The 109,423-nt window shown below is 66.9% G+C and carries 109 protein-coding genes and 1 tRNA gene (2 of these 110 cut by a window edge); 49 read left to right on the top strand and 61 right to left on the bottom strand.

All coding sequences use genetic code 11. The features are described from left to right. The 4 genes in view from AC07O3_RS31390 to AC07O3_RS31375 are tightly spaced (at most 26 nt apart) and all read right to left on the bottom strand, a layout consistent with a single transcriptional unit that may run on beyond the window. On the bottom strand, positions 1–1,006 hold the 5' portion of the coding sequence (locus tag AC07O3_RS31390; protein ID WP_093076463.1) for a biosynthetic peptidoglycan transglycosylase. It extends 260 nt beyond the left edge of the window; 1,006 of the gene's 1,266 nt are visible here — the first part of the coding sequence; the start codon lies at positions 1,004–1,006; the stop codon falls past the left edge of the window. A 17-nt stretch (positions 1,007–1,023) separates the two neighbouring features. Next, entirely contained in the window at positions 1,024–1,593 is a 570-nt protein-coding gene (locus AC07O3_RS31385; protein WP_093057134.1) for a hypothetical protein, read from the bottom strand. Continuing rightward, complete coding sequence (gene xrtQ / locus AC07O3_RS31380) at positions 1,574–2,503, bottom strand: exosortase Q (protein ID WP_495341196.1); 930 nt, start codon at positions 2,501–2,503, stop codon at positions 1,574–1,576. The genes AC07O3_RS31385 and xrtQ overlap by 20 nt, the downstream gene beginning before the upstream one ends. Before the next feature lie 26 nt (positions 2,504–2,529). After that, positions 2,530–4,593: a VIT and vWA domain-containing protein gene (locus AC07O3_RS31375; RefSeq protein WP_495341195.1), complete on the bottom strand. Its 2,064-nt coding sequence runs from the start codon at positions 4,591–4,593 to the stop codon at positions 2,530–2,532. A gap of 203 nt (positions 4,594–4,796) precedes the next feature. Between AC07O3_RS31375 and creD the strand changes: the two genes are divergently transcribed. The 4 genes from creD to AC07O3_RS31355 all read left to right on the top strand — a co-directional run bounded on the left by creD (position 4,797) and on the right by AC07O3_RS31355 (position 10,648). Continuing rightward, positions 4,797–6,239 (top strand): cell envelope integrity protein CreD, encoded by a 1,443-nt coding sequence (gene creD / locus AC07O3_RS31370; RefSeq protein WP_093174666.1) that lies wholly within the window; start codon positions 4,797–4,799, stop codon positions 6,237–6,239. Between the two features lie 95 nt (positions 6,240–6,334). Beyond that, positions 6,335–7,528, top strand: coding sequence for a glycoside hydrolase family 3 N-terminal domain-containing protein (locus tag AC07O3_RS31365; RefSeq protein ID WP_495341194.1), 1,194 nt, complete (start codon positions 6,335–6,337; stop codon positions 7,526–7,528). Between the two features lie 20 nt (positions 7,529–7,548). Beyond that, complete coding sequence (locus AC07O3_RS31360; RefSeq protein WP_495341193.1) at positions 7,549–9,951, top strand: penicillin-binding protein 1A; 2,403 nt, start codon at positions 7,549–7,551, stop codon at positions 9,949–9,951. Positions 9,952–10,036: 85 nt separating this feature from the next. After that, the gene (locus AC07O3_RS31355; RefSeq protein WP_093057128.1) at positions 10,037–10,648 is read left to right on the top strand and encodes a hypothetical protein; all 612 of its coding nucleotides are present in this window, start codon (positions 10,037–10,039) and stop codon (positions 10,646–10,648) included. On the opposite strand, the gene creC is transcribed toward AC07O3_RS31355, so the two are convergent. Beyond that, the gene (gene creC, locus AC07O3_RS31350) at positions 10,642–12,081 is read right to left on the bottom strand and encodes a two-component system sensor histidine kinase CreC (protein WP_097197539.1); all 1,440 of its coding nucleotides are present in this window, start codon (positions 12,079–12,081) and stop codon (positions 10,642–10,644) included. The genes AC07O3_RS31355 and creC overlap by 7 nt on opposite strands. Continuing rightward, positions 12,078–12,872, bottom strand: coding sequence for a two-component system response regulator CreB (creB, locus tag AC07O3_RS31345; protein ID WP_495341192.1), 795 nt, complete (start codon positions 12,870–12,872; stop codon positions 12,078–12,080). The genes creC and creB overlap by 4 nt, the downstream gene beginning before the upstream one ends. 564 nt (positions 12,873–13,436) lie before the next feature. On the opposite strand from creB, the gene AC07O3_RS31340 reads away from it, so the two are divergent. Beyond that, positions 13,437–14,381 carry a YcjF family protein gene (locus AC07O3_RS31340; RefSeq protein ID WP_489016189.1) on the top strand — a complete coding sequence of 315 codons (945 nt, stop codon included), beginning with the start codon at positions 13,437–13,439 and terminating at the stop codon, positions 14,379–14,381. Position 14,382: 1 nt separating this feature from the next. Here the strand turns inward: AC07O3_RS31340 and cueR are convergent, their stop codons facing one another. Both cueR and AC07O3_RS31330 read right to left on the bottom strand, forming a co-directional pair. Continuing rightward, positions 14,383–14,787, bottom strand: coding sequence for a Cu(I)-responsive transcriptional regulator (gene cueR / locus AC07O3_RS31335; RefSeq protein ID WP_093057125.1), 405 nt, complete (start codon positions 14,785–14,787; stop codon positions 14,383–14,385). Then, complete coding sequence (locus AC07O3_RS31330) at positions 14,784–14,978, bottom strand: heavy-metal-associated domain-containing protein (RefSeq protein ID WP_007833622.1); 195 nt, start codon at positions 14,976–14,978, stop codon at positions 14,784–14,786. Before AC07O3_RS31330 ends, cueR begins: the two co-directional genes overlap by 4 nt. A gap of 130 nt (positions 14,979–15,108) precedes the next feature. Between AC07O3_RS31330 and AC07O3_RS31325 the strand changes: the two genes are divergently transcribed. Further along, the gene (locus tag AC07O3_RS31325; RefSeq protein WP_495341191.1) at positions 15,109–17,352 is read left to right on the top strand and encodes a heavy metal translocating P-type ATPase; all 2,244 of its coding nucleotides are present in this window, start codon (positions 15,109–15,111) and stop codon (positions 17,350–17,352) included. Positions 17,353–17,362: 10 nt separating this feature from the next. On the opposite strand, the gene AC07O3_RS31320 is transcribed toward AC07O3_RS31325, so the two are convergent. The 5 genes from AC07O3_RS31320 to AC07O3_RS31300 are packed head-to-tail and all read right to left on the bottom strand — an operon-like array spanning position 17,363 to position 21,546. Continuing rightward, positions 17,363–17,845 carry a GNAT family N-acetyltransferase gene (locus AC07O3_RS31320; protein WP_495341190.1) on the bottom strand — a complete coding sequence of 161 codons (483 nt, stop codon included), beginning with the start codon at positions 17,843–17,845 and terminating at the stop codon, positions 17,363–17,365. Positions 17,846–17,899: 54 nt separating this feature from the next. After that, positions 17,900–19,027 (bottom strand): sterol desaturase family protein, encoded by a 1,128-nt coding sequence (locus tag AC07O3_RS31315; RefSeq protein ID WP_495341189.1) that lies wholly within the window; start codon positions 19,025–19,027, stop codon positions 17,900–17,902. 40 nt (positions 19,028–19,067) lie between these two features. After that, the gene (locus AC07O3_RS31310; RefSeq protein ID WP_495341188.1) at positions 19,068–20,345 is read right to left on the bottom strand and encodes a beta-ketoacyl-[acyl-carrier-protein] synthase family protein; all 1,278 of its coding nucleotides are present in this window, start codon (positions 20,343–20,345) and stop codon (positions 19,068–19,070) included. Continuing rightward, entirely contained in the window at positions 20,342–20,641 is a 300-nt protein-coding gene (locus AC07O3_RS31305) for an acyl carrier protein (RefSeq protein WP_093057120.1), read from the bottom strand. Before AC07O3_RS31305 ends, AC07O3_RS31310 begins: the two co-directional genes overlap by 4 nt. A gap of 44 nt (positions 20,642–20,685) precedes the next feature. Continuing rightward, on the bottom strand, positions 20,686–21,546 hold the full coding sequence (locus tag AC07O3_RS31300) for an alpha/beta hydrolase (protein WP_093057119.1): 861 nt from the start codon (positions 21,544–21,546) through the stop codon (positions 20,686–20,688). Between the two features lie 137 nt (positions 21,547–21,683). On the opposite strand from AC07O3_RS31300, the gene AC07O3_RS31295 reads away from it, so the two are divergent. After that, complete coding sequence (locus tag AC07O3_RS31295; RefSeq protein WP_093057118.1) at positions 21,684–22,373, top strand: response regulator transcription factor; 690 nt, start codon at positions 21,684–21,686, stop codon at positions 22,371–22,373. A 7-nt stretch (positions 22,374–22,380) separates the two neighbouring features. Continuing rightward, positions 22,381–23,787: a sensor histidine kinase gene (locus AC07O3_RS31290; protein ID WP_176928844.1), complete on the top strand. Its 1,407-nt coding sequence runs from the start codon at positions 22,381–22,383 to the stop codon at positions 23,785–23,787. Here AC07O3_RS31290 and gloA2 read toward each other — a convergent pair. The 7 genes from gloA2 to gstA all read right to left on the bottom strand — a co-directional run bounded on the left by gloA2 (position 23,784) and on the right by gstA (position 30,094). After that, the gene (gene gloA2 / locus AC07O3_RS31285) at positions 23,784–24,542 is read right to left on the bottom strand and encodes an SMU1112c/YaeR family gloxylase I-like metalloprotein (RefSeq protein WP_495341209.1); all 759 of its coding nucleotides are present in this window, start codon (positions 24,540–24,542) and stop codon (positions 23,784–23,786) included. The genes AC07O3_RS31290 and gloA2 overlap by 4 nt on opposite strands. A gap of 5 nt (positions 24,543–24,547) precedes the next feature. Further along, on the bottom strand, positions 24,548–25,003 hold the full coding sequence (locus tag AC07O3_RS31280) for a GNAT family N-acetyltransferase (RefSeq protein ID WP_495341187.1): 456 nt from the start codon (positions 25,001–25,003) through the stop codon (positions 24,548–24,550). After that, positions 25,000–25,485, bottom strand: coding sequence for a RidA family protein (locus AC07O3_RS31275; protein ID WP_495341186.1), 486 nt, complete (start codon positions 25,483–25,485; stop codon positions 25,000–25,002). Before AC07O3_RS31275 ends, AC07O3_RS31280 begins: the two co-directional genes overlap by 4 nt. 62 nt (positions 25,486–25,547) lie before the next feature. After that, complete coding sequence (locus tag AC07O3_RS31270; protein ID WP_093057115.1) at positions 25,548–26,651, bottom strand: alkene reductase; 1,104 nt, start codon at positions 26,649–26,651, stop codon at positions 25,548–25,550. An 85-nt stretch (positions 26,652–26,736) separates the two neighbouring features. Further along, positions 26,737–28,551 carry an acyclic terpene utilization AtuA family protein gene (locus AC07O3_RS31265; protein WP_495341185.1) on the bottom strand — a complete coding sequence of 605 codons (1,815 nt, stop codon included), beginning with the start codon at positions 28,549–28,551 and terminating at the stop codon, positions 26,737–26,739. Next, positions 28,548–29,330: an enoyl-CoA hydratase/isomerase family protein gene (locus tag AC07O3_RS31260; RefSeq protein WP_495341184.1), complete on the bottom strand. Its 783-nt coding sequence runs from the start codon at positions 29,328–29,330 to the stop codon at positions 28,548–28,550. The genes AC07O3_RS31265 and AC07O3_RS31260 overlap by 4 nt, the downstream gene beginning before the upstream one ends. A 155-nt stretch (positions 29,331–29,485) precedes the next feature. Further along, complete coding sequence (gstA, locus tag AC07O3_RS31255) at positions 29,486–30,094, bottom strand: glutathione transferase GstA (RefSeq protein ID WP_093076490.1); 609 nt, start codon at positions 30,092–30,094, stop codon at positions 29,486–29,488. 185 nt (positions 30,095–30,279) lie between these two features. Between gstA and AC07O3_RS31250 the strand changes: the two genes are divergently transcribed. From AC07O3_RS31250 to AC07O3_RS31210, 9 genes are all read left to right on the top strand, one after another. Beyond that, a complete protein-coding gene (locus tag AC07O3_RS31250) occupies positions 30,280–30,465 on the top strand; it encodes a DUF1328 family protein (RefSeq protein ID WP_013538518.1) in 186 nt (61 codons plus the stop codon). Next, entirely contained in the window at positions 30,465–31,352 is an 888-nt protein-coding gene (locus AC07O3_RS31245; protein ID WP_495341183.1) for a transglutaminase-like domain-containing protein, read from the top strand. Before AC07O3_RS31250 ends, AC07O3_RS31245 begins: the two co-directional genes overlap by 1 nt. A gap of 175 nt (positions 31,353–31,527) precedes the next feature. Continuing rightward, positions 31,528–33,489, top strand: a complete 1,962-nt coding sequence (mnmG, locus tag AC07O3_RS31240) for a tRNA uridine-5-carboxymethylaminomethyl(34) synthesis enzyme MnmG (RefSeq protein WP_097197529.1) — start codon at positions 31,528–31,530, stop codon at positions 33,487–33,489. After that, entirely contained in the window at positions 33,486–34,139 is a 654-nt protein-coding gene (gene rsmG, locus AC07O3_RS31235; protein ID WP_495341182.1) for a 16S rRNA (guanine(527)-N(7))-methyltransferase RsmG, read from the top strand. Before mnmG ends, rsmG begins: the two co-directional genes overlap by 4 nt. 126 nt (positions 34,140–34,265) lie before the next feature. Then, positions 34,266–34,880 carry a LysE family transporter gene (locus AC07O3_RS31230; protein ID WP_093057109.1) on the top strand — a complete coding sequence of 205 codons (615 nt, stop codon included), beginning with the start codon at positions 34,266–34,268 and terminating at the stop codon, positions 34,878–34,880. Positions 34,881–34,899: 19 nt separating this feature from the next. Next, complete coding sequence (locus tag AC07O3_RS31225; RefSeq protein ID WP_093057108.1) at positions 34,900–35,814, top strand: ParA family protein; 915 nt, start codon at positions 34,900–34,902, stop codon at positions 35,812–35,814. 42 nt (positions 35,815–35,856) lie between these two features. Further along, on the top strand, positions 35,857–36,402 hold the full coding sequence (locus AC07O3_RS31220; RefSeq protein WP_495341181.1) for an RBBP9/YdeN family alpha/beta hydrolase: 546 nt from the start codon (positions 35,857–35,859) through the stop codon (positions 36,400–36,402). Then, positions 36,402–37,364 (top strand): ParB/RepB/Spo0J family partition protein, encoded by a 963-nt coding sequence (locus AC07O3_RS31215; protein ID WP_093057106.1) that lies wholly within the window; start codon positions 36,402–36,404, stop codon positions 37,362–37,364. Before AC07O3_RS31220 ends, AC07O3_RS31215 begins: the two co-directional genes overlap by 1 nt. A gap of 115 nt (positions 37,365–37,479) precedes the next feature. Next, positions 37,480–38,385 (top strand): CsgG/HfaB family protein, encoded by a 906-nt coding sequence (locus AC07O3_RS31210; RefSeq protein ID WP_093057105.1) that lies wholly within the window; start codon positions 37,480–37,482, stop codon positions 38,383–38,385. 88 nt (positions 38,386–38,473) lie between these two features. Here the strand turns inward: AC07O3_RS31210 and AC07O3_RS31205 are convergent, their stop codons facing one another. After that, positions 38,474–39,898: an FAD-binding oxidoreductase gene (locus AC07O3_RS31205; RefSeq protein WP_093057104.1), complete on the bottom strand. Its 1,425-nt coding sequence runs from the start codon at positions 39,896–39,898 to the stop codon at positions 38,474–38,476. A 73-nt stretch (positions 39,899–39,971) separates the two neighbouring features. On the opposite strand from AC07O3_RS31205, the gene AC07O3_RS31200 reads away from it, so the two are divergent. The 4 genes from AC07O3_RS31200 (at position 39,972) to AC07O3_RS31185 (ending at position 42,073) form a co-directional block, all read left to right on the top strand. Beyond that, entirely contained in the window at positions 39,972–40,472 is a 501-nt protein-coding gene (locus AC07O3_RS31200; protein ID WP_093057172.1) for a DinB family protein, read from the top strand. A 14-nt stretch (positions 40,473–40,486) separates the two neighbouring features. Next, the gene (locus AC07O3_RS31195) at positions 40,487–41,092 is read left to right on the top strand and encodes a cob(I)yrinic acid a,c-diamide adenosyltransferase (protein WP_495341180.1); all 606 of its coding nucleotides are present in this window, start codon (positions 40,487–40,489) and stop codon (positions 41,090–41,092) included. Then, positions 41,089–41,451, top strand: a complete 363-nt coding sequence (locus tag AC07O3_RS31190; protein WP_097197525.1) for a hypothetical protein — start codon at positions 41,089–41,091, stop codon at positions 41,449–41,451. The genes AC07O3_RS31195 and AC07O3_RS31190 overlap by 4 nt, the downstream gene beginning before the upstream one ends. Positions 41,452–41,557: 106 nt before the next feature. Beyond that, on the top strand, positions 41,558–42,073 hold the full coding sequence (locus AC07O3_RS31185; protein WP_495341179.1) for a class IV adenylate cyclase: 516 nt from the start codon (positions 41,558–41,560) through the stop codon (positions 42,071–42,073). Here AC07O3_RS31185 and AC07O3_RS31180 read toward each other — a convergent pair whose 3' ends face one another. Beyond that, positions 42,074–42,712, bottom strand: coding sequence for a GDSL-type esterase/lipase family protein (locus AC07O3_RS31180; protein WP_495341178.1), 639 nt, complete (start codon positions 42,710–42,712; stop codon positions 42,074–42,076). A gap of 156 nt (positions 42,713–42,868) precedes the next feature. On the opposite strand from AC07O3_RS31180, the gene AC07O3_RS31175 reads away from it, so the two are divergent. From AC07O3_RS31175 to AC07O3_RS31140, 8 genes are all read left to right on the top strand, one after another. Then, the gene (locus AC07O3_RS31175; RefSeq protein WP_440533106.1) at positions 42,869–44,050 is read left to right on the top strand and encodes an ABC transporter substrate-binding protein; all 1,182 of its coding nucleotides are present in this window, start codon (positions 42,869–42,871) and stop codon (positions 44,048–44,050) included. Between the two features lie 3 nt (positions 44,051–44,053). Further along, entirely contained in the window at positions 44,054–45,883 is a 1,830-nt protein-coding gene (locus AC07O3_RS31170) for an ABC transporter permease (RefSeq protein ID WP_495341177.1), read from the top strand. A 14-nt stretch (positions 45,884–45,897) separates the two neighbouring features. Further along, positions 45,898–46,467, top strand: coding sequence for an OsmC family protein (locus AC07O3_RS31165; RefSeq protein ID WP_426390976.1), 570 nt, complete (start codon positions 45,898–45,900; stop codon positions 46,465–46,467). After that, positions 46,451–47,287 (top strand): ABC transporter ATP-binding protein, encoded by an 837-nt coding sequence (locus tag AC07O3_RS31160; RefSeq protein WP_495341176.1) that lies wholly within the window; start codon positions 46,451–46,453, stop codon positions 47,285–47,287. Before AC07O3_RS31165 ends, AC07O3_RS31160 begins: the two co-directional genes overlap by 17 nt. Further along, positions 47,284–48,129 (top strand): ABC transporter ATP-binding protein, encoded by an 846-nt coding sequence (locus tag AC07O3_RS31155; protein WP_495341175.1) that lies wholly within the window; start codon positions 47,284–47,286, stop codon positions 48,127–48,129. The genes AC07O3_RS31160 and AC07O3_RS31155 overlap by 4 nt, the downstream gene beginning before the upstream one ends. A gap of 25 nt (positions 48,130–48,154) precedes the next feature. Further along, positions 48,155–49,057 carry a VOC family protein gene (locus tag AC07O3_RS31150; protein ID WP_495341174.1) on the top strand — a complete coding sequence of 301 codons (903 nt, stop codon included), beginning with the start codon at positions 48,155–48,157 and terminating at the stop codon, positions 49,055–49,057. 151 nt (positions 49,058–49,208) lie between these two features. Then, the gene (locus AC07O3_RS31145; RefSeq protein WP_495341173.1) at positions 49,209–49,799 is read left to right on the top strand and encodes a dihydrofolate reductase family protein; all 591 of its coding nucleotides are present in this window, start codon (positions 49,209–49,211) and stop codon (positions 49,797–49,799) included. A 133-nt stretch (positions 49,800–49,932) separates the two neighbouring features. Further along, on the top strand, positions 49,933–50,370 hold the full coding sequence (locus tag AC07O3_RS31140; RefSeq protein WP_093076666.1) for an RcnB family protein: 438 nt from the start codon (positions 49,933–49,935) through the stop codon (positions 50,368–50,370). Between the two features lie 86 nt (positions 50,371–50,456). Here AC07O3_RS31140 and AC07O3_RS31135 read toward each other — a convergent pair whose 3' ends face one another. Beyond that, positions 50,457–50,720, bottom strand: a complete 264-nt coding sequence (locus AC07O3_RS31135; RefSeq protein WP_093057093.1) for a hypothetical protein — start codon at positions 50,718–50,720, stop codon at positions 50,457–50,459. Between the two features lie 127 nt (positions 50,721–50,847). Beyond that, entirely contained in the window at positions 50,848–51,792 is a 945-nt protein-coding gene (locus AC07O3_RS31130; protein WP_093057169.1) for a CysB family HTH-type transcriptional regulator, read from the bottom strand. Between the two features lie 169 nt (positions 51,793–51,961). Here AC07O3_RS31130 and AC07O3_RS31125 point away from each other — a divergent pair, with 169 nt between their 5' ends. Continuing rightward, positions 51,962–52,564: a TetR/AcrR family transcriptional regulator gene (locus AC07O3_RS31125; RefSeq protein WP_093076513.1), complete on the top strand. Its 603-nt coding sequence runs from the start codon at positions 51,962–51,964 to the stop codon at positions 52,562–52,564. A 218-nt stretch (positions 52,565–52,782) separates the two neighbouring features. Beyond that, on the top strand, positions 52,783–53,700 hold the full coding sequence (locus AC07O3_RS31120; RefSeq protein ID WP_495341172.1) for an alpha/beta fold hydrolase: 918 nt from the start codon (positions 52,783–52,785) through the stop codon (positions 53,698–53,700). Between the two features lie 7 nt (positions 53,701–53,707). Here the strand turns inward: AC07O3_RS31120 and AC07O3_RS31115 are convergent, their stop codons facing one another. Beyond that, the gene (locus AC07O3_RS31115) at positions 53,708–54,643 is read right to left on the bottom strand and encodes a fatty acid desaturase (protein WP_495341171.1); all 936 of its coding nucleotides are present in this window, start codon (positions 54,641–54,643) and stop codon (positions 53,708–53,710) included. 211 nt (positions 54,644–54,854) lie between these two features. Here AC07O3_RS31115 and AC07O3_RS31110 point away from each other — a divergent pair, with 211 nt between their 5' ends. After that, entirely contained in the window at positions 54,855–56,516 is a 1,662-nt protein-coding gene (locus tag AC07O3_RS31110; RefSeq protein WP_495341170.1) for a rhodanese-like domain-containing protein, read from the top strand. On the opposite strand, the gene minE is transcribed toward AC07O3_RS31110, so the two are convergent. The 5 genes from minE to AC07O3_RS31085 all read right to left on the bottom strand — a co-directional run bounded on the left by minE (position 56,473) and on the right by AC07O3_RS31085 (position 60,363). Continuing rightward, entirely contained in the window at positions 56,473–56,751 is a 279-nt protein-coding gene (gene minE, locus AC07O3_RS31105; RefSeq protein WP_093057088.1) for a cell division topological specificity factor MinE, read from the bottom strand. The genes AC07O3_RS31110 and minE overlap by 44 nt on opposite strands. 3 nt (positions 56,752–56,754) lie before the next feature. Continuing rightward, positions 56,755–57,570, bottom strand: coding sequence for a septum site-determining protein MinD (gene minD, locus AC07O3_RS31100; RefSeq protein ID WP_093057168.1), 816 nt, complete (start codon positions 57,568–57,570; stop codon positions 56,755–56,757). A gap of 72 nt (positions 57,571–57,642) precedes the next feature. Then, positions 57,643–58,416 (bottom strand): septum site-determining protein MinC, encoded by a 774-nt coding sequence (gene minC / locus AC07O3_RS31095; protein ID WP_097197515.1) that lies wholly within the window; start codon positions 58,414–58,416, stop codon positions 57,643–57,645. Between the two features lie 128 nt (positions 58,417–58,544). Next, positions 58,545–59,828: a solute carrier family 23 protein gene (locus AC07O3_RS31090; protein ID WP_093057086.1), complete on the bottom strand. Its 1,284-nt coding sequence runs from the start codon at positions 59,826–59,828 to the stop codon at positions 58,545–58,547. Between the two features lie 112 nt (positions 59,829–59,940). Then, positions 59,941–60,363, bottom strand: a complete 423-nt coding sequence (locus AC07O3_RS31085) for a hotdog fold thioesterase (protein ID WP_093057085.1) — start codon at positions 60,361–60,363, stop codon at positions 59,941–59,943. Between the two features lie 93 nt (positions 60,364–60,456). On the opposite strand from AC07O3_RS31085, the gene AC07O3_RS31080 reads away from it, so the two are divergent. Next, the gene (locus tag AC07O3_RS31080) at positions 60,457–61,809 is read left to right on the top strand and encodes an AsmA family protein (RefSeq protein ID WP_426390983.1); all 1,353 of its coding nucleotides are present in this window, start codon (positions 60,457–60,459) and stop codon (positions 61,807–61,809) included. On the opposite strand, the gene AC07O3_RS31075 is transcribed toward AC07O3_RS31080, so the two are convergent. The 3 genes from AC07O3_RS31075 to AC07O3_RS31065 all read right to left on the bottom strand — a co-directional run bounded on the left by AC07O3_RS31075 (position 61,793) and on the right by AC07O3_RS31065 (position 64,983). Further along, positions 61,793–63,181 (bottom strand): tripartite tricarboxylate transporter permease, encoded by a 1,389-nt coding sequence (locus AC07O3_RS31075; RefSeq protein ID WP_093057083.1) that lies wholly within the window; start codon positions 63,179–63,181, stop codon positions 61,793–61,795. The two genes, AC07O3_RS31080 and AC07O3_RS31075, sit on opposite strands and share 17 nt — an antisense overlap. Continuing rightward, on the bottom strand, positions 63,178–63,630 hold the full coding sequence (locus tag AC07O3_RS31070; RefSeq protein WP_093057082.1) for a hypothetical protein: 453 nt from the start codon (positions 63,628–63,630) through the stop codon (positions 63,178–63,180). The genes AC07O3_RS31075 and AC07O3_RS31070 overlap by 4 nt, the downstream gene beginning before the upstream one ends. 66 nt (positions 63,631–63,696) lie before the next feature. Then, positions 63,697–64,983, bottom strand: coding sequence for a hydroxymethylglutaryl-CoA reductase, degradative (locus AC07O3_RS31065; protein ID WP_495341169.1), 1,287 nt, complete (start codon positions 64,981–64,983; stop codon positions 63,697–63,699). Between the two features lie 137 nt (positions 64,984–65,120). Here AC07O3_RS31065 and AC07O3_RS31060 point away from each other — a divergent pair, with 137 nt between their 5' ends. Continuing rightward, positions 65,121–66,506, top strand: coding sequence for an aminotransferase-like domain-containing protein (locus AC07O3_RS31060; RefSeq protein WP_495341168.1), 1,386 nt, complete (start codon positions 65,121–65,123; stop codon positions 66,504–66,506). Here the strand turns inward: AC07O3_RS31060 and AC07O3_RS31055 are convergent. After that, the gene (locus AC07O3_RS31055) at positions 66,496–67,278 is read right to left on the bottom strand and encodes a crotonase/enoyl-CoA hydratase family protein (protein ID WP_495341167.1); all 783 of its coding nucleotides are present in this window, start codon (positions 67,276–67,278) and stop codon (positions 66,496–66,498) included. The two genes, AC07O3_RS31060 and AC07O3_RS31055, sit on opposite strands and share 11 nt — an antisense overlap. 77 nt (positions 67,279–67,355) lie before the next feature. On the opposite strand from AC07O3_RS31055, the gene AC07O3_RS31050 reads away from it, so the two are divergent. Continuing rightward, the gene (locus AC07O3_RS31050; protein ID WP_495341166.1) at positions 67,356–68,162 is read left to right on the top strand and encodes a PaaX family transcriptional regulator; all 807 of its coding nucleotides are present in this window, start codon (positions 67,356–67,358) and stop codon (positions 68,160–68,162) included. Positions 68,163–68,166: 4 nt separating this feature from the next. Here the strand turns inward: AC07O3_RS31050 and AC07O3_RS31045 are convergent, their stop codons facing one another. From AC07O3_RS31045 to AC07O3_RS31035, 3 genes are read right to left on the bottom strand one after another with little or no spacing between them, the layout of a single operon-like run. After that, the gene (locus tag AC07O3_RS31045) at positions 68,167–69,426 is read right to left on the bottom strand and encodes a metal-dependent hydrolase family protein (protein ID WP_495341165.1); all 1,260 of its coding nucleotides are present in this window, start codon (positions 69,424–69,426) and stop codon (positions 68,167–68,169) included. Beyond that, complete coding sequence (locus AC07O3_RS31040) at positions 69,423–69,932, bottom strand: GAF domain-containing protein (protein ID WP_495341164.1); 510 nt, start codon at positions 69,930–69,932, stop codon at positions 69,423–69,425. Before AC07O3_RS31040 ends, AC07O3_RS31045 begins: the two co-directional genes overlap by 4 nt. A 12-nt stretch (positions 69,933–69,944) precedes the next feature. Next, positions 69,945–71,312: an MFS transporter gene (locus AC07O3_RS31035; protein WP_093174735.1), complete on the bottom strand. Its 1,368-nt coding sequence runs from the start codon at positions 71,310–71,312 to the stop codon at positions 69,945–69,947. A gap of 118 nt (positions 71,313–71,430) precedes the next feature. Here AC07O3_RS31035 and AC07O3_RS31030 point away from each other — a divergent pair, with 118 nt between their 5' ends. Next, the gene (locus tag AC07O3_RS31030) at positions 71,431–72,348 is read left to right on the top strand and encodes a LysR family transcriptional regulator (protein WP_093057074.1); all 918 of its coding nucleotides are present in this window, start codon (positions 71,431–71,433) and stop codon (positions 72,346–72,348) included. Positions 72,349–72,357: 9 nt separating this feature from the next. On the opposite strand, the gene AC07O3_RS31025 is transcribed toward AC07O3_RS31030, so the two are convergent. The 4 genes from AC07O3_RS31025 to AC07O3_RS31010 all read right to left on the bottom strand — a co-directional run bounded on the left by AC07O3_RS31025 (position 72,358) and on the right by AC07O3_RS31010 (position 77,605). Continuing rightward, the gene (locus AC07O3_RS31025) at positions 72,358–74,169 is read right to left on the bottom strand and encodes a feruloyl-CoA synthase (protein WP_495341163.1); all 1,812 of its coding nucleotides are present in this window, start codon (positions 74,167–74,169) and stop codon (positions 72,358–72,360) included. 310 nt (positions 74,170–74,479) lie between these two features. Then, the gene (locus AC07O3_RS31020) at positions 74,480–75,430 is read right to left on the bottom strand and encodes a 3-hydroxyacyl-CoA dehydrogenase NAD-binding domain-containing protein (protein ID WP_495341208.1); all 951 of its coding nucleotides are present in this window, start codon (positions 75,428–75,430) and stop codon (positions 74,480–74,482) included. Between the two features lie 2 nt (positions 75,431–75,432). Beyond that, positions 75,433–76,641 (bottom strand): ABC transporter substrate-binding protein, encoded by a 1,209-nt coding sequence (locus AC07O3_RS31015; protein WP_495341162.1) that lies wholly within the window; start codon positions 76,639–76,641, stop codon positions 75,433–75,435. 43 nt (positions 76,642–76,684) lie between these two features. Further along, positions 76,685–77,605 carry a beta-keto acid cleavage family enzyme gene (locus AC07O3_RS31010; RefSeq protein ID WP_495341161.1) on the bottom strand — a complete coding sequence of 307 codons (921 nt, stop codon included), beginning with the start codon at positions 77,603–77,605 and terminating at the stop codon, positions 76,685–76,687. Between the two features lie 153 nt (positions 77,606–77,758). On the opposite strand from AC07O3_RS31010, the gene AC07O3_RS31005 reads away from it, so the two are divergent. From AC07O3_RS31005 to AC07O3_RS30995, 3 genes are read left to right on the top strand one after another with little or no spacing between them, the layout of a single operon-like run. After that, on the top strand, positions 77,759–78,139 hold the full coding sequence (locus tag AC07O3_RS31005; RefSeq protein WP_495341160.1) for a DUF1090 domain-containing protein: 381 nt from the start codon (positions 77,759–77,761) through the stop codon (positions 78,137–78,139). Between the two features lie 7 nt (positions 78,140–78,146). Next, a complete protein-coding gene (locus tag AC07O3_RS31000) occupies positions 78,147–78,854 on the top strand; it encodes a Crp/Fnr family transcriptional regulator (RefSeq protein WP_495341159.1) in 708 nt (235 codons plus the stop codon). Between the two features lie 25 nt (positions 78,855–78,879). Continuing rightward, positions 78,880–79,338, top strand: coding sequence for a hypothetical protein (locus AC07O3_RS30995; RefSeq protein ID WP_495341158.1), 459 nt, complete (start codon positions 78,880–78,882; stop codon positions 79,336–79,338). Positions 79,339–79,381: 43 nt separating this feature from the next. Here the strand turns inward: AC07O3_RS30995 and AC07O3_RS30990 are convergent, their stop codons facing one another. From AC07O3_RS30990 to AC07O3_RS30950, 9 genes are all read right to left on the bottom strand, one after another. Further along, complete coding sequence (locus AC07O3_RS30990; protein ID WP_093076543.1) at positions 79,382–80,083, bottom strand: ABC transporter ATP-binding protein; 702 nt, start codon at positions 80,081–80,083, stop codon at positions 79,382–79,384. 1 nt (position 80,084) lies between these two features. Further along, on the bottom strand, positions 80,085–80,834 hold the full coding sequence (locus AC07O3_RS30985; RefSeq protein ID WP_093057066.1) for an ABC transporter ATP-binding protein: 750 nt from the start codon (positions 80,832–80,834) through the stop codon (positions 80,085–80,087). Continuing rightward, on the bottom strand, positions 80,831–81,790 hold the full coding sequence (locus AC07O3_RS30980; protein ID WP_093076544.1) for a branched-chain amino acid ABC transporter permease: 960 nt from the start codon (positions 81,788–81,790) through the stop codon (positions 80,831–80,833). Before AC07O3_RS30980 ends, AC07O3_RS30985 begins: the two co-directional genes overlap by 4 nt. Continuing rightward, positions 81,787–82,659, bottom strand: a complete 873-nt coding sequence (locus AC07O3_RS30975) for a branched-chain amino acid ABC transporter permease (protein WP_093057064.1) — start codon at positions 82,657–82,659, stop codon at positions 81,787–81,789. The genes AC07O3_RS30980 and AC07O3_RS30975 overlap by 4 nt, the downstream gene beginning before the upstream one ends. Positions 82,660–82,766: 107 nt before the next feature. After that, a complete protein-coding gene (locus AC07O3_RS30970) occupies positions 82,767–83,951 on the bottom strand; it encodes an ABC transporter substrate-binding protein (protein WP_093057063.1) in 1,185 nt (394 codons plus the stop codon). After that, a complete protein-coding gene (locus AC07O3_RS30965; protein ID WP_495341157.1) occupies positions 83,948–84,754 on the bottom strand; it encodes an alpha/beta fold hydrolase in 807 nt (268 codons plus the stop codon). Before AC07O3_RS30965 ends, AC07O3_RS30970 begins: the two co-directional genes overlap by 4 nt. Next, positions 84,751–86,298 carry a benzoate-CoA ligase family protein gene (locus AC07O3_RS30960; RefSeq protein ID WP_495341156.1) on the bottom strand — a complete coding sequence of 516 codons (1,548 nt, stop codon included), beginning with the start codon at positions 86,296–86,298 and terminating at the stop codon, positions 84,751–84,753. Before AC07O3_RS30960 ends, AC07O3_RS30965 begins: the two co-directional genes overlap by 4 nt. Positions 86,299–86,328: 30 nt before the next feature. Further along, the gene (locus AC07O3_RS30955) at positions 86,329–87,879 is read right to left on the bottom strand and encodes a 3,4-dehydroadipyl-CoA semialdehyde dehydrogenase (protein WP_495341155.1); all 1,551 of its coding nucleotides are present in this window, start codon (positions 87,877–87,879) and stop codon (positions 86,329–86,331) included. Positions 87,880–88,002: 123 nt separating this feature from the next. After that, complete coding sequence (locus AC07O3_RS30950) at positions 88,003–88,494, bottom strand: DUF4863 family protein (protein ID WP_093057059.1); 492 nt, start codon at positions 88,492–88,494, stop codon at positions 88,003–88,005. A 163-nt stretch (positions 88,495–88,657) separates the two neighbouring features. Between AC07O3_RS30950 and AC07O3_RS30945 the strand changes: the two genes are divergently transcribed. From AC07O3_RS30945 to AC07O3_RS30925, 5 genes are all read left to right on the top strand, one after another. After that, complete coding sequence (locus AC07O3_RS30945; protein WP_495341154.1) at positions 88,658–89,605, top strand: helix-turn-helix transcriptional regulator; 948 nt, start codon at positions 88,658–88,660, stop codon at positions 89,603–89,605. A gap of 412 nt (positions 89,606–90,017) precedes the next feature. Next, entirely contained in the window at positions 90,018–91,694 is a 1,677-nt protein-coding gene (boxC, locus tag AC07O3_RS30940) for a 2,3-epoxybenzoyl-CoA dihydrolase (protein ID WP_495341153.1), read from the top strand. A gap of 31 nt (positions 91,695–91,725) precedes the next feature. After that, on the top strand, positions 91,726–93,153 hold the full coding sequence (gene boxB / locus AC07O3_RS30935) for a benzoyl-CoA 2,3-epoxidase subunit BoxB (RefSeq protein WP_093057056.1): 1,428 nt from the start codon (positions 91,726–91,728) through the stop codon (positions 93,151–93,153). 50 nt (positions 93,154–93,203) lie between these two features. Next, entirely contained in the window at positions 93,204–94,490 is a 1,287-nt protein-coding gene (gene boxA / locus AC07O3_RS30930; protein ID WP_495341152.1) for a benzoyl-CoA 2,3-epoxidase subunit BoxA, read from the top strand. A 10-nt stretch (positions 94,491–94,500) separates the two neighbouring features. After that, complete coding sequence (locus AC07O3_RS30925) at positions 94,501–94,944, top strand: MaoC family dehydratase (RefSeq protein WP_093174767.1); 444 nt, start codon at positions 94,501–94,503, stop codon at positions 94,942–94,944. Positions 94,945–95,009: 65 nt separating this feature from the next. Here AC07O3_RS30925 and AC07O3_RS30920 read toward each other — a convergent pair whose 3' ends face one another. The 3 genes from AC07O3_RS30920 to AC07O3_RS30910 form a co-directional block, all read right to left on the bottom strand. Beyond that, positions 95,010–95,489 carry an adhesin gene (locus AC07O3_RS30920; RefSeq protein ID WP_093057054.1) on the bottom strand — a complete coding sequence of 160 codons (480 nt, stop codon included), beginning with the start codon at positions 95,487–95,489 and terminating at the stop codon, positions 95,010–95,012. 177 nt (positions 95,490–95,666) lie between these two features. Beyond that, positions 95,667–96,695, bottom strand: a complete 1,029-nt coding sequence (locus AC07O3_RS30915; RefSeq protein WP_495341151.1) for an alpha/beta hydrolase family protein — start codon at positions 96,693–96,695, stop codon at positions 95,667–95,669. Between the two features lie 107 nt (positions 96,696–96,802). Next, positions 96,803–97,897, bottom strand: a complete 1,095-nt coding sequence (locus AC07O3_RS30910) for an AraC family transcriptional regulator (RefSeq protein ID WP_495341150.1) — start codon at positions 97,895–97,897, stop codon at positions 96,803–96,805. 105 nt (positions 97,898–98,002) lie between these two features. Between AC07O3_RS30910 and AC07O3_RS30905 the strand changes: the two genes are divergently transcribed. The 3 genes from AC07O3_RS30905 to AC07O3_RS30895 all read left to right on the top strand — a co-directional run bounded on the left by AC07O3_RS30905 (position 98,003) and on the right by AC07O3_RS30895 (position 99,495). Further along, positions 98,003–98,464 carry an RrF2 family transcriptional regulator gene (locus tag AC07O3_RS30905; RefSeq protein WP_093057051.1) on the top strand — a complete coding sequence of 154 codons (462 nt, stop codon included), beginning with the start codon at positions 98,003–98,005 and terminating at the stop codon, positions 98,462–98,464. Then, the gene (locus AC07O3_RS30900; RefSeq protein WP_495341149.1) at positions 98,454–99,356 is read left to right on the top strand and encodes an NAD(P)/FAD-dependent oxidoreductase; all 903 of its coding nucleotides are present in this window, start codon (positions 98,454–98,456) and stop codon (positions 99,354–99,356) included. The genes AC07O3_RS30905 and AC07O3_RS30900 overlap by 11 nt, the downstream gene beginning before the upstream one ends. 63 nt (positions 99,357–99,419) lie before the next feature. Next, positions 99,420–99,495: transfer RNA gene (locus AC07O3_RS30895), tRNA-Gly, on the top strand. A gap of 54 nt (positions 99,496–99,549) precedes the next feature. On the opposite strand, the gene fahA is transcribed toward AC07O3_RS30895, so the two are convergent. The 7 genes from fahA to AC07O3_RS30860 form a co-directional block, all read right to left on the bottom strand. Further along, on the bottom strand, positions 99,550–100,872 hold the full coding sequence (gene fahA, locus AC07O3_RS30890) for a fumarylacetoacetase (RefSeq protein ID WP_495341148.1): 1,323 nt from the start codon (positions 100,870–100,872) through the stop codon (positions 99,550–99,552). A gap of 13 nt (positions 100,873–100,885) precedes the next feature. Beyond that, the gene (locus tag AC07O3_RS30885) at positions 100,886–101,692 is read right to left on the bottom strand and encodes a cyclase family protein (RefSeq protein ID WP_093076564.1); all 807 of its coding nucleotides are present in this window, start codon (positions 101,690–101,692) and stop codon (positions 100,886–100,888) included. 68 nt (positions 101,693–101,760) lie between these two features. Next, positions 101,761–102,552, bottom strand: a complete 792-nt coding sequence (locus tag AC07O3_RS30880; RefSeq protein ID WP_495341147.1) for an ABC transporter permease — start codon at positions 102,550–102,552, stop codon at positions 101,761–101,763. Next, complete coding sequence (locus tag AC07O3_RS30875; protein ID WP_093076568.1) at positions 102,549–103,319, bottom strand: ABC transporter permease; 771 nt, start codon at positions 103,317–103,319, stop codon at positions 102,549–102,551. The genes AC07O3_RS30880 and AC07O3_RS30875 overlap by 4 nt, the downstream gene beginning before the upstream one ends. Next, positions 103,312–104,169: an ABC transporter ATP-binding protein gene (locus tag AC07O3_RS30870; protein WP_495341146.1), complete on the bottom strand. Its 858-nt coding sequence runs from the start codon at positions 104,167–104,169 to the stop codon at positions 103,312–103,314. Before AC07O3_RS30870 ends, AC07O3_RS30875 begins: the two co-directional genes overlap by 8 nt. Continuing rightward, positions 104,166–105,110 carry an ABC transporter substrate-binding protein gene (locus AC07O3_RS30865; protein WP_495341145.1) on the bottom strand — a complete coding sequence of 315 codons (945 nt, stop codon included), beginning with the start codon at positions 105,108–105,110 and terminating at the stop codon, positions 104,166–104,168. The genes AC07O3_RS30870 and AC07O3_RS30865 overlap by 4 nt, the downstream gene beginning before the upstream one ends. Further along, positions 105,107–105,853 (bottom strand): TetR/AcrR family transcriptional regulator, encoded by a 747-nt coding sequence (locus AC07O3_RS30860; RefSeq protein ID WP_495341144.1) that lies wholly within the window; start codon positions 105,851–105,853, stop codon positions 105,107–105,109. The genes AC07O3_RS30865 and AC07O3_RS30860 overlap by 4 nt, the downstream gene beginning before the upstream one ends. Before the next feature lie 100 nt (positions 105,854–105,953). Here AC07O3_RS30860 and AC07O3_RS30855 point away from each other — a divergent pair, with 100 nt between their 5' ends. Together AC07O3_RS30855 and AC07O3_RS30850 are read left to right on the top strand one after the other, a co-directional pair. After that, positions 105,954–107,960, top strand: a complete 2,007-nt coding sequence (locus AC07O3_RS30855) for an acetoacetate--CoA ligase (RefSeq protein WP_495341143.1) — start codon at positions 105,954–105,956, stop codon at positions 107,958–107,960. A gap of 7 nt (positions 107,961–107,967) precedes the next feature. Continuing rightward, on the top strand, positions 107,968–108,411 hold the full coding sequence (locus AC07O3_RS30850) for a YbaY family lipoprotein (protein WP_495341142.1): 444 nt from the start codon (positions 107,968–107,970) through the stop codon (positions 108,409–108,411). On the opposite strand, the gene AC07O3_RS30845 is transcribed toward AC07O3_RS30850, so the two are convergent. Next, on the bottom strand, positions 108,408–109,423 hold the 3' portion of the coding sequence (locus AC07O3_RS30845) for an adenylate/guanylate cyclase domain-containing protein (protein ID WP_495341141.1). Its footprint extends 922 nt past the window's final position; the window shows 1,016 of its 1,938 coding nt (coding positions 923–1,938); the start codon falls outside the window, past its right edge; it ends in the stop codon at positions 108,408–108,410. The two genes, AC07O3_RS30850 and AC07O3_RS30845, sit on opposite strands and share 4 nt — an antisense overlap.

Genomic DNA, 109,423 nt, shown 5'->3' with positions numbered 1-109,423 from the left:
TGTTGCCGCCCCAGGGCGCGTTGTCCAGGTACAGCTGCAGGATGCGGGCCTTGCCCAGCGTCTGCTCCATCTCGACCGCGTAGAGCAGCTCGCGCAGCTTGCGCTCGGCCGTGCGGTCGCTGCCCGTCACCAGCAGCTTGGCCAGCTGCTGCGTGAGCGTGCTGCCGCCGCGCCGGATCTGGCCGGGCTTCTGGTTGTTGTCGATCGACGCGAGGATCTCGGTCAGGTCGTAGCCGCTGTGGGTGAAGAAGCGCTGGTCTTCTGCGGCGATGACGGCGCGCGCCAGCCAGCTGTCGTTGGCGAGCTTGGCCGAGGGGCCGCAACTGGTGCGCGCGTTGAGCATGGCCTCGGTGCCCAGCCCCTCGACGGTGAACTGGCTGATGACGGGTTGCACGGCGAAGGTGGCCTCGGGCAGCACGAGCTGGCCGCGCAGCGCCAGCGTGCCGCCGATGCGTGCGCGCTGCAGTTCGGGCAGGGTAGGCACCAGCACCGCGTACCAGCGTGCGATAGGTGCGTCCTGCACGCTTGCGTTCAGGTGAATGTTCTTCGGCGCGAGCCTGCCGTCCCAGTTGCCTTGCAGCCGGGTGGTGTCTGTGCCTTGGGGCGTGGCCTCGAAGGTGCCGTTGAGCGTGTTGCCGTCGCGCTTCACGGTGGCGACCAGGCGCTCGACCCGGATCGGCTGGGTGCCGAGCGCCGGCACCTCTGCACTGCAAGGCGCGCACTGCATCTCGAGCAGCTCGCCGGCCGGCTTCCAGGCGAAGCGCACGGTGCCGAAGCTGGTGTCGAGCGAGCGCCCGTCGAGGTAGGGCGCGAACCACGAGGAGGTGGCCACGCGCACTGCGGTCGGAATGCCGATCTCGAAATTCAGCGGGCCCGTCTTCACCGTGGTGCTCCACTCACCCGCAGCCGGCGCGAGCGCCAGCTTGACTATCAAAAAGATAGCTACACACGCTGTAATGACCAAGGCCAGCAGGCCATAGAGCACGAATCGCAGGATCTTCTTCAAGGCACGTTCTCGGATCGTCAGATCGGTTTTGCCACCGTGACAGCTTGCCACGGCCCATGGGATTGGCCGCTGGCCGCTGCCCAGTACCAGCTTGAAGTGTCTGTGAAAGCAGTGCCCCGGGCATCGACGATGCGCTCGCAAACGCGGATTTTTTGCGCGCCGTGCCGTTGCGCAACAAAACAGCGCCACATGCGCTCCTGCGCATCGCGTTCCAGGCGCGCCTGTTCGATGCGGTAGCCCAGCGCGCGGTAGCAGTCCGTCGCCGGGTGCAGCATGCGCGTGGGCTGCGCCACCTCGCGCATCACCAGGGTCTGCGTGCCGTCGGTCATGCGGCCGATGGCGCCGGGGAAGCGATCGGCAAAGCGCTGCTCCACGTCGCTCAGGGCCAGCGGGCGCAACGGAACGCCATCCCACTCGCTAGGCCATTCGTGCGACATCACGGCAGCAACCGGTTCGGCTGGTGCGCGCATGGCCGCGGTTGCCGACCACAGCACGCACAGCACCATCGCCAGCGCAAAGGCTGTCTTGTGGCCGATGCGGTTGATGAAATGGTTTGCAAACCAACGTTCAAAGAACGGTGTCGACATGGCGGCTTCCTTGGGTGGTGATCAGGCCTGGAATGGGGTGTTCGGCAGCTTGGGGTTCGGACTGCGCCGGCACCATGAGGCGGGCGATGGCGCCGCACACCACGGCCAGCACCAGCAGGCCCAGCGCGTTGTGTGCCCACGGCGCAAGCGGATGGCCAGCGCCTTCGAAGGCGATCAGCACGCTGTTGCGCACGATGTTCCCGGCCAGCACGAAGAGGCCGACCATCGGCAGGCGTCGCATGAAGGCGCGGTCGCTGCGGCGTGCCCACAGCGCGACGGCGCAGGCCGTGAAGTAGCCGAGCCACACCATCTGCACGCCCGAGCAGGGCGCATCGACGATCACAAGGCGGCCATCGATCATCAGGCTCGTGCCCTCGCGCGCCACGTCGAAGCCCGGCGCCAGCAGCCAGCGGCTGACTTCGGCCGTCAGCACCCGCAGCGGATAGCCGGCGTAGAACTGCAGCGACGACAGCAGCGGCAGCGCGAGCACCGCAAGGCCGGCCACCGGAAACGCCGCCACGCGGCGCGGCAGAAAAGCCAGCAGCCCGCAAGCCAGCGCCAGCACGGCCACCAGCCCGGCCGCGAGCGGCGGCAGCGCGGGCATGAAGCCGAGCCCCGTGCGCAGCAGCGTCGCGAGCACGGTGCCAGCGCCGGCCAGCGCGAGCCAGCCCAGCCGCGGCGAGGCGCGCAGTTCATGCCGGCGGCTCCAGGTCAGCGCCGCGAGGGCAACCAGCGCCAGAAGGCCCATCGGATCGTCGGAGCCGTCGCGCATGCGCTGCACCATCCAGACCCAGGTCGGCATCAGCGCGAGAAACTGCAGCCCGAGCCAGCCGGCAGCCGGCGTGCGGTCGATGTGGATGCCCCAGTCCACGATGCGCGGGTGGCGGTGGGCGAGCGTTGCCAAAGACATTTTTCTTCTCTCTCTTTTGCTTTTGTTCAGGCAGTGAAACGACGCGCGTCGCTGCGGCGCGCACGGCGGCGCAGCATCGCGAGCATCGACAGCACCACGGCGATGGCGCCCAGCGATTCGGGTTCGGGCGTGCTCGGCACTTCGGCGCCCAGCGCGAGATTGCTCACGCCCTGCGGCATCGGCAGCGGCTGGTTCACGCCCACGCTGTCTTGCGGCGCCACGTTGCGCACCACCTTGTCGACGGCGATGAAGCTCGTGTACTGCGTGAGCAGGCTGTACTTCAGGCCGAGCTCGGTGATGCGTTCCTTGAAGGCCGTGCCGCCTTCCAGCGTTTCCTGGTCGCTCAGGCTCTGGATGCGGTGGCGGGCCCACAGCGTGCGCAGCGCGGCGGTGTCCTGGCGGGTGCGGTCGTCGATGCGAACTTCCTGGCGGTACGGGCCGCTGGCGCTCTGGCCTTCGATGATCACGCGGCCCTTGGCTTCGCCACGCCATTTGCCGAACACGATCACCGGGCGCTCGCCGAGGACGTCGGGCAGGGCCTGCGGTTCCACCTCGTACACATCGAGCCCGCCGAAAGTGGCCTTCACGCTGGTGAGCACCGGCGACTCGACCATGCGGCGAAAGCGCGCGGCCTGCTCAGGCGCCTGCACCGGGTCGGTAATGATGAAGGGCTCGCCCATGCCGGCGCGTGCAATGCCTTCCATCAGGCTGCGGTTGACCGACGAACCAATACCGAAGGCGAACACATTGGCCTTCGAGAGGTTGTTGCGCACCAGTTCGAAGGCTTCGCGCTCGACCGTCACGTAGCCGTCGGTCACCACCACGACACTGCGCGATACGTTCTCTTCCTTGGGCTCGGCGTATGCGCGCTTGAGCGCGGGAATGAGTTCGGTGCTGCCGCTGCCGCTGTAGTTCTGGATGGTGGCGAGCGCCTGTTCGATGTTGGCGCGCGTGGCCGGCACCGACTTGGGCGAGAGCATCTTGTTGCTGCCCGAGAACAGCAGCACGTTGAAGGTGTCGCTGGGGCGCAGCCCGCCGATCAGGCGTTCGAGCACCGTCTTCGCGGTGTCGAGCGGAAAGCCGTGCATCGAGCCCGAGATGTCCACCACGAAGATGTAGTCGCGCGGCGAGATGGCGCTGGCGGCCACGGCCTTGGGCGGCTCGACCATCGCGAGGAAGAAGTTCTCCGCGCTCTCGCCTTGGCCCTTGTAGAGCATCAGGCCCGATTCGATTTTTTCGCCCGCCAGGCGGTAGTCGAGCACGAAGTCGCGGTTGTCAGCGGGGCGACCGTCGGCCTTGAGCGTGATGTCGGCGTGCTGGTCTTCGTCGCTCTTCTTCACGTCGATGGTGTGCGTGGCCGAGCGGATTTCCTTGATGCCCATCGGCGTGTCGATACTGGCCTTGAGCTTGAAGCTCGTGCTCGGCGCCACGCCAGCGGGCAGCGTGGGCTGCGCGACCCACTTGGCCTGCGCGTTCTCCGATTGCGGCGAGTTGTAGCGCGGCCCGACCACGGTCGGAAACACGAACTGGTAATTGCCCGACTGCGGCACCAGCAGTTCGGTGTAGCGCAGCTCCACCTTCACGTCGTCACCGGGCAGGATGTTGGCGACGTTCATCTGGAACACATTGGGCAGGTGCTGCTCGAGCAGCGCGGCAGTCTTGCCTTCCTTCTTGGCTGTGTCGTATTCGATCTGCGCCTGCTGCTTCTCGCGGATCTGCGCGGTGATGAGCCGGTCGGCCAGGCGCACGTTGAGGCCGCTCACGGCAGCCTTGGTCGAGCCGGGGAAAACGTACTTCGCTTCGATGGCGCGCCGGCCTTCGTTGCGGTAGGTCTGCGTGACCGTCACGTCGGCGATCACGCCCGAGATCTTCACCGAGACCTCGGTGCCCTTCAACGGCAGGCGGTCGACCGAGGGGTCGTCGCTCTTCACGAAGAAATACGGGCTTTCGGTCTTCAGGCGCGGGCCGGCTGGCGCTTCCTGCGCATGCGCCGGGCGCACGCCCATGGCAATGAAGCCCGCAGTCGCCAGGCTCACGGTGGCGAGCCAGAGCCAGCGGCCGGGACGTGGGGTGGTGATGTGGGCATCCATGGCGGGGGTCCTTGTCCGTGCGAACTTGCACAGCCGCAACTGTCGGCACCACGCGAGAAGGCAGTTGGAAGGCTTCTTGAAGTCGAAAACACCCGAGCCCGGCTCTGTGAAGTCTGTGTGAAGCGAAGCGGCGCGCACGCTTCACACGGCCTTCGGATCGCGCGGCGAGCATCGCGGCTTCGCTACAGACGAGGAGAGAAAAAATGCTTCAGTTGTTGAAGGCCCTTCAGAGCTCGGTGCTGGCCAAGGTCGCCGGCCTGTTCTTCCTGCTGTTGCTCCTGTGCATTCCGCTGGGGGAGATCGACTCGATCAACCGCGCCCGCGGCGAGAGCCAGCGCGAAGCAGCCGACGAGCTCGCTGCCACCTATGCAGGCCGCCAGACGATGGTCGGGCCGCTGCTGCTGGTGCCGTATGTGGAGCGCTGGATGGAGCCGCTGCGCGACGCACAGGGAAAAGTGATCGGCCAGGAGCCGCGCAGCAAGGAAATGGCCCATGTGGTGTTCCCTGACAAGCTGCACATCGAAGGCACGATGGCGCCGCAGGAGCGTTACCGCGGCATCTTCAAGATTCCGTTCTACACGCTCAACGCCGCGCTCACTGGTGGCTTCACGGCCTTCGACCCGAAGGCTGTGCCGCACAGCGAGTCCGATTCGAGCATCGAATTCAAGGCTCCCTTCATTGCTTTCAACGTGAGCGACCTTCGTGGCCTCGACGGCTCGCCCGCGATGACGGTGGGCAGCGAGACACTGCGCTTCAAGCAACGCGTGCCGGGCCTGGCCGACGGTGCATGGTTTGCAGACGGCATCCACGCGCCGCTCACCGGTGCAGCGCTCAGTGCATGGCAAGCCAGCACACCGATCGCGTTTGAAATGAAGCTCGGCCTGGTCGGGCAGGACACGCTCTCCATCGCGCCCATCGCCGAGGAAACGACCGCGCACCTGACCTCGCCCTGGGCACACCCCAGCTTCGGCGGTCGCTTTCTCGCGGCCGAGCGCAGCGTGACGCCGCAGGGCTTCGACGCGCACTGGCGTGTGTCGTCGCTCGTGACTTCGGCGCGCGAGCAGGTACGCGCGGGTCTCTCGGGTCGCGGCAACGCCGCTGAAGCCGCCACCACCCAGGCACGCCAGAACATAGGTCCGCTGCAGACCTTCGACGTGTCTCTCGCGCAGCCCATCAACGTGTATTCGATGAGCACGCGCGCCGGCAAATACGGGGCGCTGTTCATCGGGCTCGTGCTGATGGCCGCCTTCATGTTCGAGCTGTTCCGCAAGTTGCGCCTGCATCCGATCCAGTACGGCCTGGTCGGCTTGTCGATCGCGCTGTTCTTCTTGCTGCTGCTCGCGCTGTCGGAGAAGTTCGCGTTCTGGATGGCGTATGCGGGTGCCGCCACGGCGAGCGTCGCGCTGCTGGCCGTGTACTTCAGCGCGGTGCTGGGAGGCTGGCGGCGCGGCCTGTCCTTCGGCGCCTTCGTGGCGCTGCTCTATGGCGCGCTCTACGGCCTGCTGGCTTCCGAAAGCAACGCGCTGCTGCTCGGTGCGCTGCTGATCTTCGGCATGCTGGCCACGCTGATGCTCGTCACGCGCAAGGTCGACTGGTATGCGCTCTCGCGGCGCGTGGAACCGGCACCGGAAGCGCAGGCGGCATGAGACTGCTGCGGGTCATCGCGAGTGCATCGGGCTGGCTGGCCCTGGCCACACTGTGGTTCTGGGCCTGGCACCTGAAGGACCCGCATCTGCGCTTCATGCGCGCGTGGGAACTGCCTCTGCTGTTGGCGATGCTGGTGGCCGGCATCGCAATCGCCTGGCGGTTTGCACGGGGCAACTTGCGCCCGGTCGCTCTGGGCCTGGCATTCGCGGCCTTGCTGACTGCCCTGTGCAACGAGGCAGCCTCGCACCAGCACCGGGCCGAAGTGAATGAATCGGAGGGCCCGCTCGCACAGGCGTTGGGCGCGCATTTCGTCGTCGGGTACGACGATGCGAAAAACCTGCGAGAGCTGGCCAGGAAGGGGCTGATCGGCGGAATCTTCGTAACCGGCCGCAATGTAAAGGGCCGAACGGCCGCTGAACTGCGCGATGAAATCGAGGGCCTGCAGGCATTGCGCCGCGAAGCCGGCCTGCCACCGCTGATCGTCGCAACCGACCAGGAAGGCGGCTCGGTTTCGCGTCTCTCGCCACTGGTCGAACGCCAGCCTGCACTCGCCTCGCTACTCGACGCCGATGTGCCCGACAACGAGCTCACACAACGCGCCCATGCCTACGGCGCGCAACAGGGCAAGGCGCTCGCGGCTCTTGGCATCACGCTCAATTTCAGCCCGGTGGTCGACCTGCGCCCCGGCCGCGCACCGGGCCGCTGGGACTTCCACACCCGCATCGACGAACGCGCGATCTCGGCCGACCCCGCCATCACTGCGCAGGTGGCGCTCGCTTACGAGCTGGGCCTTGAATCCGCAGGCGTTCGCGGCACGCTCAAGCACTTTCCCGGCCTGGGCGGCGTGGCCGAGGACACCCATCATTTCGCCGCCGAACTGCGCACGCCTGTCGCCCAACTCGCGGCGCACGACTGGAAGCCGTTTCAAGACGTGTCGAAACATTCGGATGCCGCGATCATGCTCGGCCATGTCATCCTTGTAGAGTTCGACGCCGAATATCCGGTCTCTTTCTCGCGCAAAATCGTGCAGCGGGTGATTCGAGGCGAATGGGGCTACCAGGGCCTGCTCGTCACCGACGATCTCACGATGGGCGCAGCCTATAACCGCGGTCTTTGCGATGCCACCGTTCGCGCCCTCGGCGCAGGCGTGGACCTGTTGCTGATCGCCTTCGACCACGACAAGTATTTCGATGCCATGCATTGCGCGCTGCAGGCTGCGCGGCAAGGCACGCTCGACCTCCCGATGCAGGAACGCAGCAGCGCGCGGCGGCTCCAATCCTTTCGCTAGCCAGTAAGCAGCCAACTCTTATGTTCAAACGCTCAAGCTCCAAACCTTCCGACGACGGCACTGCGGCGTCCAACGAACCCCGCGCGCCATGGAAGCGCATTGCCGGCTGGGGCGCCATCGCGGTCGGCTCCGGCGCGCTCGTGGTGCTGGTTGCCGCCATCGTCGCGGTGGTCGCCATCTATCCGAAGCTGCCCGATGTGTCGGAGCTCTCCGACTACCGGCCCAAGCTGCCGCTGCGCGTGTACTCGACCGAAGGCCAGCTGATCGGCGAGTTCGGTGAAGAGCGCCGCAACCTCACGCCCTTCGCCAACATTCCGAAGGTCATGAAAGACGCGGTACTGGCTGTGGAAGACGCGCGCTTCTACGACCACGGCGGTGTGGACTACAAGGGCTTCCTGCGCGCAGCGGTGGCCAGCCTGAAGGGCGGCCGCAAGCAGGGCGCGTCGACCATCACGATGCAGGTTGCGCGCAATGTATACCTGAGCTCGGAGCGGACGATGAGCCGCAAGACCTACGAGATCCTGCTGGCGCTGCGGCTCGAACGGCAGCTCACCAAGGACCAGATCCTCGAGATCTACCTGAACCAGATCTACCTCGGCAATCGCGCCTACGGCTTTGCGGCCGCGGCCGAAACCTATTTCGGCAAGCCGCTGCAGAACGTCACCATCGCCGAAGCCGCAATGCTGGCCGGCCTGCCGAAGGCGCCCGGTGCCAACAACCCCGTGGCCAACCCGCGCCGCGCGCGGGCGCGCCAGCTCTACGTGATCGACCGCATGCAGGAAACCGGCTTCATCACCGCCGACCAGGCTGCAGAAGCCAAGAAGGAAGAACTGCACCTGCGCGACGCCGCCGATCCGAACCGCCTGCATGCCGAGTACGTGGCCGAGACGGTGCGTCAGATGATGTACGCGCAGTACGGCGACAGCATCTACACCAGCGGCATGAAGGTCTATACCTCGCTCGTGGCGGCCGACCAGGCAGCTGCCTACAGGTCGCTGCGCAAGGGCATCATGGACTACGAGCGCCGCCAGCCCTACCGCGGCCCCGAGAGGTTCGTCGACCTGCCGACCGAGCAGAAGGAAATCGACGAAGCCGTGGACGATGCACTGGCCGAACACCCCGACAACGGCGATGTGGTCGCGGCCGTGGTGCTCGACGCGAACGCGAAGGAAATCAGCGCCGTGCGCGCGAACGGCGAAACCATCCAGATCACGGGCGATGGCCTGAAGCCCGCGCAGTCGGGCCTCGCTGCGAAGGCACCACCGAACATCAAGATCCGCCGCGGCGCGGTCATCCGCGTGGCGAAGACGCCGAAGAACACCTGGGAGATCACGCAGCTGCCCGAGGTCGAAGGCGCCTTCATCGGCATGGATCCGCGCAGCGGTGCCATCAAGGCACTGGTCGGCGGTTTCGATTTCGGCAAGAACAAGTTCAATCACGTGACACAGGCCTGGCGCCAGCCGGGTTCGAGCTTCAAGCCCTTCATCTACTCGGCCGCGCTCGAAAAAGGCTTCACGCCCGCAACCGTGGTGAACGACGCGCCGCTGTACTTCGACGCCAGCGCCAACGGCGGCCAGCCGTGGGAGCCGAAGAACTTCGAAGGCACCTACGAAGGCCCGATGCCGCTGCGCACCGCGCTGATGAAGTCGAAGAACCTCGTCACGCTGCGCGTGCTGGAGTCGATCGGCGCGCCCTATGCGCAAGATTGGATCACCAAGTTCGGCTTCGACAAGGACAAGCATCCTGCCAACCTGCCGATGGGCCTGGGCGCCGGCTCGGTCACGCCGATGCAGATGGCGGTGGGCTATTCGGTGTTCGCCAATGGCGGCTACCGCGTCAATCCGTACCTGGTCACGCGCGTCACCGACATGAGGGACAAGGTCATCATGGAAACCGAGCCGCCTGTGCTCGACGAAGCGCGCCGCGCGATTCCGCAGCGCAACGCCTTCGTCATGGATTCGCTGCTGCAGAGCGTGGTGAAGAACGGCACCGGCTTCAAGGCGCACCAGGCCCTGAAGCGCGACGACCTCTACGGTAAGACCGGCACCACCAACGACTCATTCGACACCTGGTTCGCGGGCTTCCAGCCGACCATGGTCGGCATCGCGTGGATCGGCTACGACACACCGCGCCAGCTCGGCGTGCGCGGTGAAACCGGCGGCAGCCTGAGCCTGCCGATCTGGATCGGCTACATGCAGACCGCGCTGCAGGGCGTGCCGGTGACGCAGCCCGCGGAACCGCCTGGCGTGGTGAACGTCGACGGCGAGTGGTACTTCGACGACTTCACGCCGGGCCACAACGTAGCGAGCCTGGGCCTGGAAAGCGAAGCGCCGCCACCGCCGGCCGAAGAACTCACGGGTGCGCCCATCGGAGCGCCGCCAGTACCGGAAGAACGCAACAGGATCCTCGATTTCTTCCGGTAAGTCGCAAAGCTGAAAAGAGAAGGCGGGTCGCGGTGCCTACACTCGGTGCTGCTTCCCGCCTTCTCTTTTTCTTCTCCACGCATCCATGGAAATTCTTACTCTGGTGGCACTCTTTGCCGCTGGCTTCTACATCCTCAAGTCCAGGGAACAGCGCATGCGCATCGCGCTGCTGGCCAGCCACCTTGGCCGCTACCAGATCGAAAGGCTCATGGAGAGCCTCACCTCCGGCTACATGCGCTGCCTCGGCGAAGACGACGCCGAGCGCCGCCAGCAGATCTGGCACCTGCTCGACGCCACCGAGGAAAAGCTCTCCGCCCAGTTCGACAGCTTCGCCGCCGAGTTCTCGCGCATGCCCGAACCCGCCACGCGCGTGAGCAAGCTGCCGGTGGCCATTCCGCTGTTCACACAATTCTTTCCGGGTTCGACCTTCGATGTGCGCCAGGCCCTGCTCATCCACGCACGCGGCGTTGCCGGCGTGATGCGCAACGAAGCCGGACGCACGCCTAAATCGAAAGCCTTCACCATGTCGGCCGAGCTGTTCCTGATGCAGCACACCTGCCACTGGTATTGCCGCTCGAAGACGGTGGCGTCGGCTCGCATGATCGGGCAGCACCAGACGCAGTACCTGCAGGCGCTCGGGGCTGTGAGTCCGGAAACTCGCAGCGCCTATTGCGCGCTGATCGGCCGCCCTCAGTGATGTGACAACAACGGCAGCGTGAGCGTCGCCACGGCGCCACCGCGCGACGCGTTGCCCAGATCGATCCGGCCGCGGTGCAATGCCGCGATCTCCTTCACGAACGCCAGCCCCAGCCCCGTGCTCTTCTTCTGGCTGTGCGGCCTGGCGAGCGAATAGAACTTCTCGAAGACTTTTTCCTGCGCGTATTCCGGAATGCCCGGGCCGTGGTCGCGCACGCTCACGCGGGCCAGCTTCGACGTCGTTTCCAGCGTGAGCAGAACTTCGCTGTCGCGCGGTGAGAAATCGATGGCGTTGTCGAGCAGGTTGCTGATGGCGCGGCGCAGGAGGAAGGGGTCGCCTTCGGCGCGGGCATCGTCTCGGATGTTCACGAGCAGCTTGATGTTGCGCTTGGCTGCCGCGGGTTGTGCGCTGGCGGCGATGTCCTCGATCAGCGAAGCCAGCGCCACCGGTTCTGTGCGGTCCAGCGTGCGCCGCGTCTCGAGCGCGGTGAGCTCCATCATGCGGTCGACGATTTCCTGGATGCGTTGCGTCTCGCGTTCGATGTTCTTCAGGAATCGTTCGCGCTCGGCATGCGGCATCGACGGCTCCTGCAGCAGCTCGGCCGCGCCGCGGATGGCCGAGAGCGGGCTTTTCACTTCGTGCGTGAAGGTCTGCACGTAGTCGGCCACGTAGTTGCGGCCGGTGAGGGCATCGCGCATTTCGCTGAAACCGGTGCGTACGCCGTCGACTGCGCGCCGCGCCATGCGCACGAGGCTCAGGCTGCGCTGCGCGCGCACCCAAGCCCAGTAGTCGCGGATCAGGCCGAAGGGCCGCACCAGCCAGATCGAGACGATGAGCGTGAGCAGCAGCAACGCGAGTGCCGAGCCGACGCCCACCCAGATGGTTCGCACGCGGGCGTCTTCCACGAACTGGCCGAAGCTCTGCACCGGCTTGCCCACGCTGACCATGCCGACGATCTCGTTGTTCCAGCGGATCGGTGCGCCCACGTACATGACCGAAGTGCGCGGGTCGCCGTCGACATCGCGCGAGGTGCGCGCGCCGTAAAGACCGGCGAGCGTGCGGCTCACGTCGGCCCACTGCGAATAGTCGGCACCGAGATGCCTGCCGAGCGAATCGAACATCACACGGCCGTTGCGGTCGGTGACGTACACGCGCAGTTCGACACGGCTTTTGTGCAGGTTGTAGATCTGGGCGGAGAACTCGCGCGCGTAGACCGTTCGGAACAGAGGCTCGAGCCGCGCCGTGTTGATGGCACCGGCGATCACGTCCTGCTCGACCAGGCTGGCCACGAGCTGCGAGGTTTCGACCAGCGATTCCTCGGCCGACTCGCGGTAGCGCGGGTCGATGTCGGAAACGACGCGGTACAGCAGGAAGGCGATGCCCGCCGTGTAGATCAGCAGGATGCCGATGAAGATCCGCGTGCGCCGGGTCACGACGCCTTGGCGGGCAGTTCTTCGTTCAGTGCGTAGCCGGTGCCGCGCAGCGTGCGGATCGGCTCCACTTCCGGCGCGATTGTCTTGAGCTTGGCGCGCAGGGTCTTGATGTGCGCGTCGACCGTCCGGTCGAAGCTGTCGCTGGAATCGTCCCAGACAAGTTCGAGCAGTTCGTCGCGCGTGAAGACGCGGCCGGGCCGTTGCACCAGCAGTCTGAGCAACCCGTATTCGTAACGGGAGAGTTCCAGCAGGCGTCCGTAATAACGAATCTGCATGCGCTCGTTGTCGAGCGAAAAGGGCAGTGCGGGTGCCTGTGAGCTCGCTGGAGGCGTCTGGGCCTGGATTTGATGGGGTATCCCATGGTTTGGAGCCGCGCCCGCTGTGGAGGCTCCTGCGCCGTTTCTGGCGCTGCGCCGCAGGATGGTCCGCACGCGGGCGACGAGTTCGCGCGGCGAAAACGGCTTGGCGATGTAGTCGTCCGCGCCCAGTTCGAGGCCCACCACGCGGTCTATTTCGTCGCTGCGGGCCGTCAGGAACACCATGGGCACCTCCGGGCCGCCCATGGACTGGTTGAGCGCCTGGAGGCGCTTGAAGAGCTCGAAACCATTGAGATCGGGCAATCCGATGTCCAGGATGGCCAGCGCCGGGGGTTCCTGCGCGAACTGGGCGATGGCTTCTTCGGCCGTGGCGCACCAGACCGGAATGAATCCGTCGCTCTTGAGGACGTACTGCAGCGTGTCGGCGATGCCTGATTCGTCTTCGGCAATCAGGATCCGGGGTTTGAAGCTCATCCACGAATGTTACCGAGGGGAGTGGACCGGGAGGACTGGTTTTGTTCAAAGGCGCTGTTGACCGGCGCGGCCGTTTGCGGCTTTTTTTTCGCGCGCAGCTTTCCCTTTCCCTGTCTTCTTATTCTTCTTATTCAAATTAGTAGTAGTAGATAAGGGTTGCCCTCTTCTGTGGACATGCCGCTTTTTTCGTTATGTGACAAGCACTTGTCATGGCTCTGTCACTGTGCGCAGCTGCGCTTCCGGTTTGTACCCGCCACATGAACAACATTGGGTAACCGATCCGGCCTGTGGATAAGCCATGGCTTGTTCAAAAACTGTCCCCAGAGTTGTGCTTTGACTCCTTCCAGAAAATCTGCGAAAGGCGGTTTTTCCCCGGAGAAATTCATTGCTGAAAATTTGGGCGATCTGTAGATTTCCCTTTTAAATCAAAGACTTGCAACGCCGCTACACAGAAGTACCAACGTTATCCACAGAGTTACTCAAGGTTTGTGGGGAGAAGCTCGCCGGAACCTTCCGGCCCCTTTGACGACCGAACCTGATCCTTCATATTGCGAAATGTTGAACATGACACCTTCAGAAACAAAGTCGATAGTTACCCTGAGCCTTCTGGCTGCCTTTGTCGATGGTGAGAAGCACGAGCGTGAACGGGCCGAGATCAAGCGGATTGCCGAGGGCCTGTCGCAGGCCGACGGCCTGAACCTGCCGACGCTGTACCAGGACGTGCTGATGAAGCGCGTGTCGTTGGCCTCGGTGGCCGGAGAGCTGAAAAGCAGCGAAGCCAGGCAGCTCGCCTACGAGATGGCGGTGTGCGTGTGCGACGCGGACGGCACGCAGTCGGAGGCGGAGCGCATGTTCCTGGCCGATGTGCGCACGTCGCTGGGGCTGGATGCTTCGGCGGCCGCGTTTTCGCAGCAGGCCGAAGACATTGCGGCGGTGCCTGTTGCTGCTGCTGCCGGCACCGCGGTTGCGGTGCCATCGACGCCGAATACGCCCGACACCGCCGAGCTCGACAAGTCGATCCTCAACGCCGCCATCCTCAACGGCGCGCTGGAGCTGCTGCCCGAGACGCTTTCGACCATGGCGATCATTCCGCTGCAGATGAAGCTGGTCTACCGCATCGGCCAGTCGTACGGCTATCAGCTCGACAGCGGCCACATCAAGGATTTCCTGGCCACGGTCGGCGTGGGCTTGACTTCGCAGTACCTGGAGCAGGCCGGGCGCAAGCTGCTCGGCGGCCTCCTTGGCAAGGTTGGCGGTGGATTGCTTCGCGGGCTGGGCAACCAGGCCGTGAGCTCGGGGATGAGCTTTGCTTCGACCTACGCACTGGGCCATGTGGCCAAGCGCTACTACGCCGGCGGCCGCACGCTCTCTACGCAGATGCTGAAGGACGCGTTCTCGGGCGTGGTGAAGGAAGGGCAGAGCCTGCAGACGCAGTACCTGCCGGCCATCCAGGAAAAGGCCCGCACGCTGGATGCAGGCAAGGTGCTGTCGCTGGTGCGGGGCGCCTGATCTAGACCTTGCTCAGGTCGTCGAGGATGGGGCAGTCCGGCCTTGCGTCGCCGTGGCAGCAATGAACCAGGTGGGCCAGCGTGTTGCGCATGGATTGCATGTCGGCAATGCGCTGCTCCAGTTCACCAAGATGCTTTTCGGCGATGCGCTTCACGCTCGAGCTTGCGCGCCGACGGTTGTTCCACAGCCCGACCAGCTCCGCGATTTCTTCCATCGAGAAACCCAGGTCGCGCGAGCGCTTGATGAAGCGCAGCGTGTGGATGTCGGCCTCCCCATATTGGCGGTAGCCGCTCTCGGTGCGCGCCACCGCCGGCAGCAGGCCCAGCCCTTCGTAGTGACGGACCATGCGGGCCGACACGCCGGAGCGCTGCGCCGCTTCGCCGATGGCGACGTGGCCCGTCGTCATTGAACCGCGTAGCCCGCGTTCTCGATCGCGGCCACGATGTCCTTGCGCGGCTGTTCGCTCAATACGTCGACATGGCCCGTTTCCAGATCGACCGTGACCTGCGCTTCGGGGTCCACCGTTTGCACCGCGTTCTGTACTGCGCTCACGCAGTGGCCGCAACTCATGCCCGTGACCTGGAATTTCTGGCTCATCGTGGTAGCTCCTTGGAAGTGATTGACTGAGGGTGCAAGTTTGAACCCTCTCACGATGTCAATGTCCAGCGCAGGGGCACTGAATTTTTTCGCTTGACCTTGCCATGGTGTGAGGCTTTAGCCTTGGCGCATGGAAAAAGTTCTGCAGCAGCAAATCCCCGGCACCACCACGCTCGACCTCTCGGTCGGCGGCATGACTTGCGCCTCGTGCGTGATGCGTGTCGAGCGTGCTCTGAAAAACGTGCCGGGCGTGCAGGACGTGAGCGTGAATCTCGCGACCGAATCGGCCCGCGTGGTGACAGGCGGCAACGAAGACATGGACGTCCTGCTGCGCCGAGCCGTACGGGCCGCAGGCTACGAGCCGCGCGCGGCGAGCACGGCGGCCGAAGAAGCCGCGCTGTCGCCGTGGCACGGTTTCGGCCCGGTCGCTGTCGGCCTGGCACTTTCGATTCCCTTGCTGGCACCGATGCTAGGCGATCCTTTCGGGCAAGACTGGATGCTGCCGCCATGGTTGCAACTGCTGCTCGCAACGCCGGTGCAGTTCTGGTTGGGTGCGCGTTTCTATCGCGCGGGCTGGCATGCGGCAAAAGCGCGCACCGGAAACATGGACCTGCTGGTGGCGCTCGGCACCAGCGCGGCCTTTGGCTTGTCGCTCTGGCTCTGGTGGCGCGCGGCCACCGGCGAGCATGCGGGCCACGGTGCGATGCCGCACCTGTACTTCGAGGCTTCGGCGGTGGTGATCACGCTGGTGCTGCTCGGCAAGTGGCTGGAGGCGCGCGCCAAGCGCCAGGCCACGTCGGCGATCCGTGCGTTGCAGCAGTTGCGGCCCGAAGTGGCGCACCTGGTGGGCCCGCGTGGCAAGGAAAGCGATGTGCCGCTGGCCGAAGTGATGGTGGGCGACCGCCTCGCGGTGCGGCCTGGCGAACGCGTGCCGGCCGACGCACGCGTGATCGAAGGGCAATCCGAAGTCGATGAATCGATGCTCACCGGCGAGCCGCTGCCCGTGGCCAAAGGGCCGGGCGATGCATTGACCGGCGGCGCGGTGAACGGCGATGGTCGCATGGTCATCGAAGTGAGCGCGATCGGCGCCGAGAGCGTGCTCGCGCGGATCATCCGGCTGGTCGAAGACGCACAAGCGGCGAAGGCGCCGATCCAGCGGCTGGTGGACAAGGTTGCGGCCGTATTCGTGCCGGTGGTGCTGTTGATCGCGTTTGTCACGCTGGCCAGTTGGCTGGTTGCGGGCGCGGGAATCGAGACTGCGTTGATCCATGCCGTGGCGGTGCTCGTCATTGCCTGCCCATGTGCGCTGGGCCTTGCAACGCCCGTCGCGGTGATGGCGGGTACGGGCGTGGCGGCGCGTCACGGCATCCTGATCAAGGACGCGCGTGCGCTGGAAGTCGCGCACCGCGTCGACACCGTTGCATTCGACAAGACCGGCACGCTGACGATCGGCCGGCCGGTGCTCACTGCGCTGGTGCCTGTGTCAGGCACCGATGCCAGTGAAGATCAATTGCTGGCGACGGCCGCCAGCCTGCAGAGCGGCAGCGAGCATCCGCTGGCCAAGGCGGTGCTGGCCGCTGCGGCGCAGCGCAACGTGCAGGCGCCTGCGCTGGGTGTGATGCAGGCGTGGCCGGGTCGCGGTGTGCGTGGTGAGGTCGACGGCGTGCACTGGGCCATCGCCAGCCTGCGTTGGTGTCGTGAACTCGACGCGATGCCCGACGCTGCGGAAGTCGATCGTCTGCAGTCTCAAGGCGCCACGGTGTCCGCGCTGTTGCGCTTCGATGAGGCCGGTGCCGCGCACGTGCATGCATTGTTCGCCTTCGCCGACGAGCCCAAGCCGCAAGCTGCAGAAGCCATCCGCACGCTGCGTGCACGCGGCCTGCGCGTGGTGATGATTTCGGGCGACAACCTGCGTGCGGCTCAAGCCATGGCGGCGCGGCTGGGCATTGCGGCCGAAGACGTGCGCGCCGATGTGCTGCCGGCCGACAAGGCGGCGCAGGTTTCAGCATTGAGGAAGAACGGGCACGTCGTGGCGATGGTCGGCGACGGCGCGAACGATGCGCCCGCGCTGGCCGCGGCTGACGTGGGCATCGCGATGGCGCCTTCGGGTGGCGGCACCGACGTGGCGATGGAAGCGGCCGGCATCACGCTGATGCGTGGCGATCTCGCGCTGGTGGCACAGGCCTTCGAGCTCTCTGCACGCACGGTCGCGAAGATCCGGCAGAACCTGTTCTGGGCCTTTGCCTACAACGTGGCCGGCATTCCGCTCGCGGCTTTCGGCTTGCTGAGCCCGGTGGTGGCTGGTGCAGCCATGGCGCTGTCGAGCGTGAGTGTGATGGCCAACGCGCTGCTGCTGCGGCGCTGGAAGCCCTGACGATGCCTTTTCAGTCGAACAGCAGCGCCATCACGTACTCGTCGACGTAGTTATCTTCGCCGGCCCGCTTGTAGTACTTGCGCAGCGTACCTTCGCGCTCGAAGCCCAGCTTCTCGTAGAAGCGCAGCGCGGGCGCGTTGTCGCTTTCGGCGAAGAGCTCGATGCGCTTGACGCCGGCAGTCTTCAGTGCATCGATGGCCTCGCCAACCATGGCGAGCGCAACGCCCTGGCCATGGAATGCGGGATCGACAGCGAGCGTACCGAGGCCGGCTACATGCTGAATGCGACCCGGATAGCGCGTGGCGCGGTAGAAGCCCGCGATGCGTCCTTCGCGTTCATAGACATAGAAGCACAGGGTGTCGAGCAGTGCCTGGTAGATGGCGCGAAAGTCTTCGATCGGCATCGGGTCGTAGCCGAGGAAGCGCACGACCTTCTCGTGCATGTAGAGGGCAAAAACGGCGTCGATGTCTTCGGGTGTGGCCAGCCTGCGCATGATGATGGAATGCTCCCGGTGCGATGAGAGCGCCGAGCATACATAGCGAGGCCGTCAGGCGAGCAGTACCGCCGAAACTCCCAGCAAGGCCAGCTGTGCGCACCAGGCCCATCGCAGCCGCAGTTGCGAGTCGAGCACGGCGCCAATGGACCAGAAGCCACCAACGGCCAGCGCAAGCAGTCCCAGTCCCGTCTGGAACGCGAGGTCGTCGGCGCGCCACAGAAAGGCCAGCGTCACGCCGACCCAGCACGCGAAGTGAATCGAGGCCGAAGCCACCTGCGGGCGCGTCAGCGCCGGATCGTGAATGTGCATCGCTTCTTCCAGCGAAAAGGGTGCATCGGGAAACCGTTGTGCCACGTCGGCCGGCCGCCAGCCCGGCGGCTTGAACCACACGGCAATCTTGTCCTGCCAGCGCCGCGTGTGCCAGGCGTCTCGCAGCAGTGGCGCATACGGGCCGAGGATCGCGCGCATCGGGTCGAAGCTCGCAAGCGTCTTGCGCGTGCCGTAGACGCAGCGCTCTTTCTCTTCGGCGAAGGTGCCGAACATGCGGTCCCACACCACGAGCATGCCGCCGTAGTTGCGGTCCACGTAGCCGTCGTTCACCGCGTGATGCACGCGATGGTTCGACGGTGACGAGAACACGCGGTCGAACCAGCCGAGCTTGCCGATGTGCTCGGTGTGGATCCAGAACTGGTAGACCAGAACGATCAGCCCCGCAAGGCCGAACTGCTCGGGCGGCACCCCCACCACCGCCATCGGCAGGTAGAAGGCCCAGCCCAGAAAGGCCACGGTGCTTTCCTGCCGCAGCGCAGTGGAAAAATTGAAGTGCTGGCTCTGGTGGTGCACCGAGTGCGCAGCCCAGAACACGGCCGATTCATGGCCTGCGCGATGCAGCCAGTAGTCGAAGAAGTCGAACAGCAGCACGGCGACGATCCAGCCCACAACGCTGTCCCAGAAGCTGGGCCGCGTCCAGATCGCGACCAGCGGATAGACCATCGCGTAGAGACCGATCTGGAACAGCTGCGTGCACACCGACAGTGCCTGGCTCAGCAGCCCCTGGCTCAGGCTGCCGAGCGTGTCGCTGAAGCGGTAGGTGTTGCGCCGCTTGAGCCAACCCCATGCGAACTCGCACGCCATGAGCAGCGCGAACACGGGCACGACGAAAACAACCAGCCGGTGCACCGCGTTCGTTTTTCAGGAAGGGTTCAGCGAATCTTCAGCGTCAGGACGCGCGGCCGGCCACGATGACCGCGTTGGTGCCGCCAAAGGCGAAGGAATTGGACAGCACATAGTGGATGCCCTTGGCCTCGCGCGCCTCGCCTTGCACGAAGTCGAGATCGAATGCGGCGTCGGGCGTCTGCAGGTTGGCGATGGGCGGCAGCGTCTCGCGCGCCAGTGCGCGCAGCGCTGCAACGAGCTCTATCGCGCCACCACCGCCGAGCACGTGGCCGTGGATGGCCTTGGTCGCGCTGACCGGTGTGTGGTTGCCGAACACCTCGCGGATAGATGCGGCTTCGGCCGCATCGCCTGCGGAAGTGGCCGTGCCGTGTGCGTTGATATGGCCGACGTCGGAGGCTTCGATGCCTGCATCGCGCAGTGCGGCGCGCATCGCGCGCACCTGGCCCGGGGCGTCGGGGTTGGTGATGTGTGTGCCGTCGCAGTTGGTGGCGTAGCCCGCAAGCACGAAGGGCGCGGCTTCGGCGCCGCGTGCGGCTGCATGCGCTTCGGATTCGAGGACCAGCGCGGCCGCGCCTTCGCCAATGGCAAAGCCCGCGCGGTCACCCGAGAACGGGCGGCAGGCCGAAGAGGGCGCATCGGCCGGCGGCGGAGCCATCACGCGCATCGCGTGCCAGCTGGCCATCACGCCTGGCGTGAGCATGGCGTCGTGGCCGCCGACGATGGCAACGTCGATCCAGCCGCCGCGAATGGCGCGCATCGCCTCGCCGATGGCCACGGCCGAGGAGGCGCAAGCACAGGCGTAGGCAATGGCCGAACCGCGCGCGCCGAAGTGCAGCGCGAGCTCTGCCACGGCGGCGTTGGGCATCACGGTGAGCACTGTCGTCGGGCGCATGCGGCGCTGTTCGCCGTAGAGCGCGCTGGTGGTGTTGTCGAAGGTGCCGGCGCCCGCGAGGCCGCTGCCCCAGAAGATGCCGAGGCGGTCGCGGTCGATGGTGTCGAGGTCGAGCTTCGCTTCGCCAGCCGCGTCCTGCGCGGCGGCCAGCGCCATGGCGGTGCCGCGGTCCAGCGGGAGGCGCGAGGTGCTGCGCACGCCGTTCGAATCGAAGTCGCAGGCGGCAACGGCGAGCAGCATCGGGTCCATGCCCTTGATCTCCAGCGTCTGCGCGCGCACGGCCGAGCGGCCCGCGAACAGCGCCTCGTCGAAGGCCTCGACGGTGCGACCGATGGGCGTGACGAAACCGATGCCGCTCACGCGCACCGGCGCGGAGGCGGCGCGTGCGGCCGAAGCGGCGAGCGCGGCGTGGGCTGCACCGCTGCTCATGCGGTGGCTTCGGCGGGCTGGGCGGCGGCTGCGCTGCCGGCACTTTCCGTGTCGATCACTTCGCACAGGCGCTGCAGCGTGATGCCGGCTTCGCGCGGGTCGAGGCGGTCTTCGGGAATGCGCAGGTGGAAGGCGTCTTCGACGGCGAAGACGAACTCCATCAGCGCGAGCGAGTCGAGGCCGAGGTCGGACAGCGCGGTGTCCGGCGAGATGGCCGAGCGCTCGACGCGGAAGTCGGTTTCCAGGATCGCGGCGATGCTGTTGAAGGTGGGCGAAGAAGCGTTGGAAGAAGACATGGAAATGCTTTCCTTTCGGGCGTGATCGAACGTTGTCGAAGGTGTCAGGCGTACAGCGGATGCTCGGGCATCGTGCCATGCGCCACGGCATCGACGAACGACACTGTTTCGCGCACAACCTGTTGACGATCGTTGTCGATTGTGATCATGTGGTAGCTGTTGGCGACCACCACGGTGCGGAAGGCGCGGCAGCGCAGGCCGCGCGCGAGGATGTCTAGGTTGGCCACGCTGGCCACTTCGTCCTGCTGGGCGTGCAGTGCGAGCACGTTGTCGCATCGCACGCTGTTGAGGTTGCGGCGCACGTGGCGGATGAGCCGGTCGTGCTCGCGCAGATGGCCCACGCCGATGACGGAACTGCCGGCGCGCGAGACCTTGCGGTGGCGCAGCTCGCGCTCGATCCAGGCGCGCACGCGTTCGTTCTTCACGCCGTAGGGCGGGCGTTCGCGGTATTGCCAGAGCCGCCCGAGCGGCGTGTAGAAGGCCAGCGGCAGCAGGAACTGCGTGCGTGGAATGGCCCAGCCGTCGAAGCGCAGCGTGGTCGACATGAGCACCAGCGCATCGACTTCGCTGCCGCAGCGGATGGCCGCGCCGAGCGCGAGCGAGGAGCCGGCGGAAATGCCGACCAGCATCACGCGGTCGTGCTGCGCGCGCAGTGCCTTCACCTGCGCCTGGATCGCGTCGAGCCAGCGTTCGTACGGCGCCGCGCGCTGCAGCGGCGCATTGGCGTCGAACGAGTAACCCTCGATCGACAGCGGGTGCACCGAGTAGCCGCGGCTGCGCAGGGCGGACTGCACGGTCAGCAACTCGTCAGGCGTGCTGCATAAACCATGCAGCAAGACCACGGCGGTGCGTTGCACCTCCGGAGGCACCAGGCTCAAAAGATCGGAGGGTTCACGCGCGCTCATCGTGTGGCGTCGGCCATGAAAATGGCCCGTATTTCATCTTGCTGTCGTATGCTCATGTTGCGTTTATCGCTTGGAGCGACTGACCGGCCGCTGACCCGTCGTTCGCAAGGCAGATCACCCCCAACCACTCAATAACCATGCGAATTCTGCTTGTCGAAGATGACGCCGTTCTGCGCGATGTGATGGTGCGCAGCCTCGCGGATGCCGGCCATCGTGTCGACGTGTCGACCAACGTCGAAGATGCCGATCACCTGTGGCGCGTGCAGCCCTTCGATGCCGTGCTGCTCGACCTCAACCTGCCGGCCACCGCGAGCCCGACCAGCGGCCTCGCAAGTGGCCTCACCGCGCTGCGGCAGGCACGTGCGCGCGGCGACCGCACTCCTGTGCTGGTGCTCACCGCGCGCGGTCGCACCGAGGAGCGCATCGCCGGCCTCGATGCCGGCGCCGACGACTATCTCGGCAAGCCCTTCGACCTGGCCGAGGTCGAAGCCCGCCTGCGTGCGCTGGTACGCCGCGCCAAGGGCACCGAAGACATCGTGCTGCTGGGCCAGCTGAAGCTTGACCGCAAGGCACGCCGCTTCTCGACCGCGAGCGGTCCGCTCGACCTGCCGGCGCGCGAGTTCGAGGTGCTGTGGGAACTCATGAGTCCGCCGGGCCGCACTGTGAGCAAGCGTGCGCTGTCCGACAAGCTGTCGAGCTTCGACGAATCGCTCGGCGACAACGCGCTCGAGGCCTTCATCTCCCGCCTGCGCAAGAAGCTGCAGGGCACGGGCGCGAGCATCCGCACGCTGCGCGGCATCGGCTACCTGCTCGAAGCCGAGGTGTGATCCGCGCGTGACCGAGCCGCAGCAACAGCCGACTGAAACGCAACCCGCGGCCATCGTGCGTGCGCCGTCGCTCACGCGGCGCGTGCTGCGCAACGTGCTGGTGCCGCTGGCGCTCACGTGGATGGTCGGTGCTGTCATCGCGCTGGTCATCGCCAACTACTTTTCCGAGCAGGCCTTCGACCGCGGCATGCTCGACGATGCCTATGCGCTGTCGGCCAACGTGCAGGCGGGTGAGCGCGGCATCGAACTGCTGCTGACGCCGCGCGAAGTGGCCACCGTGCTCTTCGACCAGGTCGACAAGGTGTACTTCGCGGTGCAGAGGCTCGACGGCTCGCTGATCTCGGGGCAATCGGGCCTGCAGGCGCCGCTGCCGGTGGACGGCTCGCGCTACCGCTTTTCCGACATCCGCTACGAAGGAGGCACGCTGCGCGCGGTGGTGCTCGAGCATGACGCCGAGCCCGACATCAGCATGCCCTACCGCGTGATCATTGCGCAGACCACGCTGAGCCGGACCGCACTGGTGCGGCAGCTGCTGGGCTATGCGCTGGCGCCGCAGATCGTGCTGCTGATCCTGCTTGCAGTCTGGCTCTGGTACGGCATTCGCAGCGATCTGCGCCCGCTCGCCGACCTGCAGCGCGCGCTCGACAGGCGTGACGTGCGCGACCTGTCGCCGGTGGCGGTGGCACAGACTTCGCGCGAGCTTCAGCGCCTGGGCAATGCGGTCAACTCGCTGTTCGAGCGTCTCGGCAACAGCGTGCAGGCGCAGCGCGAGTTCGTGGGCAACGTGGCGCACGAGCTGCGCACGCCATTGGCCGGCATCCGCGCGCTGGCCGAGTACGGGCTCGCGCAGCAGGACACCAACGTGTGGCGCGAGCAGCTCGAGCGTGTGTCGGAACGGCAGGCGCGCGCCAGCCACCTGATCGACCAGCTGCTGGCGCTGGCGCTGGCCGAGGAAGCGCGCACCGAGCTCAAGCGCGTGCCGGTGCGGCTCGACGTGCTGGCCGAGCAGACGGTACTGCGGCACCTCGCGCGTGCCGATGCACGCGGCGTCGACCTCGGCGCGCGCGGCCTCGACGACGGCGTGGTCGTGCATGCCAACGAGGCGCTGGTGGAAGGCATCCTCGACAACCTGATCGACAACGCACTGCGTTATGGCGGGCGCACCATCACCGTCGAGCTCGCGGGCCGCACGCTGAGCGTGATCGACGACGGGCCTGGCATTCCGCTCGAAGCCCAACGTGCCCTGATGCAGCGCTGGGCGCAAGGGCCCGCGGGCGAGAAGCTCGGGCAGGGCTCGGGGCTGGGGTTGTCGATCGTGTCGCGCTATGCGGAGTTGCTGGGGGCTGAGCTGCGGCTTGAAGCGGCCGAGCCCACCGGCCTGCGCGTGAGCGTGGCGTTCGGCGAGGCAATCTAGAGCGTTTGGAGCGGTGTGCCCTGGTGGAACGCCATGCGCCAGCGGCCGGCGCGGCGTTGCCACAGCGAGCTGCGCAGCGAGTCCGCGGCGGGTCGCTGCGCAATGGCTTCGCGGTGCGCGCGATAGGTAACCAGCGCCACATCGGGTGCCATGCGCAGCACGCGAAAGTCCGACATCGTCCGCTGCGAAAACGCCTCGTCGCGCAGCGCTTCGATGATGGCGGCCCGCGTCCACACCGTGCCCGAGACGCCCAGTTCATGGAAGTCGTCGTCGAGCAGTTCTTCGAGTCGTGCGGCGTTTGCGCGCACCTCGCGAAGATGCAATGCGCCTTCGAGTTTCAGCAGCAGCGCGTCGAGATCGGCGGTCGGTGCGGCTTCGTAGAGTTCGAGCGGAAGGCCGTCGGGATCGGCGAAGAAGGTGAAGCGCCGGCCCGTGAATTCATCGGTGCGCAGTGGCTCGACCGCAATGCCCCGTGCTGCGAGTTCGTCGGCCGCGGCCTGCACGTCGGGCACCTCGAAAGACAGGTGCCGCAGCCCCTGCGCCTCGGGCCGCGTGAGGCGCGCAGGCGCATCGGGGAAAGAGAAGAGTTCGATCTGCGAGCCGTCTGGCAGTGCCAGGTCGAGCTTGTACGAGTCGCGCGCGGCGCGGTAGTTTTCGGCGATCACGCGCAGGCCGAGCACATCGGTGTAGAAGCGCTTCGACACTGCGTAGTCGGCGCAGATGATCGCGACGTGATGGATGCGGGCCAGCTGCATGGCGGTCACTTCAATGGCTTGCGCAGGAAAACACGAGTGCGCTCCGCGAAGGCGAGGCGCTTGTATTCGACATAGCCGATGCGTTCGTAGAGAGCTCGGTTCTCGGTCATCTTCTCGTTGGTGAAGAGGTAGATCGAGTCGTGGCCTTGCCGCAGTGCTTCCTGTTCGGCGAGTTCGAGCAGTGCGCGGCCCGCGCCGGTGCCCTGGTGTTGCGGCAGCACCGCGATCACGTCAATCAGGAAGCCTTCGTCGGTAGTGTCGAGCACCAGCGCGGCGATGGTCTCGCCATGCTGCGTGGCGACCCAGACCTGTGCATTGGCGATGGCCGCGCTGTAGTCCCTGGTCATCGGAATCGGCGTGAGGCCCAGGCGCGGAATGTAGTGGCTGAAGGCTTCGACGGCGCAGTTGGCGACGGATGTTGCATCGCTCTCGGTGGCATGCCTGATGGTCCACGTCGTCATGCGTCGAATTCCACTTCGCCTTCGATCTCGACCGGTATGTTGAACGGCAGCTCGGCCATGCCCACCGCACTGCGCGAATGCGCGCCGATGTCGGGTCCGAAGAGCTCGAGGATGAGGTCCGAGAAGCCGTTGATCACTGCTGGCTGTTTGTCGAAGCCGGGCGCCGAAGCGACCATGCCGAACACGCGTGTCCAGGCCGTGATGCGGTCGAGATCGCCGAGCGCGCGCTGCAGGCTGCCGAGCATCGCGAGTCCCGTGAGACGTGCGGCGGTGTAGCCCTGCTCGACGCTCAGTTCGCGGCCCAACTTGCCAAGCGGCGCGGCGATGGTGCCATCGGCATTGAGCGGGCCGTGACCCGAGACCAATGCGCGGCGGCCGACGATGCGGATGAATTGAAAGGGCAGCACGACGCCGGGTGGCGGCGTCACTGTCGGTGGAAGAACGAGGCCGAGCGCGGCCAGTCGTTGCTCGATGCGGGCCATGGCATTTCTCTCCTGGGGCGGACACAAAGCGTCCGCCGCATCTTGCCATGGCCTTTTCCGGATTACGCCAGTGCGGGGTAGTCCGTGTAGCCCTTCGCACCGCCACCGTACATGGTGGCCTTGTCGAGCTCGTTGAGCGGTGCGTTCTCGCGCAGGCGGCGCACGAGGTCGGGGTTCGAGATGAAGGGCTTGCCGAAGGCCACGAGGTCGTCGCCTTCCTTCAGCGCTTCTTCGGCCAGCGGGCGGTCGTAGCCGTTGTTGACCATCCATGCACCCTTGCCGCCGGCTTCGCGGTAAGCGGCCTTCAGCGCTTCGTAGTCGAAGGGCCGGTCTTCGATTTCGCGCGGGCCACCGGTGGCGCCTTCGATGATGTGGATGTAGGCGAGGTTGAGCGTGGCGAGTTGCTTCACCACGTAGGTGAACAGCGGCTGCGGGTTGCTGTCGTGCACGTCGTTGGCCGGCGTCACGGGCGACAGGCGGATGCCGGTCTTGCCGCCGCCGACGGCGTCGACCACGGCACGCGCGGATTCGAGCAGCAGGCGGGCGCGGTTCTCGATGCTGCCGCCGTAGTCGTCGGTGCGCTTGTTGCTGCCGTCCTTGAGGAACTGGTCGAGCAGGTAGCCGTTGGCGCCGTGCAGTTCCACGCCGTCGAAGCCGGCGGTCTCGACCGCGCTGCGGGCGGCCACCGCGTAGGCGTGCACGATGCCGGGCAGTTCGCCGGCGTCGAGCGCGCGCGGCTCGGAGGTCTCGACGAAGGTGGGCACGCCTTCCTTGATGAGCACGGTCTTGGTCTTGGCGGTGATGGCCGAGGGGGCGACGGGCTTGCCGCCACCGGGTTGCAGTTCGGTGTGCGAGACGCGGCCCACGTGCCACAGCTGCACGACGATCTTGCCGCCCTTGGCGTGCACGGCGTCGGTCACGCGCTTCCAGGCGTCGAGCTGCTCGGTGCCGTAGAGGCCGGGCACGTCGGCATAGCCCTGGCCCTGGTGGCTGATGGCGGTGGCCTCGGTGATGAGCAGGCCGGCACTGGCGCGCTGGGCGTAGTAGGTGGCGGCGATGTCGGGTGGGATCGCGTTCGGCGAGCGGTTGCGCGTGAGCGGCGCCATCACGATGCGGTTGGCGAGCTTCAGGTCGCCGGCCTGGACGGGGTCGAAAAGGGTGGACATCGTGCGATCGAAAGCAAAGTTGAAAGAGGCGCAAGGCTAAGCCCCCGGCCTCAACCCTGCTGTCGCACGGTTGTCCCGATTGGTGCTAGGCAAGCAACGCCAGCAGCGCGGGGCTTGCGCGCAGGGGCACGGCCAGCAGGATCTGGCCCATGCCCTTGCCGAGCGGGTCGTTGCGCAGCGAGGCCATGCCGCCGCCGCCCAGCGCCTGCTCGCAGACGAAGTTGAAGGCGCCGATGCCCGGCACCTCGTAGCGCGTGACACGGCCCTTGACCAGGTGCGCGAGCCATTCGGCCACGCGCGCTTCGGTGAGCTGTTCGCGCAGCAGCGGCAGCAGGGCAGGGTGGCGCGCGATGACGCCGATGTTCGATGTGTCGCCCTTGTCGCCGCTGCGAGCCCAGGCGAGGCGTATGAGAGGTACCTCGATGGCGTCAGGGGCCAGGGGTGCTTCATGCGTTTCTGGGGCTCTGACAGGCGATGGGATGGGGGCTGACGCGGAAACCTCGCTGCGCGGAACATCGACGCGTTTCCCATCGATGGTCACCGTGGCTTCCACCCGCGACTTGTCGAGCAGGAACGCGTATTGCCGGATCGAAGGCGACACCGAGGCGCGCCTGCCGCCCGCACCCGTGGTGCCTGGCGCCCACGACGTGCCCGCCGGTGCGACCTCGCGTGCGAACAGCTCCAGCGCTTCCTTGCGCGGATGCGTCACCGCGAGCCGCAGCACTGCTTCGCGCGTCTGCAATGCCTGCGCATGCGGGCCGTAGCACGACTCCGCGCCCAGCACTTCGAGGTGCGTGCCGCTGTACGGCCCGAAGCCGTATTGCGAGAACAGCGTGCCCGTGCGCGCGAGGATGGCTTCGCCCGTGCGCTTCGCCTTGGCCACCGCATCGAAGCCCACGATGGTGAGTTGCGCCGCCGTCTTGAAGCCGTCGACATACGTGGCGCTGACCTTGTAGCTCGCGGTCGGCGCATGGCCGCGCGCGCCGTGCACACGCACGCGGTGCTCGCCGGCCTGCTCGATGCGCACCTGCGTGAAGTCGGCCACCACGTCGGGCAGCAGGTAGGCCGCGGGGTCTCCGATCTCGTAGAGCATCTGCTCGCCCACCACCGCGGGCGTGAGCTTGCCGCCGGTACCCTCCGGCTTGGTGACGACGAAGCTGCCGTCGGCGCTGCACTCGACGATGGGGTAGCCGATGTTCGGCCAGTCGGGCACGGTGTCCCAGTCGGTGTGCAGGCCGCCGGTGGCCTGGCAGCCGCATTCGATGATGTGGCCCGCGAGGCTGCCGGCCGCGAGCAGATCGAAGTCGTCCGGCTGCCACTTGAATTCGTGCATGAGCACGCCGAGCGTGACGGCGGAGTCGACACAGCGGCCGGTGATGACGATCTGCGCACCCGCATCGAGCGCAGCCTGTATCGGCCGTGCGCCGAGATACGCGTTGGCGGTGAGCACGCGTTCGGGCAGCGCGGCGCCGCTCTGCAATTCGCGCAAGGGTGGTTGTGCCTGGCGCAGTTGCGGCAGCAGCGGGGACACGTCGTCGCCGCTCACCACGGCGATCTTCAATGCGATGCCCTGCTCGGCGGCCAGCGCGGCGAGTGCGTCGGCACAGCCTTGCGGGTTGACGCCGCCTGCGTTGCTCACCACGCGGATGCCTTGTTTCACGACGTCCTTCAGCACTGCCTTCATCGCGACGGAGACGAAGTCGGTTGCGTAGCCCAGCTCGGGCTTCTTGAGCCGTGCGCCCGCGAGGATCGACATGGTGAGTTCGGCGAGGTAGTCGAACACGAGGTAGTCGATCTGCCCGCTGCCCACGAGCTGCGGCGCACCCACGCTGCTGTCGCCCCAGAAGCCCGATGCGCCACCGATGCGGACGATGCGTTCGTTGTTGTTGCTGCTGTTCATCGGCCACTCCATTGCGGCTTGCGCTTCTCGCGGAAGGCGAGTTGTCCTTCGGCGGCGTCTTCGGTGAGTGCGAACAGGCCGATCTGGCTTTCGGTGAAGGCCATCGATTCCTCGAAGGCCATCGCCTCGATCTTCTTCATTGTGTAGAGGCCGCGGCGGATGGCGGCGGGCGACTTGTCGAGCATGCGGCCGAGCAGCCAGTCGACGCTTTCGTCGACGTCGTCGCTCACGCGGTTGACGAGATTCAGTTCGAGCGCCTGCGCGGCGATGATGGGCTCACCGGTGATGCACATCTCGGCCAGCACGCGGCGCGGCAGCAGGCCGCCGAGCACGCTGAGCACCTGTGCGGGAAAGAGGCCGACCTTCACCTCGGGCAGGCCGAACACGGCCTGGCTGCTGGCCACGGCCATGTCGCACATCGCCATGATCCCCATGCCGCCGGCCATGCATGCGCCGTTGACGCGCGCGATCAGCGGCACGGTCGATTGCCGGGCCTGGCGGAACAGATTGGCAAAGCCCTGGTAAGGCGCGGCGTAGTCGAACTTGAAGGAGGTGCCGCTCTGCAGGTCGGCGCCGGCGCAGAAGGCGCGCGTGCCGGCGCCGGTGATGACCACGGCGCGCACGGCGGCGTCGTTGTTGGCGCGGGCCAGTGCGTCGCTCAGGCCGGCGAGTACGGCACTGTTGATGGCGTTGCGGCGCTCTTCGCGGTCGATGGTGAGCCACATGACGGGTCCGCGCATCTCTTCGCGCAGTTCGACGGGGGGCGGGGTTTCGGGCATGGCGCGGGTTCCTTCTTCGGTCGTCTGAAGTTCTGCCCGTAGCGTGACCCGAAAAAAAAGCCGCATCGTGCGGCTTGTGGCTGAAGCAGTCCGGGTTTTCCCCTAGAGGGAATCCGGCCGCTTCAATGCTTCTGCACGCTTTCGCGTGCTTCGGCTTACTTCAGCAGGCCTTCGGCCTTCATTGCATCCTGCACCGCGGGGCGGGCGCCAACGCGTGCGTGCCAGGCCTGGACGTTGGGGAAGCCGGAGATGTCCACGCCCGTGGGCTTGGTCCAGTTGGTGACGGTGAACAGGTAGCCGTCGGCCACGCTGAAGTGGTCGCCCATCAGGTATTGTTTGTTGGCCAGTTCGCCGTCGAGCCATTGGAAGCGCGACTTGAGCTTGTCCTTGAAGATGGTCTTGGCTTCTTCGGGCATGTTCGGGTTGAACAGCGGGCTGAAGCCCTTGTGCACTTCGGTGCCGATGAAGGTCAGCCACTCCTGCAGGCGGTAGCGCTGCAGGGTGCCGGCTGCGGGCGCGAGGTTTTTGATGGGTGCGAGGTCGGCGATGTACTGCAGGATGGCCGGGCCTTCGCGCAGGCGGGTGCCATCGTCGAGCTCGAGCATCGGCACGTAGCCCAGCGGGTTGATGCCGTAGTAGTCGGTGCCGTCCTGCAGCTTGTGGCTCTTGGTGCTGGCCAGCACGGGTTCGACGGCGATGCCTGCTTCGTGCAGCGCGATGTGGGGCGAGAGCGAACAGGCACCGGGCGAGTAATACAGCTTCATTCGAAAAACTCCAATGGATGACGAGGTTGATTGATTGTTGTGGGAGATCGCAGCGGATGCTAGCGGGTTTGGCTGCCTCGCGTTTTTGTCCTACGGCCGCACGCGCGAGGCGACTATCGGGCGCGAGCGGGCCGCTTTCTAAGCTGCGTCGCACGGTGGGCAAGGCCTGCTGCAAGGAGTACCCGATGTTGAAGTACGCGATCATTTTTGCGGTCATCTCCCTCGTGGCCGGCCTGCTCGGCTTCGGTGGCGTGGCGGCCGGGGCTGCCGGCATTGCCAAGCTGCTGTTCGGCCTGTTCCTGGTGCTGGCTGTGCTGTTCGTCGTGCTGGCCGCGCTTGGCGTGGGTGCGGTGAAAAAGGCGCTCGACTGATGCACATCTCCCACGTCGATGCGCAGCTCGACTACGAGGTCGTCGCGCCGGCCCACATGCTGCTCAACATCGAAGCGGCGCGCTCGGGTGCGCAGGCCGTCGTCAGCGAGGAGCTGACGATCGAGCCACCGACCGAGATGCAGGTGTTCTGCGACGAGGGGAGCGGCAACCGCTTCATCCGTTTCGACGCGAAGCCCGGGCCGCTGAAGATTCGCTACAGGGCCAGCGTGCAGCGCGCGCATGTGGTGGTGCCGACCGACCTGCGAGAGGTGCCGGTCAGCGAAGTGCCCGACGAGGTGCTGCACTACATGATGCCGACGCGCTACTGCGAGTCAGACCTGATGTCGCGCTGCGCGCAGCAGCTCTTCGGCGACCTGCCGCCGGGCATCGGCCGCGTGCAGGCCATCGTCGACTGGATTCACGAGAGCATCGCCTACGAGCCGGGCAGCAGCGACTCGACAACGACGGCGCGGGAGGTGTTCGTGGAACGCGCGGGCGTATGCCGCGACTTCGCGCACCTGGGCATCACCTTCTGCCGCGCGCTCAACATTCCGGCGCGGCTGGTGGTGGGCTATGTGTGGTTCGACGAGCCGCCGCAGGATTTCCACGCCGTGTTCGAAGCCTGGCTCGGCGGGCAGTGGGTGCTGTTCGATCCGACGCGCATGGCGCCAGTCGACCGGGTGGTGCGCGTGGGCACGGGGCGCGACGCGAAGGACGTGGCCTTCTGCACGATCTTCGGCAACGTGCGCATGACGGACAAGAAGCTCGTCGTTCGCGAGCTGCAGGATGAAAGCCTTGAACCGTCGAAGGCGCCGCCGCCGACTGGCGCGCTGGTCGGCATCGAGAAGCCTGTGCCGGTGGTGCAGGTGGCCGAAGCGACGGGCTGACGCGGATAGTTTGCTATGAAATATATAGCAAACTATCGAGGCTACGTGGGCATTGGCGGGTAATTTGGCATGGCCCTCTAGCTTGTCCACACAAAGGGCGCAGATCGGCCTGGACGATTAAAATCAGTGCCCCTTTTGCGCCGCGCACGCGTCAGTTGTGCGCTCCCCATTTCAAATGCTGTACCCCGAAGAATTCGACGTGATCGTCGTCGGCGGTGGCCATGCCGGCACCGAAGCCGCGCTCGCCTCCGCGCGCATGGGCGCCAAGACGCTGCTGCTCTCCCACAACATCGAAACGTTGGGGCAGATGAGCTGCAACCCGTCGATCGGCGGTATCGGCAAGGGCCATCTGGTGAAGGAGGTCGATGCGCTCGGCGGCGCGATGGCGATTGCCACGGACGAGGCCGGCATCCAGTTCCGGATTCTCAATTCGAGCAAGGGCCCGGCGGTGCGCGCCACCCGCGCGCAGGCGGATCGGGTTCTGTACAAGGCGGCCATCCGCCATCGGCTGGAGAACCAGCCGAACCTGAGCCTGTTCCAGCAAGCCGTCGACGACCTGATGGTGGAGGGCGATCGCGTGGTCGGTGCCGTCACGCAGGTGGGCATCGCATTCCGTGCCCGTACCGTGGTGCTGACGGCGGGTACTTTTCTCGATGGCCGCATCCATGTCGGCCTCGACAACTACCAGGCTGGACGCGCGGGTGATCCGCCGGCGATCAGCCTGTCGGCGCGGCTCAAGGAACTGAAGCTGCCGCAAGGCCGGCTCAAGACCGGGACGCCGCCACGGCTCGACGGCCGCAGCATCGATTTTTCGAAGTGCACCGAGCAGCCCGGCGACGGCATGCCCGGTGGGGCAGGGCCGATGCCGGTGTTCAGCTTCATGGGCCGCGCGGACATGCATCCGCAGCAAATGCCCTGCTGGATCACCCACACCAATGCGCGCACGCACGAGATCATCCGCTCCGGCTTCGACCGCAGCCCGATGTTCACCGGCAAGATCGACGGCGTGGGTCCGCGCTACTGCCCGAGCGTGGAAGACAAGATCAACCGCTTTGCTGACAAGGAAAGCCATCAGATCTTTCTCGAGCCTGAAGGCCTGACGACCAACGAGTACTACCCGAACGGGATCTCGACGAGCCTGCCGTTCGACATCCAGTACCAGCTGGTGCGCTCGATGCCCGGGCTGGAGAACGCGCACATCCTGCGGCCGGGCTACGCCATCGAGTACGACTACTTCGATCCGCGCGAGCTCAAGAGCAGCTTCGAGACCCGCTCGGTCAAGGGCCTGTTCTTTGCCGGGCAGATCAACGGCACAACGGGCTACGAAGAAGCCGCTGCCCAAGGCTTGTTCGCCGGCATCAATGCTGCGCTGCAATGCCGTGGCGAAGATGCCTGGCTGCCGCGCCGCGACGAAGCCTACTTGGGCGTGCTGGTCGACGACCTGATCACCAAGGGTGTGACCGAGCCGTACCGCATGTTCACGAGCCGCGCGGAGTTCCGCTTGCAGCTGCGCGAGGACAACGCCGACATGCGTCTGACCGAAGCAGGGCGGAAGCTTGGCCTGGTAGACGACGCGCGCTGGGACGCTTTCAGCCGCAAGCGCGACGCTGTTTCACGTGAAACAGAGCGGCTCAAGTCGATCTGGGTGAACCCGCGCAACCTGCCGGCCGCCGAGTCGGAGCGGGTACTGGGCAAGGCCATCGACCACGAATACAACCTGGCCGACCTGCTGCGCCGGCCCGACGTGAACTACGAAACGCTGATGTCGCTGGACGGCGGCAAGTACGGTGCCCAGACGGCGCTGAGCGAAACCGAGATCGAGCAGATCGAGATCTCGGCCAAGTACTCTGGCTACATCGAGCGTCAGCACGACGAAGTGGAGCGGGCCGCGCACTTCGAGAACCTGAAGCTGCCGGCTGATTTCGACTACGGCCAGGTCAAGGCGCTAAGCTTCGAGGTGCGGCAAAAGCTGGACAAGCACCGGCCGGAAACACTGGGCCTGGCCTCGCGCATCTCCGGTGTGACGCCTGCCGCCATCTCCCTGCTGATGATTCATTTGCGCAAGGGCGGCCACAAGGCCTTCGCCCGCGATACCGCCACCACGGAAGCAGCCACCGAGCCGCAGTCCGCGGAATGACGGCGCCGATCGATACGCTGCGCGCCGGCGCAGCCGCCATGGGCGTGGCACTGTCCGATCTCCAGGGCGAGCAGCTGCTGGCCTACGGCACGCTGATGCTCAAGTGGAACAAGGTCTACAACCTGACGGCGCTGCGCGATCCGGCAAGCGTACTGACGCACCACTTGCTCGACAGTCTGGCGGCAGTCGCGCCGCTGCAGCGCGAGTGGGCAGGGAAGGGCAAGCTGCTGGACGTGGGTTCTGGCGGTGGCTTGCCGGGTGTGGTGATCGCCATCATGCGGCCTGATCTTGAGGTGAGCTGCCTCGATGCGGTCGCCAAGAAGGCGGCTTTCGTCCAGCAAGTGGCAGCCGAACTGGAGCTCCCGAACCTTCGGGGACTGCACGCCCGGGTCGAATCGCTGACCGGCAGCTACGAAGTCATCAGCTCGCGCGCCTTCGCATCACTGCCGGATTTCTTCAACGGCTCGATGAATCTGCTCGCACCCGGTGGTGTCTGGCTCGCCATGAAGGGCAAAGTGCCGACCGACGAACTCGCCGCTTTGCCGAAGGGCGTGGCAGTGTTTCACGTGGAACAACTGACGGTTCCTGGCCTGGATGCCGAGCGTTGCATCGTCTGGGCACGCAAAGAAGCTGCCGAAATCGGCGCCTGAATCCGCAAAAGAAGCGGCGACACCGGTAAAAGCCGGTGTCCGAACGATCCTCGCGGTGGTGTGCTCGCTTAGACTCGATGCCTCCCTCCGGTCCCTTTTCCGACTCGCTTTTTCGAGGCAAATCCCATGTTCGGCATCGCTGACTACGGCGCATTCGTCGCCGCCATCGTCCTGTTCCTTCTGATTCCCGGTCCGGGCAATCTGGCGCTGATCACCTCGACGAGCAAAGGCGGCATCCGTGGAGGACTGGCCGCAACAGCCGGCCTGATCATTGGTGACCAGTGCCTGATGTGGGCCGCAGTGGCTGGTGTGTCGGCCGTGCTGGCCGCGTACCCGACAGCTTTCAAGGCAGTGCAGTGGCTGGGCGCCGCCTACCTGGCGTGGCTGGGCCTCAAGATGTTGCTGGCCAAGCCCGGCTCGGCGCCCATCCTCGACATCAAGCCCAGCCATTTCCTGCGCCAGGCCTTCACCATCACCCTGCTGAATCCCAAGGCGATCGTGTTCTACATGGCCTTCTTCCCGCTGTTCGTCGACCCGGCCCGCCATCAGGGCCTGGTCACTTTCGGCGCGATGGCCGTGACGATTGCGGCGCTGACCTTCCTGTACGGTCTGACCTCGACGCTGCTCACGCACTTCCTGGCCGAGCGCATCCGTGCGAATCCCCGCATTTCCGCCACGCTCGAGAAGCTTGCCGGCACCTTTTTGATCGCCTTCGGCGTCAAGCTCGCAATCTCGCGCTGATCGATCCTCCGGTACTGACATGGCCAAGATTTTCTGCATTGCCAACCAAAAGGGCGGCGTCGGCAAGACCACCACCACCGTCAACCTCGCGGCCGGCCTGGCCAAGGTCGGCCAGCGCGTGCTGATGATCGACCTCGACCCGCAGGGCAATGCCACCATGGGCTCGGGCATCGACAAGCGGCAGCTGGAGCTGACGGTGTACGACGTGCTGCTCGAATCGGCCTCGGTGGCCGAAGCCCGGGTCAAGGCCGACAAGCTGGTGGAGGGCGGTTGCGGCTACGACGTGCTGGGCGCCAACCGCGAACTGGCGGGTGCCGAAGTCGAAATGGTTGCGCTCGACCGTCGCGAAAAGCGCCTGCGCACCGCGCTGGCCGCGGTCGGCGCCGAGTACGACTTCGTGCTGATCGACTGCCCACCGAGCCTGAGCCTGCTGACCCTCAACGGCCTGTGCGCCGCCCACGGCGTGATCGTGCCGATGCAGTGCGAGTACTTCGCGCTCGAAGGGCTGACCGACCTGGTCAACACCATCAAGCAGGTACACGCCAACCTCAACAAGAACCTGCAGATCATCGGCCTGCTGCGCGTGATGTTCGATCCGCGCATCACGCTGCAGCAGCAGGTGAGCGAGCAGCTCAAGTCCCACTTCGGCGACAAGGTGTTCGACACGGTGATCCCGCGCAATGTGCGGCTGGCCGAGGCGCCCAGCTACGGACTGCCGGGTGTGGTGTTCGACCCGGCCGCCCGCGGCAGCCAGGCTTTCATCGCCTTCGCCCAGGAGCTGGTCGACAAGATGCCGCCCGCGAGCGCCTTTGCTTCGGGTGCGGTGGCGCCGCCGATTGCGCCGGTCACGCGCATCGCCCCGGACCTGCCCATTCCCGATGACGTGATGGCACCCGCGCCCGCATCCGACTCCACCAGTGAAAACAATGCCTGACGCTTGCCGCTGCTCGGCAAGGTGCTATCAAGTTCGTAGCAAATGACAACTCCGCGCATCCTGCTGCTGCCCGGTTGGCAGAACAGCGGCCCCGGCCATTGGCAAACCCGCTGGGAGTCGGTGTACGGCGACCACCGCGTCGAGCAGCACGAGTGGATGCGCCCGTTGCGCGGCGACTGGTCCGCGCGGCTCGAAGAAGAAGTGCTGGCCTCGCCCGGCCCTGTGGCTTTTGCGGCGCACAGCCTCGGCTGCATCCTCGTTGCTGCGTGGGCCGCGCATTCGCGTAACACGCACAAAGTGCGCGGCGCGCTGCTGGTCGCGCCCGGCGACGTCGAGAGCGACAACCTGCGCCAGCTGATTCCAGGCTGGGCGCCGATCTTGCGCAAGCCGCTGCCGTTCCCGGCGGTGCTGATCGCTGCCAACGACGACCCGTACTGCGAAGCCTCGCGCTCGCAGCAGCTTGCCAAAGACTGGGGCGCACGCTTCATCGATGCCGGCCCGGGCGGCCACCTGAATGCCGAATCCGGCCTGGGCGATTGGCCCGAGGGCCGGAAACTCCTGAACGAAATCTCGAAAGAAAAGAACTGATGGCGACCAAGAAACCCAAGGGCCTGGGCCGCGGCCTCGAAGCGCTGCTCGGCCCGACGGCCGCGCCTTCCGCCGACAACGGCAATGGCGGCAATTCGGGCTCGGAAGAGGGCGGCGCACAGAGGAATCCGACGACGCTGATGCTCGACCAGATGGTGGCCGGCGTCTACCAGCCGCGCACACGCATGGACGAAGGCGCGCTCTACGAGCTGGCCGAGAGCATCAAGGCGCAGGGCATCATGCAGCCGATCCTGGTGCGCCGGCTCGACGCCGAATCGGCAGCCGCCAAGAACGCCGAGTACGAAATCATCGCGGGCGAACGCCGCTTTCGCGCCGCCAGGCTCGCGGGCCTCGACAGCGTGCCGGTGCTGGTGCGCGACGTGCCCAACGAAGCCGCCGCGGCGATGTCGCTCATCGAGAACATCCAGCGTGAAGACCTCAACCCGCTGGAAGAGGCCCAAGGCCTGCAACGCCTGGTGAACGAGTTTGGGCTCACTCACGAGCAGGCCGCACAGGCCGTGGGCCGTTCGCGCAGCGCGGCGAGCAACCTGCTGCGCCTGTTGAACCTGGCCGAGCCCGCACAGCAGATGCTGATGGCCGGCGACATCGACATGGGCCATGCCCGCGCGCTGCTGTCGCTGGACCGTGGCACGCAGATCACGGCGGCCAACCAGATTGCGGCCAAGAAGATGTCGGTGCGCGAAGCCGAGGCGCTGGTAAAGAAGCTCGCGGCCGAGTTCACGCTCACGCCCTCGCGCCGCGGCAACGACGGCGAAAAGTCGCGCGACCTGCAGCGAGTGGAAGAAGAACTGGCCGACCTGCTCACCGCCGAGGTCGAGGTGCGCATCAAGAAGCGCAGCAAGCGCGGCGGCCGCATCGAGGAAAGCGGCGAGCTCGCCATCCACTTCGGCTCCATCGAAGCACTCAACGGATTGATCGAGCGCATCCGCCGAACGGCCTAGTGTTGTGAACTCGGGGGCTGGCGTTCGTTTGATTGATTCCTGCAATCCTTTGCGCGTATCCTCGACCGCTGGTTTTTTCAATCCCAGATCTCTGAACAAACAGAGGGAGTCCACCATGCAGCTCACCAAGTTCCCGCTCGCGGCCATTGCCGTCGGCGCAGTTCTCCTCACCGGTTGCGCCACGACCGACATGCAAATGGGCAGCCAGTCGGCCAAGACCATGGCTACCGGCAGCGCCGCAGGCGGCGCCACCGACAACGCGAGCAGCCAGCTCGAGCGCTGCGAATCGCCGCTCGGCACGGTCTCGCTGATCGAGAACCAGAGCGCTGGCTGGTACACCATCCTCACCGGCGAATACAAGCTGCCGCCCACGGCCAACCTGCTGCGCCTGCTGGTGCAGCAATCGAACTGCTTCATCGTGGTCGAACGTGGCGCGGCCGGCATGAACGCCATGACGCGCGAACGCGCGCTGCAGCAGTCGGGTGAAATGCGCGGTGGCAGCAACTTCGGTCGCGGCCAGATGGTGGCGTCCGACTACGGCCTGTCGCCCGAAATCGTCTTCAGCAACAGCGATGCCGGCGGCGTCGGCGGCGCGCTCGGCGGCCTGGTGGGTGGCGGCCGTGGCCGAGCCCTCGCGGCCCTCGGCGGCAGCATGCAGACCAAGGAAGCCAGCGCGCTGCTGACCCTCATCGACAACCGTTCGGGCGTGCAGGTTGCGGCCGCAGAAGGCAGCGCCTCCAAGACCGACTTCGGCGCTTTCGGTGCGCTGGCCGGTCGCAGCGGTGGCGGCGGCGTGGGTGGTTACACCAACACGGCGCAGGGCAAGGTGATTGCCGCGGCCTTCATGGACGCCTTCAACCAGATGGTTCGTTCGCTGCGCAACTACAAGGCGCAGACGGTGCGTGGCCAGGGCCTTGGTGGTGGCGGGCGTCTGGGCGTGGATGGCGGCGCTGCGCCGTCGCAGACCTATGTGCCCGCGGAGAAGGCACCGGCACGCCGCCGCAGCAACAGCACCAACTGATAGCGCGGCAGCTGCCGCAAGCAAATCAAAGAAGCCCGGCGCTCTTGCGAGCCGCCGGGCTTTTTCATTGAACGCCTGAGCGAACGGGTCAGAGGCTGAAGATCTTGCCCGGGTTCATGATGTTCTTCGGGTCGAGCGCGCGCTTGATCGTGCGCATCATGTCGATCGCACCCACGCCCGCTTCGGTGACCAGGAAGTCCATCTTGTGCAGCCCCACGCCATGCTCGCCGGTGCAGGTGCCTTCGAGCGCCAGCGCGCGGCTCACCAGCGCGTGGTTCAGCTCTTCGGCCTTCACGCGCTCTTCGGGAATGTTCGGGTCGAGCAGATAGCCGAAGTGGAAATTGCCGTCGCCCACATGGCCGACGAGGAAGTACGGAATGCCGCTCGCATCGGCCTCGGCCACCGAGTCGAGCAGGCAATCGGCCAGGCGCGAGATCGGCACGCAGGTGTCGGTCGAGATCACGCGGCAGCCGGGGCGCGACTGCACCGCGGCAAAGTAGCTGTTGTGCCGCGCGGTCCACAGGCGCGTGCGCTCTTCGGGTGTGCTGGCCCATTCGAATGCATTGCCGCCATGGCCGCTCGCGAGCTCCTGAACCGTCTCGGCCTGTTCCTTCACGCCGGCGGGCGAGCCGTGGAATTCCATCAGCAGCATCGGCTCTTCGCGCAGGTTCAGCTTGGCGTATGCGTTCACCATGCGCACCGTGTTCACGTCGATCAGTTCCACGCGCGCGATCGGCACGCCGAGCTGGATGGTCTCGATGGTCGTGCGCACCGCGGCCTCGATGCTCGGAAACGAGCAGATCGCCGCCGACACCGCCTCGGGCAGCGGGTAGATGCGCAGCGTGATCTCGGTGACCACGCCCAGCGTGCCTTCGCTGCCCACCATGAGGCGCGTGAGGTCATAGCCGGCCGAAGATTTCTTCGCGCGGGTACCGGTGCGGATGACCTCGCCGGCAGCAGTGACCACTTCGAGCGCCAGTACGTTCTCGCGCATCGTGCCGTAGCGCACCGCGTTCGTGCCGCTGGCGCGCGTGGCCGTCATGCCGCCGATGGAAGCGTCGGCGCCCGGGTCGATGGGGAAGAACAGGCCCGTGCTCTTGATCTCTTCGTTGAGCTGCTTGCGCGTGACGCCGGGCTGCACCGTTACCGTGAGGTCGTCGGCGTTGATCGACAGCACCTTGCTCATGCGCGACACGTCGATGCTGATGCCGCCCTGCACCGCCAGCAGGTGGCCTTCGAGCGAGGAGCCCACACCGAAGGGAATGACGGGCACGCTGTGCTCGCTCGCGAGCTTCACCGCGTCGGCCACGTCCTGCGTGCTCTCTGCGAACACCACGGCGGAGGGGGGTGGTGCGTCGAAGGAAGACTCGTCGCGCCCGTGCTGCGTGCGCACTGCCATGGCCGTGGAGCAGTTGGCGCCGAAGCGGGCCTTCAGCCCATCGATCAGGCTGGCCGGGACGTCGCGCAGATGAAGCTCCGGCATCAGGTGCGAGGTTTGGGTCGGGGCGTTCATCGGGAGTCTCCTGGCGGGTGAGGGTGATCGGCCATTTTACGGAGCGAGCACCATAATGCGCTTCGGAAAAAACATGAACCCCACGACCCTCAGCGCTCTCGCGGCCTTCCCGTCGCAACTGGAGGCCCACTACGCGGCCATTCCCACCGCCTACAGGCATTGGGCGCCGCCCTCGTGGGAGGGCGTGCCCAGCGAGGCCTTCACCGCCATCGAGCAGCTCTGCCATGTGCGCGACATCGAGATCGAGGGCTACCACGTGCGCTTTCGCCGCACGCTGCAGGAGACGCATCCGACGCTCGCCTCCATCGACAGCGAACCGCTGGCCATCGAGCGCGCGTACGGTACCGCCGATGCGGCGAAGGTGCTGGCTGAATTCCGCATGGCGCGCGTGCAGACGATGGAAATCATCTCCAGCCTGAGCGACGCGCAGCTCGCGCGCACCGCGGTGTTCGAAGGCTACGGCCCGCTCACGATGCGCAGCCTCATCCACTACCTCTGCAGCCATGACCAGCAGCATCTTGCAGGCCTGCAATGGCTGGCAGGCAAGATCGACGCATCGACCGTCGATCAGTAAGAACAGGAGCCTCCATGGGCAACCGACTTTCCCAGATCGCCACCCGCACCGGCGACGACGGCACCACCGGCCTCGGCGACAACACGCGCGTGCCCAAAGACCACCTGCGCGTGCACGCGATGGGCGACGTGGACGAACTCAACTCGCACATCGGCGTGCTGCTGTGCGAGCCCATGCCAGAGCCCGTGCGCGAGCTGCTGGTCGATGTGCAGCACCAGCTCTTCAACCTCGGCGGTGAGCTGTCGATGCCGGGTTTCACGTTGCTGAAGGCCGATGCGCTGCTGCAGCTCGACAACGCACTGGCCGAGCACAACGCCGCGTTGCCGCGCCTGGCCGAATTCATCTTGCCCGCCGGCACGCGCGCGGCATCGCTCGCGCATGTGTGCCGCACGGTGGCGCGGCGCGCGGAGCGTGCGGTGGTTGCGCTCGGCGCCACCGCCGAACTCAACGACGCTTTGCGCCAGTACCTCAACCGGCTCAGCGACCTGCTCTTCGTGCTTGCACGCGTGCTCAACCGAATGAATGGCGGCGACGACGTCTACTGGAAGAGCGAGCGCATGGCACGCGCAGCCGCTGCAGAAGCCGAAGCAGACGACACCAACACCAAGGAGGCCTCATGAAATTCCCGATCGACACCCTTCGCACCTCGCTCGCCGTGACGATGGCTGCCGCGCTGTGGCTGCCAGCCGGTGCACAAGCCCAGAGCGCGGACAACCCGCCCCAGGCGCAACGCGCCCACACCATCAAGTCGCCCTCCCGCAGCGGCAAGGTCGTGGGCAGCGTGCAGCGCGGCACCAACGCCGCGGGCCGCGGAGTCAACCGCGCAGACGCTGCCACGCGACGCGGCGTGAACAACGTGTCGGAGAAGGCCAGCCGACCGGTGCGCAACGTGGGCGAGGCCTTTGGCCGCAAGTTGTCACCCGGTTCCAGCGGTCGCGCTGCGCCGCCGCCTGTCGGTCCGCAGGGCAACGCGCCTTGATCCTCGCGGGTCAGTTTGGGGCGCGCTCACGCCGACGGGGGACATTCGCGGAGGGGAGTACGCGGTGTCATTCGCACGCACCCCGAACAAAACCTCCAAGGCACAAATGGCAAGAAACATCGAGATCAAGGCCCGTATCGACAGCGTAGACCGCGTCGCAAGCATCGCCCTAACGCTGGCCGACCAGGGCCCCATCGAGATCGCGCAGGACGACACCTTCTTCCGCTGCAATGACAGCGCCGACCGCCTCAAGCTGCGCACCTTCGCGCCCGACCGTGCCGAGCTGATCTTCTACCGCCGCGCGAACAGCACCAAACCGAAGGAGTCGTTCTACCTGATCACGCCCTGCAGCACGCCCGACGTGCTGCGCGAATCGCTCACGCTCGCATGGGGACAGGCCGGCCGCGTGCGCAAGCAGCGCCGATTGTTCATTGTGGGCCGCACGCGCGTGCATCTCGACCGTGTCGAAGGCCTCGGAGAATTCCTCGAACTCGAAGTGGTGCTGGAAGAAGGCGAGCCCGCCGAAGCCGGCACAGCCGAAGCACACGCACTCATGTCGCAGCTCGGCATCAGCATCGACCAGCTGGTGCAGGGTGCCTACGTCGACCTGATCAACGGTTGATCAGCGCCAGCCAGCAGCCTTGAGCTGATCCGCCAGAAGCTGCGCGACCTTTTCATAGCCCCGTGCATTGGCATGGATGCGGTCGGAGCGCAGCGACGAATCCGACAGAACGCTCGAATACACATTGGCGACCAGCAGCGCCTGCTGCGACTTCGCCACCTCTTCATAGAAAGGCGCATCGCTGAGCGAGCCGACGGCCGCGCGCATCGCATCGGGTGCCGGCGTGGCCAGCACGGCGACGTAGGGCGTGTGCGCATGCGCCTGGGTGATCAGCTCGACGAGGTTGTCGCGCGTTGCCGAGGCCGACACGCCGCGCAGCATGTCGTTGCCGCCGATGCCGATCAGGATCGCGTCGTAGCTCTGGGCACTCAGCAGGCCCGGCAAGCGCTGCAGCGCGCCTTCAGAGGTGTCGCCGTTGACGCCCGCGTTCTCGACCCGCCAGCCCGTGAGCTCGCCCAGTTTCACGGGCCAGGCTGCGTCGGGCGGTGCGCCATAGCCATGGGTCAGGCTGTCGCCCAGGGCCAGCACGTGGGCATCGGATTTCAGCGCGGTGGCCGAGGCCTTGCGCTTGCCGCAGGCCGACAGAAGAGTGATGGCAGGCACGCCGGCCAGCAGGTGGAGGAGGTGTCGTCGCTTCATGTGGCGCGCAGCTTAAACGCAGCCTGAGGGCGCACGGGCGCTTGTCCCTTTGCTCGGAAAGCGCATAAGCCTCCCCGTTTTTGTTCGTTCCCGGCCGGTGGGCGCAGGCGAAGAATCGTTGCCCTGCACCTTCATTCATCTCCGGGGTTCGACACCATGCCGCTGCTCACTCGCCACCGCTTCCTGCGTCATGTGGCCGCTCTCTCCATGGCCTTGCTGGCCGCCCCAATCGCGGCCTGGGCCGCGCCCGCCACCGGCGAGCCCGTGTGGTTCGGCGTGAGCGGTCCGCTCACCGGGCAGAACGCGCAGTACGGCGCGCAGTGGAAGGCGGGCTTCGACCTTGCCCTCGAACACATCAACGCGCAGGGCGGCATCCACGGCCGGCCGCTGGCCTACAACTTCGAGGACAGCCAGAGCGATCCGCGGCAGTCAGTGGCCATTGCGCAGAAGCTGGTGAACGACAAGCGCGTGCTCATCGAGCTCGGCGACTTCTCCAGCCCGGCCTCGATGGCGGCCTCGCCCATCTATCAGCGCGCGGGCCTGGTGCAGCTGGGCTTCACCAACTCGCATCCCGACTTCACCAAGGGCGGCGACTACATCTGGAGCCCTTCGATCAGCCAGGCCGACGCGCAGCCGCTGCTCGCCGAACTCGCGGTGAAGACGCTGGGCTTCAAGCGCATCGCCGTGCTGTACCTCAACACCGACTGGGGCCGCACCAGCAAGGACGTGCTGGTGAAGGCCGCGCAGGAACGCGGCGCGCAGCTCGCGATTGCCGAGGGCTACCAGGCGGATGAGAAAGACTTCCGCTCGACGCTGGTGCGCGTGCGCGATGCCAACCCCGACGGGCTGGTGCTCATCTCCTACTATCCCGACGGCGCGCTCATCGCGGGCCAGGTGCGCAGCGTGGGCCTCAAGCAGCCCATCGCGGCGGTGGGCTCGGTGTATTCGCCGAAGTTCATCGAGCTCGGTGGCGCGGCGGTGAACGGCATCTACACCAACACCGCCTTCTATCCAGAGGAGCCTCGCGCCGAGGTGCAGGACTTCGTGAAGAGCTTCCGCGCGAAGTACGGCAAGGAGCCAGACGCCTTCAACGCCTATGCCTACGACGCAGTCGTGTACGCCGCCGCAGCGCTGCGCCAGGCGGGCCCCAAGGCCGACCGCAAGGCCGTGCGCGACGCGTTCTACAAGATCAAGGACGTGCCCAGCGTGATCTTCGGCAAGGCGAGCTTCGACCCGCAGACGCGCCGCGTGATCGGCGTGAAGAGCGTCAACCTTGTCGTGAAAGACGGCAAGTGGGCGCAGGTCGACGAGAAGGCGGCCGTGGCAGTGGCCAGGTAGTCGATGAGCTTCACCTCCTTCTTCGACTACACCGTCAATGGCCTGATCATCGGCAACATCTATGCGTTGCTGGCGGTCGGCCTCGCATTGATCTTCGGCGTCTCGCACCTCATCAACTTCGCGCACGGCTCGGTGTACACCGTGGGCGCGTACATCGGCTGGGCGTCGATCACCTTCCTGCACACGCCGCTGCCGGTGACCATCCTGCTGGTGGTGCTCGGCTCGGGCGCGCTCGGCATGCTGATCGAGCGCGTGGGCCTTCGCCCGCTGCAGGGTGCGGCACGCATCGCGCCGCTGCTGGCGACCATCGGCATCAGTTTCGTGCTCGACATCGTCGTGCAGCTGGTGTTCAGCCCAGACCCGCGCTCGCTGCCCACGCAGCTGCCCGACTGGCGCCTGCAGATCGGCACCGGCACCATCGGCGCGCTCGACATCCTGATCGCGGGCATCGGCATCGCGAGCGCGGCCGTGCTGTTCGTCTTCCTGCGTTTCACGAAACTCGGCTGGGCCGTGCGCGCCACCGCACAAGACCGCGACGCGGCCCAGCAGGTGGGCGTGGACGTCGACCGCGTGAACCAGACCGTGTTCGCCATCGCCGCCGCGCTTGGCGGTCTCTCGGGCCTGCTGGTGGGCATGTACTACAACAACATCAGCCCGGCGATGAGCTTCCAGGCCACGCTCAAGGGCGTGGTGGCCACCGTGGTCGGCGGCGTGGGCAACGTGCCGGGCGCCATCGTCGGCAGCCTGCTGCTGGGGCTGATCGAAAGCTATGGCGTGGCGATCCTCGGCACGCCGTATCGAAATCTCTTTGCCTTCGCGCTGCTGCTGGTCATCCTGGTGTGGAAGCCCAACGGATTGTTCGGACGCAAGCGCGCGTTGCCGCCGGAGCCGCTGACGGGCACCTTCATTGCACCGAGCAAGCCGTGGCATGTGCCGCGGCGTCTGCTCCTTGCGTTGTTTGTAGCGGCGGTGGCGTTGCCGCTCTTCGATCCATCGCCGTACCTGCTGCAGACGCTCACCAATGCGTGGCTCTACGGGGCGCTCGCGTTGAGCCTCACGCTCGTTGCCGGCACCATCGGGCAGATCTCGCTGGGCCATGCGGGGCTGCTGGCCATCGGCGCGTATGCATCGTCGCTGCTGGTGCTCGACCTGCACCTGCCGGTCGGCACGGGCATCGTGCTCGCGGGCATCCTCACCTCGCTGATCGGCACCGCGCTTATCTTCCCGGCCTTCAGGCTGCGCGGCCACTATGTATCGATTGCCACGCTCGGCATCGGCGAGATCGTGGCGCTCACCATCCTCAACTGGGAAAGTCTCACGCACGGGCCCATCGGCGTCTCGGGCATTCCGCCGCTCTCGCTGTTCGGGCGCGATGCATCGTCGAACGAGGCTGTCTACTGGGCTTCTTTCGGTGCGATGGTGCTGCTGGCGTTGCTGCAATGGCGCCTGCTGCGCTCGCACCTGGGCCGCACCTTCCGCGCGGTGCGCGAAGACGAAGTGGCCGCGCGCGCCTACGGCGTGAGCCCTGATCGCTACAAGGCGCTGGCCTTCGGCTTCGGCGGTTTCGCGGCCGGCGTGAGCGGTGCCTTCACCGCGCACATGTACTCGTACATCAATCACGAGACCTTCGGCTCGCAGATCTCGATCCTCGCGCTGACGATGGTGATCCTCGGCGGGCTCGGGAACATCAGCGGCGCTCTGCTCGGCGCGGTCGCGCTCGTGAGCCTGCCAGAGCTGTTCCGCGTGACGGCCGAGTACCGCATGCTGATCTACGGCGTCGCGCTGCTTCTCTTGATCCGCTTCCGCCCGCAAGGCCTGCTGGGCACTGTCTGAAAGAACACATCCCCATGAGCCACCTCAACGACTACCTCGCCGAGAAACGCGCCGCCGTGCTGGCACGCAATGCCGCCGTCGAAGCGGGCACCGCGCAGCCTGTGCAACTGAAGGCCAGCGTGAAGGCAGAAGGCCGCAGCGGCGTGCGCCGCCTGCGCATCCGCGAGCACCAGATCATCAGCGACAGCCCGCCGGACTTCGCGGGCTACAACCTCGGCCCCAGTTCGCCCGAGCTGCAGCTGGGCGTGCTCGGCACCTGCGTCACGCACATCTTCCTGATCCAGGCGGCCGAACGGCAGGTGCCGCTCGAAAGCCTCGAAGTGGAAGTGACCGGCATCATCGATCCGCGCGGCGGCAAGCCGGGCCACGAGAAGACACCGATCTGGCCGCACGAGATCGGCTACACGGTGCACATCGATTCGCCCGCGAGCCGCGAAGATATCGACGCGCTGTTCGAGGCGGTGGAGCGCAACTGCCCGATCCTCAACCTGCTGCGCAATCCGCAGACCATTCGCGCCGAGGTGAAGCTGGTCAACTCGAAGGCGCAAGCGGCGAAGAAGGAAGCCGATGCCATCGCTGCTTGAGATACGCGGCCTCGTGCGCCGCTTCGGCGGGCTCACGGCCGTCGATGCCGTCGACCTGCATGTGGGCAAGGGCGAACTGCTGAGCGTGATCGGGCCGAACGGCGCGGGCAAGACCACGCTGTTCAACCTCGTCACCGGCCTCGACAAGCCTGACGCGGGGCAGGTGCTGTTCGACGGACAGGACATCACCGGACTGCCGGCAGAGCAGCTCGCGCAGCGCGGGCTGGCGCGCACCTTCCAGCATGGGCGTGTGTTCGCGAACCTCTCGGTGCTCGACAACGTGCTGGTCGGCGCACACACGCGGCTGCGCGCCGTGAAACCTCGCATCGGTGGTGTGCCAGGGTTGGATGCGTTGGCCGAACTCGCGCTCGCGCTGGTGCAGCCCGGTGCCGTGCGCCGCGAAGAACAGGCGCTGCGTGAGGAGGCACGAGAAATCATCGCGCTCTTCGGCGAACGCCTCGCACCGCGCGTCGACCATCCCGCGTACAGCCTCTCGTACGCCAACCGCCGCCGCGTGGAGATCGCACGGGCGCTGGCGCTCAAGCCGCGCCTGCTGCTGCTCGACGAGCCCACTGCCGGCATGAACGAGAGCGAGACGGCGGAGATGCTGGAGATCATTCGCGGCCTGAAGGCGCGCGGCCAGACCATCCTGCTGATCGAGCACAAGCTCGACCTGGTGATGCAGCTGTCCGACCGCGTGGCCGTGCTCGACGACGGCCGCAAGATCGCCGAAGGCCTGCCCGACGAAGTGCGCAACGACCCGGCGGTGATCGAGGCGTACCTGGGCCATCGCCATGTCGGAGAGGCGGTGCCCGCATGATCGCCACCGTCGCGCGCACCGGTCTTTCTCCTTCGCCCCTCTGGGGAGAGGGCAGGGACGAGGGGCTGCCCGAACGCGCCGCTGCACCTGCTTCCAGCGGATCGCTGCAGCCCCTGCTCCAGCTCAGGAAGATCAACAGCTTCTACGGCCCCGTCCAGGCCCATTTCGATCTCGACATCGAAGTGCGCAAGGGCCAGATCGTCAGCCTGCTCGGCGGCAACGCGAGTGGCAAGTCGACGACCATGAAGATCGTGCTCGGCCTGCTCAAGCCGCGCTTGGGCGAAGTCAATTTCAACGGCGAATCGATGCTCGGGCTGAGCACGCCGCAGATCATCCGCCGCGGCATAGGCTCGGTGCCCGAAGCGCGCCGCCTGTTTCCCGCAATGACCGTGCGCGAGAACCTGCTGATGGGCGCTTATGCGCGCAGCGACCGCAAGGCCGTGGCCGAAGACCTCGAACGCATGCTGGAGCTGTTTCCGCGCGTGGCCGAGCGCATTGAGTTCCAGGCCGGCACGCTCTCGGGCGGCGAGCAGCAGATGGTGGCGATGGCGCGCGCGCTCATGGGCCGCCCGCAGCTCATCTGCATGGACGAGCCGACCATGGGCCTGTCGCCGCTGTACGTCGACAAGGTGCTGGAGCTCATCGCGCGCATCAACAGCCAGGGCGTGTCGGTGTTCATGGTCGAGCAGAACGCGAGCCTCGCGCTGCAGATTGCGCATCACGGCTATGTGCTGCAGACGGGGCGCATCGTGCTCTCGGGCCCGGCGCGCGAGCTGCTGGCCGATGCGCGCATTCGCGATGCCTACCTTGGCGGTGATGGCGCGGCGCGCACTGCTTCCTGATCCGGCCATCCACGGGAGAACACACATGCCATTGAAACTCGACCACATCGTCATCGCGGTGCACGACCTCGAACGCACCATCGCCGACTACGGCACGCTGGGCTTTCACGTGCTGCGCGGCGGCGACCATCCGGGCCGTGCCACGCACAACGCGCTGGTGGTGTTCGGCGACGGCAGCTACTTCGAGCTGATCGCATGGCGAGAACCGTCGCCCACCGAACGCTGGTGGCAGCTGCTGCAACGCCACGGCGAAGGCATCGTCGACTTCGCGCTGCTGCCGCGCGATACCGCCGCCACCGTGGCCGACGCGAAGGCGCGGGGGCTCGCACTCGATGGCCCGCTCGACGGCGGCCGCGTGCGCCCCGATGGCGAGCGCCTGCGCTGGCAGACGGCGCGCGCGCCTTCGGCCGACTTGCCCTTCCTGTGCGGCGACCTCACGCCGCGCGCATTGCGCGTGCCCGAAGGCGATGTGCGCGTGCATGCCAACGGCGCGCTCGGTGTGGCGAGCCTGGCCATTGCGGTGCGCGATCTCGATGCCACGCTGGCGCGCTACCGCGCCTTGCTCGGCACCGTGCCCGACGATGCCGACACGCACATCGGCGAGCCCGTGGCGGTGCCCGGCAGCAACGTGCGGGTGGCGATCATCGCGTTGGGAGGCAGCGTGCTCGTGCTTTCATCGCCGCGCGAGAACAACAATGTGCCGGATGCGGAGGAGGGCAGCGGCATCCTCGCGCAACGCATTGCGGCGCGCGGTGAGGGCCCGTATGCGCTGGTGCTGCATACCGACAGGCCGCAATCTACCGGCACCTTCGACCTTGCACGTGCGCATGGCGCACTGATCGAACTCGACCTGCCACCGCTGGACCGTCACGTGAAGCACGGCAGCAGCTCGCGCAGCGACCAGGTCAACAGCCTGGTCGGCGGATGAGCTGGCCGTTGCCGCACCCTTGAGCATCTTGTATCGACGTTAGTGCCCGCCGAGATGTGCCCTGCGCAGCTCGGCCTGCATCTTCTTCTGCATACTGGCACTGCTTGCATTCAACAAGCGGTTGTTTCAGTCCTCGTGAAGGAGAACCGGTATGAGAAAGCTCATCCTCCAGATGCAGATGTCGGTCGACGGCTATGTCTCGCCGGCCAATGGCAACCTCGACTGGCAACTGTGGGGCTGGGGTGATCGCTGGGGCTGGGACGACAAGCTGAAGCAAGACTTCAACGCCGTCTTCGAAGGCATCGACACCATCCTGCTGAGCCGGCTGATCGCGGAAGAGGGCTACCTCGATCACTGGGGTCGCGCGGCGAAGAACTTTCCTGCGAACCCGCACTACGCCTTCGCACAGAAGATCGTCGATGCACGCAAGGTGGTGCTCACCGACAAGCTTGCGGCCTCGCGCTGGGAGCGCACCGTCATCGCGCGCGGCGACATGGTCGAGGAGGTGAATGCGCTGAAGCGTGAACCGGGCAAGGACATCATCACCATCGGCGGTGTCGGCTTCGCATCCGCGCTGGTTGCAGCGGGGCTGGTCGACGAGTTCCAGTTCTTCGTGAACCCCATGGCGGTGGGCGCGGGGCGTTCGGTGTTCCACGACCAGCGCAAGGGCCACAAGCTGCGGCTGCTGCGTTCGACGGCGTACGAATGCGGCATGGTGGTCAACTGCTACACGCCGGGTTGAGCGGCTTGAAGGACAAGGCGCCGCGCGGATACCAGCGCTTACCTGATTTCACCTGACCGCGACCTGAAGTGCCCGAAGCGGACACAAGTGCGGCCCACAATGGACTCGTCATCAACGCATGAAGGAGTTCCAGATGATCAGCAATTCAAAGAGCATGGCAGTCGCCGCAGCAGCGCTCGCGATGTGCATGGCCGCAGGGAGCGCCTTTGCGCAAGACCGTCATGGCGATGGTCGTCCGGGCGATGGCCGTCCAGGTGACGGACGCTATGAACAGCGCGACCGCAATTTCGACCGCCGGGGTGGTCCGCAAGGCGGTTACTACCGCGGCAACCAGGACTTCCGCGATGGCCGCCAGTTCGATCGCCGTGGCTTCCCGCAGCCGCATGCCGAATGGCGCCGTGGTGGCCGCGTGCCGCCCGAGTACCGTGGCCGCAACTACGTGGTGCAAGACTGGCGTGCCTATCGCCTGCAGCAGCCGCCCCGTGGCTATCAATGGGTTGGCGTGGGCGGAGACTTCGTGCTCGCGGCAATCGCCACCGGTGTGATCGCAAACATCATCGCTGGCCAGTAAACAGACGGCCAGTCGGGCAGACAGCACAAAAACCGCCACAGGCAACTGTGGCGGTTTTTCTTTTGATGGAACGCCGGAGCGGGTCTTCAGACCAGCGCGGTGGGCGCCGATTGGGCGCACACATTGCGCCCGGTGATGGTCAACCGCAGCCCGCCACCATGCCACTCGAGCCAGTTGAGGCTCACATACGCGTCGATGTCGGCATCGTCGATGCGGTCTGCCTGGCGGCTTTGCAGCAGCTCCACCGTTGCGGGCAAGGCTCGCCTCAATCTCTCACGCCGCTCGGCTGCATTGGCCGCCTTGAGGGCGGCCCTTGTTTGCTGTTGCTGCTGCTGCGGGGTCGATGCCATTGCTGATCCGTTTCCAGGAAGCCAGGGAATTAACCCGAATGTACGCCCCTTGTGTGAAGCTGCATTCTTCTTTTTTAACCATTCTGTCGTCCGCAGTACACACCGCACCGCAGCCTCTGGACAGGCTCTAGATTTCGTAGTGAGAGGCCCTGGCCTCGTCGCCCAGAGCCTTCTCGACGACCGCGCGCGTCAGCGTCGGCGCGAACGACTCGATGAAGGCATAGACGTACTTGCGCAGGTAAGTGCCACGCCGCACCGCGAGCTTGGTGAGGTTGATGCCGAACAGCCGACCCGCATCGAGCGCGCGCAGTTGCGTATCGCGCTCGGCTTCGTAGGCCACGCCGGCGACGATGCCAATGCCCAGGCCCAACTGCACGTAGGTCTTGATCACGTCGGCGTCCATCGCGGCCAGCACGATGTTGGGTTGCAGCCCGCGCTGCTCGAAGGCTTCGTCGATGCGCGAGCGGCCCGTGAAGCCCGTGTCGTAGGTGATCAGCGGATAGCGCGTGAGCGCTTCTAGCGTCAGCGGCGCGTCGAGCAATGGATGCTCCGGCGGCACGATCACCGAATGCGTCCAGCGATAGCAGGGCAGGGCGACCAGCTGCGGATAGTCGCCCAGAGCCTCTGTGGCGATGCCCACGTCGGCTTCGCCGTCGAGCAGCATCTGCGCGATCTGCTTGGGAGAGCCCTGGTGCAGGTGCAGCTTCACGTTCGGAAACTGCGTGCGAAATTCCTGCACCGCCACCGGCATCGCATAGCGCGCCTGCGAGTGCGTGGCCGCCACCGATAGCAGGCCGCTTTGCTGCGCGACGAATTCCTGGCCCGCATGGCGCAGGTTGCTGCTCTCCATCAGCATGCGCTCGATGATCGGCAGCACGTGCCCGCCGGGCTCGGTGAGCCCCGTGAGCCGCTTGCCGGCGCGCACGAAGAGCTCGATGCCGAGCTCCTCTTCGAGCTCGCGGATCTGCCGGCTCACGCCGGGCTGGGAGGTGTGAAGGGTGTGGGCGACTTCGGTCAGGTTGAAGCCGCAACGAACGGCCTCGCGTACCGAGCGCAGTTGTTGGAAGTTCATCTGGCGCGGAAGAGTCATCAGGGCCCCGGTTGGGGCCGACCGGCGATTCTCGGCAGAAGTGCTTATTCGGGGAACGATGCGTTTGTTGGTTTCACATGAGTAAAACATCTTTAAGGTGCTCCAGGAGTGGTTGCTTGAAATTTCGCACGGCTGTGCTAAAGTTCGCCGCATGGACGCCAAGACCCAGAAAAGCGAACTCACCCGCGCCGCCATCGTCGGCGCGGCGATGAACCTTGCGCTGGCCGAAGGCCTTGAAGCGATCACGCTGCAGGCCGTGGCCAGTCGGCTGGGCCTGTCCAAGAGCGGCGTGTTCTCGCGCGTGGGTTCGCGCGAGGCGCTGCAGAAGGCTGTCATCGAAGAGTACGGCCGCGGCTTCCTGGCCGAGGTGTTCGTGCCCGCCATGCAAAAGCCCAAGGGCCTGCCCCGGCTCAACGAGATCGTCGCGCGCTGGATCGCCCGCACGCGCGACGTCGAAATGCACACCGGTTGCCTCTACACAGCCGGTGCCTTCGAGTTCGACGACCGCGAAGGCGAGCTGCGCGACATGCTGCTGGGCGAGATCACCCGCTGGCGCGCTGCGCTGCGCCGCACCGTGCTGCAAGCCATCGAGACCGGCGAGCTCAAGGCCGACACCGACCCCGCACAGCTCGTGAGCGAAATCAACGGCCTGACCATGACCCAGTTGCACGACGCGCGCTTCCTGCGCGATCCGCAGGCCGCCGACCGCGCCATGCAGACCTGGCAGCGACTTCTTTCCAGCTACCTCGCCTGACCTGTTCACGAAGCAGGCGGATCTCTCACGTTTCCATTTGCCAGAATTTCGCACAGTCGTGCGATAAATAGGAGAAGCACCATGCTGATCATTGCCCTCTTTCTTGCCGCCTACGCGCTCGTCGTTGGTGCCAAGGGCCTTCGCGACACCTTGCGCAGCCTGCCCCGAAGCAACCAGGACTGGGTCTGGTACTGAACGCCCTGAAGGAACGCCACGTCATGACGAGCACTTCCACCCCGGCCGCCGGCCACGCCGCGCAGTCGAACTACTACAAGCCCAGCCGCACGATGCGCGCGCTGCGCTTCGGCCTGACCACGTCGCAGCGGCTCTGGCCCGCGCTGGGCGTGCGCGCCGCCTACCGCCTGTTCGGCACGCCGCTGCCGCCCAAGTGGCTCTACCGCGGCCAGGCCCCCGGCGCGGAATGGCGGCGCGAGGGCTGGGCCTTCGAAGACGCGAGCGTCGGCATCTACCACCTGGCTGCGCAGGACTCGGGTGCCGAGTCGGCGCCGGTGGTGCTGCTGGTGCATGGCTGGGGCGGGCACGCGGGGCAGATGCTGCCGCTCGCGCAGGCCGTGGCGGCTGTGGGCCTGCGGCCCGTGCTGCTCGAACTGCCGGCGCATGGCCGCAGCGCGGGCACGATGAGCAACTCGCCGCAGTTCGCGCGCGCCATCGCCTACGTCACGGCCCGGCTCGTGGCAGATGGCCACGCGTTGCGTGCCGCAGTCGCGCACTCGCTTGGCGCCAACGGGCTTGCGCTCGCTGCGGCGCGTGGCCTGCCGGCAGAGCGCCTCGTGCTGCTCGCGCCGCCCGCTTCGCCGCGCGAATACACGCGCTACTTCGCGCACACCTTCGGTCTCAACGAAGCCACGCGCCTGTCGATGCAGCGGCTGTTCGAATCGCGCGAAGGCGTGCTGATGCCGCAGCTGGAGCCGGCCGCCGTGGGCCCGCGCATCGCGCAGCCCACGTTGATCGTGCATGACCGCGACGATCGCGTGAACCGCTTTGCCGACGCCGAGGCGTATCGCGACGCGATAGCGGGCGCCCGGCTCGTGGCTACGCAGGGCTGGGGGCATCGCCGCATCCTCAAGGAGGCCGAGGTACTGGCGCAGGTCACGCGCTTCGTGGCGGCGGACTGAACCCGCGCTACCAGGTGGGGTGGACAGGGGTGAACACCGGCCTGAACAGGTGCCGCCGCACGATCTCCCCATACCCCCGGTAATAGAAATTGCCGTTCGCCGCGAGCACCGCCGCGCGATGCCTGCGGAAATACACCGGTATCTCGTACCAGGGCATGGTGGGCGCGCGGTGGTGCACGTGGTGCAGGTTGTTGAAGAGGTACAGCAGTCCGAACACGAGATTCGATTCGACGATGGCCACGCGCTCGTGCGGCGTATCGGCCCAGCGATGCTCGGTGAAGGTGCGCAGCGACCCCAGCATCATCCCCGGGTACACGAAGTACAGCAGGTACTCGCCGAAGCCCATGCCGCAGACGGCGGTCACGTAATACAGCACCGGCGCCACGCTCAGCGCATGCCAGAGCCACGTCGGCAGGCGCGAGAAATTGCCCGACAGCACCTGGGCGGTTTCGAAGCGCACCAGCTTCCACAGCCGCAGGAACGGCCCCAGCACCACGCGGAACGCGATCGTCTGGTTGGCCATGTAGATCCATCGCCACACCGGGCCGTAGCCCGCCCATGCGGGTGCCGAGTGGTAGGCGCTTTCGTTGTCGCGCTCCGGGTGCGTGAGGTGGAAGTTGACGTGGTGCGAGCTGTGGCCGCGGTTGTAGAACGGATACGGCAGCCACAGGTTCAGCGGCGGCCACACCACCGCGTGGCGCAGCCATTTCGGAAGGTGGCGCATCGCATGGATGCTCTCGTGCTGCAGCGAGAAGTGAAGTTGCGCGAGAAAGCCGCCGGCAAGGAACAGCGCCCAGCCCGGCAGCGCCGCGTGCCACCACAGCAACGCGGCCCATGCGGCATAGAGCACGGTGGCCAGCAGCAGCGTGGGCACTTCGTAGTGCCACCACCAGTGCCGGCGTGTGCGTGCCAGGGCGATGGACGGGTCGGCAGTCGTTGTCATGGTGCGAAGGACTGCGATGCTAGGCATGAAGAACCTGTCTGCATGCGCGCATTTCGCATAAGCATCGGCGTGAAACTTCTTTCCCGCATTGGCGCTATGCGGTCTACGCTTGGTGTTCTTGCCGTTGTTCAGGGTGCGATCACGCCGATGGGGGACATTCGCGGAAGGGAGTACCCGGTGTCATTCGCACGCGCCCCGAAAGCAAGTACACATGAATCCGACCAGGGCAAAAACCGTCACCCCCGCAGACCTGCAGGCTCTGCTGCTGCAAGAGCCCGCAGCCGAGCTGGCGCTGCTCGACGTGCGCGAAACCCGGTGGTTCGTGCAGCGCCACCTCAATCTCGCGCGCAACGCGCCCTTCAGCGGGCTCGAGCTGCAGGCCGGCACGCTGGTGCCGCGCCGCTCCACGCCCGTCGTGCTCTACGACGACTACAACGCGCCCGACGGCGTTGCACAGGCGGCCACAGCCGTGCTCGCGCGCCTGGGCTACACCGACGTGCGCACGCTCGACGGCGGCCTGCAGCGCTGGGTGACCGAAGGCCTGCCCGCCATCGACGGCTACGGCACGCTGGTCAAGGCCTTCGGCGACCGCGCACGGCTGCACTACGGCACGCCGGCGTTGCCCATCGAAGCGCTGCGCGCACGCCAGCGCGAAGGCCGGCCGACCACGCTGGTCGATGCGCGGCCGCGCGCCGAATTCGAATTTCTCTCGCTGCCCGGCGCGCGCAATCACGCAGGCACCGAGCTGGCGCTGCGCCGCTTCGAGCCGCACGGGGCCGATGACCATCTCTGGGCCATCAACTGCTTCAGCCGCACCCGCGGCATCGTCGGTGCGACCACGCTGCGGCTGCTGGGCCGTGCGCCCGACGCAGTGTTCGTCGAGGACGGCGTCATGGCCTGGGGCCTGCAGGGCGCACCGACCGTGCAGAACGCAGCCCCCAGCGACGAACTGCCGCCCGAATCCCCCGAAGTGCTGCGCCGCATCGCCGACGACCTGCTCGAACGCTTCGCCTTGCCCGTGGCCGACGCCGCACAGCTCGCCCACTGGCGCGACGACAACGACCGCACCCTCTACGTCTTCGACGTGCGGCCCACCGCCGACCCGGCCTTCGTGGGCACAGGCGTGCAGCAGGTACCGGGTGGCCAGCTGCTGATGCATTTCGAGAACCTCGTCGGCACGCGTGGCGCGCGCATCGTGCTGATCGACGACCCGGCGCATCGGCTGCGCGCCGCCATCACGAGCTTCTGGCTCACGCAGCTCAACCAGGCCGAGATCTACGTCTACGAAGGCGAGCTGGCACCGGACCAGGCACCGCCTGCCACCGCAGCGACGGTGAACGATGCCCCTTCGCCTCTCGCCCCCGACGCGCTGGCCCAGCTGCGCAGGAACGGCGCCGTCACGGTGATCGACGTCGGCCCCAGCCTCGACTACGAGCGCGGCCACCTGCCGGGCGCGCTCTACATGCTGCCGGCCTCGCTGGCGCCACTGGCTTCGCACGCCGTGGCTGGTCGCACACTGGTCTTCACCTCGCCCGACGGCACGGCCGCCGCCCGCGTGGCGCGCGATGCGCACCAGCGCTGGCCAGGTTCGGGGGCGGTGTTCACCTGGCTCCAGGGCGGAACACAGGGCTGGAAGGCTTCCGGCAGGCCGCTCGCGACCGCTTTCGTGGCGGCCCAGCTGCTGACCCCCTTCGACGACGACTGGGGCTCGGTAATGCGCGTGTTCGGTCCGCGCCGCGATGCGGCCTGGGCCGACTACCTCGCGTGGGAACGCGCATTGGCAGAACGGGTCCTGCAAGACCCGTCCGTGCGCTTTCGCTTCTTTCCGCTCAGCGCGCCGGCGCAGGAGTCGGGTCGGGCAGTTCGATCTTGATGTCGAGCACTTCGAGGTTGTCCTGGGTCTCCAGGTGCACCTTGATGTCTTCCGCGTTGATGGACACGTACTTGGAAATCACCGCCACCAGCTCGCGCTGGAGTTCGGGCAGATAGTCGGGCCGCTTCTTGCCGCTGAGGCTGGACCGCTCGTGGGCGAGGATGATCTGCAGCCGCTCCTTCGCGACGCTGGCAGTCTTCTTCTTTTCGCCCAGCAGGAACGAGAGAAAGGACATGGACTACTTGCCTCCGAAAATCCGCTTGAAGAAGCCCGGCTTCTCGGCGTCGACGAAGCGCATCGGCTTGTCTTCGCCGAGAAAGCGCGCCACCACGTCGCTGTAGGCCTGCGCCACGTCGGTTTCCTTGTCGTGGATCGCGGGCACGCCCTGGTTGGAAGCGTGCAGCACGCTTTCCGACTCGGGGATCACGCCGATCAGCTTGATGCGCAGGATGTCCTGGATGTCTTCGAGCGACAGCATCTGCCCGCCCGCCACCCGGTTCGGGTTGTAGCGGGTGATGAGCAGGTGCTCCTTGATGGGCTCGCTGCCGTCCTTGGCGCGCTTGGTCTTGCTGCTGAGCATGCCCAGGATGCGGTCCGAGTCGCGCACCGAAGAAACCTCGGGGTTGGTCACCACCAGCGCCTCATCGGCGAAGTGCATGGCCATCATGGCGCCCGTCTCGATGCCCGCGGGCGAGTCGCAGACGATGTATTCGAAGTCCATCGCGGCGAGGTCGGTCAGCACCTTCTCCACGCCTTCCTGCGTGAGCGCTTCCTTGTCGCGCGTCTGCGATGCGGCCAGCACGAACAGGTTGTCGCACTGCTTGTCCTTGATGAGTGCCTGGCTCAGGTTGGCTTCGCCCTGGATGACGTTGATCAGGTCGTACACCACGCGGCGTTCGCAGCCCATGATCAGGTCGAGGTTGCGCAGGCCCACGTCGAAGTCGATCACCGCCGTCTTCTTGCCCGCGAGCGCGAGGCCCGACGCGAAGCTGGCGCTCGTCGTCGTCTTGCCGACGCCGCCCTTGCCCGAAGTCACCACCACAATTTTGGCCATGGCCATTCCTTCTTGTTTCGATTCAGTTGTTGCTTGTCAGGGTCGCCGCGTTCCGTGAGCCGGTGATCCGGGTCATGGAATAGCGTCGATCGCAATTTTCTTGCCGTCCAGCCGCACCTGGGCCGACTTGCCCAGCACCGTGTCGGGCAGCGGCACTTCATTGGTCCGGTAGATGCCCGCAATGGCCACCAGCTGCGCTTCCATGCAGGTCGAGAAGATCCGCGCCTCGGTGTTGCCCCGTGCGCCGGCAATGGCCTTGCCGCGCAGCGGTGCGTACACATGCACATTGCCGTCTGCGATGACCTCGGCGCCGAAGCTCACCACCGCCGTCACCACCACGTCGCCACCCCGGGCGTACACCTGCTGGCCCGAGCGCAGTGGCTTGTCGATCAAGAGCGTGCCGTTGGCCGGCACCGGCACCTCGCGCACGATCTGCGGGGCTTCCGAGGCGGGGGCCTCGGCTGGCGGCGCCGGGGCGCGGGGTGCGGGGGCTGCGGGCATGGCCGCCACCGAAAGGCCGGCAGCCCGGGCTGCGGCGTTCTGCCCGGCATTGCCGCCGCGCACCGCGATGGGTTGGGTCTGGTGGCGCGCCAACAGGCTGCGCAGGGCGGCAAAGTCGATGTCGCCGACGGCTTCGCCACCCTCGCCCTGTGCTTCCTGCAGCAGCGAGAGGTCGATCACCACCGGCTCCTGCTCGAAGAAGTCGGGCGAATCCGCCAGCTGGGCGTCGAGTGCCTCGGCCAGCACGTCCAGGTCGGACGTCTTGAGGATCACTGCGATCAGCGGCAGCGTGGCGCTCTTGAATTCGAAAACCGCCTTGGTGCGCGCGGCGGAGACATCGGCCATTGGAAAACGTCGGTGCGAAAAGCGTTGGAGTCTAACGGGCGCGGGCCAAACCCCGGTGACCTGCCCCCGCAACAGGCCCCTTGGAGAACACTTCTTTCATGAGGTTGCACTTTTCCGGGGGCTTCGCTTCAGTTCTTCGAACGGCCCAGCAGGGCGTAAAGAATGATCGCGCCGAAGGTCGCGGTACCGATGCCGCCGAGAGCGAAGTCGCCGAACTTCAGCGTGAAGTCGCCCGTGCCGATGATCAGCGTGATGGCCGCCACGATCAGGTTCTTGTTCTGCGAGAAGTCGACCTTGTTGTCGACCCAGATCTTGGCGCCGGCAATGGCGATCAGACCGAACACCACGATGCTCACCCCGCCCATCACCGGCAGCGGAATCGCCTGGATCAGCGCGCCGAACTTGGGGCTGAAGCCCAGCACCAGCGCGATGACGGCCGCCACCACGAACACCGCCGTCGAGTAGATGCGCGTGGCCGCCATCACGCCGATGTTCTCGGCGTAAGTGGTCACGCCCGTGCCGCCTGCGGCGCCGCTCACCACCGTGGCAATGCCGTCGCCGATGAAGGCGCGGCCCATGTACGGGTCGAGATTGCGGCCCGTCATGGCCGTCACTGCCTTCAGGTGGCCGAGATTTTCCGCCACAAGGATGATCGCCACGGGTGCGATCAGCAGCATCGCGTTGGCCGTGAACACCGGCGTCGTGAAGGTCGGCAGGCCGAACCATGCTGCGTTGGCAATGCCGCTCAGATCGACCGGCTTGCCCATGCCCATGACATTGGTCAGCACCGCATAGACCACAGTGGCCAGGATCAGCCCCACCAGGATCAGCAGGCGCTGCAGCATGCCGCGCGCGAACACCGCCACCAGGCCCACGCAGAGGAAGGTCACGGCCTGCATCCACGAGTCGAAGTTGCTGGCCGCCATGTTCTTGATCGGTACGCTCGCCAGGTTGAGGCCGATCACCGCCACCACCGCGCCCGTGACCACCGGCGGCATGAAGCGCTCGATCCAGCCCGTGCCGACGGCCTGCACGATGGCCCCGATCAGGATGTACACCACCCCGCAGGCCACGATGCCCCCCAGAGCCACCGCGATGTTGGCGTTGGGCCCCTTGCCCGCATAGCCGCTGGCCGCGATCACCACGCCGATGAAGGCGAAGCTCGAGCCCAGGTAGCTGGGCACCTTGCCGCCGGTGACGAAATAGAAGATCAGCGTGCCGATGCCGCTCATCAGGATCGCGATGTTGGGGCTGAACCCCATCAGGATCGGCGCCAGCACCGTGGCGCCGAACATCGCGATCACGTGCTGCACGCCCATGGCGCCGGTCTGCAGCCAGGGCAGCCGCTCGTCAGGCGCGATGACCGCGCCGTTGGCCAGCGAGGACGCGGGCCGTTCAGTCCAGTTGAACATTTCTTGTCTCCTCTTGTTGGTTGTTGGTGGGGCGTGATTGTGGTCGATGAACCCCGCGCCGAACACCACACCCGCAGGAGAAGAAGGAAGGAGCGGCAGGCGCTCCCGCCGGTCAGCGCGGCTGCAGCACCGCCATCGTGATGCGCGACACGCAGGTCAGTTCGCCCGCCTCGTTCGTCAGGTCGATCTGCCAGACCTGCGTGGTGCGTCCGCGGTGCACCGGCCGCGCCGTGCCGATCACCCAGCCGCTGGTGACGGAGCGGATGTGGTTGGCGTTGATGTCCAGGCCCACGGCGCGGTCGCCTTCGGGGGCCGAGTAGTGGGCGCCGCAGGAGCCCAGCGTCTCGGCCAGCACCACCGACACGCCGCCGTGCAGGATGCCGTAGGGCTGGCGGGTGCGTTCGTCCACCGGACAGCGGGCGCGGATGAAGTCGTCGCCCACCTCCAGGAATTCCATGCCCAGCGCCGATACGACGGTGCCCACGTGGTTGCGCGTCAGTGCCTCGACGGAGATCTCTTTTTTCCAGATACGCATGGCGTGCTTCTTTCTTTGTGCCTGTAACAGTGGCCAAAACTATAGCGATGGCGACTGACAAACCGAGTCGCCTTTGCGTGTTACCTTGAATCGATGAAGCACCCCGTCCGCCGCTGGCTCATTGGCATTGCCGTCGCACTGCTGCTGGGCGTGGGCGTGCTGGTGTGGGTGGTGAGCGCGCGCCTGCCCACCGACGACGAGGTGGCCGCGAAGATCGCCGAAGGCTTCGAGAAGCGCTTCGGCGTTGCCCTGAAGGTGGGCGGCGCCCACTGGTCGCTGCTGCCGGTGCCCGTGCTGGTGCTGTCCGACATCGCCACCGACCAGCCGCGCCCCATCACCCTGCGCCGCGCCACCCTGCGGCTGCAGCTCGCGCCGCTGCTGCAGCGCGTCATTGCCGTGGACGAGATCGAAATCGAAAGCCTGGTGTTGCCGCGCGCCTCGGTGCGGGCGTTTCGCGGCAAGGGGCCCAAGCCGCAGGAAGGCAGCGGCAACGTCGTCGCGCTGCCCGCGCCATGGACGCTCGCGCCCGTGCCCGTGGAACTGCTGCGCTGGCGCGACGTGGTCTGGATCGACCGGCGCGACATCTCGCTGGCCTACGACGGCGACGTCCGCTTCGACCCCGGCTGGCGCCCGCGCCAGGCCCGGCTCGAGCGCGCCAGTGTCACGCCACCCGTGCGCCTGCGCCTGGACCGCCAGGCCGGACAGGACCGCTGGCGCACCCGCATCGACGCGGGCGGAGGCACCTGGAACGGTGTCTCCCGCTTGGAGACACTGCCCGACGGCAAGCTGCAGTTTTCCGCCGAACTGGAGCCGCGCCAGATCGACATCGAGAGCCTGGTGCAGGCCTTCGACCGCCGCACCTCGGTGGCGGGCAAGTTCTCGGGCAACACCACGCTCGTGGCCGAGGCCGGGAGCTCCGAGGAGCTGGGCGCGCTGATCCGCAGCCTGCACACCCGCACCACCTTCTCGGTGCAGCCCGCCACGCTCACCAAGCTGGACGTGGCCAAGGCCGTTGCCACTGCAGGCGTCAGCCGCGGGGGCACGACGCAGCTGGACGAGCTCACCGGCACAGTCGACACCCAGGGCACGGAAGACGGCGTGGTGATCCAGTACACCAACCTCAAGGCCCGCTCGGGCGTGCTCACGGCAAGCGGCAACCTGAAGCTCTTCAACCGCAAGCTCGACGGCGAGATCGCGGTGGACCTTGTCGACGGCGTGATCGGCGTGCCGCTGAAGATCGGCGGCACCGCGAGCGACCCCGAGCTCTCGCTGACCGGCGCCGCGCTCACCGGTGCGGCCATCGGCAGCGCGGTGCTGCCGGGCGTGGGCACGGCCATCGGGGCGCGCGTGGGGCAGCAGGTGGAGAAGATGTTCGGCGGGAGCAAGCCGAAGCCCAAGCCCAAGCCGGCACCCAGGCCGCGCACCGGCCCTAGGCAAACGCCTTGATCGCCGCCGGCACTGTCAGCACCGCCGTGTAGTACCCCATGAACTGCACGCCGGTGTTGAACCCGATCGCGCGCGACAGCAGCCCGCCCAGCAGCCCCATCGTCAGGATCACCAGCAGCCCGAGCAGCTGGCCTTCCCATACGCTGATGACCACGATCAGCCCGACGAAGGTCGCGATGATCGCCTCGTGGCTCACCTTGCGCGACACGAACAGCGCCGCGCGGCGTGCGAAGTTCATCGTGAACGGATAGGCCACCAGGGCAGCGAGCACCACCGCCAGCATGCCGTAGCCCAGGAACTCCCAGTGGTTCAGCAGGTTGTGCAGGTTGTGCGTCTGGCCGGTGGCCGCATCGATGGTGAACACCGGCGGCGCGTTGAACAGCGGCGCGGCCGGGCCGGCCGCCACAGGGCTCAGCGGCAGGCCGATGGCGATCAGCGGGATCAGCGCCTCGGCGATGTAGGTGGCCTCGGTCACGCCGTTGCGCGCGGCCAGAGTGGTGGTGAGCCGGTGGTACGCATGCTTGATGCGCGAGCCCACCAGTTCGCCCAGCACCACGGTCATCGCGACCGGGCTGAACACGAAGGTGGCGCTGGAGATCGCGGCCGTCGCGAAGGTCCACTTCACCTGCGTGCGGTCCAGCACCTTGAACGGATTCGGGAAGTAGCCCGACCAGCCCTTCACGTCGGGGGCGAGCGAGAAGGTGCGGACCTTGTCGCGTTTCATGCGTGCGCGCGCCGCCGGCGAGATCACCGAGAACAGGTCGGCCACCAGCGGCCCGATGGCGATGCCCAGGAAGTAGCTGATGCCGAGCTTCACGCCGTACTTGCCGGTGAGCGCCTGCAGCGCCACGATCACCATCACGAACGGCACCAGCGTGGCCACCGAGGCCCAGCGCCCGCTGGAGAAGTACGCGATGGCCACGGCCGCCACCACGAAGATCCACGGGGCCGCCTTGGTGATGGCCGCGCCGTAGGGCGCCAGCAGCACCGCGAACAGCACGGCCAGCGGCACCGCGATGAAGGCCGCGATGATCGCGCCCGACACCATCTTGCGCAGCGCGATGTGCGGCACGCCGAGGTTGCGCAGCACGTTCGCATCCTGCAGCAGCGGCGTGGCCATGGTGTCGCCCGGAATGCCCAGCAGCGCGGTGGGCACCGCATGCGTCATGTGCTTGGCCACGGCCGCCGCCAGGAAGAAGGTGAACACGCCTTCGGGCGGCACGCCGAGCAGCACCACCAGCAGGGTGAGCGGCGCGAGCGTGGTGGTCTCGTCGGTGCCCGAGACGAGGCCGATGGCCGCGAACACGACGGCGCCGACCAGGCCCATGCCGGTGGCCACGAGGATCTGGTTCAGGAGTGCGGCATCGATCATGGCGCGGCTCCTTCGGTGCGGCGAGCGCGGGGCTTGTACGACGCGAACAGGTCGTGGATTTCGAGTTCCTTCATCTCGCGCACCACGGCAGGCGGCAGGTCGTCCACCGAGCCGAGGTCGCCTTGCTCGCCGGCCAGTTCGGCCAGCACCTCCTCGCGCCAGCGCGGATCGGCCGCTGCTCCTTCGACGACTTCGCGCTTCGGCGTGAAGAGCTTTGCGCAGATCAGGCCCGACACCACGCAGCCGCCCAGGCCGGCGAGCATGGCGTAGGCCCGTGCCAGCTCGGGCGTGCCGACAGTGCTCATGAGCACGCGGCTGGCCACGAGGTAGCCCGTGAGGCTCACCGCGATGCCGATGGCGATCGACCACGCGAGGTGGCCCAGGTCGGCCGTGTCGCCCCATATCTCCACCAGCCGCCAGCGGGCGGGCGTTGCACTGTCTGCACTCATTTTTCGATGTCTCCGTCTGTGGTTATCTGACGGCCGTCTTGCGTGGCCGCCGCGGTGCTCGTCTGCTTACTTCTTGCGCAGCGCTTCGAGCAGTGCGACCGCGCGGTCGGTGCGCACGTCGTGCTCGGCCGCCATCTGCTTCGCGATGCTGTCGACCTCGTCTCCGGTGGCGCCCGCGACCAGCGCGATGTTGCGGGCATGCAGCGCCATGTGGCCGCGCTGGATGCCTTCGGTGGCGAGCGCGCGCAGCGCGCCGAGGTTCTGCGCGAGGCCCACGGCCACCGCGACTTCGCCCAGCTCCTGTGCCGACTTCACGTCGAGGATCTTCAGCGCGAGCCGTGCGAGCGGGTGTGTCTTGGTCGCACCGCCGACCAGACCCACCGGCATCGGCATCTCGATGGTGCCGACCAGCGCGCCCGCGGTGTCCTTCTCCCAGGTGGTCAGCGAGGTGTAGCGCCCGCTGCGGCAGGCATAGGCATGCGCGCCGGCTTCCACTGCGCGCCAGTCGTTTCCGGTCGCGACGATCACGGGATCGACGCCGTTCATGATTCCCTTGTTGTGCGTCGCCGCGCGGTAGGGGTCGATGGCCGCGAAGGTGTATGCGTCGATCACGCCCTCGACCACCTCTTCGCCGCTGCGCTCGCGCGTGGCCAGCACCGAGGGTGCCAGCCGCACGCGGGCGCGCGCCAGCCGCAGATCGGCCAGGTTCGACAGGATGCGCAGCCGCACCGTGCCGCCCGTGAGCTTCTCGACCAGCGGCGAAACCGCCTCGGCCATGGTGTTGACGGTGTTCGCGCCCATCGCGTCGCGCACGTCGACGATCAGGTGCATCACCACCATCGCGCCGCGCGGCGTGTCACCGAACACATGCACCTCGATGTCGCGGCAGCCGCCGCCCAGGCCGATCAGCACCTTGTCGCGGCTGTTCGCCGTGGCAAGGATTTCGTCGCGAGAGCGCAGCAGCGCCAGTCGCGCGCCGTACGGGTCAGTGATGCCGATCACCTGCACCTGTGCGCGCATCAGCGGGCCGGTGCTCGAAGCCTCGAAACCGCCGCCCTCGCGCGCCAGCTTGGCCATGAAGGAGGCGGCGGCCACCACCGAGGGCTCCTCCACCGCCATGGGCACGAGGTAGTCGCGCCCGTTGACGGTGAAGTTGCCGGCCACGCCCAGCGGCAGCTCGAAGGTGCCGATCACGTTCTCGACCATGCCGTTGGCGCGGTCCAGGCCCAGTGCGCCAGGCTGGGCGAGCAGCGCCACCTCTTCGTCGCCCAGGGACGCGGCCTGCGCGATGTGGGCCAGGCGCTGCGCGGGCGTGAGTGCGCGGAAGTTGGGAATGCGGGAGTCGGCGACCATCGTTGCTTGTCTCTTCGGAAGGTGAATTAGGGAGCAGGCAATTTAGGTCGGCTGTACCGCCGGTGGAAGGCACAGTTTGGCGGGACAGTGCGGACAGTGGTGCGCGAAAGCGGGTCGCTGTGTCACAGTCGGCGCCCATGACCACCATTGCCGATTCGCTCGCCGAGACTCTCGCGCGCCAGATCGCCAGCGGCGCCTACAAGGCCGGCGACAAGCTTCCTTCTCTGCGCGAGCTTGCGCAGCTTCATCGCTACGCCAAGAACACCGTCGTGGCCGCCTTCGAGCTCCTGGTGTCGCGCGGGTTGGTCGAGCCGCGCCGCGGTTCGGGCTACTTTGTGTTGCCGCAGCAGGTGGTCAAGCCGGTGGAAGAAGACGCCGGCAGTCTCGGCCGCGCCATGGACATCGTGTGGCTCATGCGCGAGCAGCTCAAGACGCAGCCCGACGCCATTGCGGTGGGCGATGGCTTTCCACCGGTCGAATGGCTGGCTGACGTGCGGCTCGACAAGTACCACCCGAAGGTGGTCCGCACGGGGCTCGGCGCGCTGTTCCGCTACGGCAGCCGCTTCGGCTATGCGCCGCTGCGCGACCATCTCGTGCGGAAGCTGGCCGACTTCGGCATCGGCGCCGAGCCGCGGCAGATCGTGCTGACGCACGGCGCCAACGAGGCGATGGACATCGTCATCCGCTACTTCGTGCCTCCCGGCGGCAAGGTGCTGGTGGACGACCCTGGCTACTACCCCCTCTTCGGCAAGCTCAAGCTCGCGGGCGCGCAGGTGCTGGGCGTGCCGCGCCTGGCCGACGGGCCCGACCTCGAGGCGCTGGAGCGCCTGCTCGTTGCCGAGCGCCCGCGCCTGTTCTTCACGCAGTCGATCGCGCACAACCCCACGGGCTCCGACATCTCGCCCGCCAAGGCCTTCCGCGTGCTGCAGCTCGCGCAGAAGCACGACCTGCTGATCGTCGAGAACGATCCGCTGGCCGACTTCAAGCCCACCTCGCTGCCGCGCCTGGCCGCGCTCGACCAGCTGGAGCGCACGATCTACATCGGCAGCTTCTCCAAGTCGTTCTCCGCAGCGCTGCGCGTGGGCTTCATCGCCTGCGGCGCCGACCTGGCGAGCGACCTCGCGGACCTGAAGGCGCTGATCCACGTGAGCAGTTCGGAGTATTGCGAGCGCACGGTCGACGTCATCCTGAGCGAGGGCCACTACCAGCGGCACCTCAATCGCCTGCAGGCGCGGCTCGGCGAGGCCACGCGCAACGCGATCAAGCTGCTCGACTCGGTCGACGCAGAGGTGTTCGCGCGCACCCCGCAGTCGCTCTACGTGTGGGCCGCGCTGCCCGGCGTGGCCGACTCGCTGGCCTTCGCGAAGGAGCTGCTGCCACGCAAGATAGTAATGGCGCCGGGGCGCATCTTCAGCGTCGACTCGACGCAGGTGTCGCGCTGGTCGCGCTTCAACGTGGGCGCCATGGCCGACCCGCGCTTCGCCAAGGCGCTGCGTACCACGCTGCGCTTCTTCAGCGCTTGAACTCCCCGTGGCGACCGGCGCCGCCGGCGAAGCGCGCCGCGCCGGCTTCGCCTTCGGCGAAAACCATCGGCACGCCCTGCGCACCCTCGCGGCGCAGCGCCTCGGCCAGCGGCATGTCCCACTGCCCGTAGGCTGAGCGGCGGTCGGCCAGCATGCATTGCTGCGGGAAGGCGGCGAGTTGATGGGCCAGCTCTTGCGCGGCGGCCAATGCGCCGCCGGATGGCGTCACACGGTTGACCAACCCCATCGTCAATGCTTCGGATGCGCCCACCGGACGGCCCGAAAGAATCATGTCGAGCGCGCGCCCCATGCCCACGATGCGCGGCAGCCGCACCGTGCCGCCGTCGATCAGCGGCACGCCCCAGCGGCGGCAGAACACGCCGAACACCGCGTCGTCGTCGGCCACGCGCAGATCGGCCAGCAAAGCCAGTTCGAGGCCACCCGCCACCGCATAGCCGTTCACCGCCGCGATCAACGGCTTCGACAGCGCCATGCGCGTCGGCCCCATCGGGCCGCTGCCACCGCCTTCGGTATCGAGCTCATTGCGCCGGGCCGGGTCGCCTACGGCCGAGAGGTCGGCGCCTGCGCAGAAGTTGCCGCCCGCGCCGGTCAGCACCGCGACGCGCAGTGCGTCGTCGGCTTCGAAGCGCTCGAAGGCCTGGCGCAATTCGGCGGCCACCACGCCGTCGACCGCATTGCGTTTCTCCGGGCGGTTCAGCGTGATGGTGCAGACCGTGCGGTCCACGTCGTACGCCACGTACTGCATGGCCATGCGTGCATCCTTTCGGGCTAAATTACATTAGCGGTCGCTCGGTTGCATCGTAGGAAATATTTCTCTGTTTCGCAATTATGGACAAAGTATGTAATGTGCCGGTCGCCATCCCCAGCGCGCCGGAGCTGATCCTCGACCTGCTGGTGGCCGACGGCGGCACGCTGAGTTCGCAGGCGCTGTGCCGCGCGGGCGAGCTCATGGGCATCGGTGAATCGACGCTGCGCGTGGGCCTGACGCGGCTCGCAGCCGAGGGCAAGATCGCGCGCGGCGAGCGAGGCAGCTACGCACTCAACCGCAAGGGCCCGGCACTGTCGCGCGCGGTCGACGACTGGCGGCACAAGCAGGCGCAGGCCGTCGCGTGGCGCGGCGACTGGCTCGCCGTGCACGACGCCGGCGTGCCGCGCGCCGACAAGACGGCGTGGCGCCATCACGCTCTTGCCCTGTCGCTGCGCGGCTTTGCGGCGCTGCGGCCGGGGCTGCTCATCCGGCCCGACAACCTCGCGGGTGGGCTGGAGGGCGAGCGCGTGCAGCTGGCGGCCCTGGGCCTGTCGCGCACCGCCCTGGTGTTCCGGCTGGCCGATCTGGACGATGCCGCGCAGGCCGCCGCACGCAAGCTTTGGAATGTGCGCGCCCTGACGGCCGATTGCAGCCGCCTGCAGGCGGGCCTGGAGCGCAGCGAGAAGCGGCTGCGCACCCAGCGGCTCGAAGTGGCCACGCGCGAGTCGCTGCTGCTGGGGCGTGCCGTGATCGCGCACCTCATCCGCGATCCGCTGCTGCCGGCCGAACTCATGTCGCCCGAACCGCGCGCCGCGCTGCTCGCCGCCACGCGGCGCTACCAGGACAAGGCGCTGGTCCTCTGGCGCAAGTGGCTGGCGCTGCCGTAGCCCTTCAGTGGACGGTGCCCAGCTCGTCGAACTGCACCACGCCTTCCTTCATGACCAGCGGAATGCGCTCGCCCTGGCCGAGCAGGCAGCCGACGTCGCGCAGCGGATTGCCGTCCACCACCAGGATGTCGGCCAGTGCACCGGGCACCAGCCGGCCCAGGCGTTCGCTCATGCCCAGCACCTCGGCCGCGACCGTCGTTGCGCTGGCAATGGCCTCGGCGGGTGACAGCACTTCAGCGCGCAGGCGGAACTCGTCGCTCTGCAGGCGCTGCGATTCGCCCAGCAGGTCGGAGCCGTAGCCCATCTTCACGCCTGCTGCCTTGTAGATCTCAAGCGAGCGCAGGCCGGCCTCGCGCACGCTGGCCACCTTGGCCACGCTTTCCTTCGGCAGCCCGAAGCTCTCGCCCTCGTTGGCCAATGCGTCGTAGGTGACCAGCGTTGGCACCACATACGCGTCGAGCTGCGCCATGAGTTCGGCCGTGGGCGCATCGACAAGGTTGCCGTGCTCGATGGTGCGCACGCCGCAGCGCACGGCCCGCGCGATGGCCTCGGCGGTGTAGGCGTGTGCCATCACATAGGTGCCGCGCCCGCGGGCCTCTTCGACGATGGCGCGGATCTCGTCCTCGCTGTAGCCGAAGGCGCCCACCGGGTCGGTCGGGGAGGCCACGCCGCCGGAGGCCATGATCTTGATCTGGTCAGCGCCCATCTGCAGCTCCTCGCGGACGGCACGGCGCACCGCGTCCACGCCGTCGACCACGCGCGCCAGCGCACCGACGCGCACACAGGTGGCGCAAGCCCCGTCGTTGCTCATCAGGTAGTCGGAGCGCGCGCGCATGTCGCCGTGCCCGCCGGTCTGGCTCAGTGCGCGGCCGGAGACGAACAGGCGAGGACCCTGCGCCAGCCCTGATTCCACCGCCTGCTTGAACGCGAAGCCCGCGCCGCCCGCGTCGCGCACCGTGGTGAAGCCACGGCGCAGCATGCCGCGCAGCATGGGCACGCTGCGCAGCGTGATGAGCACGTTGGGCATATGCACCTGCCGCGAGAGATTGAGCTCCACCGCGATCACGTGCACGTGCAGGTCGATGAGGCCGGGCATCACGGTCTTGCCCTTCACGTCGATCGTGCGGGCCGAGGGGCTGTGGATAGGCTTGTCGGAAACCTCGCGGACCACGCCGCCTTCGACCAGGATGTGGTGGTTTTCCAGCAGCTCGGGGCGCTGCGGGTCGAGCAGGTTGGCGTTCCTGAAAAGCACGGTGTTCGTCATGCGAGGGACTCCTTGGTCTGTTGTGCCATCACGGTGGGCAGCGCCAGTTGTGCGAACACACGCGCGGGCTCGACGTGCCCGGTGTCGTACCAGTTTTCCTCGTGCAGCATGTTGAGCGTGCCCAGCGTCTCGCCGCGCCAGCGCAGCGGAATGTTCAGCACGCTGCGGCAACCCAGCGACACGATGAGTTCGTGGTCGTAGAACACGTCGCGCAGGTCGTCGGCGTTGCGGCCGATGTAGGGCAGGCCGCGCTGCATCACCTGCTGCATCCACGGCGAATCGGTGATCGGCTTGCGCCCGCCCACCGGATAGGCCTCGCGCATGTTGGTGTAGATGCGTTCCGACTCGCGCGCCTCGCGGTGGTGCACCAGGATGGTGAAGAGCCGGTGGCCGATGGTCGCGGCCACCGCCTTCTCGAGCGCGTCGAAGGTGGCCTGGGGTTGTTGCGTGTCGGCATGCGCGCGCGCGACGGCCGACAGCGATTCATCGAGAAGCTTGGGTTGCATGGATGCCCTGAGTCAGGAAAGTTCGGCGGCCGCAATGTCTTCCAGCGAACGGCCGCGCGTCGGGATGCCCATGAAGGTGACGGCCGCCGCGCCCAGCAGCAGCACTGCCGTCGTCATGCCGAACACCCCCGCGAAGCCCAGCGCCGGATAGATGAAGCCCACCAGGATCGGCGCCGTGATGCCGCCGATGCGCCCGATGGCCGACGCCAGGCCGGAGCCGGTCGCGCGCACCTGCGTCGGAAACACCTCCGGCGTGTAGGCATAGACGCCCGCATAGGTGCCGTTCATGAAGAAGGACAGCAGCACGCCCGCCGCCATGATCTGCCCGTCGCTGTGCGTGAAGGCCAGCCCCAGCGCCGAGAGCCCGCCCAGCAGCATGTAGCTCACGATGGTGGCCTGCCGGCCGATCTTCTCGTTGAGCCAGGCGGCCGAGAAGTAGCCCGGAATCTGCGCGAGGTAGATCACCAGCGAGTAGCCGAAGCTCTTGGTGATCGTCATGCCGTTCTGGATCAGCAGGCTCGGAATCCAGGTGAAGAACGAGTAGTAGCTGAAGGTGATCGCCAGCCACATCAGCCAGGTCATGGTGCTGATGCGGATGAGCTTGCTGGAGACCAGCGTGGCGTAGTTCTTCAGCAGGCTGCCGCGGCTGTTGCTGGGCGGCGGCGCGGCCACGTCCTCTGCGTTGAGCGCAGGCAGCGCAAGGCCGCGCTGCACGGTTTCGGACTCCATCGCGTCCACGATGGTCCCGGCCTCGGCCTGCCGCCCCTGGCTTTCCAGCCAGCGCGGCGATTCGGGCAGCGCGCGCCGCCACCACAGCAGCAGCAGCACCGGCATCGCGGTGATGAAGATGACGATGCGCCAGCCTTGCGGATGCGCCGGCACGATGAAGTAGCCCAGCAGCGCCGCCGCCACGAAGCCGAACGAGAAGAAGCCCGCCAGTGCGCCGGTGAAGGTGCCCCGGTAGCGGCGCGCCACGAACTCCGACAGGTAGGGCGCGATGATCGCGCTCTCGGCGCCGGCGCCGAAGCCGGCCACGATGCGCAGCCCGAGAAACACCGTCCAGCTGTCGACCATGCCGCTGAAGAGCGACGCCACGCAGTAGATCGCCAGTGCCGACATCATCACCACGCGCCGCCCGAACAGGTCGCCGCAGGTGCCGGACGCGAGGGCACCGAAGAAGAAGCCGATGAAGTTCGCGCTGGCCAGCACACCGATCTGCACGCTGCTGAGCCCCCATTCGGTGCGCAGCACCGGCAGCACGAAGGCGATCACCGCGGCGTCCATCGCGTCGAAGGTGTAGCCCAGTCCTCCCATGAGGAGCAGGCGCCGATGGAAACCGGAGAACGGCAGGCGCTCGATGCGGGCCGACAGCATGGTCATGTGAATCCCTCGACTTCGGTGGTGCAGAGAAGCGGCAGATCGTAGGATCGCGGGGATATCACGACAAATTTATACGTGTGATTGTGTTTATTGATTCAGTGAATGGTCAGGCCGCACGATGAACTACCGCTCCGCCGATCTCAACCTGCTGAAGGTGTTCGAGGCCCTCATGACCGAGGGCAACGTCACGCGCGCCGCCAGCAAGCTGTCGCTGACGCAGCCCGCGGTCAGCAATGCGCTGCGCCGGCTGCGCGAGACCTTCGACGACGCGCTGTTCGTGCGCAGCGGGGCCGGCGTCAACCCGACGCGGCGGGCCATCGACCTGTGGGAGCCGCTGTCGCAATCGCTGCATGCGATTCGCGGCACGCTCGACCTGGAGCGCTTCGATGCGCTGCGCAGCACCGCCAGCCTCAGCATCGCGATGTCCGACTATGTCTCGGGCATCGTGGTGCCGCGGCTCGCCAGCAAGCTCAGCAAGGCGGCGCCGTCGATGTTGATCCACGCCATTCCCAACACGCTGGTGGATTTCGACAAGGTGCTGGCCGACAACAAGGCCGACTTCGCAATCAGCGTCTACAACGAGGAAGTGCAGAGGCCGGCGTTTCTCAAGTCGAGGGCGCTGTGGTCACCCGATTTCGTCTGCGTCATGCGCACGGGGCATCCGCTGGCGCGCGCCGACAGGATTCCGCTGAAGAAATTCCTCGCGGCGCGCCATGTGGACGTGAGCCTGGTCGGCAAGACCACGCCGACCTACGACTTGTTCCTGCACAGCCGAGGGCTGCAGCGCAACCTGGTCGCGACGGTGAACCACTACGGCGCTGCGTACGAAGTGGTGCGCCGCTCCGACCTGATCGCGGTGCTGCCGTGGTCCGAGAAGTTCGAGCCCGCGCGCCTGGCCGGCCTGCGCCGGATGCCCGTGCCGCTGGAGGCACCGGCGCGCGTCATCGAACTGTTCTGGCACCAGCGGCACGAAACCTCCGCGCTGCACCAGTGGCTGAAGAACACACTGCTGGCGCTGTTCGAGCAGCCTTCGTGATCTTCTTGATCAGGCGCGCAGCCGCACCACCTGCAGGTCGTCATCGGCAAGGGCGTGCAGGCGTGCCACGTCCGCCGCTCGGCGCGTGAGCACGGCGCGCTGGTTGATGTAGCCCTTGTCGGTGATCTCGCCCGCATCGAGGCTCGGCGGCTCGGCCAGCACCAGTGCACAGGCCGGGCATTGCGAGGAACCCGCGCCTTCGTCGCGCAGCGAACGCAGCACGCCGGCGATGCGCTCACCCATGGCCTCCGGCGGCAGCGCCGCGCCTTGCGGGCTCGCAAACACCAGCATGCCGATCTCGTCGCGGTCGTGGCCGGTGAGCACCACGTCCTGCGCATGCGGCGCAAGCATCGACACCAGCTTCACGCGCAGCGTGCCCACCGACACCCAGGTGCCGGTCGAGAGCTTGAAGTCTTCCGCCACGCGGCCGTTGAAGATCACGCCATGCGCGGGCTGCGCCGGGTTCGCGAGAAAGCCGGCGTCGCCGATGCGGTAGTAGCCTTCTTCGTCGAAAGCCTGCGCCGTTTCGCGCGGCGCATCGCGGTAGCCGGGGAACACCGAGACGCCCTTGACGCGCATCTCCAGCTTCTCGCCGTTGGGCACGAACTTCAGCTCCAGCCCCGGCAGCGGTGCGCCGATGCAGCCGGCACCGTCGAGCTTCCAGTGCGCGGAGGTGATGGCGGGCGAAGTCTCTGTCGCGCCCCACGAGGTGGTGAGCCACAGCGGCCGCGTGGGCCGCACGCGCTTTGCCACCGCTTCGAGCCGCTGCCAGGTGGAGGGCGCCAGCGCCGCCGCTGCATAGAAGGCAAGCCTTAGCCGCGAGAACACTTCGGCGGCCAGCGCGTCGTCGGCTTCGAGAAAGGGCAGCAGCATGTCGAAGCCGCGCGGCACGTTGAACAGCAGCGTGGGCTTCACCTCGCGCAGGTTGCGCACCGTCTTCTCGATCAGCCCCGGCGCGGGCCGGCCCTCGTCGATGTAGAGCGCGCCGCCGTGGCACAGCACCATGTGCAGGTTGTGGTTCGCACCGAAGGTGTGGCTCCAGGGCAGCCAGTCGACCAGCACCGGCTTTTCCTGCGCGAGGAAGCGCCAGGTCTGCGCCATCATCTGCTGGTTGGCGCAAAGCATGCGGTGCGTGTTGATGACCACCTTGGGCTTGCCGGTGGAGCCGGAGGTCAGCAGGTACTTGGCGTGCGTATCGGGCAGCACGTCGGCGAAGGCCTGCATGACGGCGGGTGTTTCCTTCGCTGCGAGCAATCGTTCAAACCCGATCGCACCGGGATGCGCATCGGCGTTGCGGCTGAACACCGTGACCGCTTCCACGCCACAGCCCGCGAGCGATGCGCCGTATACCTTGGCGTCGGATGCATAGATCAACGCGGGCTTCAGCGCCTGCAGCATGCCGTGCAGCCGCGACGGGTCCTTGGCCATGCGCGAATAGGCGCTTGAGAGCGAACACGCGGTGCGGCCGATGTGCATGGTCGCGAGCATCAGCACGGCGTGGTCCATGGCGTTGTCCGAGAGGATCACGACCGGCTGGCCTGCCGGCAGGTTCAGGTCGAGCAGGCCTTGCGCCACGGAGCCGACGGCTTGCCGCAGCGCACAGTAGTCGAGCTTGCGCCAGCCTTCGCCTGTTTCGTCGCGCTCGGCGAAGGCCAGCGCGTCGGGCGTTTCCGTGGCCCACCGTTCCAGCCATTCGCCGATGCAGCGTGCGTAGGGCTTCAGCGCCATTGGCGAGCGCAATGCGAACGAACCGTCGTCGAAGTCGATGCGCACCGTGCGGGGTGGGGCGATCAGGCTTTCGTCATTGAGGAAGTCGGTCATTTCAGTGTTCCGGGGTTTGTTCAGGGCATGTGCGAATGACACCGGGTACTCCCCTCCGCGAATGTCCCCCGGGGCTGCGCCCCTCCTCCTTTATTTCGCTGCGGGGAGCACCTGGTGCCATTCGCACATGGGCGCAGCCGTATTGCCGGCCGCACGAGCGTTGCGTCCATCGATCACGTCGATGGGGTGCCTTGCGCAGCGAAATAAAGGAGGAGGCCGCAGGCCGGGGGACATTCGCGGAGCAAGGTACCCCGTCGGCGGGATCGCACCCCGAACGAACAACGCGAAAAATCGAAAAGCAAGCTTTCATCTAGTCGAGCTTGCCGGTCTCTGCCTTCGCGCGAATCAGGTTTAACAGCAGGGTGTCGCGGGCAGCTTCGAGGTCGCTGGTGCGGCGTGAGCCCAGTTCCTGGGCCACGCCGTCCGTCACCTTCTGCTTGAGATCTGCAGTCATCGACGGCGTGCCCAAGTCCTTCCACCAGTCCTCGATCGGTCCACCCAGATGCGCGAGCACGTGCTCGATGCCGCCAGCACCACCCGAGAGATGCAGGTTCATGAACGGCCCCATCACCGCCCAGCGCAGGCCGGGTCCGTGCGCGATGGCCGTGTCGATGTCGGCCACGCTCGCCACGCCTTCGTTGACGAGGTGGAAGGCTTCGCGCCACAGCGCCGCCTGCAGCCGGTTCGCGATGTGGCCCTTGACCTCGCGCTTCACGTGGATCGGCCGCTTGCCGATGGCGGCGTAGAACGCCATCGTGCGCTCGATGGCCTCGGCCGAGGTCTGCTCGCCACCGATCACCTCCACCAGCGGAATCAGGTGCGGCGGATTGAACGGATGCCCCAGCACGACGCGCTGTGGATGCACGCAGCCCGACTGCACGCCGCTGATCGCAAGGCCCGACGAACTCGACGCGAGGATCGTGTCCGGCGGCGCGGCGGCATCCATGCGGCGGAACAGGTCGATCTTGAAGTCCATGCGCTCGGGGCCGTTTTCCTGCACGAAGTCGGCCACCGAAACGGCGTCTTCCAGGCTGTCGTGAAAGCGCAGCCGGTCTACCGATGCACCCGGCACCAGGCCGAAGCGCTCCAGTGTGGGCCAGTGCTGCGCCACCGCAGCGCGCAGCCTGTCTTCGGCGCCGGGTGACGGATCGGTCGCGTTCACGTCGAGCCCGTGCGCGAGAAAGTACGCGACCCAGCTCGCACCGATCACCCCGGTGCCGACAACCGCCACGCGCTTCACGCTCGAAGAAGAAGTGCTCATGCTCATGCTGATTTCCACCGCGCGCAGCGGCTCTCCGCCTTCGTGGTCCATGCGGCCTCGCCGCGGATCGGCTCGACCACCTTGTAATAGTCCCATGGTTCTTTCGACTCGGCCGGCGTCTTCACCTGCATCAGGTGCATGTCGTGCACCATCAGCCCGTCGTCGCGCAGCCAGCCGCCCTTGACGAACATGTCATTGAACTTCGTCTTGCGCAACTGCGCCATCACCTTGTCGGCATCGTCGCTGCCCGCGGCCTTCACGGCCTGCAGGTACTGCAGCGCGGCCGAGTAGTCGCCGGCATGGAAGGAGGAGGGCATGCGCTTGTGCTTGTCGAAGAAGCGGCGCGCCCATTCGCGCGCCTCGGGGCTCTGGTTCCAGTACCAGCTGTCGGTGAGGTACATGCCCTGCGAGCTCTTCAGGCCCAGCGCATGCACATCGTTGATGGTGATGATCATGCCGGCCAGCTTCATGTTCTTGCTGATGCCGAACTCTGCCGCCGACTTGATGGCATTGACCGTGTCGCCGCCCGCATTGGCCAGCGCCAGCACCTGCGCTTTCGAGTTCTGTGCCTGGAGCATGAACGACGAGAAATCGCTCGCGCCCAGCGGATGCTTCACCGAGCCCGCCACCGTGCCGCCACTGGCCTGCACGATCTTGGCCGCGTCGTTCTGCAGCGCCGCGCCGAAGGCGTAGTCGGCCGTCACGAAGTACCAGCTCTTGCCGCCGGCCTTGACCACCGCGCTCGCAGTGCCGCGCGCCATGGCCACCGTGTCGTAGGCGTAGTGCACGGTGTAGGGCGAGCAGTACTCGTTGGTGAGGCTCGATGCGCCCGAGCCCACTACGAAGTACGGCTTCTTCTTGTCGGCCGCCACGCCGGCCATCGCAATGGCCGCGCCCGAGTTGACGCCCGCGATCAGCATGTCGACTTTCTGCACGTCGAACCACTCGCGTGCTTTCGCGGCGGCGATGTCGGGCTTGTTCTGGTGGTCGGCCGTGACCAGCTCGATCTTCTTGCCGCCGATGGCCCCGCCCATGTCGGCAATGGCCATGCGGATGGCCTCGGCGCCCGCCGGGCCGTCGTAGTCGCGGTAGATGCCCGACATGTCGCTGATGAAGCCGATGCGGATCACGTCGTCGGGCACCTGGGCCGAGGCGCTTGCTGCGAAAGCCGTGCCCAGGGCGAGGGCCAGAGCGGTGCGGGAAATGTTCATGTGCTTGTCTCCGTTCGTTCGTTGTTCTGGTTCTTCTTCGTCGTCAGCCCAGCGCGAACTCGGGCCGTGGCGTGCCCACGCGCGGCAGGCCCATCATCTGCCGCGCCTCGGCCGGCGTGGCCACCTCCATGTCGAGCTCGCGTATCACCCGCACCATGCGCTCGGTGAGCTGTACGTTGGTGGCCAGCTCGCCCTGGCGGAAGTAGAGGTTGTCTTCCAGGCCGACGCGCGCGTGGCCGCCCAGCAGCAACGCTGCCACGTTGGCTTCGAGCTGCGAGGGGCCGATTCCGCTCACGCAGAAGATGCTGCCCTTGGGCAGGGTGTCGACCATCATCTGCAGGAAGCGCGGCGAGTAGGGCATCGCGTTCTGGAAGTTGCGGTGCACGTTCATCACAAGGTTGATGAAGTAGGGCTCGTCGTCGTGGCCTTCCTGTATCAGCGTGGTCGTGTCCTGCAGGATGTGCGTGGGGCTGAACACCTCCCACTCGGGCTTGATGCCGCGCGCCTTCATGCCGGCGGCCAGTTCGCGGCCGCGGGTGATGGGCGTGTCCATCAGGATCTGCTTGCCTTCGAAGCTCAGGTTGAGCGTGGTCGCGTCGAGCGTGCACATCTCGGCGCCAGCGTCCATGCCCTTGATGCGCTCTTCCCACGCGATCTCCCAGCGCTCGCCGGCCAGCGGCTTCACCATGTCGCCGTGTACGCCGCCGCCGGTGGAGTTGTTGATGACGATGTCGCTGCCGCCTGCGCGGATGCGGCTGTTGATGTCGCGGTACACGTCGGCGTTGCAGGTGGCACCGTCGTCCGGGCGGCGCGCGTGGATGGCCACCACGCTGGCACCGGCGTTCCAGCAGCGCAGCACGTCGGCGGCGATTTCGGCGGGCTGCGTGGGGAGGTGGGGGTTCTGCGACTTGTGCGCCATGCCGCCGGTGGGGGCGATGGTCACGATCACTTTGCGCTTCGACATGCTCGGGGACTCCTGGTGTCTTTCATGGGGGCGCGTCATTATTTTTTGGGGCGCATTTGCACTCAGTCATCGCGACGACATTTGGGGGCAGGGTTTACGCTGCGCCAAACGCTAAAGTCGCCCCAGCGCCATTGCGCGCATCAAGGAGAACCAATGAGACTACTGCCCATCCTCCTGGCCGCCGCGGCCGCGCTGACCTCGACCTGGACGCTCGCGCAACCGGCAGGCCCCGCCACTTGCGAAGCCAAGCGCGAGGCCATTGGCCGCGACATCGAGGCGGCCAAGGCCAAGGGCCAGAAGCAGCGCGTGCGCGGGCTCGAAAAGGCGTTGGGCGAAGTGCGCCGCACCTGCAGCGACGCGAAGCTGGGTGCAGAGCACCAGCGGCGCATTCGCAGCCAGGAGCGCAAGGTGGCAGAACGCGAGCGTGACCTGCGCGAGGCGCAGCACAAGGGCCGAGCCGACAAGATCGCAGACCGCGAAGAAAAATTGCGTGAAGCGCAGGCCGAGCTGCAACAGCTCAAGGGCGCGCAGTAAAAAGAAGATGCCCACGACCAGGCCCGCCATCCAGGCGGCATCGCTCACGATTCCCCAGTTGCTCCAGGGCTCGGCCTGGTTCCCGCTGCTCGACGTGGCGGCGGGCGAGCGCGTGTTCGACGAGATACGCGAGGTCGACGTGGCCGCGGGTGCCGCGCTGTGCCGGCGCGGCGACACGCCACTGCACTGGTACGGCACGCTCGAAGGGCTGCTCAAGTGGTCGATCACCTCGAGCGACGGACGCTCCGTGACCTTCGGCGGGCTCTCGGTCGGCAGCTGGTTTGGAGAAGGCACGCTGCTGCGGGCGCTGCCGCGTTCGGCCGACATCATCGCGCTGCGGCCGAGCCGCGTAGCGCAGTTGCCGCTCGAAACCTTCGAGTGGCTGCACCGCACGCAGCGCGGCTTCGACCACTTCCTGCTGCAGCAGATCAACGAGCGGCTGCACTGGTTCATGGGCAACTACGCGGCGCACCGGCTGCTCGATGCCGACAGCCAGGTGGCGCGCGCGCTGGCGGGGCTGTTCCACCCGTGGCTGCATCCGGGGAGCGAGCCGCACCTGCAGACCTCGCAGGAGGAGATTGCGAATCTCTCGGGCGTGTCGCGTCAGCGGTGCAATGCGGCGCTGAACCGGCTGAAGGAAGCGGGCTTCCTGCGGATCGAGTACGGTGGCATCACCGTGATCGATCTTGAAGGGCTGCGGCGCTTCATCGAATAGCAAAAAAGGAATCGGAGTACGCCCCATGCATGAATTCAGCATCTTTGCCGACTACTTCCAGTTCTACATCCAGGACGAGGCCGCGGATGGCGACCTCTCCGATGCGTGGACAGACGAAGCCGTGGAACGCATGCTTGCGACCGAAGCCGGCGTCGTCGGCATCGGCACCGTTCGCAACATGGACGTGCCCGTCACCGTCGAGATCCTCGATACGGAAAGCCCGCTCGATCTCGATCAGTGGGAGCATGTCGTCGAATGCACGCTGGTGACGCAGAGCGCCAACCTGGTCATTGCCGGTTGTACCGACTACTTTCCCGATGCGGCGCGCATTCCCGTTGCGCCCGGAACCTACAGGCTGCGTGCCTGCTATGCGGGCTTGGACACGCTTTCCGAAGACGGGCTGGAAGGCGGCGATCGCTACCACCTGCAGCTCTGGCCAGCGCCGGCCATTGAACTGGCTGTTCTCAAGCAGCGCGTGGCCTGATTGCTCACTGCGTCAGCCGCAACCGCGTGCGGGCGCACCCCTTCTACACGCCCAGCAGTTCTTCCAGCGCCTGCGGCTCGGCCAGCAGATCGGCCGAAGCCCCGTGCCGCACGATCTGTCCCTTCTCCATCACCACCGCAAGATCGGTGTGCGCCAACACCTTGCGGTAGTCGCGGTCCACGATCAGCGTCGCGATGCCGGTCGCGCGGATCTCGCCGATCACGCGCCAGATCTCGGCCACTATCAGCGGCGCCAGGCCTTCGGTGGCCTCGTCGAGTATCAGCAGGCGCGGGTTGGTCATGAGTGCACGGCCGATCGACAGCATCTGCTGCTCGCCGCCCGACAGCTGCTGGCCGCCGTGCGACAGCCGCTCCGCGAGGCGCGGAAATGTCGCCATCACACGGTCGAAGGTCCACTCGCGCCGGCCGTCGATGCCGGCGCGTTCGCTCATCACGAGGTTCTCGCGCACCGACAGGTTCGGAAAGATGCCGCGGCCCTCGGGCACGTAGCCGATGCCCAGCCGCGCCATCTTCTCGGGCGGCAGGCCGGTGACGGTGCGGCCGTCGACCTGCACTTCGCCCGAAGCGGGGCGCACGTAGCCCATCATCGTGCGGATCAGCGTGGTCTTGCCCATGCCGTTGCGCCCGAGCAGGCCGACCGAGGTGGCCGCCGGAATGCCGGCGTGCACGCCGCGCAGGATGTGGCTGTTGCCGTAGTAGGTGTTGAGGTCGCGGACGATGAGCATGTCAGTGGTCTTCTCCGAGGTAGGCGGTGCGCACTTCGGGGTTCTCGCGAATCTCTTTGGGGTTGCCTGTGGCGATGACGGTGCCGTTCACCATCACCGTGATGCGGTCGGCAATGCGGAAGACCGCGTCCATGTCGTGCTCCACCAGCAGGATGGCATGCGTGGCCTTCAGCCGCGCGAGCAGCGTGAGCATGCGGTCGGTTTCCTCCGCGCCCATGCCGGCGAGCGGCTCGTCGAGCAGCAGCACGCGTGGGTTGGTGGCCAGGCACATCGCCACTTCGAGCTGGCGTTGCGCGCCGTGGCTCATGGTGCCGGCGATGCGGCCCGCTTCATGGGCGAGGCCAGCAGCTTCGAGCGCCGCGTCGGCCGATGCGTTGCTGGTGGCGCAATCTTTCGACGATTGCCAGAACGCCCAGGGCTTGGGCGTGGCGGCTTGCGCGGCGAGGCGGCAGTTCTCGTGCACGCTGAACTCCGGGAAGATCGTCGTGCGCTGGTAGCTGCGGCCCACGCCGTCGCGCGCGCGCTTCGATTGGGCGCGGCCGGTGATGTCCACGCCGTCGAGCGCGATGCGGCCTTCGGAGGCTTCGATCTCGCCGGAGAGCATGTTGATCAGCGTCGACTTGCCCGCGCCGTTGGTGCCGATCACCGCATGGACTTCGCCGACGTGCAGGTCGAGCGTGACGGCATTGACGGCCGTGAGGCCGCCGAAGCGGCGCGTGAGGCCTTCGACGGAAAGCAGTGCGGTCGTCATGCGGCCCCCTTCGGCGACAGGCGTTGGACCAGGCCGATCAGCCCCTTGGGCAGCAGCGCCACGAACACGATGATCGTCAGCCCCAGCGTCAGCTGCCAGTGGTCCGCCAGCGGGCCCATCACCGCATGCGTCGAGAAGATTTCCTTCAGCAGCGTGAACGCGATGGCGCCGATCACCGCGCCGCGCAGATGGCCGAGGCCGCCGAGGATCACCATCAGCAGCACTTCGCCCGAGTTGTGCCATGCCATCAGCTCCGGGTTGACCACGCCGTCTCGCGAGGCCAGCAGGAAACCCGCGAGCCCGGCCAGCGCACCGGCCAGCACGAAGGCCGCGAGCTTGTAGCCATACACCGCGAACCCTGCCGCGCGCATGCGCTGCTCGTTCACGCGGATGCCGGCCAGCGCTGCGCCGAAGCGCGAGCGGCGAATGAGTGCCAGCAGCCCGTAGGTGAACACCAGCGACGCCAGCACCACGTAGAACAGCACCGTGCGGTTCTCCATGTCGAGCGCGCCGATGGCAGGGCGTACATACATGTAGATGCCGTCGCTGCCGCCGCCGACCTTGGTGTCGTGGAACACGAAGAAGGCCATCTGCGCGAAGGCCAGCGTCACCATGATGAAGTACACGCCGCGCGTGCGCAGGCTCAAGGCACCGACGAACAGCGCATAGAGCGCCGCCGCGCCCATGGCCAGCGGCAGCAGCAGCGCGAAGTTGCCGCCCTCGCTGCCCGAGGCGAGCACGGTCATGTACGCACCGATGCCGTAGAACGCCGCGTGGCCCAGGCTCACGAGACCCGTCATGCCCACCAGCAGCTCCAGGCTCAGCGCGAAGATCGACAGGATCATCACCTTCACGATGAAGTCCGACGCATAGTTGCCCAGCAACGGACCGGCGATGCCGATGGCCACCGCGCAAGCTACGGGCAGGAGAAAGGCGTTTTTTTTCATGGCTGTCATGGCCGCCTCCCCATCAGCCCCTCGGGCTTCCATATGAGCACGATGGCCATCAGAAGATAGATGCCGATGCCGCTGAGGTCCGCGAAGAACACCTTGCCGAAAGTGTCGACGAAGCCCACCAGCAGCGAGGCCACCAGCGCCCCGGTGATCGAGCCGATGCCGCCGATCACCACCAGCACGAAGCAGATGATGAGCACGCTCGCGCCCATGTTCGGGTACACCGAGGACATCGGCGCGGCGATCATGCCGGCCAGCGCCGCCAGCGCCACGCCGGCCGCGAACACGATGCGATAGAGCCGCTTCACGTCGATGCCCAGGCCACGCACCATGTCGCGGTTGCTTGCGCCGGCGCGGATCATCATGCCCAGCCGCGTGCGGTTGACCACCCAGTACAGCCCCACGGCCAGCACGATGCAGGCGGCCGAGGCGAAGAGGCGGTACCACGGGTAGCTCATGACATTGCCCAGCGCGAAGCTTCCGTCGAGCCATGCGGGCACCTTCACGCCGTGCACGTCGTTGCCCACCAGGATGGAGCGCAGTTCCTCGAACACCAGGATCAGGCCGTAGGTCATCAGCACCTGCTGCAGATGGTCGCGCTGGTAGAGGTAGCTGAAGAAGGCCCATTCGAGCAGGTAGCCGAACACGGCGGCCAGCACCACGCCGGCCACCAGCATCAGCAGGAACTGGTCGCCGAAGAGCGGCGCGAGCGCGAACGCCATGTACGCGCCGATCATGTAGAAGCTGCCGTGGGCGAGGTTGATGACGCCCATGATCCCGAAGATCAGCGTCAGCCCCGAGGCCACGAGGAAGAGCAGGAGTCCGTACTGAACCGAGTTCAGGCACTGGACCAAGAAGGTTCCGAAATCCACCGTGTGAGATCCCAGTTGGTTGTGTGGTTGCCGCAAGGCGGCTCGCGGCCCGTGAACTCAGTCGAGGGCCGCGAGGGAACGAGACAGACGAAGGGCTTGTGGCCCGCTTACATCCTGCAGCCGCGGGCTGGGTCGGCCAGTCCCTTGATGGCCGTGCTCACCAGCTTGTTTTCCTTGCCCTCGACCTTGCGCAGGTAGATGTCCTGCACCGGGTTGTGCGACTTGCTCATCGTGAACGTGCCGCGCGGGCTGTCGATCCTGGCCTTCTCGATGGCGGCCGTGAACTCGGCCTTCTTGCCGATGTCGCCCTTGGTGGCGGCAAGGCCCACGCCCAGCATCTGTGCCGCGTCGTAGCCCTGCACGGCGTACACGTCGGGCTGCAGCTTGAAGGCCTTGGCATAGCCGACGCGGAAGGCGTTGTCGCGCGCGGTGTTCAAGCCGTCGGCGTAGTGCAGCGTGGTCAGCATGCCTTGTGCCGATTCGCCCTGTGCATCGAGCGTGCCGTCGGTCAGGAAGCCGGGGCCGTACAAAGGAATGGTCTTGTTCAGGCCTGCGGCCTGGTAGTCCTTCACGAACTTCACCGCGCCGCCGCCCGCGAAGAAGGCGTACACCGCATCGGGCTTGGCCGCCGCGATCTCGGTCAGCAGCGCCTGGAACTCCACGTTGGGGAAGGGCAGCGTGAGCTGCTTGTCGACCTTGCCGCCGTTTTTCTCGAAACCTTCCTTGAAGCCGTTGACCGACTCGTCGCCGGCCGCGTATTTCCAGGTGATGGTCATCGCCTTCTTCTTGCCCTGCTGCTTGGCCGCCACTTCGCCCATGGCGAAGGCCGGCTGCCAGTTGCTGAACGAGCTGCGGAAGATGTTGGGCGCGCACATCGGCCCGGTCACGGCGTCGGCGCCGGCATTCGGCACGATCAGCACGGTGCCGCTTTCCTTGGCGGCCTTGGCCATGGCCATCGCGACGCCCGAGTGCACGGTGCCGACGATCACGTCGACGTTGTCGCGCTTGATGAGCTTGTTGACGTTGTCGGTGGCCTTGGCGGGGTCGGACTCGTCGTCGACCTTGAAGTATTCGATCTCGCGGCCGGCGAGCTTGCCGCCTTGCTCGTCGACGTAGAGCTTGAAGCCGTTCTCGATGGCCACGCCCAGGGCGGTGTAGGTGCCGCTGTAGGGCAGCATCAGGCCGACCTTGAGCTTGCCGGTGCCCTGGGCGCCGGCGGCCGAGGCCAGCGCGGCGAAAGCGATGGCCGTGAGGGCCAGTCGGGCTGTACGCACGGAGGTGGGAAGGGTCATGGTGTCTGTCTCCTGTTTTTGGTGATGAAAGAAGTGGCCGCGACGATGACACGATCCGGCTGATCGCGATGCGGGGAATGCCCGCATTCAGGGATTTCGAGCAGCTCGCAACCACTGACGCGCGCGGCGATGCCGCGGATCTGCGCAAGCGTGCCGTACTCGTCGTCGATGCCCTGCATGGCAAGCACGGGGCAGCGGATGGTGTCGAGCTCCGCCTCGATGTTCCAGTCGCGAAAGGGCGGGTGCAGCCAGATGCGGTTCCAGCCCCAGAAGGCGGAGTCGGCGCTGTCGTGATAGCGGCCGAGCTTCTTCGGCAGGTCGGTGCCCAGGTACGCGGTGCGGGCGATCTCGATGTTCGCGACGGTCTTGTCTTCCACGAAGATATGCGGAGCGAGCACGACCAGGCCTTCGACTTTTTCGGGAAAGCGCGAGGCGTACAGCAGCGCGATCGAGCCGCCGTCGCTGTGGCCGAAGAGCCAGGGCTTTTCATCGCCGAGCCCCAGCGCGGTGAAGAGGGCGGGCAGCACTTCGTGCGCTTGGCGGTGCATGAAGTCGACGTCCCAGATTTCGTCGTCGGCGCGCGGGGTGGAGCGGCCGTAGCCGGGGCGCGAGAAGACCAGGCCTCGCGCGCTGGCGGCTTCGCAGACTCGCGCGGGGAAATCCTTCCACATGGCGACGGAGCCGAGGCCTTCGTGCAGGAACACGATGAGCGGAGCGTCGGTGCGCTCAGGGGCAATCCACTGGCACTCGATGCGCACAGTGCGACCGCGCCAGTCGATGGCGGCGAACTCGGGCGTGCTCATGCCTGCTTCTCGCGCTCGCGCAGCCGGAAGCGCTGGATCTTGCCGGTCGCCGTCTTCGGCAGCTCGCTCACGAACTCCAGGAAGCGCGGGTATTTATATGGCGCGAGGCGTTCCTTGACGAAGGCCTTCAGCTCTTCCTCGGTTGCCGCGCTGCCGTCTTTCAGCACCACGAAGGCCTTGGTCTTGGTCAGCCCTTCGGCGTCTTCCTTGCCGATGACTGCCGCTTCGAGCACGGCCGGGTGCTGCATCAGCGTGGCCTCGACCTCGAAGGGCGACACGTAGATGCCGCTGACCTTGAGCATGTCGTCGCTGCGGCCGGCGTAGGTGAAGTAGCCGTCGGCGTCGCGTGTGTACTTGTCGCCGCTCTTGGTCCAGCCGCCCTGGAAGGTCTCGCGCGACTTCTCGCGGTTGGCCCAGTACATCAGGGCCGAGCTGGGGCCGCGGATGTAGAGGTCGCCCACTTCGCCGTCGGGCACCGGGCGGCCGTCTTCGCCGCGCAGCTCGACCTCGTAGCCGTCCACCGGCTTGCCGGTGGTGCCGTAGCGGATGTCGCCGGGGCGGTTGGAGATGAAGATGTGCAGCATCTCGGTCGAGCCGATGCCGTCGATGATTTCGCAGCCGAAGTGCGCCTTGAAGCGCTGAGCGATCTCGCCCGGCAAGGCTTCACCGGCCGATGAGCACATGCGCAGCGCCACCGCTTCGCGCGCAGGCAGCTTGGGCGATGCGAGCATGCCCGCGAAGCCCGTGGGCGCACCGAAGAACACGGTGGGCTTGTGCTCCACCCAGCGGCGGAAGGTGGCGTCGGGCGTGGGCCGCTCGGCCATCAGCACCACGGTGGCGCCGACCGACAGCGGGAAGGTCAGCGCATTGCCGAGGCCGTAGGCGAAGTACATCTTGGCGGCCGAGAAGCACACGTCGTTCTCGGTGAGGTCGAGCACAGGCTTGCCGTAGAGCTCGGCCGTCCACCACAGGTTGGCATGCGTGTGGACCGTGCCCTTGGGCTTGCCGGTGGAGCCGGAGGAGTACAGCCAGAAACCCGGGTCATCGGAAGCGGTTGTCACGGGCGACGCCAGGGGCTCGACGGCGGCGAGCGCGGCATTGAATTCCTTCGCGCCATCGGGCAGGGCGCCCGTGGGCTGCGACACGATCAGCGTGTGCACTTCATGGCCGCCGCGTGCCATCGCCTCCTGCAGCGTGGGCAGCAGCGCGCCCGACACCAGTACCGCCTGCGCGCGGCTGTGGTCGAGCATGTAGGCGTAGTCGTCGGGCGTGAGCAGCGTGTTGACAGCGACCGGCACGACGCCGGCATAGAGGCTGCCGAGAAAGCTCACGGGCCAGTCGTTGCCATCGAGCATCAGCAGCAGCACGCGCTCTTCGCGCCGGATGCCGGCCGACTTCAGCGCGGCGGCCAGCCGGCGCGCGCGGTCTTCGAGCTGGCCGTAGCTCAGCGTGCCTCGGTCGTCGATGTAGGCGGTGCGTTCGGCGCGGCTACGGTTGAGGGCGAACAGATGCTCGGCGAAGTTGAATCGTGTGGGCAGGGTCATGGTCTTGTCTCCTTCGGCCGTGTTCTTGTTCTAGAGGCCGAGCGCGGCGATGACGCCGGGGCTTGCCTGCACCGCGCTGCGGCGGTGATAGAAATCGAGCGCTCGCAGCCCGCCGAGCTCTGCACCGCCCCCCGCGCGGCCGGGGCCGCCATGCAGCGACATCGGCATCACGTTGCCGTGGCCGGTGTGGGCCTGTGCCACTTCGGGGGTGATGACGTGCACGCGGCCGTGGCTCGACGCGACCGACAGCGCGGCTTGCGCCAGAGCTGCGTCGTCGCTGCCATATAGAGAGGTGACGAGCGAGCCCTGGCCGCGATGCGCCAGCGCGATGCCGTGCGCGAGGTCGCGGTAGGGCAGCAGCGTGGCCACGGGGCCGAACACTTCCACGTCGTGCACGCGCTGCGCCGCATCGGCGTCACGCGCGCCAAGCAGCACGGGGCCGATGCAGGCGGCGATGTTCGGGTCGGCGTCGATCAGCGGCTTGTTGCGGCCATCGTGCAGAACGGACGTTTGCGCGGTCAGTGCGTCGAGGCCTTCGCGCACTGCGTTCAACTGCGCGCGGCTCACGAGCGAACCCATGCGCACGCTCTCGTTGCGCGGATTGCCGACCGTGATGCCCGCGAGCTTGGCGCCGATGGCTTCGGCCGCCGCGTCGTACACCTCGGCTGGCACCAGGATGCGGCGGATGGCCGTGCATTTCTGGCCCGACTTCACCGTCATCTCGCGCACCACTTCACGCACGAGCAGGTTGAAGGCCTCGCTGCCGGGTGCGGCGCCGGGCAGCAGCAGGGCGCTGTTGAGGCTGTCGGCCTCGATGTTCACGCGCACCGAGCGTTCGGCCACGGCGGGGTGCGAGCGGATCACTGCGGCCGTCTCGGCCGAACCGGTGAACGAGGCCACGTCGAAGGGCTGCAGCGCATCCATCAAGCCGGCCGAGCTGCCGCAGACGATGGAGAGCGCGCCAGCGGGCAGCACGCCTGCATCGACCACGTCCTTCACCATGCGCTGCGTGAGCCAGGCGGTGGCCGTGGCGGGCTTCACGATCACGGGCACGCCCGACAGCAGCGCGGGCGCAGCCTTTTCCCACAAGCCCCACGAGGGGAAGTTGAAGGCGTTGATGAACAGCGCCACGCCCTGCGTCGGCACCTGCAGGTGCTGCGACTGGAATACCGGCTCCTTGCCGAGCTTCACGGCTTCGCCGTCGCGCAGCGCGCGAACGTCGCCCAGTGCGTCGCCCCATTTCGCGTATTGGCCGATCGTGAAGATCGCGCCGTCGATGTCGACGGCCGAGTCGTTCTTCACCGTGCCTGAATTGGCGGTGGCGATCTCGTAGTACGCGTCGCGGTTGGCTTGCAGCACCTTCACGACGGCTGCGAGCAAGGCGGCGCGCTGGCGGTAGGTGAGGGCGCGCAGCGCCTGGCCGCCCTGTTCGCGTGCAAAGGCAAAGGCCGCGGGCAGGTCGAGGCCGGTGGCATCGACGCGCGCGAGCTGGGTGCCCAGCACCGGGTCGAACAGGGGCGTGCCGGCGCCCGATCCGCTTTGCCAGCGGCCGGCGACGTAGTTGGAAAGGAGCTCGGTCATTCGATGGGTCTCAACGTGGGCAGGTTCGGGGAACACCGCGGAACCGGCTTTGCCGGGCCGCTGGTGTTGCCCCCGGCGAGGGGGTTGGCGGCCACACGAAGTGGGCAAGCCTGGGGGAGTGCTTCATACGGTGAACTTGATCTGCCCTTCGGGCAGCAGATACAGGACGAGCGCGCGGCCACTGGCCACGGTCGGGCGGTGCGCGGTGCCGGGCCCGTAGACGCACCAGCCCGCGGGCCGTCCGTCGAAGGTGGCGGCGCTGTCGTCGAGCGGCATGATCAGGTCGATCTCGCCGTTCGGATGCGTGTGGTGCGGGCCGGCGATGTCCTTCATGTCGACCACGTCGACCGAGAAGCGGTGCAGCGCGTCTTCGGCCTTGAAGACGCGGCCGTACCTGATGCCGCCGCCTTCGCGTTCGCAGAGCCAGCCTTCGGCGACGCCGCCGATGCAGGCCTGGCGCAGTTGTTCGAAGCTGGCGCTGCCCGCGCCGTGGGTGGCGTTGAGCCACTGGTCGAGCGTGCCGTCGAGCGGCCTGCCGGCAATCTCGGCGGTCAGGCCGGCGATCAGCTGGTGAAATGCTTCCTTGCCGGTGGCGGGAGTGCTGCTGTCGGACATCGTGGGGCCTCGAACTTTGGAACTACCTTGCAGGATCACTGCGCGTGCAGTATCTTGCGTGTGGCCGAACAATAAGCATCGAGACAATGAGTGTCAAGCAATATAGTGCATCTATGGTGTTTACCCTGAGCGCGCACAATCCCGGCGAAGAACGAGGAATTGCATGAATGAGCATGTAGACGCGGGGCTGGCTGCCGCGCTGGAAAGCGGCAACGGTGCCCAGGGTCACGCCGTCGCCGGGGAGGCGAAGAATCCGCTGCTGGTGGCGCTGGGCGACCGCGTGCGCAACCTGCGCGCGCAGCGCGGCCTCACGCGCAAGGCGGTGGCTATTTCGGCCGACGTGTCGGAGCGCCACCTGGCGAATCTTGAATACGGCATCGGCAACGCGTCGATCCTGGTGTTGCAGCAGGTGGCCGGTGCGCTGCACTGCTCGCTGGCCGAACTGGTGGGTGACGTCACGACCAGCTCGCCCGAGTGGCTGCTGATCCGCGAACTGCTCGAGCACCGCAGCGAAGCCGACCTGCGCCGCGTGCGCGTGGCGCTCGGCGAGTTGCTGGGCACCGCCTCTGTCGACCCGGCGCGGCATCGGCGCATCGCCCTCGTGGGCCTGCGCGGCGCGGGCAAGTCGACGCTGGGGCAGATGCTGGCCGAAGACCTGGAGCTGCCCTTCATCGAGCTGAGCCGCGAGATCGAGAAGCTCGCCGGCTGCAGCGTGCGCGAGATCCACGACCTGTACGGCACCAACGCCTACCGTCGCTACGAGCGCCGCGCGCTCGAGGAGGCTGTGCAGATCTACAGCGAGGTGGTCATCGCCACGCCCGGCGGCATCGTGTCAGACCCGGCCACCTTCAACGAACTGCTCGCGCACTGCACCACCGTGTGGCTGCAGGCCGCGCCCGAGGAGCACATGGGTCGCGTGGCCGCGCAGGGCGACACCCGCCCGATGGCGGCCAGCAAGGAAGCGATGGAAGACCTGCGCCGCATCCTGAACGGCCGGGCCGCCTTTTATTCGAAGGCCGATCTGTCGGTGGACACCAGCGGCAGGACTTTGTCGCAGAGCTTCCAGGCGCTGCGGGCGGTGGCTCGGCAGTCGATGGGGTTGGGCGCCTGAGCCTTCGGGGTGGGATCACGCCGACGGGGTACCTTGCTCCGCGAATGTCCTCCGGCCTGCGGCCTCCCCCTTTATTTCGCTGCGCAAGGCACCCCGCCGTCGTGATCGTTGGACAGAGCGCTGGCTGGTCGGCAGAACACCAGCAGCGTGCCCTGTGCGCAGGGCGCCGGGTGCTCCCCGCAGCGAAATAAAGGAGGAGGGGCGAAGCCCCGGGGGACATTCGCGGAGGGGAGTACCCGGTGGCCTGCGCACGCACCCTGACCCCCCTCAACCCAGCCTGAAATCTGAAAAAAAGTGCACTAGGCATTGACTTGCCTACTTGCATGCAGCATGATGCATGTCATCGGAGCAAGAAAGTGCATTATCTTTCCTGTTCACGGTTTCCGAACACTGCCCCACAGGAGACTTCCGCATGACCGACACCACCACGCTCCAGGCGCCCCCGCGCGTCGACTACCGCACCGAGCCCGGCCAATACCGCCACTGGTCGCTGAGCTTCGACGGTGCCATCGCGCGCCTCGTGCTCGACATTGCGGAAGACGGCGGCATCCGCCCCGGCTACAAGCTCAAGCTCAACAGCTACGACCTGGGCGTGGACATCGAGCTGAACGACGCGCTCAACCGCGTGCGCTTCGAGCACCCCGAAGTGCGCAGCGTGATCGTCACCAGCGGCAAGGACCGCATCTTCTGCTCGGGCGCCAACATCTTCATGCTCGGCGTCTCGGGCCATGCGTGGAAGGTCAACTTCTGCAAGTTCACGAATGAAACGCGCAACGGCATCGAAGACTCCTCGAAGCACTCGGGCCTGAAGTTCCTCGCGGCCGTGAACGGCGCCTGCGCGGGCGGCGGCTACGAACTGGCGCTGGCCTGCGACGAGATCCTGCTGGTGGACGACCGCTCCTCCGCCGTGTCGCTGCCCGAAGTGCCGCTGCTCGGCGTGCTGCCCGGCACCGGCGGCCTGACCCGCGTGACCGACAAGCGCCACGTGCGCCATGACCTTGCCGACATCTTCTGCACCAGCGTCGAAGGCGTGCGCGGCCAGCGCGCGGTCGACTGGCGCCTGGTCGATGCCGTGGCCAAGCCCGCGCAGTTCGCTGCCGCCGTGCAGGAGCGCGCTTCGCAGCTCGCCGCAGGCAGCGACCGCCCCGCCGGCGGCAAGGGCGTGGCCCTGACCCGCCTCGAGCGCACCGACAGCGCCGACGGCATCGCCTATTCGCACGTCAACGTGCAGATCGACCGCAGCAAGCGCACCGCCACGATCACCGTCAAGGCCCCCACCGGCACGCAGCCGGCGGACATCGCCGCCATCGAAGCCGCAGGCGCCGCCTGGTGGCCGCTCGCGATGTGCCGCGAACTCGACGACGCCATCCTCAATCTGCGCACCAACGAACTCGACATCGGCACCTGGCTGCTCAAGACCGAAGGCGATGCCGCCGCCGTGCTCGCGTCGGACGCCGTGATGCTCGCCAACAAGGACCACTGGCTGGTGCGCGAAACCATCGGTGCGCTGCGTCGCACGCTGGCACGCCTCGATGTTTCTTCGCGCAGCCTGTTCGCACTGGTCGAGGCAGGTTCGTGCTTCGCCGGCACGCTGGCCGAGCTGGCCTTTGCGGCCGACCGCACGTACATGCTCGCGCTGCCCGACGATGCCGACCGCGCACCGAAGCTCACGCTCGACGAGTTCAACTTCGGCTTCTTCCCGATGGTGAACGACCAGAGTCGCCTGCAGCGCCGCTTCTATGAAGAGGCCGCGCCGCTCGAAGCCGCGCGCGCCGCCGCCGGCAAGGCGCTCGACGCCGACGAAGCGCTGAAGCTCGGCCTGGTCACCGCTGCGCCCGACGACATCGACTGGGACGACGAGATCCGCATCGTCATCGAGGAGCGCGCCGCCATGTCGCCCGACGCGCTCACCGGCCTTGAGGCCAACCTGCGCTTCGCGAGCAAGGAAAACATGGCCACCCGCATCTTCGGCCGGCTCACCGCCTGGCAGAACTGGATCTTCAACCGCCCCAACGCCGTCGGCGAAAAGGGTGCGCTCAAGGTCTACGGCACCGGCGAAAAGGCCGGCTTCGACATGAACCGCGTTTGAGCTGACAGTCCGTACAACCCAAGGAACAACGATGAGCACGATCAACTACAGCGAGAAGATCCCCAACAACGTCAACCTCGGCGAAGACCGCACGCTGCAGCGCGCGCTCGAAGGCTGGCAGCCCAACTTCATCAACTGGTGGGACGACGTGGGCCCCGAAGGCTCCACCAACCACGAGGTGTACCTGCGCACGGCCGTGAGCGTCGACCCGCAGGGCTGGGCTCAGTTCGGCCACGTGAAGATGCGCGACTACCGCTGGGGCATCTTCCTGAACCCGGGCGACGCCAACCGCGAAGTTCACTTCGGCGACCACAAGGGCGAGAAGGCCTGGCAGGACGTGCCCGGTGAACACCGCGCCAACCTGCGCCGCATCATCGTGACGCAGGGCGACACCGAGCCCGCTTCGGTCGAGCAGCAACGCCACCTGGGCCTCACGGCGCCAAGCATGTACGACCTGCGCAACCTGTTCCAGATCAACGTGGAAGAAGGCCGCCACCTGTGGGCGATGGTCTATCTGCTGCACAAGCACTTCGGCCGCGACGGGCGCGAGGAAGCCGAGGCGCTCTTGCAGCGCACCTCGGGCGACGAGAACAACCCGCGCATCCTGGGTGCGTTCAACGAGCGCACGCCCGACTGGCTCGCGTTCTTCATGTTCACGTACTTCACCGACCGAGACGGCAAGTTCCAGCTTTCGGCGCTGGCCGAAAGCGCGTTCGATCCGCTGGCGCGCACCACGAAGTTCATGCTGACCGAGGAAGCGCACCACATGTTCGTGGGCGAAAGCGGCGTGTCGCGCGTCATCGCGCGCACCGCTCAGGTGATGAACGAGCTGAAGACCGATGACGCGCAGAAGGTGCGCGCCGCGGGCTGCATCGACCTGGGCACCATCCAGCGCTACCTGAACTTCCACTACAGCGTGACCATCGACCTGTTCGGCGCCGACCAGTCGAGCAACGCCGCCATCTTCTACAGCTCGGGCCTGAAGGGCCGCTACGAAGAAGGCAAGCGCACGGACGATCACATCCTCAAGGGCCAGACCTACAAGGTGCTGGAAGTGAAGGAGGGCCAGCTCGTCGAGAAAGACGTGCCGATGCTCAATGCACTGAACGAAGTGCTGCGCGACGACTTCATCAAGGACTCGGTGGCCGGCGTCGGCCGCTGGAACAAGGTGCTGGAAAAGGCCGGCATCCCGACCCGCCTGGTGGTGCCGCACAAGGCCTTCAACCGCCAGATCGGCGCGCTCGCCGGCATCAAGATGTCGCCGGAAGGCCGCGTGGTGAACGACGTGGAATGGGCCGCCAAGCGCGACGAATGGCTGCCGAGCGCCGAAGACTTCGCTTTCGTGGCATCGTTGATGGGCCGCGTGGTGGAGCCGGGCAAGTTCGCAGGCTGGATCTCGCCGCCGGTGATGGGCATCAATCGCCAGCCCGTGGACTTCGAATACGTGCGTTTCGGCTGAGCGCCTGGATATGAATCCCTCGTCCCCACGGCGAGGGGATGGAGAACAACATGGACATGGCCGTTGAAGCCGGGGTCATCAAGCAGCACCTGATCGACCCCGAGATTTGCATCCGCTGCAACACTTGCGAGGCCACCTGCCCCGTCAACGCGATCACGCACGACGACAACAACTACGTCGTGCGAGCCGACGTCTGCAACGGCTGCATGGCCTGCATCTCGCCGTGCCCGACGGGCTCGATCGACAACTGGCGCACGATGCCGCTGGTGCGCGCGTACACGATCGAGGAACAGCTCACCTGGGAATCGCTGCCCGCCGAGCTCTCACCCGAAGAACTGGAAGCGGCCGGCGTGTCTGCCGAAGCCGCTGGCGATGCCGCCGCGCCTGAGCAAACCCAGGCGCAAGCCCAGGCTGCAGTCGAATCCGTCGAGCCGGCCTTCAACTCCGCGCAGTACGGCGCCACCGTGCCGCCCTGGTCGGCTGCGCACGCCTACACCAATCTCTTTCCGCCGAAGACGCCGACCACCGCCACCGTGGTGGGCAACTTCAACTGCACCGAGGCGGGCTTCGACAGCGAGACGCATCACATCGTGCTCGACTTTGGCGTGTTGCCATTCCCGGTGCTCGAAGGCCAGTCGATCGGCATCGTGCCTCCAGGCATTGATGCTATCGGCAAGCGCCACCATGCGCGCCAGTACTCGGTGGCCAGCCCGCGCAACGGCGAGCGGCCCGGCTACAACAACGTCTCGCTCACCGTGAAGCGCGTGACCGAAGACCACGAAGGCGAGCCGGTGCGCGGCGTGTGCTCCAACTACGTGTGCGACCTGAAGGTGGGCGACACGGTGCAGGTGGTGGGGCCCTTCGGCGCGTCGTTCCTGATGCCGAACCACCCCAGGTCGCACATCGTGATGATCTGCACCGGCACCGGCAGCGCGCCGATGCGCGCCATGACCGAATGGCGCCGCCGGCTGCGCAAGAGCGGCAAGTTCGAAGGCGGCAAGCTGATGCTGTTCTTCGGCGCGCGCACGCAGCAGGAGCTGCCGTATTTCGGCCCGCTGCAGTCGCTGCCCAAGGACTTCATCGACATCAACCTCGCGTTCTCGCGCACGCCGGGGCAACCCAAGCGCTACGTGCAGGACCTGATGCGCGAACGCGCCGCCGACCTGGCCGCACTGCTGAAAGACGGCAGCAGCCATTTCTACGTGTGCGGCCTCAAGAGCATGGAAGAGGGCGTGGTGCTCGCACTGCGCGACGTGGCGAAGGAAGCGGGGCTCGACTGGGACACCGTGGGCGCTGCCCTGAAACGCGAAGGCCGCCTGCACCTCGAAACGTACTAAGCTGCGGCGGATGAAGTTCGCCGACTTCCACGCAGGCCAGGTTATCGAGGCCGGCCCTTACGTGCTTGCCGAAGCCGAGCTCCTGCAGTTCGCGCGGGCCTACGACCCGCAGTGGTTTCACACCGATGCCGACGCGGCTGCCGACAGCCCTTTCGGCGGGCTGATCGCCAGCGGCTGGCATACGTGCTCCATCGCGATGCGGCTGGTGGTCGGCGCGGCGCTCGCCGGCTCCGAGTCTTTTGCGTCGCCGGGGCTCGAGCATGTGCGCTGGCCCAACCCCGTGCGGCCCGGCGACGCGCTGCGACTGGTGGCAGACGTTATCGAGGTGCGCCGCTCCGAGAAGCGCCCCACGCTCGGCATCCTGCGCTGGCGCTGGCGGCTCTTCAACCAGCGCGAGCTGGTGGTGCTCGACGCGGAAGTCACCAGCCTGTTCAAGCTCAAGCTGGCTGACTGAGGCTTCATCAATAAGAAAGCCCGCAACGCAGGCGCTGCGGGCTTTCTTCGGCTTGGCCGCCGGGGTTACTGCTGCTTGATGTCGACAGCGCCCGAGCCTTGGGCCTTGGCGCGAGCCTTCGCGCCGGCGTTTGCCGGCTTCACGGTACCGGCGGTCGAGCCCACGGCGCCGGTTGCGCCATTCAGCGTGCTGCCAGCGGTGTTCGCTACGCCGCCCACTGCATTGGTGGCGCCGCCGACAGCGCCGGTGGCACCACCCAGCACGCCACCGACGGCATTGCCAACGCCGCCTGTCGAGTTGCCGGCCGCGTCGGTGGCGGTAGTGCCGGCATTCGTGCGGGCGCCTGCGGCCGCACCGGTGCGTGCACCGGCGCCTGCTGCGGCTCCGCCCTGTGGGGAGCCGGTGCCGGCGGCGCCCGAAGTGTTCACGTCTGCATTGACTCCCACGCCGACCCCGACGCCTTGCGCCTGGGCTGCGCCGCCGACGGCCAGGAGGCCTGCGAGCAGGGCGCCGAGGAAGATGCGGTTGTGTTGCTGTTGCTTCATGGGTGACTGTTCCTTTCGTAGCATGGTCACGATTTCAAGAACCGACCGAGGTTCGATCGATTCGGGTGCAACCATGGCCGGGCCGTCATCTGTCGCCATGTGCGCGACAGTCGCCCACACGTGTGGGAATCGGCTGTCGGCGAAATCAGAGGCTCGTACGTTAGTCCCCGACCCGCATCAAGGCAGCAGATGCGCGCTGAAGAATACTGTTGTCTTGCGGTTCACGTCCGGTAACACGCCGCTGCGGTCGAAGCCAGACGGGTCGTTGAGCATGTCGCCGATCAGCCCGGTGAGTCCCGGCGGCAGCGGCGACAGCAGCGAACCGTGCCCGGCAGTGGGCATGTCGGCAATCAGTTCGCAGCGCGGCAGGCAGGCCGCCAGCACCCTGTCGCTGTGAAAGCGCGGGATCAGCCAGCGGTCTTGCCGGGCGGTGATGAGCCCCAGCGGCACGCGCGGGTCGGCCAGCGAGGCCATGTCGAAATCGGCCGACGAAGGCACGGCCGCGGCGATGGCGGCGATGCGCGGGTCGGTGTGCTCGCGCGGGGTGGCGTCGTCGAAGCGATGGCGGATGACCCACAGCGCGGCCCATTTCTTCAGGCCATCGAAAGGCCCGCCCGTCAGCCGCATGATCAGGCCGACACAGGACTGGAAGTCGTCCACCAGGTTCGCCTCGCAATGCTGTTTGAACCCGGCCGGCGACCAGCGCCCGCCCGCGAGGCTCAGCGCCGTATGCCCGCCGGCCGACATGCCGTACATGCCGACCTTGTCGAGCTGCAGCAGCGGCGCGAAGCGCGGGTCGCGCGCCACTGCGTCGATGGCGCGCGACACCTCGGCCGGGCGCATCGACCAGCTGTCGGGGCCGGGGTTGCTGTCGTCCTTGTAGTTGTCGGCCTTGTGCTCGGGCATGGCGACGATGAAGCCGGCTTCGACCAGACTGCGCGCCAGGTCCGCGTGCACCCACGGCGCGCCGCCGGAGCCGTGCGAGACGACGACCAGCCGGCCATTGCCGCGCACCGGCGCGCCCTGCGCCGCCATGTCGAGCGTGAAGCGGGCGCGCCGGGTCGGCTGGGCCGCATCGGTGGACGGGTAGAACACCGTGACCGGGCCGTCGTCAGCGGTGGCAGGAAGCTCCGCCATGCCCATCGAGGCTTGCGCCCATCCGGACCACAAGGCCAGCAGGAAGATGAAATGGAAACGTCGTCGCATCGAACTCCTTGTCATCGGAGGCCCATGCCCCCGGCGACCCGGACGATGCAGCGGCGCGCCGGCAACGTCTTGCCGAAAGCCGCAAACGCGGTTTTCGGCAAGAGATTTCAGGATTCGGCCAGCTTCTGCTTGCGGAATTCGGTGGGCGTGAGGCCGGTGACGGCCTTGAACGCGCGGTTGAACGGGCCGATGGACTGGAAGCCTGCGGTCAACGCGATGGTCAGCACCGGCAGCTCGCGCTTCGAGGAGTCGGCCAGCGCCGCCGTGGCCTCGGCCAGCCGGAAGCCGTTGACGAAGGCGTTGAAATTGCGATGGCCCAGCCGCTGGTTGATGAGGCGGCGCAGGCGGTATTCGGGCACTGAGAGCCGTGCGGCGAGGGTGGCGATGCTCAGGTCTTCGCTGCGATAGGCGTGATCGACCGCCATGGCGTGTTGCAGGGATTCGGCGAGGCGGTCTTCGGCGGGGTCGGGGGCCGGGGGGGCGACAGGGGGCGGTTCGACCGTTGGGATAGGCGCATCTGGAACCACCGCGACCGGAAAGAGCTCCGATCCGGCCAGCCGCACCATCCGCCAAGCCACCACCGCCACGATCAGCAGCAGCATCGCCACATCGGCCGTCGCCGACAGGCTCGACAGCTGCCCGTGCGGCGAGGCCAGCCGGACGACCAGCATCCCGACGCTGTAGCCGACGCCCGTCACCACGATGAACACGCGCAGCCGGCGCCGCCCCTCCACCAGGTCTGCCCGCCACTGCGAAGCCGCCGCCATCGCGGCCAGCACCGCGAACACCAGCGGCACGGCGCGCTGAACGCCCATCGTCACCGGTGCGAGCACCGAGGCGCTGCCCGCCACCACCGCGCAGTTGAGCGCGGCCACCGCGGCCACCACGAGCCAAGCGGCAACGTGCACGGGCCGCAGCCTGAAGTCGTCGTTGAACAGCGCCTGCACGAACACCCAGAACAGCACGGCATTGCCGACCGCCACGGCGACGAACGGCGATTGCCACAAGCGCGGCACGAGCGATTCGAAGGCCGGCGCGGAGCCGATGACCTGGATGCACAGGCCCAGCGTCAGCATCACGCCGGCGCGCGCGACCGGCAGGCGAGGGCGGTCGCGGCCGAGGACCAGCGCGAGCACGAGCAGCAAGGCCAGCAGCACGCCGCGCAGGGCGGCGTCGAGCAGGGTTGTCGGGGCGGGCGTCATGGTGCGGCCCGATTCTCACCTCAGTGTCGTGACAACCGACGGGCGTTCCGGCCCCGCAAGACCCTTCGGCACGCCATGACAAACATATGCAACTCATAATGTTGCATGAAACGAGACAGCAAGCTTTCAGCCGTTCTCCACGTGCTCCTGCACATGGCCGAGATGAACGACCCCGTCACGTCCGAGTCGCTCGCGGCTGCGATGCACACCAACCCGGTCGTCGTGCGCCGCCTCATGGCCGGCCTGCGGCAGGCGGGGTTCGTCAGCTCGGCCAAGGGCCATGGCGGCGGCTGGGTGCTGTCGTGTTCGCTGGCGGCGGTGACGCTGGGCGACATCCACAACGCCGTCGGCGCGCCCGCGCTGCTGGCCATGGGCAATCGCACCGAGAGCCCGGGCTGCATCGTCGAGCAGGCCGTGAACGCGGCGCTCGATGGTGCGTGCGACGAGGCCGAGGCGCTGCTGCTCAGGCGTTTCAACAGCATCACGCTGGCCGATCTTTCCAGGGACTTCCACCGCCGCATGACGGGCGGCGGCTTTACATCGAAGGACATTGAACATGCGCTATGACGCACTGATCGTGGGCGGCAGCTTTGCCGGCCTTTCCGCTGCCATGCAGCTGGCTCGCGCACGAAGGAACGTGTGCGTCGTCGATGCGGGCGCGCCGCGCAACCGCTTTGCCGCGGCGTCGCACGGTTTCTTCGGGCAGGACGGCGTGCCGCCCTTGAAGATGATTGCCGACGCGCGCGACAAGCTGCTTGCGTATCCGTCCGTCAAGTTCGTCAGCGGCAGTGCGGTGGCCGCGAGCGCCGATGGTGTCGAGGGGTTTACGGTGTCCCTGAACAACGGCGAGCAGGTCCAGACCCGCAAGCTGCTTCTGGCGTACGGCATTCAGGACGGCCTGCCCGGCATCGCCGGCATCAGCGAGCGCTGGGGCAAGAGCGTGTTGCACTGCCCCTATTGCCACGGCTACGAGTTCAGCGGGCGCCCGCTGGGCGTGCTCTTCCACAGCGGGCATCCGCCGGACCATTCGCTGCTGATCAACGAGTGGGGCCCGACCACGGTCTTCCTGAATGGCGGCGACGGGCCTGATGCCGAGACGCGTGCGAAGCTGCAGTCGCGCGGCGTGGCCATCGAGCCGGGGCGCATCGTTGGCCTGGAAGGCGCGGCGCCTCAGCTTGCCGGCGTGCGCATCGACGATGGCAGGCTCGTGCCGATCGAGGCGCTGTACGTGGTGCCGCACACGCGTCCGTCCAGTCCGCTGGCCGAACAGCTCGGCTGCGCCTTCGACGACGGCCCCTTCGGCCCGGTGCTGCGCGTCGACGGCATGAAGATGACGACGGTGCCCGACGTCTACGCGGCGGGCGACCTCTCGATGAAATTCACCAATGCCACGCTGGCCTCCGCGGACGGCCTGATGGCCGGCGTGTCGCTGCATCGGTCGCTGGTGTTCGACGCTTGAGCGAACTTTTTTCCCGGATCCGGGAAAAGTGGCTCAAGATCACCCTATAATCTGAGGCTTCACGCGGGAATAGCTCAGTTGGTAGAGCGCAACCTTGCCAAGGTTGAGGTCGAGAGTTCGAGACTCTTTTCCCGCTCCACATTGCAGAAAAAAGGCCACCTCATCGGGTGGCTTTTTTCATTGGTGCCTCAGGTCAACCCCTGGCCGCCAACACCGTCCCCCGGCTCTCCCCAAACCCGATGCGCGCATGCCCCGGCTTCTCGCACCAGCCGCGCAGCAGCACCGCATCGCCGTCTTCCAGAAAACCGCGTTGCTCGCCATTGGTCAGCGTCACCGGGCTTTGCGCGGCGCGCGTCAGTTCGATGATTGCGCCGGCTTCACCTGCACCGGGCCCGGAGATCGTGCCGCTGCCGAACAGGTCGCCCGGGTTCAGGCTGCAGCCGCCCATCGTGTGGTGCGTCACCATCTGCGCGACGCTCCAGTACTGGTGCCTGAAGCTCGTGGACGACAGGCGCGACGGTCCGGTCTTCTCCTTGCGCGCCTTCTCGCTTTCGAGCCAGACCTCCAGGCGGATGTCGAGCGCACCGCTCTCGCGATTCTTCGCGTTCTCCAGGTACGCGAGCGGTTGGGGCTCGCTCGTTGGCCGCGTCCACGCCTGCCGGTAGGGCGCAAGCGCTTCCATCGTCACGATCCACGGCGAGATCGTGGTTGCGAAGTTCTTCGCGAGGAAGGGACCGAGCGGCGCCATCTCCCAGAACTGGATGTCGCGCGCAGACCAGTCGTTCAGCAGGCAGATGCCGAAGATGTGTTCTTCCGCATGTTCGAGCGCAATGGGCTCGCCCTGCGCATTGCCCGTGCCGATCCACACGCCTAGCTCCAGCTCGTAGTCGAGCCGCGCGCAGGCCTGATACGTCGGCGCCTTCGCGCCCGGCGCCATCGCCTGCCCCATCGGCCGGTGAAAGCGCTGGCCGCTCACGCCGATGGTCGACACGCGCCCGTGGTACGCGGTCGGAATCCAGCGGAAGTTGGGCGTCACGTCGCCTTCGGGGTTGAACAGGCGTGTGATGTTCAGCGCATGGTCGATCGAGGTGTAGAAGTCGGTGTAGTCGCCGATGCGTGCAGGCACCGTGTATTCGACTTCGGCCTGCGGCACCAGGCATTCGCGCACGGCCTGCACCGTGGCGACGGGTGCGTCGTTCTTCAGCAGGTCGAAGAGCGCATGCCGCAGCGCCTTCCACGCGGCGCCGCCGAGCGCGAAGAAGTCGTTCAGCGCGGGCAGCGCGGCCGCTCGCGCCGCATCGAGTGCAAGACCGTCGAGCTGTTGCTGGGCGGCCAGCGCCGCAAGGTCCAGCACCTGGTCGCCGATGGCGACGCCGCCGCGAAACGCCTCGCTGCTGCCCGCGCGGCGAAACACCGCATGCGGCAGGTTCTGGATCGGAAAGTCGCTGTCCGCTGCATTGGCCGATTCGACCCAGCTGCGCGCGTTGGCGTCGTGCGTGTGGTTGAGTGCGCTCATGGTGAAGAGGCCCTCACACCGAAGCCATCAGCGCGTCGTCGAAGATCGCGACCGCGCGCGTCCACCCCGCCGACGCGCCGCGGATCTTGTGCGGAAAGCAGCTGATGAAGAAGCCCGTGGGCGGCAGCACTTCGAGGTTGTGCAGCTTCTCGATGTGGCAGTAGCCGATGTCGCGGCCGGCCTTGTGGCCTTCCCAGATCAGCGAGGCGTCATGCGTCTCGCCGTACTTCTTCGCGGTGTGCACGAAGGGCGCGTCCCAGCTCCATGCGTCGGTGCCGGTGAGGCGCACGCCGCGCTCAAGCAGGTACATCGTCGCCTCGTAGCCCATGCCCGCGCCGGCCGACACGTAGTCGGGGTTGCCGTAGCGCGAGCCGGCGCGCGTGTTGACCACCACGATCTCCAGCGGACTCAGCGTGTGGCCGATGCGCTTCAACTCGGCCTCGACGTCGTCGGCCGTCACCACGTAGCCGTCGGCGAAGTGGCGAAAGTCGAGCTTCACGCCCGGCTGGAAGCACCATTCGAGCGGCACGTCATGGATCGCGATGGCGGGTTTCTTCTCGCCCAGCGCCTTGTCCATGGTCGAGTGGAAGTGATAGGGCGCATCGAGGTGCGTGCCGTTGTGCGTCGACAGCTGCACCAGCTCCACCGCCCAGCCTTCGCCGTCGGGCAGGTCTTCGCGCTGAAGGCCGGGAAAGAAGGGCTCGATCTGCTCGTAGGTCTGCTCGTGCGTGAAGTACTGGATCTTCGGTGCGAAGGCCGGCGGGTCGGAGAGCACGTCGTTTTCGAGAAAGATCGAGAGGTCGACGAATTTGCGTGGCATGGCGGGGCTCCTTGTGGGGTGTTCGTGTTGGAAGAAGAGGAAAGAGAGGGAAAGAGAAGAGGAAGGAATCAGGGCTGCTGCCAGCGCAGCAGGCGTTTCTCGGCAAAGGCCAGCAGCGCGTTGCTCGCGAAGCCGATGAGCCCGAGCAGCACGATGCCGGCGAACAGGTCGCTGGCGCGAAAGGCGCGCGCGGCCAGCAGAATGGCCTGGCCCAGGCCGCTTTGCGAGGCGATCATTTCGCCCACCACCGCGACGATCAGCGCAATGGTCAGCGCGAGCCGCATGCCGGCCAGGATGTCGGGCATCGCATTGGGCAGGCCCATCTTCCAGATGTACGCCGCGCGCGACATCTGCAGGCAGCGCGCCACTTCCGACAGGCGCGGCTCCACCGCCGCGAAGCCGTGCACCGTTGCCAGCAGCACCGGCCACATCGCGCCGAAGGCGACCACGAAGAGCACCATGCCGGGGTTCAGCCCGAAGATCGAAATGGCCAGCGGCAGCAGCGCCGAGGCGGGCAGGGGGCGGATGAATTCCAGCGTCGGCTGCACCCACGCGCGCACCGAGGGCGACACGCCGATGGCCGCGCCCAGCAGTACGCCGAAGAGCGAAGCAAGCAGCCAGCCCTCGATCATCCGGCCCACAGTAGCCTGCGTGAAGCCGAGCAGTTCGCCGTTGCCGCCTTCGCCGGAGAGGTTGAGTCCTTCGAGCAGGCTGGAGAAGGTAGCCTGCGGCGTCGGCAGGAACACGCGGCTGACCCAGCCCGCGTTGCTCGCGACCCACCACAGCGCAAGCAGCGCGAGCAACACGCCCAGCGAGCCGAGCCAGTTCAGGCCGGTGCGATCGTTGTTGTTGCCGCTCATGACGGCACCCCCATGCGCCGCGACACCACGCGCTGCAACAGCAGCATGCCCGCGTTGACTGCAAAGCCCACCACCCCGATCCAGCCCAGCCAGGCGAGCATCAGCGCGGGGTCGAAGCTCTGCTGCGCGATCATCATCGCGTAGCCCATGCCGTTCGGGTTGGCCGCGATCTCCACCGTCACGGCCACCACCAGCGCCACCGCCACGCCCAGCCGCAGCGCGACGAACAGGCGCGGCACGATGGCCGGCAGCACGATCTTGAAGGCCCGCTCGCGCGCCGACAGGCCCAGCACGCGGCTGACTTCGAGCAGCCGTGGCTCGATCTGCTGCACCGCCGACTGCACCAGCACCAGCAGCGGCCAGAAGGTGGCAAACGCCACGATGGCCAGTTCCATGCGCACGCCGAAGCCGAAGGTCAGCATCGCGAGCGGAATCAGCGCGACCGAAGGCACCGGGCGCAGCACCTCGATGGAGACGGAGCCGAGCTGCGCCGCGCGGCGCGAGAGTCCGAGCACCAGGCCCAATGCGATGCCGAGCACAGCGCCCAGCAGCAAACCAAGTGCCGCGGTGCCGAGCGTGAAGCCGGTGGCCTGCCAGAGCGAGCCATCCATGGCCGCGCCGACGAATGCCTTGGCCGCAGCACTCGGCGGCGCCAGCGCATCGCTGCCCAAGGCCGCTGCACGTCGCGCGTACCACTCGAAGGCTCCGACGAGCACCACCGGAAACACCCACGGCCGCAGCCAGCGGAAGAGGCGGTTCTCAGTCATGGCCCTGCTCGATGAAGGCGAACAGTTCACGCCGCAACTGCAGGTACTCGGGATGCTCCTTCGTCGTAAGCTGGTCGCGCGGCCGGGGGATCTTCACGTCGATCATCCGTGCGAGACTCGGCCGCCTCGGCCCCGGGTTGGCCTGCAACGCGATCACGCGGTCACCGAGGTAGATGGCCTCTTCCAGGTCGTGTGTGACGAACAGCACCGTGAGCCCGTCATCGCGCACCAGTCGCGCGAGCTCGTCCTGCAGGCTTTGCCGCGTGAGCGCGTCGAGCGCGCCGAAGGGCTCGTCCATCATCATCAGCTCGGGCTTCTGCGCGAGGCAGCGTGCAATCTGCGCGCGCTGCTGCATGCCGCCCGACAGCTGCACCGGAAACTTCTGCGCATGCTTCGCGAGGCCGACCTTGCCGAGCACGTCGGCGATGCGCGGCGCGCGTTCGGCGGCGGGCACGCCGGCCGCTTCCAGCGCGAGGCTCACATTGCCTTCCACCGTGCGCCAGGGCAGCAGCGCGCGGCCGTAGTCCTGGAACACGAAAGCGACTTCGCGCGAAGGCTCGGTCATCTTCACGCCGTTGCGCCGCACCTCGCCCGCGCTCGCGGTGACGAGCCCGCTGGCCGCGCGCAGCAGCGTGGTCTTGCCGCAGCCGCTGGGGCCGACGATGCAGACGAACTCGCCGCGCGCCACGTCGAATGAGGTGGGCGACAGAATCTCGCGCCCGCCAAGGCGGATGGTCACGCCGTCGAAGCGCAGGAAGGGAGTGGCTTGCATCGTGGGGCTGGCCGGCGAATGAAAGGCGCTCGCCGACAGTGCGGCGCGTGCGGTGATGGGGGCAGGTGCTGAGATCACTTCGCCACCAGCTTCGCAACGTCGATGCTCGTCTTGAGCATGTCCTGCTCTTTCATCAGCCCGGTCCAGTAGGCGAGCTGCTTTTCCGTCACCACGGGGCCGGGCGGCGAGATCTGCACCTTGGCCAGCACTTCGGGCGGCAGCTTGATGTACTTGCCGATGGCCGCGCGCACCTTGGCGTCGTTCTTCGGCTGCTGCATGAACGCGCCAGACTCGACCAGTGCTTCGCGAAAGGCGCGCGCCGCCGCTGGATTCTTCGCCACCCACTCGCGCTTGGCCGCATGCACGATGGTCTGGTTGTTCTCGGGCAGGAAGGTCGAGTAGTACGAAGCCACGTAGCCCGCGCCGCTCTCGGTGATGCGGCTCATGAACGGGTCGGCCGACACCACCGCGTCGACCGAGCCGCCGCGCAGCAGGTCGGCATGCTGCGGGAATGCGGCCTCGACGAAGTTGACCTTGCGGTAGTCCACGCCGCTGTCTTTCAGCCATGCGCGGAAGGTCACGTGCAGGAAAGCGCCGAGGCCCGGCACGCCGATCTTCTTGCCAATGCAGTCTTGCGGACCCTTGATGCCCGAGCCCGCGCGCGCCACCAGGCCGAAGCCGGTGATGGTCTTCGAGGTGAGGCCGCCGCCGGCCACCAGCACCAGGTCGAGCCCGCCATCCACCGCCTGCAGGAACACCGAGGGCGTGGGCCCGCCGATCTGCAGCGAGTCGGACTGCAGCGCCGCCGGGATCGTCGAGTTCAGCGGGATGAACTTGAGCTCGACCTCGAGATTGCGCTTCTTGAAGTAGCCCTCTTCGGCCGCCACGAACACCGAGGCGAAGTCGGTCACGGCCGTGTAGCCGAACACGATCTTCGGGTTGGACTGGGCGCGCGAAGGCAGCGCGGCAATGGCCGACGTCGCGGCAAGCGCCGACAGCAGGGTGCGTCGTTTCATCATGGCTTTTGTCTCCTGGAGATGGTCTTGTTCGTGCGTGGGGTCTTGGGCCGCGGCAGCGCGGCGCGCAGGCCGCCCACGATGAAGCTCACCAGCATCGGTGCCACGGCCGGGTCGGCGCGCGTGTTCTCGCCGCGCGAGAGTCGTTCGATGCGGCTGTCGTTCAGGTGGTGCAGCAGCGAGCCCAATGCGAACTGATAGCCCCAGGCCGCCTGGCTGCGCGTGGCATGCGGCAGCGCGACGTGCAGCGCATCGATGTACGCCTCGGCCAGCGGGTCGAAGTAGGCGCGCAGCACGCGGTCGGCTTCCTCGGTGGCGTGGTACAGCTCGCGCGCCACCAGCAGCGCGTAGTACTCGCCCTCTGAACTTGCGCGCAGCGCCAGCACGGGCGCGGTGAAGGCTTCGATGATGCGCGGCAGCGTGCGCGCGTCGTCGGGGTCGATGTTCACAGCGGCCAGCCCCGCGAGCCGCGCCTCGATGGAGTGGCCCCAGTGCTCGAAGATCGCGTGAAACAGCTCGTGCTTCTGGCCGTAGTAGTAGCCCACCAGCGCCAGCGGCACGCCGGCCTCCTCGGCAATCTGGCGGATCGTCACCACGTGGTAGCCGTGCTGCGCAAAAAGCTTCTCGGCCGCCAGCAGGATCGCCTGCTTGCGGTCGGGCCGCGCAGTCGCGATGGCGACTGCGGCGGGGGAAGGCGTCGCAGCGCGCGAGGTGCTGCGCCTTGCGGTAGGTGTGCGGGTGCTCATGAGGGCGTATTGAACGCTTGTACAAAAACATTGAACACGCGTACAAACCCTGAGGTCAACCCCGATTGAGCACGGTCGTTCGCAGCGCTACGCTCGTGCCATGTCCGCTCCCAACATCCCCCAGATCCGCCTCTATCAAGACTGGCTGCGCGAGACGCGCGGCCTCGTGTTCGACAGCTACGACGCCCTGTGGCGCTGGTCCGTCACCGAGCTCGACGCCTTCTGGCAGAGCATCTGGGACTACGCCCGCATCGAGTCGCCCACGCCGCACACAGCCGTGCTCGCCGAATCGCGCATGCCCGGCGCGCGCTGGTTCCCGGGCGCCCAGGTCAACTACGCCCGCGAGGTGCTGCGCCATGCCGATGCGGCACACGCGGCCGGCATGCCCGCCATCGTGAGCGACAACGAACGCGGCGAAGTGCGCGAGATGTCGTGGCCCGAAATGCGCCGCCAGGTGGCGTCAGTGGCGCTCACGCTCAAGTCGCTAGGCGTGCAGCGCGGCGATCGCGTTGCGGCCTACATGCCCAACGTGCCCGAGACCATGGTGGCCTTTCTCGCGTGCTCCAGCATCGGCGCGATCTGGAGCGTGTGCGCGCCCGACATGGGCACTGCCGCCGTGGCCGACCGCTTCCGCCAGATCGAGCCCAAGGTGCTGATCGCCGTCGACGGTGTTCACTACGGCGGCAAGCCGCTCGACCGCAGCGCCGTGCTGCAGGAGCTGCGTGGCCAGCTGCCGAGCGTGCAGAAGCTGCTGCTCGTGAAGTCGCCGTACGCCGCCAGCGCAGTGCCGCATGACGTCGACTGGGCGCAGGCCACCGACCGCAACGGTGCCGAGGTTGCCGCCTTCGAGCCCGAATGGCTGCCCTTCGACCACCCGATCTGGATCGTCTATTCGAGCGGCACCACCGGCCTGCCCAAGCCCATCGTGCACGGGCAGGGCGGCATCATCCTCACCATGCACGCCTGCGGCCTGCACAACGACGTGGGCGCGAGCTACGGCGCCAACAACTTCGGCGAGCGCTACCACTGGTACAGCTCCACCGGCTGGGTGATGTGGAACTCGCAGCTTTCGGGCATGGCCTTCGGCGCCACCATCTGCATCTACGACGGCAACCCGGCGGGCAGCAAGGAGAAGCCCGACTGGAGCGTGCTGTGGCGCTTCGTGGCGCGGCACAAGGTCACGTTCTTCGGCGCGGGCGCGGCCTACTTCACCAACTGCATGAAGGCCGGCCTTGTCGCGAAGGAATGCGGTGACCTGTCGCGCGTGCGGGCACTCGGCAGCACCGGCTCGCCGCTGCCCGAAGAGGTGCAGCGATGGGGCTCGAAGCAGATCCTCGACGCGGGCTCGAAGGAAGTGTGGTGGTGCAACATCTCCGGCGGCACCGATTTCTGCGGCGCCTTCGTCGGCGGCAACCGCGACCTGCCCGAAGTGCCGGGCCAGATGCAGTGCCGCGAACTCGGCCATGCGGTCGAGGCGTGGAACGAGCAGGGCCAGCCGGTCATCGGTGAAGTCGGCGAGCTAGTGTGCACCAAGGCCATTCCGTCGATGCCGCTCTACTTCTGGGGCGACGAAGGCAATGCGCGCTACGTGTCGAGCTACTTCGACACCTACCCCGGCGTGTGGCGCCACGGCGACTGGATCAGGATCGGCGAGGACGGTGGCTGCATCATCTACGGCCGCAGCGACGCCACCATCAACCGCCAGGGCCTGCGCATGGGCACCAGCGAGATCTACAGCGCCGTCGAGGGCCTGCCCGAGGTACTCGACTCGATGGTGGTCGACCTCGAATACCTGGGCCGCGACAGCTACATGCCGCTGTTCGTGGTGCTGCGCCCCGGCGTGTCGCTCGACGACGCCATGCGCACGCGGCTCAACAACGCCATCAAGACTTCGCTGTCGCCGCGCTTCGTGCCCAACGACATCTTCCAGGTGGCCGAGATCCCGCGCACGCTCTCGGGCAAGAAGCAGGAGCTGCCGATCAAGAAGCTGCTGCTGGGCCAGCCCATCGAGAAGGTGGTCAACCGCGAGGCGATGGCAAACCCCGGCAGCCTGGACTGGTACGTGGCCTTTGCCGCACAGCGTGCCTCCGCAAGTGCCTCCGCATAATGGCCGCATGAAAAGACGCACCAGCCTCCTCATGTTCTCCGTCATCGCGGGCGCCTCGTTGCTGAGCGCTTGCGCAGTGCCTTCTTCGCCAGCTGCAGGCGGTGCCGCGCAGCTTCGCGTGAGCGGCACCGTCACCTACCGCGAACGCATCGCGCTCGACCCCGCGGCCGAAGTCGTGGTTCAGTTGCTCGACGTGTCGCGCATGGACGCGCCCTCGACCGTGCTTGCCGAGCAGCGCATCAAGGCCAACGGCAAGCAGGTGCCCTTTGCCTACGAGCTGAAGGTGGATGCCGCGCGCATCGACCCGCGCATGCGCTACGCCGTGTCGGCGCGCATCTCGCGCGGCGACCAGCTTCTGTTCATCAACGACACGCAGTATTCCGTGCTCACGCAAGGCGGCACCACCAGCGCCGACCTGGTGCTGGTGCGCGTCGCCCAGGCTCCGCGCTAGGAAGTCATCAGCTCGTAGAGCACCATGCGCGTCTGCCGGCCGCGCAGTTCCGCCTGCTCCTCGATGCGCCGCGTGTGAAGCCGGTCGCCGAGCCCGGCGAAGGTGGTTTCCGACATCAGCGTCTGCGTGCCGAGCTGCTTGTTGAAGCCCTCGATGCGGCTCGCCACGTTGATCACGTCGCCGAACGCCGTGTACGACAGCCGGTCGTTCGAGCCCAGCACCCCCGCGATCACCGTGCCTGTGTGGATGCCCACGCGCGTGCGGAACTCGGGCAGGCCCTGTGCCGCCCACTTGCGGTTGAGATCGTCCATCTCCACGTGCAGCTCCAGCGCGGCCAGGCAGGCCTTGTATTCCGCGTCCTTCAGGTCGGAGGGCGCGCCCCACAGCACCATGATGCCGTCGCCGATGAACTTGTCGACCACGCCGCCGTGCCGCGCGAACACGCCCGTCGCCAGGTTGAAGTACTCGGTCAGCATGACCACCAGCACGTCGGTGTCGAGCGACTCCGAGATCGAGGTGAAGCCCTCCACGTCGGTGAACATCACCGTCACGCGCCGCGGTGAGCCGCTGGGTGCGAGCGTGTGGCCCGCGTCGATCAGCTGGTTGATCACGTCCACCGGCACGAACTTGCTGAAGGCCTTCAGGCTGCGGGCCGAGTCGTCCAGGGCCTGGTCCAGGTGCTGTATCTCGAGCACGCGGCTCGGTTCGCGCGGCAGGTTGTCCAGCTCCAGCAGGCCGATGCGGCGCGCGATGTGCGAGAGGTTCTCCACCGGCGCTGTCACCAGCTTCGACAGCTTCAGCGACATGAACAACGCCATCGCCAGGAAGACCAGTGCCAGCGCCAGGCCCCACAGCACCGCGCGGTGCAGGTCGCCCAGCAGCATGTCTTCGGGCACCCAGCTCACCAGTTGCCAGCCGGTGCTGGGAATGCGCGAGGCCTGCACCAGATAGCGGCGGCCTTCGTGCGTGAAGGAAAACTCCGTGTCGGTGCCGCCGCCCGCCGTGCCGTCGG

The sequence above is a fragment of the Variovorax sp. GW821-FHT09D05 genome (assembly GCF_059416325.1).
The sequence above is the reverse complement of the archived record's forward strand: the minus strand, read 5'-3'. Positions and strand labels throughout refer to the sequence as shown.

Excerpts from the sequence above, each read along its gene's own strand:
- AC07O3_RS31385 (WP_093057134.1), bottom strand. The coding sequence starts at position 1,593 with ATGTCGACACCGTTCTTTGAACGTTGGTTTGCAAACCATTTCATCAAC.
- xrtQ (WP_495341196.1), bottom strand. The coding sequence starts at position 2,503 with ATGTCTTTGGCAACGCTCGCCCACCGCCACCCGCGCATCGTGGACTGG.
- AC07O3_RS31375 (WP_495341195.1), bottom strand. The coding sequence starts at position 4,593 with ATGGATGCCCACATCACCACCCCACGTCCCGGCCGCTGGCTCTGGCTC.
- creD (WP_093174666.1), top strand. The coding sequence starts at position 4,797 with ATGCTTCAGTTGTTGAAGGCCCTTCAGAGCTCGGTGCTGGCCAAGGTC.
- AC07O3_RS31365 (WP_495341194.1), top strand. The coding sequence starts at position 6,335 with ATGCGCGCGTGGGAACTGCCTCTGCTGTTGGCGATGCTGGTGGCCGGC.
- AC07O3_RS31360 (WP_495341193.1), top strand. The coding sequence starts at position 7,549 with ATGTTCAAACGCTCAAGCTCCAAACCTTCCGACGACGGCACTGCGGCG.
- AC07O3_RS31355 (WP_093057128.1), top strand. The coding sequence starts at position 10,037 with ATGGAAATTCTTACTCTGGTGGCACTCTTTGCCGCTGGCTTCTACATC.
- creB (WP_495341192.1), bottom strand. The coding sequence starts at position 12,872 with ATGAGCTTCAAACCCCGGATCCTGATTGCCGAAGACGAATCAGGCATC.
- AC07O3_RS31340 (WP_489016189.1), top strand. The coding sequence starts at position 13,437 with ATGACACCTTCAGAAACAAAGTCGATAGTTACCCTGAGCCTTCTGGCT.
- cueR (WP_093057125.1), bottom strand. The coding sequence starts at position 14,787 with ATGACGACGGGCCACGTCGCCATCGGCGAAGCGGCGCAGCGCTCCGGC.
- AC07O3_RS31330 (WP_007833622.1), bottom strand. The coding sequence starts at position 14,978 with ATGAGCCAGAAATTCCAGGTCACGGGCATGAGTTGCGGCCACTGCGTG.
- AC07O3_RS31325 (WP_495341191.1), top strand. The coding sequence starts at position 15,109 with ATGGAAAAAGTTCTGCAGCAGCAAATCCCCGGCACCACCACGCTCGAC.
- AC07O3_RS31320 (WP_495341190.1), bottom strand. The coding sequence starts at position 17,845 with ATGCGCAGGCTGGCCACACCCGAAGACATCGACGCCGTTTTTGCCCTC.
- AC07O3_RS31310 (WP_495341188.1), bottom strand. The coding sequence starts at position 20,345 with ATGAGCAGCGGTGCAGCCCACGCCGCGCTCGCCGCTTCGGCCGCACGC.
- AC07O3_RS31305 (WP_093057120.1), bottom strand. The coding sequence starts at position 20,641 with ATGTCTTCTTCCAACGCTTCTTCGCCCACCTTCAACAGCATCGCCGCG.
- AC07O3_RS31300 (WP_093057119.1), bottom strand. The coding sequence starts at position 21,546 with ATGAGCGCGCGTGAACCCTCCGATCTTTTGAGCCTGGTGCCTCCGGAG.
- AC07O3_RS31295 (WP_093057118.1), top strand. The coding sequence starts at position 21,684 with ATGCGAATTCTGCTTGTCGAAGATGACGCCGTTCTGCGCGATGTGATG.
- gloA2 (WP_495341209.1), bottom strand. The coding sequence starts at position 24,542 with ATGCAGCTGGCCCGCATCCATCACGTCGCGATCATCTGCGCCGACTAC.
- AC07O3_RS31280 (WP_495341187.1), bottom strand. The coding sequence starts at position 25,003 with ATGACGACGTGGACCATCAGGCATGCCACCGAGAGCGATGCAACATCC.
- AC07O3_RS31275 (WP_495341186.1), bottom strand. The coding sequence starts at position 25,485 with ATGGCCCGCATCGAGCAACGACTGGCCGCGCTCGGCCTCGTTCTTCCA.
- AC07O3_RS31270 (WP_093057115.1), bottom strand. The coding sequence starts at position 26,651 with ATGTCCACCCTTTTCGACCCCGTCCAGGCCGGCGACCTGAAGCTCGCC.
- AC07O3_RS31265 (WP_495341185.1), bottom strand. The coding sequence starts at position 28,551 with ATGAACAGCAGCAACAACAACGAACGCATCGTCCGCATCGGTGGCGCA.
- AC07O3_RS31260 (WP_495341184.1), bottom strand. The coding sequence starts at position 29,330 with ATGCCCGAAACCCCGCCCCCCGTCGAACTGCGCGAAGAGATGCGCGGA.
- gstA (WP_093076490.1), bottom strand. The coding sequence starts at position 30,094 with ATGAAGCTGTATTACTCGCCCGGTGCCTGTTCGCTCTCGCCCCACATC.
- AC07O3_RS31250 (WP_013538518.1), top strand. The coding sequence starts at position 30,280 with ATGTTGAAGTACGCGATCATTTTTGCGGTCATCTCCCTCGTGGCCGGC.
- AC07O3_RS31245 (WP_495341183.1), top strand. The coding sequence starts at position 30,465 with ATGCACATCTCCCACGTCGATGCGCAGCTCGACTACGAGGTCGTCGCG.
- mnmG (WP_097197529.1), top strand. The coding sequence starts at position 31,528 with ATGCTGTACCCCGAAGAATTCGACGTGATCGTCGTCGGCGGTGGCCAT.
- rsmG (WP_495341182.1), top strand. The coding sequence starts at position 33,486 with ATGACGGCGCCGATCGATACGCTGCGCGCCGGCGCAGCCGCCATGGGC.
- AC07O3_RS31230 (WP_093057109.1), top strand. The coding sequence starts at position 34,266 with ATGTTCGGCATCGCTGACTACGGCGCATTCGTCGCCGCCATCGTCCTG.
- AC07O3_RS31225 (WP_093057108.1), top strand. The coding sequence starts at position 34,900 with ATGGCCAAGATTTTCTGCATTGCCAACCAAAAGGGCGGCGTCGGCAAG.
- AC07O3_RS31220 (WP_495341181.1), top strand. The coding sequence starts at position 35,857 with ATGACAACTCCGCGCATCCTGCTGCTGCCCGGTTGGCAGAACAGCGGC.
- AC07O3_RS31215 (WP_093057106.1), top strand. The coding sequence starts at position 36,402 with ATGGCGACCAAGAAACCCAAGGGCCTGGGCCGCGGCCTCGAAGCGCTG.
- AC07O3_RS31210 (WP_093057105.1), top strand. The coding sequence starts at position 37,480 with ATGCAGCTCACCAAGTTCCCGCTCGCGGCCATTGCCGTCGGCGCAGTT.
- AC07O3_RS31205 (WP_093057104.1), bottom strand. The coding sequence starts at position 39,898 with ATGAACGCCCCGACCCAAACCTCGCACCTGATGCCGGAGCTTCATCTG.
- AC07O3_RS31200 (WP_093057172.1), top strand. The coding sequence starts at position 39,972 with ATGAACCCCACGACCCTCAGCGCTCTCGCGGCCTTCCCGTCGCAACTG.
- AC07O3_RS31195 (WP_495341180.1), top strand. The coding sequence starts at position 40,487 with ATGGGCAACCGACTTTCCCAGATCGCCACCCGCACCGGCGACGACGGC.
- AC07O3_RS31190 (WP_097197525.1), top strand. The coding sequence starts at position 41,089 with ATGAAATTCCCGATCGACACCCTTCGCACCTCGCTCGCCGTGACGATG.
- AC07O3_RS31185 (WP_495341179.1), top strand. The coding sequence starts at position 41,558 with ATGGCAAGAAACATCGAGATCAAGGCCCGTATCGACAGCGTAGACCGC.
- AC07O3_RS31180 (WP_495341178.1), bottom strand. The coding sequence starts at position 42,712 with ATGAAGCGACGACACCTCCTCCACCTGCTGGCCGGCGTGCCTGCCATC.
- AC07O3_RS31175 (WP_440533106.1), top strand. The coding sequence starts at position 42,869 with ATGCCGCTGCTCACTCGCCACCGCTTCCTGCGTCATGTGGCCGCTCTC.
- AC07O3_RS31170 (WP_495341177.1), top strand. The coding sequence starts at position 44,054 with ATGAGCTTCACCTCCTTCTTCGACTACACCGTCAATGGCCTGATCATC.
- AC07O3_RS31165 (WP_426390976.1), top strand. The coding sequence starts at position 45,898 with ATGAGCCACCTCAACGACTACCTCGCCGAGAAACGCGCCGCCGTGCTG.
- AC07O3_RS31160 (WP_495341176.1), top strand. The coding sequence starts at position 46,451 with ATGCCATCGCTGCTTGAGATACGCGGCCTCGTGCGCCGCTTCGGCGGG.
- AC07O3_RS31155 (WP_495341175.1), top strand. The coding sequence starts at position 47,284 with ATGATCGCCACCGTCGCGCGCACCGGTCTTTCTCCTTCGCCCCTCTGG.
- AC07O3_RS31150 (WP_495341174.1), top strand. The coding sequence starts at position 48,155 with ATGCCATTGAAACTCGACCACATCGTCATCGCGGTGCACGACCTCGAA.
- AC07O3_RS31145 (WP_495341173.1), top strand. The coding sequence starts at position 49,209 with ATGAGAAAGCTCATCCTCCAGATGCAGATGTCGGTCGACGGCTATGTC.
- AC07O3_RS31140 (WP_093076666.1), top strand. The coding sequence starts at position 49,933 with ATGATCAGCAATTCAAAGAGCATGGCAGTCGCCGCAGCAGCGCTCGCG.
- AC07O3_RS31135 (WP_093057093.1), bottom strand. The coding sequence starts at position 50,720 with ATGGCATCGACCCCGCAGCAGCAGCAACAGCAAACAAGGGCCGCCCTC.
- AC07O3_RS31130 (WP_093057169.1), bottom strand. The coding sequence starts at position 51,792 with ATGAACTTCCAACAACTGCGCTCGGTACGCGAGGCCGTTCGTTGCGGC.
- AC07O3_RS31125 (WP_093076513.1), top strand. The coding sequence starts at position 51,962 with ATGGACGCCAAGACCCAGAAAAGCGAACTCACCCGCGCCGCCATCGTC.
- AC07O3_RS31120 (WP_495341172.1), top strand. The coding sequence starts at position 52,783 with ATGACGAGCACTTCCACCCCGGCCGCCGGCCACGCCGCGCAGTCGAAC.
- AC07O3_RS31115 (WP_495341171.1), bottom strand. The coding sequence starts at position 54,643 with ATGACAACGACTGCCGACCCGTCCATCGCCCTGGCACGCACACGCCGG.
- AC07O3_RS31110 (WP_495341170.1), top strand. The coding sequence starts at position 54,855 with ATGAATCCGACCAGGGCAAAAACCGTCACCCCCGCAGACCTGCAGGCT.
- minE (WP_093057088.1), bottom strand. The coding sequence starts at position 56,751 with ATGTCCTTTCTCTCGTTCCTGCTGGGCGAAAAGAAGAAGACTGCCAGC.
- minD (WP_093057168.1), bottom strand. The coding sequence starts at position 57,570 with ATGGCCAAAATTGTGGTGGTGACTTCGGGCAAGGGCGGCGTCGGCAAG.
- minC (WP_097197515.1), bottom strand. The coding sequence starts at position 58,416 with ATGGCCGATGTCTCCGCCGCGCGCACCAAGGCGGTTTTCGAATTCAAG.
- AC07O3_RS31090 (WP_093057086.1), bottom strand. The coding sequence starts at position 59,828 with ATGTTCAACTGGACTGAACGGCCCGCGTCCTCGCTGGCCAACGGCGCG.
- AC07O3_RS31085 (WP_093057085.1), bottom strand. The coding sequence starts at position 60,363 with ATGCGTATCTGGAAAAAAGAGATCTCCGTCGAGGCACTGACGCGCAAC.
- AC07O3_RS31080 (WP_426390983.1), top strand. The coding sequence starts at position 60,457 with ATGAAGCACCCCGTCCGCCGCTGGCTCATTGGCATTGCCGTCGCACTG.
- AC07O3_RS31075 (WP_093057083.1), bottom strand. The coding sequence starts at position 63,181 with ATGATCGATGCCGCACTCCTGAACCAGATCCTCGTGGCCACCGGCATG.
- AC07O3_RS31070 (WP_093057082.1), bottom strand. The coding sequence starts at position 63,630 with ATGAGTGCAGACAGTGCAACGCCCGCCCGCTGGCGGCTGGTGGAGATA.
- AC07O3_RS31065 (WP_495341169.1), bottom strand. The coding sequence starts at position 64,983 with ATGGTCGCCGACTCCCGCATTCCCAACTTCCGCGCACTCACGCCCGCG.
- AC07O3_RS31060 (WP_495341168.1), top strand. The coding sequence starts at position 65,121 with ATGACCACCATTGCCGATTCGCTCGCCGAGACTCTCGCGCGCCAGATC.
- AC07O3_RS31055 (WP_495341167.1), bottom strand. The coding sequence starts at position 67,278 with ATGGCCATGCAGTACGTGGCGTACGACGTGGACCGCACGGTCTGCACC.
- AC07O3_RS31050 (WP_495341166.1), top strand. The coding sequence starts at position 67,356 with ATGGACAAAGTATGTAATGTGCCGGTCGCCATCCCCAGCGCGCCGGAG.
- AC07O3_RS31045 (WP_495341165.1), bottom strand. The coding sequence starts at position 69,426 with ATGACGAACACCGTGCTTTTCAGGAACGCCAACCTGCTCGACCCGCAG.
- AC07O3_RS31040 (WP_495341164.1), bottom strand. The coding sequence starts at position 69,932 with ATGCAACCCAAGCTTCTCGATGAATCGCTGTCGGCCGTCGCGCGCGCG.
- AC07O3_RS31035 (WP_093174735.1), bottom strand. The coding sequence starts at position 71,312 with ATGACCATGCTGTCGGCCCGCATCGAGCGCCTGCCGTTCTCCGGTTTC.
- AC07O3_RS31030 (WP_093057074.1), top strand. The coding sequence starts at position 71,431 with ATGAACTACCGCTCCGCCGATCTCAACCTGCTGAAGGTGTTCGAGGCC.
- AC07O3_RS31025 (WP_495341163.1), bottom strand. The coding sequence starts at position 74,169 with ATGACCGACTTCCTCAATGACGAAAGCCTGATCGCCCCACCCCGCACG.
- AC07O3_RS31020 (WP_495341208.1), bottom strand. The coding sequence starts at position 75,430 with ATGAGCACTTCTTCTTCGAGCGTGAAGCGCGTGGCGGTTGTCGGCACC.
- AC07O3_RS31015 (WP_495341162.1), bottom strand. The coding sequence starts at position 76,641 with ATGAACATTTCCCGCACCGCTCTGGCCCTCGCCCTGGGCACGGCTTTC.
- AC07O3_RS31010 (WP_495341161.1), bottom strand. The coding sequence starts at position 77,605 with ATGTCGAAGCGCAAAGTGATCGTGACCATCGCCCCCACCGGCGGCATG.
- AC07O3_RS31005 (WP_495341160.1), top strand. The coding sequence starts at position 77,759 with ATGAGACTACTGCCCATCCTCCTGGCCGCCGCGGCCGCGCTGACCTCG.
- AC07O3_RS31000 (WP_495341159.1), top strand. The coding sequence starts at position 78,147 with ATGCCCACGACCAGGCCCGCCATCCAGGCGGCATCGCTCACGATTCCC.
- AC07O3_RS30995 (WP_495341158.1), top strand. The coding sequence starts at position 78,880 with ATGCATGAATTCAGCATCTTTGCCGACTACTTCCAGTTCTACATCCAG.
- AC07O3_RS30990 (WP_093076543.1), bottom strand. The coding sequence starts at position 80,083 with ATGCTCATCGTCCGCGACCTCAACACCTACTACGGCAACAGCCACATC.
- AC07O3_RS30985 (WP_093057066.1), bottom strand. The coding sequence starts at position 80,834 with ATGACGACCGCACTGCTTTCCGTCGAAGGCCTCACGCGCCGCTTCGGC.
- AC07O3_RS30980 (WP_093076544.1), bottom strand. The coding sequence starts at position 81,790 with ATGACAGCCATGAAAAAAAACGCCTTTCTCCTGCCCGTAGCTTGCGCG.
- AC07O3_RS30970 (WP_093057063.1), bottom strand. The coding sequence starts at position 83,951 with ATGACCCTTCCCACCTCCGTGCGTACAGCCCGACTGGCCCTCACGGCC.
- AC07O3_RS30965 (WP_495341157.1), bottom strand. The coding sequence starts at position 84,754 with ATGAGCACGCCCGAGTTCGCCGCCATCGACTGGCGCGGTCGCACTGTG.
- AC07O3_RS30960 (WP_495341156.1), bottom strand. The coding sequence starts at position 86,298 with ATGACCCTGCCCACACGATTCAACTTCGCCGAGCATCTGTTCGCCCTC.
- AC07O3_RS30955 (WP_495341155.1), bottom strand. The coding sequence starts at position 87,879 with ATGACCGAGCTCCTTTCCAACTACGTCGCCGGCCGCTGGCAAAGCGGA.
- AC07O3_RS30950 (WP_093057059.1), bottom strand. The coding sequence starts at position 88,494 with ATGTCCGACAGCAGCACTCCCGCCACCGGCAAGGAAGCATTTCACCAG.
- AC07O3_RS30945 (WP_495341154.1), top strand. The coding sequence starts at position 88,658 with ATGAATGAGCATGTAGACGCGGGGCTGGCTGCCGCGCTGGAAAGCGGC.
- boxC (WP_495341153.1), top strand. The coding sequence starts at position 90,018 with ATGACCGACACCACCACGCTCCAGGCGCCCCCGCGCGTCGACTACCGC.
- boxB (WP_093057056.1), top strand. The coding sequence starts at position 91,726 with ATGAGCACGATCAACTACAGCGAGAAGATCCCCAACAACGTCAACCTC.
- boxA (WP_495341152.1), top strand. The coding sequence starts at position 93,204 with ATGGACATGGCCGTTGAAGCCGGGGTCATCAAGCAGCACCTGATCGAC.
- AC07O3_RS30925 (WP_093174767.1), top strand. The coding sequence starts at position 94,501 with ATGAAGTTCGCCGACTTCCACGCAGGCCAGGTTATCGAGGCCGGCCCT.
- AC07O3_RS30920 (WP_093057054.1), bottom strand. The coding sequence starts at position 95,489 with ATGAAGCAACAGCAACACAACCGCATCTTCCTCGGCGCCCTGCTCGCA.
- AC07O3_RS30915 (WP_495341151.1), bottom strand. The coding sequence starts at position 96,695 with ATGCGACGACGTTTCCATTTCATCTTCCTGCTGGCCTTGTGGTCCGGA.
- AC07O3_RS30910 (WP_495341150.1), bottom strand. The coding sequence starts at position 97,897 with ATGACGCCCGCCCCGACAACCCTGCTCGACGCCGCCCTGCGCGGCGTG.
- AC07O3_RS30905 (WP_093057051.1), top strand. The coding sequence starts at position 98,003 with ATGAAACGAGACAGCAAGCTTTCAGCCGTTCTCCACGTGCTCCTGCAC.
- AC07O3_RS30900 (WP_495341149.1), top strand. The coding sequence starts at position 98,454 with ATGCGCTATGACGCACTGATCGTGGGCGGCAGCTTTGCCGGCCTTTCC.
- fahA (WP_495341148.1), bottom strand. The coding sequence starts at position 100,872 with ATGAGCGCACTCAACCACACGCACGACGCCAACGCGCGCAGCTGGGTC.
- AC07O3_RS30885 (WP_093076564.1), bottom strand. The coding sequence starts at position 101,692 with ATGCCACGCAAATTCGTCGACCTCTCGATCTTTCTCGAAAACGACGTG.
- AC07O3_RS30880 (WP_495341147.1), bottom strand. The coding sequence starts at position 102,552 with ATGAGCGGCAACAACAACGATCGCACCGGCCTGAACTGGCTCGGCTCG.
- AC07O3_RS30875 (WP_093076568.1), bottom strand. The coding sequence starts at position 103,319 with ATGACTGAGAACCGCCTCTTCCGCTGGCTGCGGCCGTGGGTGTTTCCG.
- AC07O3_RS30865 (WP_495341145.1), bottom strand. The coding sequence starts at position 105,110 with ATGATGAAACGACGCACCCTGCTGTCGGCGCTTGCCGCGACGTCGGCC.
- AC07O3_RS30860 (WP_495341144.1), bottom strand. The coding sequence starts at position 105,853 with ATGAGCACCCGCACACCTACCGCAAGGCGCAGCACCTCGCGCGCTGCG.
- AC07O3_RS30855 (WP_495341143.1), top strand. The coding sequence starts at position 105,954 with ATGTCCGCTCCCAACATCCCCCAGATCCGCCTCTATCAAGACTGGCTG.
- AC07O3_RS30850 (WP_495341142.1), top strand. The coding sequence starts at position 107,968 with ATGAAAAGACGCACCAGCCTCCTCATGTTCTCCGTCATCGCGGGCGCC.